Origin of the sequence: Pseudomonas frederiksbergensis, assembly GCF_001874645.1 — a bacterium.
Taxonomy (GTDB): domain Bacteria; phylum Pseudomonadota; class Gammaproteobacteria; order Pseudomonadales; family Pseudomonadaceae; genus Aquipseudomonas; species Aquipseudomonas frederiksbergensis_B.
This window is the reverse complement of sequence record NZ_CP017886.1, coordinates 618160-731316: the sequence shown is the minus strand read 5'-3', so window position 1 is coordinate 731316 and position 113157 is coordinate 618160. Positions and strand designations below refer to the sequence as shown.

107 protein-coding genes, 2 tRNA genes and 3 pseudogenes (2 of these 112 cut by a window edge) are annotated in these 113157 nt (G+C 58.2%); 51 read left to right on the top strand and 61 right to left on the bottom strand.

The features are described 5' to 3' along the window. The 7 genes from pheS to BLL42_RS03565 form a co-directional block, all read left to right on the top strand. Positions 1–856, top strand: partial view of a phenylalanine--tRNA ligase subunit alpha gene (gene pheS / locus BLL42_RS03595; protein WP_007905876.1) — the 3' portion only. Its footprint begins 161 nt before the window's first position; 856 of the gene's 1017 nt are visible here — the last part of the coding sequence; its start codon lies beyond the left edge, outside the window; it ends in the stop codon at positions 854–856. Between the two features lie 26 nt (positions 857–882). Further along, on the top strand, positions 883–3261 hold the full coding sequence (gene pheT, locus BLL42_RS03590) for a phenylalanine--tRNA ligase subunit beta (protein WP_071550819.1): 2379 nt from the start codon (positions 883–885) through the stop codon (positions 3259–3261). Positions 3262–3264: 3 nt separating this feature from the next. Continuing rightward, the gene (ihfA, locus tag BLL42_RS03585; RefSeq protein WP_002553164.1) at positions 3265–3567 is read left to right on the top strand and encodes an integration host factor subunit alpha; all 303 of its coding nucleotides are present in this window, start codon (positions 3265–3267) and stop codon (positions 3565–3567) included. Further along, complete coding sequence (locus BLL42_RS03580) at positions 3548–3904, top strand: MerR family transcriptional regulator (RefSeq protein ID WP_003179985.1); 357 nt, start codon at positions 3548–3550, stop codon at positions 3902–3904. Before ihfA ends, BLL42_RS03580 begins: the two co-directional genes overlap by 20 nt. Positions 3905–3993: 89 nt before the next feature. Continuing rightward, positions 3994–4070 (top strand) — tRNA-Pro (locus BLL42_RS03575). 58 nt (positions 4071–4128) lie between these two features. Beyond that, on the top strand, positions 4129–4263 hold the full coding sequence (locus BLL42_RS30750) for a hypothetical protein (RefSeq protein WP_269086205.1): 135 nt from the start codon (positions 4129–4131) through the stop codon (positions 4261–4263). Positions 4264–4659: 396 nt separating this feature from the next. Beyond that, positions 4660–4998 carry a hypothetical protein gene (locus tag BLL42_RS03565; protein ID WP_071550818.1) on the top strand — a complete coding sequence of 113 codons (339 nt, stop codon included), beginning with the start codon at positions 4660–4662 and terminating at the stop codon, positions 4996–4998. Here the strand turns inward: BLL42_RS03565 and BLL42_RS03560 are convergent. Together BLL42_RS03560 and BLL42_RS03550 are read right to left on the bottom strand one after the other, a co-directional pair. Then, positions 4991–6153 (bottom strand): IS3 family transposase gene (locus BLL42_RS03560; RefSeq protein ID WP_129586922.1). Its coding sequence is split into 2 segments (ribosomal slippage): positions 4991–5898 and positions 5898–6153, totalling 1164 coding nucleotides; the frame shifts between segments, so codons are not numbered across the junction. The two genes, BLL42_RS03565 and BLL42_RS03560, sit on opposite strands and share 8 nt — an antisense overlap. A 181-nt stretch (positions 6154–6334) precedes the next feature. Beyond that, entirely contained in the window at positions 6335–6508 is a 174-nt protein-coding gene (locus tag BLL42_RS03550) for a DNA methyltransferase (protein WP_236721965.1), read from the bottom strand. A gap of 78 nt (positions 6509–6586) precedes the next feature. On the opposite strand from BLL42_RS03550, the pseudogene BLL42_RS03545 reads away from it, so the two are divergent. From BLL42_RS03545 to BLL42_RS03525, 5 genes and pseudogenes are all read left to right on the top strand, one after another. Then, positions 6587–7003: pseudogene (locus BLL42_RS03545) on the top strand (NlpC/P60 family protein); the annotation flags it as partial. Between the two features lie 25 nt (positions 7004–7028). Further along, the gene (locus tag BLL42_RS03540; RefSeq protein WP_071550817.1) at positions 7029–7244 is read left to right on the top strand and encodes a hypothetical protein; all 216 of its coding nucleotides are present in this window, start codon (positions 7029–7031) and stop codon (positions 7242–7244) included. Between the two features lie 305 nt (positions 7245–7549). Then, positions 7550–8503, top strand: coding sequence for a cation diffusion facilitator family transporter (locus tag BLL42_RS03535; protein WP_071550816.1), 954 nt, complete (start codon positions 7550–7552; stop codon positions 8501–8503). Positions 8504–8616: 113 nt separating this feature from the next. Further along, the gene (locus BLL42_RS30400) at positions 8617–9186 is read left to right on the top strand and encodes a hypothetical protein (protein WP_236721964.1); all 570 of its coding nucleotides are present in this window, start codon (positions 8617–8619) and stop codon (positions 9184–9186) included. Positions 9187–9409: 223 nt separating this feature from the next. Beyond that, positions 9410–11221, top strand: coding sequence for an ABC transporter ATP-binding protein (locus tag BLL42_RS03525; protein ID WP_071550814.1), 1812 nt, complete (start codon positions 9410–9412; stop codon positions 11219–11221). A gap of 226 nt (positions 11222–11447) precedes the next feature. On the opposite strand, the gene rfaH is transcribed toward BLL42_RS03525, so the two are convergent. The 3 genes from rfaH to galU are packed head-to-tail and all read right to left on the bottom strand — an operon-like array spanning position 11448 to position 13255. After that, positions 11448–11954, bottom strand: coding sequence for a transcription/translation regulatory transformer protein RfaH (rfaH, locus tag BLL42_RS03520; protein WP_071550813.1), 507 nt, complete (start codon positions 11952–11954; stop codon positions 11448–11450). Then, positions 11951–12382, bottom strand: coding sequence for a phosphohexomutase domain-containing protein (locus tag BLL42_RS03515; RefSeq protein ID WP_071550812.1), 432 nt, complete (start codon positions 12380–12382; stop codon positions 11951–11953). The genes rfaH and BLL42_RS03515 overlap by 4 nt, the downstream gene beginning before the upstream one ends. Positions 12383–12421: 39 nt before the next feature. Beyond that, positions 12422–13255 (bottom strand): UTP--glucose-1-phosphate uridylyltransferase GalU, encoded by an 834-nt coding sequence (galU, locus tag BLL42_RS03510; RefSeq protein ID WP_071550811.1) that lies wholly within the window; start codon positions 13253–13255, stop codon positions 12422–12424. A gap of 538 nt (positions 13256–13793) precedes the next feature. Here galU and BLL42_RS03505 point away from each other — a divergent pair. The 18 genes from BLL42_RS03505 to BLL42_RS03420 all read left to right on the top strand — a co-directional run bounded on the left by BLL42_RS03505 (position 13794) and on the right by BLL42_RS03420 (position 32957). Next, positions 13794–14219 carry a low molecular weight protein-tyrosine-phosphatase gene (locus BLL42_RS03505; RefSeq protein WP_442960346.1) on the top strand — a complete coding sequence of 142 codons (426 nt, stop codon included), beginning with the start codon at positions 13794–13796 and terminating at the stop codon, positions 14217–14219. Positions 14220–14263: 44 nt separating this feature from the next. Beyond that, positions 14264–16492 (top strand): polysaccharide biosynthesis tyrosine autokinase, encoded by a 2229-nt coding sequence (locus BLL42_RS03500; RefSeq protein WP_071550809.1) that lies wholly within the window; start codon positions 14264–14266, stop codon positions 16490–16492. A 202-nt stretch (positions 16493–16694) separates the two neighbouring features. Further along, positions 16695–17984 carry an oligosaccharide flippase family protein gene (locus tag BLL42_RS03495; protein ID WP_071550808.1) on the top strand — a complete coding sequence of 430 codons (1290 nt, stop codon included), beginning with the start codon at positions 16695–16697 and terminating at the stop codon, positions 17982–17984. A 60-nt stretch (positions 17985–18044) separates the two neighbouring features. Further along, positions 18045–19028 carry a nitroreductase family protein gene (locus BLL42_RS03490; RefSeq protein ID WP_071550807.1) on the top strand — a complete coding sequence of 328 codons (984 nt, stop codon included), beginning with the start codon at positions 18045–18047 and terminating at the stop codon, positions 19026–19028. 33 nt (positions 19029–19061) lie between these two features. Next, complete coding sequence (locus tag BLL42_RS03485; RefSeq protein ID WP_071550806.1) at positions 19062–20195, top strand: polysaccharide pyruvyl transferase family protein; 1134 nt, start codon at positions 19062–19064, stop codon at positions 20193–20195. Further along, positions 20195–21478: an O-antigen ligase family protein gene (locus tag BLL42_RS03480; RefSeq protein WP_236721963.1), complete on the top strand. Its 1284-nt coding sequence runs from the start codon at positions 20195–20197 to the stop codon at positions 21476–21478. The genes BLL42_RS03485 and BLL42_RS03480 overlap by 1 nt, the downstream gene beginning before the upstream one ends. 2 nt (positions 21479–21480) lie before the next feature. Then, positions 21481–22575 carry a glycosyltransferase family 4 protein gene (locus BLL42_RS03475; protein ID WP_071550804.1) on the top strand — a complete coding sequence of 365 codons (1095 nt, stop codon included), beginning with the start codon at positions 21481–21483 and terminating at the stop codon, positions 22573–22575. Continuing rightward, on the top strand, positions 22565–23680 hold the full coding sequence (locus tag BLL42_RS03470) for a DUF1972 domain-containing protein (RefSeq protein ID WP_071550803.1): 1116 nt from the start codon (positions 22565–22567) through the stop codon (positions 23678–23680). Before BLL42_RS03475 ends, BLL42_RS03470 begins: the two co-directional genes overlap by 11 nt. Before the next feature lie 10 nt (positions 23681–23690). Continuing rightward, positions 23691–24761: a dTDP-glucose 4,6-dehydratase gene (rfbB, locus tag BLL42_RS03465; protein WP_071550802.1), complete on the top strand. Its 1071-nt coding sequence runs from the start codon at positions 23691–23693 to the stop codon at positions 24759–24761. Positions 24762–24812: 51 nt separating this feature from the next. After that, positions 24813–25691 (top strand): glucose-1-phosphate thymidylyltransferase RfbA, encoded by an 879-nt coding sequence (rfbA, locus tag BLL42_RS03460; RefSeq protein ID WP_071550801.1) that lies wholly within the window; start codon positions 24813–24815, stop codon positions 25689–25691. Beyond that, positions 25688–26227, top strand: coding sequence for a dTDP-4-dehydrorhamnose 3,5-epimerase (gene rfbC, locus BLL42_RS03455; RefSeq protein ID WP_071550800.1), 540 nt, complete (start codon positions 25688–25690; stop codon positions 26225–26227). The genes rfbA and rfbC overlap by 4 nt, the downstream gene beginning before the upstream one ends. Positions 26228–26229: 2 nt before the next feature. Continuing rightward, positions 26230–27123, top strand: a complete 894-nt coding sequence (rfbD, locus tag BLL42_RS03450; RefSeq protein WP_071555694.1) for a dTDP-4-dehydrorhamnose reductase — start codon at positions 26230–26232, stop codon at positions 27121–27123. Positions 27124–27567: 444 nt separating this feature from the next. After that, a complete protein-coding gene (locus BLL42_RS03445) occupies positions 27568–27876 on the top strand; it encodes a hypothetical protein (RefSeq protein ID WP_071550799.1) in 309 nt (102 codons plus the stop codon). Positions 27877–27963: 87 nt separating this feature from the next. Then, on the top strand, positions 27964–29076 hold the full coding sequence (locus BLL42_RS03440; protein ID WP_174553323.1) for a polysaccharide biosynthesis/export family protein: 1113 nt from the start codon (positions 27964–27966) through the stop codon (positions 29074–29076). 14 nt (positions 29077–29090) lie between these two features. Continuing rightward, positions 29091–29750, top strand: a complete 660-nt coding sequence (locus BLL42_RS03435) for a YjbF family lipoprotein (protein ID WP_330220781.1) — start codon at positions 29091–29093, stop codon at positions 29748–29750. After that, positions 29747–30514 carry a capsule biosynthesis GfcC family protein gene (locus tag BLL42_RS03430; protein ID WP_071550797.1) on the top strand — a complete coding sequence of 256 codons (768 nt, stop codon included), beginning with the start codon at positions 29747–29749 and terminating at the stop codon, positions 30512–30514. The genes BLL42_RS03435 and BLL42_RS03430 overlap by 4 nt, the downstream gene beginning before the upstream one ends. Next, on the top strand, positions 30511–32601 hold the full coding sequence (locus tag BLL42_RS03425) for a YjbH domain-containing protein (RefSeq protein WP_071550796.1): 2091 nt from the start codon (positions 30511–30513) through the stop codon (positions 32599–32601). Before BLL42_RS03430 ends, BLL42_RS03425 begins: the two co-directional genes overlap by 4 nt. Next, positions 32598–32957 (top strand): VanZ family protein, encoded by a 360-nt coding sequence (locus BLL42_RS03420; protein WP_071550795.1) that lies wholly within the window; start codon positions 32598–32600, stop codon positions 32955–32957. Before BLL42_RS03425 ends, BLL42_RS03420 begins: the two co-directional genes overlap by 4 nt. A 60-nt stretch (positions 32958–33017) precedes the next feature. On the opposite strand, the gene BLL42_RS03415 is transcribed toward BLL42_RS03420, so the two are convergent. The 5 genes from BLL42_RS03415 to BLL42_RS03395 all read right to left on the bottom strand — a co-directional run bounded on the left by BLL42_RS03415 (position 33018) and on the right by BLL42_RS03395 (position 38704). Further along, the gene (locus BLL42_RS03415; protein ID WP_071550794.1) at positions 33018–34472 is read right to left on the bottom strand and encodes a hypothetical protein; all 1455 of its coding nucleotides are present in this window, start codon (positions 34470–34472) and stop codon (positions 33018–33020) included. A 111-nt stretch (positions 34473–34583) separates the two neighbouring features. Beyond that, positions 34584–35978, bottom strand: a complete 1395-nt coding sequence (locus tag BLL42_RS03410) for an undecaprenyl-phosphate glucose phosphotransferase (protein ID WP_071550793.1) — start codon at positions 35976–35978, stop codon at positions 34584–34586. Positions 35979–36497: 519 nt separating this feature from the next. Further along, positions 36498–37166 (bottom strand): winged helix-turn-helix domain-containing protein, encoded by a 669-nt coding sequence (locus BLL42_RS03405; protein ID WP_071555692.1) that lies wholly within the window; start codon positions 37164–37166, stop codon positions 36498–36500. 39 nt (positions 37167–37205) lie between these two features. Next, the gene (locus BLL42_RS03400; protein WP_236721962.1) at positions 37206–37808 is read right to left on the bottom strand and encodes an EAL domain-containing protein; all 603 of its coding nucleotides are present in this window, start codon (positions 37806–37808) and stop codon (positions 37206–37208) included. A gap of 164 nt (positions 37809–37972) precedes the next feature. Further along, positions 37973–38704, bottom strand: a complete 732-nt coding sequence (locus BLL42_RS03395) for a winged helix-turn-helix domain-containing protein (protein ID WP_071550792.1) — start codon at positions 38702–38704, stop codon at positions 37973–37975. Positions 38705–39468: 764 nt separating this feature from the next. Between BLL42_RS03395 and BLL42_RS30180 the strand changes: the two genes are divergently transcribed. Continuing rightward, positions 39469–39627, top strand: a complete 159-nt coding sequence (locus BLL42_RS30180; RefSeq protein WP_167368527.1) for a hypothetical protein — start codon at positions 39469–39471, stop codon at positions 39625–39627. A gap of 61 nt (positions 39628–39688) precedes the next feature. Here BLL42_RS30180 and BLL42_RS03390 read toward each other — a convergent pair whose 3' ends face one another. From BLL42_RS03390 to BLL42_RS03320, 15 genes are all read right to left on the bottom strand, one after another. Then, positions 39689–40483, bottom strand: a complete 795-nt coding sequence (locus BLL42_RS03390) for a carbohydrate deacetylase (RefSeq protein WP_071550791.1) — start codon at positions 40481–40483, stop codon at positions 39689–39691. After that, positions 40455–41669, bottom strand: a complete 1215-nt coding sequence (locus BLL42_RS03385; RefSeq protein ID WP_071550790.1) for a GNAT family N-acetyltransferase — start codon at positions 41667–41669, stop codon at positions 40455–40457. The genes BLL42_RS03390 and BLL42_RS03385 overlap by 29 nt, the downstream gene beginning before the upstream one ends. Positions 41670–41674: 5 nt before the next feature. Further along, positions 41675–42364, bottom strand: a complete 690-nt coding sequence (locus BLL42_RS03380; protein ID WP_071550789.1) for a GNAT family N-acetyltransferase — start codon at positions 42362–42364, stop codon at positions 41675–41677. Positions 42365–42464: 100 nt separating this feature from the next. After that, positions 42465–44402: a hypothetical protein gene (locus BLL42_RS03375; RefSeq protein ID WP_071550788.1), complete on the bottom strand. Its 1938-nt coding sequence runs from the start codon at positions 44400–44402 to the stop codon at positions 42465–42467. Continuing rightward, the gene (locus BLL42_RS03370) at positions 44399–45703 is read right to left on the bottom strand and encodes a lipopolysaccharide biosynthesis protein (protein ID WP_071550787.1); all 1305 of its coding nucleotides are present in this window, start codon (positions 45701–45703) and stop codon (positions 44399–44401) included. The genes BLL42_RS03375 and BLL42_RS03370 overlap by 4 nt, the downstream gene beginning before the upstream one ends. Continuing rightward, positions 45700–46707 (bottom strand): polysaccharide deacetylase family protein, encoded by a 1008-nt coding sequence (locus tag BLL42_RS03365; protein ID WP_071550786.1) that lies wholly within the window; start codon positions 46705–46707, stop codon positions 45700–45702. The genes BLL42_RS03370 and BLL42_RS03365 overlap by 4 nt, the downstream gene beginning before the upstream one ends. Before the next feature lie 9 nt (positions 46708–46716). Continuing rightward, complete coding sequence (locus BLL42_RS03360) at positions 46717–47853, bottom strand: glycosyltransferase family 2 protein (RefSeq protein WP_071550785.1); 1137 nt, start codon at positions 47851–47853, stop codon at positions 46717–46719. Further along, positions 47846–48814 (bottom strand): glycosyltransferase family 2 protein, encoded by a 969-nt coding sequence (locus tag BLL42_RS03355; RefSeq protein ID WP_071550784.1) that lies wholly within the window; start codon positions 48812–48814, stop codon positions 47846–47848. The genes BLL42_RS03360 and BLL42_RS03355 overlap by 8 nt, the downstream gene beginning before the upstream one ends. Next, on the bottom strand, positions 48811–50181 hold the full coding sequence (locus BLL42_RS03350) for an O-antigen ligase family protein (RefSeq protein WP_071550783.1): 1371 nt from the start codon (positions 50179–50181) through the stop codon (positions 48811–48813). The genes BLL42_RS03355 and BLL42_RS03350 overlap by 4 nt, the downstream gene beginning before the upstream one ends. Next, positions 50178–51266, bottom strand: coding sequence for a glycosyltransferase family 4 protein (locus BLL42_RS03345; protein WP_071550782.1), 1089 nt, complete (start codon positions 51264–51266; stop codon positions 50178–50180). The genes BLL42_RS03350 and BLL42_RS03345 overlap by 4 nt, the downstream gene beginning before the upstream one ends. Next, positions 51263–52855 (bottom strand): GumC family protein, encoded by a 1593-nt coding sequence (locus BLL42_RS03340; protein ID WP_071550781.1) that lies wholly within the window; start codon positions 52853–52855, stop codon positions 51263–51265. The genes BLL42_RS03345 and BLL42_RS03340 overlap by 4 nt, the downstream gene beginning before the upstream one ends. A gap of 20 nt (positions 52856–52875) precedes the next feature. Further along, the gene (locus BLL42_RS03335) at positions 52876–53910 is read right to left on the bottom strand and encodes a polysaccharide biosynthesis/export family protein (protein WP_071550780.1); all 1035 of its coding nucleotides are present in this window, start codon (positions 53908–53910) and stop codon (positions 52876–52878) included. 22 nt (positions 53911–53932) lie between these two features. Further along, entirely contained in the window at positions 53933–54580 is a 648-nt protein-coding gene (locus BLL42_RS03330) for a CpsD/CapB family tyrosine-protein kinase (RefSeq protein ID WP_071550779.1), read from the bottom strand. Position 54581: 1 nt separating this feature from the next. Beyond that, positions 54582–55328: a sugar transferase gene (locus BLL42_RS03325; RefSeq protein WP_071550778.1), complete on the bottom strand. Its 747-nt coding sequence runs from the start codon at positions 55326–55328 to the stop codon at positions 54582–54584. Further along, on the bottom strand, positions 55325–56407 hold the full coding sequence (locus BLL42_RS03320; protein WP_071550777.1) for an NAD-dependent epimerase: 1083 nt from the start codon (positions 56405–56407) through the stop codon (positions 55325–55327). The genes BLL42_RS03325 and BLL42_RS03320 overlap by 4 nt, the downstream gene beginning before the upstream one ends. Positions 56408–56898: 491 nt before the next feature. On the opposite strand from BLL42_RS03320, the gene BLL42_RS03315 reads away from it, so the two are divergent. Further along, on the top strand, positions 56899–58599 hold the full coding sequence (locus tag BLL42_RS03315; RefSeq protein WP_071550776.1) for a sulfatase-like hydrolase/transferase: 1701 nt from the start codon (positions 56899–56901) through the stop codon (positions 58597–58599). Between the two features lie 34 nt (positions 58600–58633). On the opposite strand, the gene BLL42_RS03310 is transcribed toward BLL42_RS03315, so the two are convergent. Beyond that, the gene (locus tag BLL42_RS03310; RefSeq protein WP_071550775.1) at positions 58634–59287 is read right to left on the bottom strand and encodes a DUF2931 family protein; all 654 of its coding nucleotides are present in this window, start codon (positions 59285–59287) and stop codon (positions 58634–58636) included. A gap of 2 nt (positions 59288–59289) precedes the next feature. Continuing rightward, positions 59290–60939 (bottom strand): T6SS phospholipase effector Tle1-like catalytic domain-containing protein, encoded by a 1650-nt coding sequence (locus BLL42_RS03305; RefSeq protein ID WP_071550774.1) that lies wholly within the window; start codon positions 60937–60939, stop codon positions 59290–59292. A gap of 314 nt (positions 60940–61253) precedes the next feature. On the opposite strand from BLL42_RS03305, the gene BLL42_RS03300 reads away from it, so the two are divergent. The 4 genes and pseudogenes from BLL42_RS03300 (at position 61254) to BLL42_RS03285 (ending at position 66192) form a co-directional block, all read left to right on the top strand. Beyond that, positions 61254–61922, top strand: a complete 669-nt coding sequence (locus tag BLL42_RS03300; RefSeq protein ID WP_071550773.1) for an ABC transporter ATP-binding protein — start codon at positions 61254–61256, stop codon at positions 61920–61922. 1 nt (position 61923) lies between these two features. Next, a complete protein-coding gene (locus BLL42_RS03295) occupies positions 61924–64401 on the top strand; it encodes an ABC transporter permease (RefSeq protein WP_071550772.1) in 2478 nt (825 codons plus the stop codon). Next, positions 64391–65479 (top strand): lipocalin-like domain-containing protein, encoded by a 1089-nt coding sequence (locus BLL42_RS03290; protein ID WP_071550771.1) that lies wholly within the window; start codon positions 64391–64393, stop codon positions 65477–65479. The genes BLL42_RS03295 and BLL42_RS03290 overlap by 11 nt, the downstream gene beginning before the upstream one ends. Before the next feature lie 128 nt (positions 65480–65607). Next, positions 65608–66192, top strand: a pseudogene (locus BLL42_RS03285) (hypothetical protein). A 475-nt stretch (positions 66193–66667) separates the two neighbouring features. On the opposite strand, the gene BLL42_RS03280 reads toward BLL42_RS03285, so the two are convergent. Both BLL42_RS03280 and BLL42_RS03275 read right to left on the bottom strand, forming a co-directional pair. Beyond that, a complete protein-coding gene (locus BLL42_RS03280; RefSeq protein WP_071550770.1) occupies positions 66668–67426 on the bottom strand; it encodes an anti-sigma factor family protein in 759 nt (252 codons plus the stop codon). Next, entirely contained in the window at positions 67419–67931 is a 513-nt protein-coding gene (locus BLL42_RS03275) for a sigma-70 family RNA polymerase sigma factor (protein ID WP_071550769.1), read from the bottom strand. The genes BLL42_RS03280 and BLL42_RS03275 overlap by 8 nt, the downstream gene beginning before the upstream one ends. Before the next feature lie 149 nt (positions 67932–68080). On the opposite strand from BLL42_RS03275, the gene BLL42_RS03270 reads away from it, so the two are divergent. Further along, positions 68081–69052, top strand: coding sequence for a metallophosphoesterase family protein (locus BLL42_RS03270; RefSeq protein WP_071550768.1), 972 nt, complete (start codon positions 68081–68083; stop codon positions 69050–69052). Positions 69053–69065: 13 nt separating this feature from the next. Continuing rightward, on the top strand, positions 69066–69386 hold the full coding sequence (locus BLL42_RS03265) for a cupredoxin domain-containing protein (protein ID WP_071550767.1): 321 nt from the start codon (positions 69066–69068) through the stop codon (positions 69384–69386). 227 nt (positions 69387–69613) lie between these two features. Here the strand turns inward: BLL42_RS03265 and BLL42_RS03260 are convergent, their stop codons facing one another. The 12 genes from BLL42_RS03260 to glcD form a co-directional block, all read right to left on the bottom strand. Then, the gene (locus tag BLL42_RS03260; RefSeq protein ID WP_071550766.1) at positions 69614–69889 is read right to left on the bottom strand and encodes a hypothetical protein; all 276 of its coding nucleotides are present in this window, start codon (positions 69887–69889) and stop codon (positions 69614–69616) included. A gap of 35 nt (positions 69890–69924) precedes the next feature. Continuing rightward, positions 69925–70212 (bottom strand): DUF6124 family protein, encoded by a 288-nt coding sequence (locus BLL42_RS03255; protein ID WP_071550765.1) that lies wholly within the window; start codon positions 70210–70212, stop codon positions 69925–69927. A 385-nt stretch (positions 70213–70597) separates the two neighbouring features. After that, on the bottom strand, positions 70598–71746 hold the full coding sequence (locus BLL42_RS03250) for a DUF6708 domain-containing protein (RefSeq protein WP_330220780.1): 1149 nt from the start codon (positions 71744–71746) through the stop codon (positions 70598–70600). A gap of 184 nt (positions 71747–71930) precedes the next feature. After that, positions 71931–72845 carry a hypothetical protein gene (locus BLL42_RS30395; protein WP_236721961.1) on the bottom strand — a complete coding sequence of 305 codons (915 nt, stop codon included), beginning with the start codon at positions 72843–72845 and terminating at the stop codon, positions 71931–71933. Next, complete coding sequence (locus BLL42_RS03245) at positions 72815–75034, bottom strand: toxin VasX (protein WP_236721960.1); 2220 nt, start codon at positions 75032–75034, stop codon at positions 72815–72817. Before BLL42_RS03245 ends, BLL42_RS30395 begins: the two co-directional genes overlap by 31 nt. Further along, positions 75031–75930, bottom strand: a complete 900-nt coding sequence (locus BLL42_RS03240; protein ID WP_071550763.1) for a DUF4123 domain-containing protein — start codon at positions 75928–75930, stop codon at positions 75031–75033. Before BLL42_RS03240 ends, BLL42_RS03245 begins: the two co-directional genes overlap by 4 nt. Continuing rightward, the gene (locus tag BLL42_RS03235) at positions 75923–77965 is read right to left on the bottom strand and encodes a type VI secretion system Vgr family protein (protein WP_071550762.1); all 2043 of its coding nucleotides are present in this window, start codon (positions 77963–77965) and stop codon (positions 75923–75925) included. The genes BLL42_RS03240 and BLL42_RS03235 overlap by 8 nt, the downstream gene beginning before the upstream one ends. A gap of 133 nt (positions 77966–78098) precedes the next feature. Continuing rightward, positions 78099–78617, bottom strand: a complete 519-nt coding sequence (locus BLL42_RS03230) for an Hcp family type VI secretion system effector (protein WP_071550615.1) — start codon at positions 78615–78617, stop codon at positions 78099–78101. A 368-nt stretch (positions 78618–78985) separates the two neighbouring features. Further along, positions 78986–80383, bottom strand: coding sequence for a 2-oxoadipate dioxygenase/decarboxylase HglS (gene hglS, locus BLL42_RS03225; RefSeq protein ID WP_071550761.1), 1398 nt, complete (start codon positions 80381–80383; stop codon positions 78986–78988). Between the two features lie 110 nt (positions 80384–80493). Beyond that, positions 80494–81711 carry a glycolate oxidase subunit GlcF gene (gene glcF / locus BLL42_RS03220; RefSeq protein WP_071550760.1) on the bottom strand — a complete coding sequence of 406 codons (1218 nt, stop codon included), beginning with the start codon at positions 81709–81711 and terminating at the stop codon, positions 80494–80496. Positions 81712–81714: 3 nt separating this feature from the next. After that, complete coding sequence (gene glcE / locus BLL42_RS03215; protein WP_071550759.1) at positions 81715–82773, bottom strand: glycolate oxidase subunit GlcE; 1059 nt, start codon at positions 82771–82773, stop codon at positions 81715–81717. Continuing rightward, positions 82773–84272 (bottom strand): glycolate oxidase subunit GlcD, encoded by a 1500-nt coding sequence (glcD, locus tag BLL42_RS03210; protein ID WP_071550758.1) that lies wholly within the window; start codon positions 84270–84272, stop codon positions 82773–82775. Before glcD ends, glcE begins: the two co-directional genes overlap by 1 nt. Positions 84273–84604: 332 nt before the next feature. On the opposite strand from glcD, the gene BLL42_RS03205 reads away from it, so the two are divergent. Further along, the gene (locus tag BLL42_RS03205; RefSeq protein WP_071550757.1) at positions 84605–85678 is read left to right on the top strand and encodes a diguanylate cyclase; all 1074 of its coding nucleotides are present in this window, start codon (positions 84605–84607) and stop codon (positions 85676–85678) included. Between the two features lie 519 nt (positions 85679–86197). Then, complete coding sequence (locus tag BLL42_RS03200) at positions 86198–86500, top strand: hypothetical protein (RefSeq protein WP_071550756.1); 303 nt, start codon at positions 86198–86200, stop codon at positions 86498–86500. Positions 86501–86513: 13 nt separating this feature from the next. Here the strand turns inward: BLL42_RS03200 and BLL42_RS03195 are convergent, their stop codons facing one another. The 4 genes from BLL42_RS03195 to BLL42_RS03180 form a co-directional block, all read right to left on the bottom strand. Then, positions 86514–87191, bottom strand: a complete 678-nt coding sequence (locus BLL42_RS03195) for a glutathione S-transferase family protein (RefSeq protein ID WP_071550755.1) — start codon at positions 87189–87191, stop codon at positions 86514–86516. Positions 87192–87337: 146 nt separating this feature from the next. Beyond that, the gene (locus BLL42_RS03190; protein ID WP_071555691.1) at positions 87338–87547 is read right to left on the bottom strand and encodes a DUF1059 domain-containing protein; all 210 of its coding nucleotides are present in this window, start codon (positions 87545–87547) and stop codon (positions 87338–87340) included. A gap of 145 nt (positions 87548–87692) precedes the next feature. Beyond that, the gene (locus BLL42_RS03185) at positions 87693–88544 is read right to left on the bottom strand and encodes a CAP domain-containing protein (protein ID WP_071550754.1); all 852 of its coding nucleotides are present in this window, start codon (positions 88542–88544) and stop codon (positions 87693–87695) included. 94 nt (positions 88545–88638) lie between these two features. Continuing rightward, positions 88639–90096, bottom strand: coding sequence for an MFS transporter (locus BLL42_RS03180; protein ID WP_071550753.1), 1458 nt, complete (start codon positions 90094–90096; stop codon positions 88639–88641). 141 nt (positions 90097–90237) lie between these two features. Between BLL42_RS03180 and BLL42_RS03175 the strand changes: the two genes are divergently transcribed. Beyond that, positions 90238–91221, top strand: a complete 984-nt coding sequence (locus BLL42_RS03175; protein WP_071550752.1) for a LysR family transcriptional regulator — start codon at positions 90238–90240, stop codon at positions 91219–91221. A gap of 402 nt (positions 91222–91623) precedes the next feature. Here the strand turns inward: BLL42_RS03175 and BLL42_RS03170 are convergent, their stop codons facing one another. Next, complete coding sequence (locus BLL42_RS03170; protein ID WP_071555690.1) at positions 91624–92568, bottom strand: AraC family transcriptional regulator; 945 nt, start codon at positions 92566–92568, stop codon at positions 91624–91626. 184 nt (positions 92569–92752) lie between these two features. Between BLL42_RS03170 and BLL42_RS03165 the strand changes: the two genes are divergently transcribed. Further along, complete coding sequence (locus BLL42_RS03165; protein WP_071550751.1) at positions 92753–93775, top strand: alpha/beta hydrolase; 1023 nt, start codon at positions 92753–92755, stop codon at positions 93773–93775. 87 nt (positions 93776–93862) lie between these two features. After that, the gene (locus tag BLL42_RS03160; RefSeq protein WP_071550750.1) at positions 93863–95065 is read left to right on the top strand and encodes an MFS transporter; all 1203 of its coding nucleotides are present in this window, start codon (positions 93863–93865) and stop codon (positions 95063–95065) included. Between the two features lie 56 nt (positions 95066–95121). Here the strand turns inward: BLL42_RS03160 and BLL42_RS03155 are convergent, their stop codons facing one another. Then, positions 95122–95523: a hypothetical protein gene (locus BLL42_RS03155; protein WP_071550749.1), complete on the bottom strand. Its 402-nt coding sequence runs from the start codon at positions 95521–95523 to the stop codon at positions 95122–95124. A gap of 101 nt (positions 95524–95624) precedes the next feature. After that, a complete protein-coding gene (locus BLL42_RS03150) occupies positions 95625–95930 on the bottom strand; it encodes a panthothenate synthetase (protein ID WP_071555689.1) in 306 nt (101 codons plus the stop codon). 324 nt (positions 95931–96254) lie between these two features. Here BLL42_RS03150 and BLL42_RS03145 point away from each other — a divergent pair, with 324 nt between their 5' ends. From BLL42_RS03145 to BLL42_RS30960, 3 genes and pseudogenes are all read left to right on the top strand, one after another. Beyond that, on the top strand, positions 96255–96908 hold the full coding sequence (locus BLL42_RS03145; protein WP_071550748.1) for a peroxiredoxin: 654 nt from the start codon (positions 96255–96257) through the stop codon (positions 96906–96908). A 193-nt stretch (positions 96909–97101) separates the two neighbouring features. Continuing rightward, a tRNA-Gln gene (locus BLL42_RS03140) sits at positions 97102–97176 on the top strand. 47 nt (positions 97177–97223) lie between these two features. Next, positions 97224–97424 (top strand): annotated as a pseudogene (locus tag BLL42_RS30960) (hypothetical protein); the annotation flags it as partial. Between the two features lie 57 nt (positions 97425–97481). Here the strand turns inward: BLL42_RS30960 and BLL42_RS03130 are convergent. Together BLL42_RS03130 and BLL42_RS03125 are read right to left on the bottom strand one after the other, a co-directional pair. Then, positions 97482–97961, bottom strand: a complete 480-nt coding sequence (locus BLL42_RS03130; RefSeq protein WP_081427278.1) for a YbaK/prolyl-tRNA synthetase associated domain-containing protein — start codon at positions 97959–97961, stop codon at positions 97482–97484. A 16-nt stretch (positions 97962–97977) separates the two neighbouring features. Further along, positions 97978–98736, bottom strand: coding sequence for a sulfite exporter TauE/SafE family protein (locus BLL42_RS03125; protein WP_071550747.1), 759 nt, complete (start codon positions 98734–98736; stop codon positions 97978–97980). A 122-nt stretch (positions 98737–98858) separates the two neighbouring features. Between BLL42_RS03125 and BLL42_RS03120 the strand changes: the two genes are divergently transcribed. Further along, complete coding sequence (locus BLL42_RS03120; RefSeq protein WP_071550746.1) at positions 98859–99815, top strand: LysR family transcriptional regulator; 957 nt, start codon at positions 98859–98861, stop codon at positions 99813–99815. Between the two features lie 215 nt (positions 99816–100030). Here the strand turns inward: BLL42_RS03120 and BLL42_RS03115 are convergent, their stop codons facing one another. The 3 genes from BLL42_RS03115 to pcsA all read right to left on the bottom strand — a co-directional run bounded on the left by BLL42_RS03115 (position 100031) and on the right by pcsA (position 102143). Further along, positions 100031–100666 (bottom strand): LysE family translocator, encoded by a 636-nt coding sequence (locus BLL42_RS03115; RefSeq protein WP_071550745.1) that lies wholly within the window; start codon positions 100664–100666, stop codon positions 100031–100033. A gap of 345 nt (positions 100667–101011) precedes the next feature. After that, complete coding sequence (locus BLL42_RS03110; protein WP_071550744.1) at positions 101012–101413, bottom strand: DUF488 domain-containing protein; 402 nt, start codon at positions 101411–101413, stop codon at positions 101012–101014. 10 nt (positions 101414–101423) lie between these two features. After that, positions 101424–102143, bottom strand: coding sequence for a phosphatidylcholine synthase (pcsA, locus tag BLL42_RS03105; RefSeq protein WP_071550743.1), 720 nt, complete (start codon positions 102141–102143; stop codon positions 101424–101426). A 302-nt stretch (positions 102144–102445) separates the two neighbouring features. On the opposite strand from pcsA, the gene BLL42_RS03100 reads away from it, so the two are divergent. Both BLL42_RS03100 and BLL42_RS03095 read left to right on the top strand, forming a co-directional pair. Continuing rightward, entirely contained in the window at positions 102446–103144 is a 699-nt protein-coding gene (locus BLL42_RS03100) for an AzlC family ABC transporter permease (protein ID WP_071550742.1), read from the top strand. Further along, positions 103144–103455 (top strand): AzlD domain-containing protein, encoded by a 312-nt coding sequence (locus BLL42_RS03095; protein ID WP_167368553.1) that lies wholly within the window; start codon positions 103144–103146, stop codon positions 103453–103455. The genes BLL42_RS03100 and BLL42_RS03095 overlap by 1 nt, the downstream gene beginning before the upstream one ends. Before the next feature lie 9 nt (positions 103456–103464). Here BLL42_RS03095 and BLL42_RS03090 read toward each other — a convergent pair whose 3' ends face one another. The 6 genes from BLL42_RS03090 to aotJ all read right to left on the bottom strand — a co-directional run bounded on the left by BLL42_RS03090 (position 103465) and on the right by aotJ (position 108827). After that, positions 103465–104373 carry a MurR/RpiR family transcriptional regulator gene (locus BLL42_RS03090; protein ID WP_071550740.1) on the bottom strand — a complete coding sequence of 303 codons (909 nt, stop codon included), beginning with the start codon at positions 104371–104373 and terminating at the stop codon, positions 103465–103467. A 277-nt stretch (positions 104374–104650) separates the two neighbouring features. After that, positions 104651–105415 (bottom strand): ABC transporter ATP-binding protein, encoded by a 765-nt coding sequence (locus BLL42_RS03085; protein WP_071550739.1) that lies wholly within the window; start codon positions 105413–105415, stop codon positions 104651–104653. Positions 105416–105433: 18 nt separating this feature from the next. Then, positions 105434–106546 carry a succinylglutamate desuccinylase/aspartoacylase family protein gene (locus tag BLL42_RS03080; protein ID WP_071550738.1) on the bottom strand — a complete coding sequence of 371 codons (1113 nt, stop codon included), beginning with the start codon at positions 106544–106546 and terminating at the stop codon, positions 105434–105436. A 9-nt stretch (positions 106547–106555) separates the two neighbouring features. After that, entirely contained in the window at positions 106556–107251 is a 696-nt protein-coding gene (locus tag BLL42_RS03075; RefSeq protein ID WP_071550737.1) for an ABC transporter permease, read from the bottom strand. Between the two features lie 17 nt (positions 107252–107268). Further along, positions 107269–107958, bottom strand: a complete 690-nt coding sequence (locus tag BLL42_RS03070) for an ABC transporter permease (protein WP_071550736.1) — start codon at positions 107956–107958, stop codon at positions 107269–107271. 92 nt (positions 107959–108050) lie between these two features. Beyond that, positions 108051–108827, bottom strand: a complete 777-nt coding sequence (gene aotJ / locus BLL42_RS03065; protein WP_071550735.1) for an L-arginine-binding protein AotJ — start codon at positions 108825–108827, stop codon at positions 108051–108053. 288 nt (positions 108828–109115) lie between these two features. Between aotJ and BLL42_RS03060 the strand changes: the two genes are divergently transcribed. After that, positions 109116–109901 carry a sulfite exporter TauE/SafE family protein gene (locus BLL42_RS03060; protein WP_071550734.1) on the top strand — a complete coding sequence of 262 codons (786 nt, stop codon included), beginning with the start codon at positions 109116–109118 and terminating at the stop codon, positions 109899–109901. Positions 109902–109955: 54 nt separating this feature from the next. On the opposite strand, the gene BLL42_RS03055 is transcribed toward BLL42_RS03060, so the two are convergent. Beyond that, on the bottom strand, positions 109956–111002 hold the full coding sequence (locus tag BLL42_RS03055) for a class I SAM-dependent methyltransferase (protein ID WP_071550733.1): 1047 nt from the start codon (positions 111000–111002) through the stop codon (positions 109956–109958). Between the two features lie 597 nt (positions 111003–111599). Between BLL42_RS03055 and BLL42_RS03050 the strand changes: the two genes are divergently transcribed. Continuing rightward, complete coding sequence (locus BLL42_RS03050) at positions 111600–112145, top strand: DUF4174 domain-containing protein (RefSeq protein ID WP_071550732.1); 546 nt, start codon at positions 111600–111602, stop codon at positions 112143–112145. A 272-nt stretch (positions 112146–112417) separates the two neighbouring features. Here BLL42_RS03050 and BLL42_RS03045 read toward each other — a convergent pair whose 3' ends face one another. Beyond that, positions 112418–113157: the 3' portion of an acetyl-CoA C-acetyltransferase gene (locus tag BLL42_RS03045; protein ID WP_071550731.1), read on the bottom strand. It continues 442 nt past the right edge of the window; the window shows 740 of its 1182 coding nt (coding positions 443–1182); its start codon lies beyond the right edge, outside the window — the gene reads right to left on this strand; it ends in the stop codon at positions 112418–112420.

The window sequence follows — 113157 nt, the reverse complement described above, 5'->3', positions numbered from 1 at the left end:
GCAAGTCGGCGCCCTGATCAACGTTGCCAAGGAGCGTGTCACAGAGGTTCTCAATGCACGCAAGGCACTGTTTGAAGAGGCTGATCTGGCCGCCAAACTGTCCGCCGAGTCCATTGACGTGACCCTGCCTGGCCGTGGTCAGACCTCGGGTGGCCTGCATCCGGTTACCCGCACTCTGGAACGTATCGAACAGTTCTTCACCCATATTGGCTACGGCATCGCCGAAGGCCCTGAGGTCGAAGACGATTATCACAACTTCGAGGCGCTCAACATCCCAGGCCATCACCCGGCCCGTTCGATGCATGACACCTTCTATTTCAATGCCAACATGTTGCTGCGCACCCATACCTCTCCGGTACAGGTCCGCACCATGGAATCGAAACAGCCGCCGATCCGCATCGTCTGCCCAGGCCGTGTCTATCGTAGCGACTCGGATATCACCCACTCGCCGATGTTTCACCAGGTCGAAGGCCTGCTGGTCGATCGCGACATCAATTTCGCCGACCTGAAAGGGACCATCGAAGAGTTCCTGCGCGTGTTCTTCGAAAAAGAGCTGGCCGTGCGTTTCCGCCCTTCGTATTTCCCGTTCACCGAGCCATCCGCTGAAGTCGACATGGAATGCGTGATGTGCAGCGGCAAAGGCTGCCGCGTCTGCAAGCAGACTGGCTGGTTGGAAGTAATGGGCTGCGGCATGGTTCACCCGAACGTGCTGCGTATGTCCGGGATTGACCCGGAAGAGTTTTCGGGCTTTGCCTTCGGCATGGGCGTTGAACGTCTGGCCATGCTGCGTTACGGCGTGAACGACTTGCGTCTGTTCTTCGACAACGACTTGCGGTTCCTCGCGCAATTTCGCTAGTCGTAACGAATTCTTAGGAGAGCAGGATGAAATTCAGTGAACAATGGCTGCGCGGCTGGGTAAGCCCGCAGGTAAGTCGCGACGAGCTGGTTGCTCGTCTGTCGATGGCCGGTCTTGAGGTCGATAGCGTTACGCCGGCCGCCGGTGAATTCAGTGGTGTAGTTGTTGGCGAGGTGCTGAGCACCGAGCAGCACCCGGACGCTGACAAGCTGCGCGTTTGCCAGGTCAGTAGTGGCTCGGAGACCTTCCAGGTGGTATGCGGTGCACCAAACGTGCGCCCGGGCTTGAAGATCCCGTTCGCGATGATCGGTGCCGAACTGCCAGGCGACTTCAAAATCAAGAAGGCCAAGCTGCGTGGCGTTGAATCCAACGGCATGCTGTGCTCGCAAGCCGAACTGCAAGTCGGTGAAGGCAACGACGGTCTGATGGAATTGCCGGCTGATGCGCCGGTCGGTCAGGACATTCGTGAGTACCTGAGCCTGGACGACGCCAGCATCGAAGTCGACCTGACCCCGAACCGCGGCGACTGCCTGTCCCTGGCCGGTCTGGCCCGTGAAGTCGGTGCGCTCTATGCTGCCGAAGTCACACGCCCGGTCGTTGCGATCGTGCCAGCCGTGCACGATGAAGTGCGTTCGGTTGAGGTACTGGCACCCGCCGCTTGCCCGCGTTACCTGGGTCGCGTGATCCGTAACGTCGACCTGTCCAGGCCTACGCCGCTGTGGATGGTCGAGCGTCTGCGTCGCGCTGACGTGCGCAGCATCGACGCTGCTGTCGACATCACCAACTACGTGATGCTGGAGCTGGGTCAACCGCTGCACGCTTTCGATCTCGCCGAAATCAACGGCGGCATCCGTGTGCGCATGGCCGAAGAAGGCGAGAAGCTGGTGCTGCTCGACGGTCAGGAAGTCAGCCTGCGTAGCGATACGCTGGTGATTGCCGACCACTCCCGCGCCCTGGCGATTGCTGGCGTGATGGGTGGCGAGCACAGCGGTGTTTCCGCGACCACTCGCGATGTATTCCTGGAAAGCGCGTTCTTCGATCAGATCGCCGTCGCTGGCAAGGCCCGTTCCTATGGCCTGCACACCGACGCCTCGCACCGCTACGAGCGTGGCGTGGACTGGCAACTGGCCCGTGAAGCCATGGAGCGCGCCACTGGCCTGCTGCTGGAAATCACCGGTGGTGAAGCTGGCCCGATCATCGAAACCGTCAGCGAGCAGCACCTGCCGTCGATTGCGCCGGTGACTCTGCGTGCCCAGCGCATCACCCAGATGCTGGGTATGGAAATGGATTCGGCCGAAGTCGAGCGTCTGCTCAGCGCTTTGGGTCTGAAGATTTCCGCGGACGGGGCAGGGCAGTGGCGCGTAGAAGTGCCAAGCCATCGCTTCGATATCAGCCTGGAAGTCGACCTGATCGAAGAGCTGGCCCGTCTGTACGGTTACAACCGTCTGCCGGTTCGCTACCCGCAAGCCCGTCTGGCACCGCAAGCCAAGGCTGAGGCGCGTAGCGATCTGCCTGAGCTGCGCCGTCTGCTGGTGGCTCGTGGTTACCAGGAAGCGATCACTTACAGCTTCATCGATCCGAAACAGTTTGAGCTGTTCAGTCCGGGCGTTGAGCCTCTGTTGCTGGCCAACCCGATTTCCAACGACATGGCCGCCATGCGCTCGTCCCTGTGGCCGGGTCTGGTCAAGGCGCTTCAGCACAACCTGAACCGTCAACAGGACCGCGTCCGTCTGTTCGAAAGCGGCCTGCGCTTCGTCGGTCAGCTGGAAGGCCTGAAGCAAGAGCCGATGCTGGCCGGTGTGGTCTGCGGCAGCCGTCTGCCGGAAGGCTGGGCCCAAGGTCGCGATACCGTGGACTTCTTCGACGTCAAAGCCGACGTGGAAGCAGTGCTGGGCTTTGCCGGTGCACTGGACGCGTTCACGTTCGTGCCGGGCAGCCACCCTGCGTTGCACCCGGGTCAAACCGCACGTATCGAGCGTGAAGGTCGCGTAGTCGGTTACGTCGGCGCTATCCACCCTGAATTGTCGAAAACCCTCGGCCTCGACCGTCCGGTCTTCGTTTTCGAGCTGGTTCTGGCCGAAGTGGCATTGGGCAAAATGCCAAAATTCAGCGAGTTGTCGCGCTTTCCTGAAGTACGTCGTGACCTTGCGTTGCTGGCAGACAAAGACGTTGCAGCCAGTGCTGTACTGGACGTAATCCGTGAAAATGCAGGCGAATGGCTGACGGACCTCAGGCTATTTGACGTGTATCAGGGTAAAGGTATTGATCCGCATAGAAAAAGCCTTGCAGTTGGCTTGACCTGGCAGCATCCATCGCGCACTCTTAATGACGATGAGGTGAATACCACGACGCAAAACATCCTCACCTCGCTCGAACAAAGGTTGAACGCCACGTTAAGGAAGTGACGTATGGGGGCTTTGACGAAAGCTGAGATGGCGGAACGTCTGTATGAAGAGCTGGGCCTGAATAAACGGGAGGCCAAGGAATTGGTCGAACTGTTTTTTGAAGAAATCAGGCACGCTCTTGAAGACAACGAGCAGGTGAAGTTGTCCGGCTTCGGCAACTTCGACCTTCGGGACAAACGCCAGCGGCCTGGCCGCAATCCGAAAACGGGAGAAGAAATCCCGATCACGGCTCGCCGTGTGGTCACCTTTCGTCCAGGGCAGAAGTTGAAGGCCCGAGTTGAGGCTTATGCTGGAACCAAGTCATAACGACGAGCTTCCCGTCATTCCAGGCAAACGCTACTTCACCATCGGTGAAGTTAGCGAGCTTTGTGCGGTAAAACCGCACGTGCTGCGCTACTGGGAGCAGGAGTTTCCTCAACTCAACCCCGTCAAGCGCCGCGGAAATCGCCGGTACTATCAGCGCCAGGATGTGCTGATGATCCGGCAGATCCGCGCGTTGCTGTACGACCAGGGGTTCACCATCGGTGGAGCGCGCCTGCGCCTTTCCGGCGATGAGGCCAAAGACGACACCACCCAATACAAGCAAATGATCCGCCAGATGATCGCCGAACTTGAAGATGTTCTGGTGGTACTCAAGAAATAAATTCCTGCTTTTAAATACTTCCAGTTTTCAAAAGCTTGCGATATATTCTTGAGCGTTCCTCGAGATGAGGAACGGGTTTCACGCCTAGTCGGGGCGTAGCGCAGTCCGGTAGCGCACTAGCATGGGGTGCTAGGGGTCGAGTGTTCGAATCACTCCGTCCCGACCATATTTTTCAATGACTTAGCCCAATCTGAAAAGGTTGGGCTTTTTCATGTGCGTGAGATTTGCGTGACTCCTCGATTTTTCACGCCAAGCTCTTCGCGGACCTGCTGCTGCAATTGATTGCAGATCAACTGATCAAGTTGCTCTACCTGCTGCTCGATTGGTTCACAGCTTATCCCTGGCAATCGTTGTTCTGATTTACGTTTACAAGGGGTGCCCTGGGCACCCCTTACCGCTGAAATCGAAACCCTCGCGCTGCGCTCCGAACGGCGGCACCTCTTTGCCCCAGGCTAGACACTCACACAGATGCTCGCGAGTTTCGTCGGTGTTGCACTTGCGGCCATCGTCTCAGCGGAGCATGCCGGTCAGCTGCCGTTTTTTGAAGGCTCTCAGCACACCGCGCACGCTCATGTGGATATGGAAACTTGGCCATCTGGGTCGAACGCATCGCTGGCTTGGTTTTCTGTGTCCATCGAAATAAACGTCAGCAGGAATCGGTATTAGAGTGCCCAACAGGCGTGTCTAATCTGAAACTCACCACGTAATAGGGGGGGTGTCCAGACGTTCAGTGCGATTGGCTCAAGGAGGTAAAAATGGAAAGCTTGAAACTGAAAGAAGAGTGCACAAAATGGCGTGATTTTTATCTAAAAGGCCAGAAGTGGTGGAGTGTGGCGCATCACGTAGCGGCTTTCGGGGTCATCATTTGCAGCATCGCAGCAGGAGCCATTATCCAAGCAGAGCTGGAGCACTCTAAAATCATCGCGTCTACTCTGACAGCAGTTGCAGCAGCTTTATCCGGTTTATCAGTGTCCGGGGGATTTGAAAGGAAGTGGCGCAGCAACAGGCTAAGCCGGAGCCGTACAGATGGTTTGCTGCTGGATTTAGAGAACAATCCAGACCCCTCTCCAGATCCAATTGTAGTGGTCAACTAATCCCGGACACGGTTTTGAGTTTTTCTTCAGTTTTCGCCGGGGCCAACCCATCGTTAAATTGATGGGGTCGGATCCAGTTGTAGTGATGCATCAGGTACTGGCTGATGTCTCGCTGAGCTTGCTGGCCGGTCATGTAGCCAGTGGTCGGTATCCATTCTGTTTTCAAACTGCGAAACACCCGTTCCATCGGCGCATTATCCCAGCAATTTCCTCGGCGACTCATGCTCTGGCGCATACGGTAGCGCCACAGTCGTTGGCGAAATTGGCGGCTGGCGTACTGCGATCCTTGATCCGAGTGAAACAGCAACCCCTGAGGCTTTCCACGTTGTTCGTAAGCCACGTCCAGCGCCTTGACCACCAGATCTGCATCCGGCTTTTCTGATAACGCCCAGCCCACAACTCGACGCGCGTAGAGATCCAGGACAACCGCAAGGTAGTGCCATTTACCCTGCGCCCAAATGTAGGTGATATCGCCACACCAGACCTGGTTGGGCGCCTCGACATCAAACTCCCGGTTCAAGATGTTCGGGATATCAGGCCGCTCCACCGTCGCTTTTTTGTAGGCGTGTGATCCCGGCTGCTTGCTGACCAGCTCCAGTTCGCGCATCAGGCCGCGTACCTTGAACCGCCCGATTTGCTCACCCTCTTCTTGCATCATCACGGTGATGCTGCGGCTGCCCGGCGCACTTCGCCCCCGGGTGAACAACTCGTTCACTCGACTACGCAGCCTGAGCCGCTCAACGTCAGGGGTTAGCCGTCTGAGACGATGTGCGTAGTAACTCGAGCGGGCGACTTCGAACACCTCGCACAAGCAATCAACTGGCTCATGGACGCTTAACTGATTGATCAGCGCGTACGCTCGAGATCTTCCGACATCAAGAGCGCGGTAGCCTTTTTTAGTATCGATTTCTCGCGCTCAAGGCGAGCGATCCGAGCTTCCAGCTCCTGGATTTTTTGCTGCTCTGGAGTTAGCGCCTTGCTCTGTGGGGTGATGCCTGTGCGCTCCTGCTGAAGCTGGTCGACCCAACGGCGCAGAACCGATTCGCCAACGCCGAGCGAGCGGCTGGCCTCGATGAAGCTGTAGTTTTGCTTGAGCACGAGGTCGGCAGCCTCGCGTTTGAATTCAGCGGAAAAGGTACGGCGTTGCTTGGTCATCTGACACCTCGATCTGGCGGGTATTCTCGCCTAAATGGGTGTCCGGAATCATTAGACCACTACAAATCAAGCAACTGAAAGAAATAATCCTCCAGCATGATCAAGACGTCGTTGTGGATGAATCGAAAAAGCCTTGAGTTGTCTACCTGTCAATGCATTTAGCGCAATAGGTAAGGGTGGGTCAGGCGGTGCCGAACAGATCGAGCTGATCGGTTTCGACCTTCTGTTCTTGCTGGCGGGAGACTTCGTGTTCTATCCGCGCTCGGGCGATCGCCGCGTACTGCTCGTCGATTTCGCAGCCGATGAACTGGAAGCCCTCACGCATCGCCGCTTTACCGGTGCTGCCTGAGCCCATGACCGCCACCTTCGAACAAACCTTTTATCCATAAGGGGAGCCCGGCGGGGAAGTGCGCCTGTTTGAAATCGACGGTACCGAGTATTCGTGCATGGTGCCTGGGATTGTTGGCAGGTCTGTGCAGATTGGTACAAGCGCGAATGAGGACTTGAGTTTGAAGCCTTCAAGCGCGCTGACGGTTGGTGGGAGAGTGCCGAGAGCGTGAGCTTGTATGAGGCCAGCTACGAGGCTGCTGGCTTCGCTAGGGTCGATCAGCCGCAGCGCGGGGACATGATCGTCATGGCGGTGGGTAGGACGGCACGCCCGAACCACGCAGGGATCTACCTCGGCGCTGATCCTGCGTTGCCCGGTGAAGGCTCCGGCACCTTCGGTCCCGGGCCGCTTCTGCTGCACCATCTGTACGGACGGCCTTCAGAAGTGATCGTATTCGGCGGCCCGTGGCTCGACCGCACACGGCTGATCCTCAGGCACAAAGATGCACAACCAACTACATGATGCGGCAGGGCCGCGGGAGAAACGTATGCAGCAGACCAATCCGTACCAGCCAATAATCAACTGGCGTCGAGGGCTGACGCATCAACCGGAACGTGATCCGGTCGAGGTCGATGTCCAGGATGGGCGCGCCGAGTATGTACTCAGCGGCCCTTATCGTATGGCTGAGGGCGCCAAGATCGAAGTGATTGGCGGGAAGGTTCAATGGACCGGCGGGAGCAGCAAGGTGTTTTGGCCTCACTGACCCACACTTGAAAAGTTACGGTCTTAGCTTCGCTATCTATTTATATTGGAAGCTCAAAGTATGACAAGGTTAAACTTTAAGATTCGCATTTGCAAAGCTCGCAATCAATGAATCGAACTCAACGTTATCATCCAGGTGTCATGTGTATTTTGCTCGCTCTTTAGTATGCTTTGCCCTCTGAGCTTCAGCCTATCAAAACTGTGGTTAGTCAATGCAGATAAAGCTAGATAGAAGGCTTAATGCTTCGCTAATGATTTTGTGTGGCGTGGTGATTGTCATTTGCACACAATGGGGGAGGGTAAGTAATGAAGCATCAAGAGTTCGCGGATGACCCAGAGGACGAACTATACAGTCCTGCAGAGCGAGCGGCGGCAGCCTCTCGTTGCACATGGGTGAGCGTCGGGGTCAATCTCGCTCTGTCGCTCATCCAGATCGTAGTAGGGATCCTGTCAAAATCCCAAGGTCTGATTGCCGATGGTATTCATTCACTGTCGGACCTGGTTGCAGATTTCGTCGTGTTGTTCGCCAGCCATAAAAGCAAGCAGGACGCGGATGAGGGCCATCCTTACGGACATTTGCGCTTTGAAACCGCAGCTTCGATGGTCTTGGGGTTACTGCTGCTGGCTGTGGGTGTCGGCATGATCTGGTCTGCCGTGCTTAAGCTTGAATCGCCGGAATCCATCCAGACGGTGCATGTTGCCGCTTTATGGGTGGCGGGAGGAGCGCTGGTTACCAAGGAGCTATTGTTTCGCTTCATGCTGGCCGTCGCTAAAAAAGTGAAGTCGAGCATGTTGATTGCCAATGCGTGGCACGCACGCTCTGATGCGGCCTCATCACTGGTGGTGGGTATCGGCATTGCCGGAAACCTGGCGGGCTATCCCATTCTTGACCCGATTGCTGCGCTGGTTGTTGGGTGCATGATTTCAAAGATGGGGTGGTCGTTCAGTTGGAATGCGCTGAATGACCTTATGGACCGTGCAGCAGATGAAGAGGAAGTTGCAACTATTCGCATTACGCTAATAGAAACTCCCGGCATCAAAGGGGTTCATGATGTGCGCACACGCAAAATGGGCGATATGATCGTTGTCGATGCTCATATAGAAGTTGAAGCTTCGATTACTGTCGAGGAAGGACATGCTATTGCAGTCGCGGCTCGTCAAAATGTAATGCAACGTCATCGCGTGTTGAGCCTGATGACGCATGTTGATCCGTGGAGCCGACCGGACCTGGATCATGTAAGTTCCCCACAACCCACCTAGAGTCTGAAGACGTTGTGCTTGATCTGACGTGCCGGATTCTAGTGCCGGCGCGTTTCCCTCTTCTTCGTTGATGATAAAGTCTCGCCAACTCTCAATGAGGGAACGACATAAAATTGTTTGTAGGCGCTTTGGCGGTGGTGATGTTGGCGGGGTGTTCGACGCCAGGTGATCTAAAGAAAAATGATCCCACAATCAGCATAAGCAGCAACAAGACATCGAAACAATACGCACTTTGCGTGTTCCCCAAATGGCAGGAGGAGCGCTCAACCTCGACCATCTCTGAAACTGAGGATGGGTATCGCCTGATTGTCGCGACGGACATGATGACAGACGAAGTGCTTGAGATCGGCAGGTCTGGCAGAGGCAGTAAGGTTGCGCTGTATCAACGCATGCCATGGTCAAAAATGGCGGGGCGAGGTGTGATACACGTTTTCACAAACCACCTGAGTACAGAGATCTGGACGCGTGTTGCCGCCAGCCAAGGCGTGCCCTTGGATGAAGGTTTTACGCTTGAGTTGCTGTTGACGTCTGCGGGGATGTTGCTGGTATTGAGCGAGCTGAATTACCGCTTTATCGAAACTCCACTACGCCAACGCGGTGCCGAAATTGCCCAACGCAAGCTGAGGAATGAAACAACTCCGGCGCCTGCCGTTCTAGACACAGAGCAATTGCCTCTGAAGTAGTACGGCTGACGGTTCTCTTTATGCAATTCTTCTGCACCATGTGAAATTGTTGAAACCGCGATTTATCGCACATCCGAGCGCGGATTTTTCGCGCTCGGCATCAACGAAGGCTGAAGACGTGCGGCCCTCACCCCCCATTGTCGAGCTGAAGTACCATGGCGCATTGTCATGCTTACAGAACCCTGCACGCCTATTTCCCGTTCTTCACCGAGCTCATCCTCCTATGCCTGTTCTTGACCGTTTCGCCTCGTTGCTCGACCAGGCGAGACGTGCCTTGTTGCTGGTCTGGGGAACGTCTCGCGGGCTGTTTCTGGGGTTGGTGCTGGCAACGCTGATTGCCGGTGTGCTTCCGGCGTTGGCGGCCTGGTTGGGGCAGCGCATCGTCGACGCGGTGGTGACCGCCATGCAGTTGCATGCCGGGCAAGGCAGTGCGCCGTTGTGGCCCGTTGTACGTTATGTGCTGTTTGAAGCCGGTGTGCTCGCGTTACTGTCCGGGACGCAGCGCGCGCTCTCGGTCCAGCAGTCATTGTTGCGGGTGCAATTGGGGCAGAAGGTCAACACCCTGATTCTGGAGAAGGCTCAGACCTTGTCCTTGGTGCAGTTTGAGAACTCCGAGTTTTACGACAAGTTGGTCCGGGTGCGGCGCGAAGCCTCGACCCGGCCGTTGGCGCTGGTGATCAAGTCGTTGGGGCTGATCCAGAACCTGATTGTACTGATCAGCTTCGGCTTGTTGCTGGTGCATTTTTCCCCTTGGGCGCTGGTGCTGCTGGTGGTCGGTGCGCTGCCGGTGTTTTTCGCCGAAGCACATTTCTCCGGCGATGCTTTTCGTCTTTTCACTCGTCGCGCGCCGGAGAGTCGGCAGCAGAATTACATCGAGACGCTGCTCTCCCACGAGAGCTACATCAAAGAGGTCAAGTTGTTTGGTTTTGCACCGCTGCTGTTGAAGCGATACAGAGACACTTTCGCTCGTCTCTACGCCGAAGACCGACGCCTGACCCTGCGCCGCGATGGCTGGGGATTTGTGCTCGGTTTGTTAGGCACGGGGGCGTTTTATCTGGCCTATGCCTGGGTGGTGGTCGATACCGTCCACGGCAACATCAGCCTGGGGCAGATGACCATGTACCTGGTGCTGTTCAAGCAGGGGCAGACTGCCGTCAGCAGCAGTCTGAGCGCCATCAGCGGTCTCTATGAAGACGGGCTTTACCTGTCGAGCCTTTATGAGTACCTCGCCGAACCCGTGGTGGCGGATACCGGTAGCCTGAGCGTGGGCATCGTGCCCGGTGATGGGGTGCGTTTCGAGAATGTAGGTTTCCGCTATCCAGGGGCGAGTCGAGCCGCTCTGGAAGGCATCAACCTGCACCTTGTACCGGGTCGTAGCGTGGCGCTGGTGGGTGAGAACGGTTCGGGCAAGACTACGCTCATCAAGTTGTTGACCCGTTTGTATCGCCCCGATCAGGGGCGCATTCTGCTGGACGGCAGCGATTTGCAGGGGTGGGATGAGGAGGCGCTGCGTCGGCGCATCGGTGTCATCTTCCAGGATTACATTCGCTATCAATTCTCCGTGGGCGAGAACATCGGTGTGGGCGACACCTTGGCTTTTGACGATGAAAAGCGCTGGCATGAAGCCGCCGCCGAGGGCATGGCCGCACCCTTCATCGAACATCTGGATCGAGGGTATGCCACTCAATTGGGGCGATGGTTCGCCGGAGGGCAGGAGCTGTCCGGCGGGCAATGGCAGAAGATCGCCTTGTCCCGCGCCTACATGCGCCGCAACGCCGATATCCTGATTCTGGATGAGCCGACCTCGGCACTTGACCCCGCGGCGGAGGCGGCGGTGTTTGAGCATTTCAGCCAGCACACCCAGGGCCGCATGACCTTGCTGATTTCTCACCGGTTCTCCAGTGTATGCAATGCGGACCACATCATCGTGCTGGACCAGGGCGCAATCCTGGAGCGGGGCGATCACGCCAGCCTGGTAGTGGCTGGCGGGCGTTATGCGCAGTTGTTTGACTTGCAGGCACGGGGTTATCGATAGACCGGGAGTCTCATTCAGGCCGGCGAACCGCTCTCACATTGCCGCTGTTTTCTCCTGCGCAGAAGAACTGATTTTCGGGCCGCAGTCGTGATCAGCGAGTCCATCTGAATCGCGCCACACTTGTCACTCCCACCGTCCGATGTCCGGTGTTTAATCTATCTCACAACCACCAAACAGCCCGCCCGGCTCGCCAGCGATGAGTTTTCCTGCCTTTGCAGGAAGATATTCAGAGCGTGTTGACCCCTGACAGAGGCAGGCTGATTCGCTGTTCACGTTGCAGGAAACTCATCAGCAGCAGCACCCGTTCCTCGCCGTCCATGGCAAGGAACACCGCTTCAAGATCGGCGAATGGACCTTCTGTGATGCGTACGGTTTCGCCTTGTCTCAACAGCGTTGTCACGATGGCCTGGCTGTTGCGCTCTTGAAGCTCGTCAATCAACGCATTACGGATTGGCAGTGGCTGACCACCGAACCCGACGACTCGCGACACGCCGCGGGTTGAGCGCAGCGGGCCCCAACTGTCTTGAAGGCTCAGTTGAATAAACAGGTAGCCCGGAAACAGCGATTCACTGATCACCCGTCGCTGTCCCCGTGAAATGCGCTCACGACTGTACTTGGAGCGAAAACAGGCATAGCCCTGGCGCTGCAGATGTTCTTCGGCGCGTTCATCTTGTCTGGGTTTGCACTGGACCAGATACCAGGCTTTGGCGGCGTGTTCTGCACTCGCGTTCATTCCAATTCCTTCCCTGCGCCGATCTGCTCCAGCAGCTCGGAGGTTTTGCGCTGCATTAGCGCGCTGTCACCGCGACTTTCCACATTCAGGCACGTCACGCAGTCATTGCCCGAGAGGCGCAAGCTGAAGCGCCAGTCGGCAAAGATCAGGCTCAACCCGTCGTTCTCATTGATGTCCAGGGCATCGGCGGCGTAGCGGTTCTTGATACTCGCCAGCAGGGCGGTTCCATCCTTGACGTGACGGCGGATCTCCCCGGAAGACGGAAATGCGCCGATGCGTTCCACCAGCAGCACGGGCGCCTTCTGCTTGCGGGGGAATATCAGTTCCGACGCATAGGCGCGGACGATGAGGTACGCAAGGTTGTTTTTAAGTTCCGCGCCATACGGATGGCGACTGTCATCTGCCTTGAAACCGCTCAACGTAGTCATAGAGGCTTCGTCCATAAGGTAAAGAGGGCCATGAGGTCGTCACAGGTCGCTTTGATGCAGGTGCTCGAAGCAGAAGTTAGTGGCTTCGACATAACCCTTGGCGCTCCCGCAATCGAAGCGTCGGCCCTTGAATTTGTAAGCCAGTACGCAACCGTTCCGGGCCTGCTTCATCAGTGCGTCGGTGATCTGGATTTCACCGCCCTTGCCGGGTTCGGTGTCGGCGATCAGGTCGAAGATATCGGGGGTCAGAATGTACCGGCCGATGATTGCCAGATTGGAAGGGGCCTCTTCCGGGAGGGGTTTCTCGACCATGCTGTCGACCCGGTAAAGACCCTCGCGAATCTGCTCGCCGGCAATCACGCCGTACTTCTGGGTCTGTTCGCGGGGCACCTCCTGGATTGCCACGATCGAACAGCGGTATTGCGCATAGAGCTTGAGCATTTGCGCCAGCACCCCATCACCTTCGAGGTTCAGGCACAGGTCGTCGGCCAGCACCACGGCGAATGGTTCATCACCGATCAACGAGCGGCCGCTGAGGATGGCGTGTCCCAGGCCCTTCATCTCCACCTGACGGGTATAGGAAAAACTGCAGGTATCGATCAGTTCTCGAGTGCCGGCCAGGAACTTCTCCTTATCGGTGCCGCGAATCTGATGTTCCAACTCGAAGCTGATATCGAAATGGTCCTCCAGCGCTCGCTTGCCGCGGCCAGTGACGATGGCCATCTGTTGCAGGCCGGCATCGCGCGCTTCCTCGACGGCGTACTGGATCAGCGGTTTATTGACGATCGGCAGCATCTCTTTCGGCATCGCCTTGGTGGCGGGCAAAAAGCGGGTCCCATAACCTGCAGCGGGGAACAGACATTTACGAATCATGAAGCGTCCTTGAAGTTTGACTGATGCAGTGGGTAATGGCAGTAAGAAAATACAACCCAGGCAGTCGGGTGGCGGGCGAGTACGCGCGGTTATTCCGCTGCATGCTCTTCGCAATCTGCGGTCAACAAAGTTGTTGCCTAAGGCGCTCCGTATCTCAATTAATAACCCGACAGTGGAGTGGCGCCCTGGCAATGTATTAGCGGCACGGCGATACATGATTCACTCGCTACCGGCGGTGTAATCTAAATTGATCGGTCGCGGGAAAATCGCAACTGTTAGAAATTGTCTGAATAAACGCGCGGGCTGTTATGTTTCGTGTGCCGAAGAGCACGGTGTTATTTTTTGTCTGAAGAAAAAATTCGGTACCGTCCGCGTGCCGTGGTAATAAATACGTCCTTGATATTTCAAAGTTGATCCTGCCGTTGCCGGGCTTATAGCAGCCCGGGTTAATCCGTAGTGTAAAACTCTTCTGTTCGGCAAGTGCTATGTCACCGCCACTGTTGACAAGACGGGGAACGTTATCTTGCTTAAAAGGGTTTTGATTGTCTGTGTCGGCAATATTTGCCGCAGCCCCACCGCGGAAAGTCTGCTGCGCAGGGCACTCGTTCATTCCGATATCGAGGTCAGCTCAGCCGGCCTTGCCGCCTTGGTCGGCAAGCCGATCGAGCCGACGGCGCGCGCTGTACTTGAGGAGCATGGCCACGTGCCCGATGAGCACCAGGGCATTCAGCTCACGCCTCAAGCCGTCAGTGAGGCGGACCTGATTCTGGTGATGGAGCAGCGGCATGTCAGCGGCGTGCTGAACATTGCCCCCGAAGCGCGAGGCAAGGTGCTGATGCTGGGTAAATGGCAAGACGACCGCGAAATATGCGACCCCTACCGTCAAGGAAAACCTGCTTTTGTGCACGCTTATGCGTTGATCGAAGAAGCCGTACACGCATGGGCACAGCGTCTAGCACGCTGATGACCACTACTTATTGAATCGAAATAAAGGCAAAGAATCGACTTATGCAGCAAGCGCCAGTAGTCAACGTGCGGGAAGACGACAATGACGAGATTGATCTTCTCGGTATGTTTGGGACACTCATCGACCATAAATGGCTGATTGCCGCGATTACCGGCGCCTTCATGGTGATGGGGGCCGCGTATGCGGTGCTGGCGACGCCAGTGTTTCAGGCGAACGCGTTGCTGCAGGTTGAAGCGAAAAAGAACGACTTGTTGGGCTTCTCGGATATCGGCAGCATGCTGGGCAAGGAGTCTCCTTCGGCCACCGAGATCGAGTTGATCCAGTCCCGTTCGGTGATCGGTAAAACCGTCGACACGTTGAAACTTGATAGTGTCATACAGCCGATGTACTTCCCTGTCATTGGTGAGTTTCTTGCTCGCCGATTCAAGAATAACAACCCCGGTGAAATAGCCGATGCCTGGTTAGGGCTGAGCAGTTTCGCCTGGGGAGGGGAGTCGCTGAAGCTATTCAAACTGGACCTTCCCGATTCGCAACTGGGCAAGAAGTTGACCCTGACGGTGGGTGAACAGGGTCATTACACCCTGGTGGATGAAGATGACAAACTGTTGGCGGCCAGCCAGGCGGGACAACTGTTCGAGCAAAATGGCGTCACGTTTGAAATAGAGGAGCTGCGCGCCAATCCTGGAACTCGCTTCAGAATCATCCGTCACTCCCGCCTGACCAGTATCCTCGACTATCAAGAGGCACTGGATGTCTCCGAGCGTGGAAAAGAGTCGGGCATGATTGGTCTGGCGTTGGAAAGTACCGATCCGGATCAGGCGATCAAGATACTTAATGAAATTTCCGAGATTTATGTCCGGCAAAACGTAGAGCGTACTTCGGCAGAGGCAGCGCAGAGTCTGGCATTTCTTAAAGAGCAACTTCCGGTGGTCAAAAAGGACCTGGAAAAAGCCGGAAATGCCTTGAATGAATACCAGACTCGCCGCAAGTCCGTGGATATCACACTCGAAACCAAGGCCATTCTCGATCAGATTGTCGGCCTGGATACCAGCATCTCCGAGTTGAAGTTGCAGCAAGCCGAAATGGACCGGAAATTCACCCGCCAACATCCTGCTTATCGCGCATTGTTGACCCAGATCGGCGAGTTGAGCAGCAAGCAGAAAAGCCTGGCGACAAAGGTGGAAGGCCTTCCCTCCACCCAGCAGGAACTGCTGAGTCTTACCCGGGATGTAGAGGTCGGTACGGCCATTTATACCCAACTGCTGAACAAGTCTCAGGAACTGGATGTGCTGCGGGCGGGGACTGTCGGTAACGTGCGCGTGATCGATATCGCGGACGTCAATTTCCTCAAGCCGGTCAAACCCAAAAAAGCCTTGATTGTATTGGTCGCGACGATTCTCGGCGGATTCCTGGCGGTGGCCCTGGTGCTGGTACGCAAGGCACTGAACCGTGGACTCGAAAGCCCGGAAGCCATCGAACAACTGGGTTTGCCGGTGTACGCGTCGATTCCCTACAGCATCCTGCAGAAGGCCGAAGAGGAGAAAGTCTCCCGCGGACGAGGACGTCCTGGAGTCGGTTCATCATTGCTGGCCATCAGTCACCCCACCGATCTGGCGGTCGAGGCGCTGCGCAGTCTGCGTACCAGCCTGCACTTCGCCATGCACGAGGCGGACAATAACCGGTTGATGATTTCCGGCCCCAGCCCCCAGGTAGGCAAAACGTTCGTATCGGTCAACCTGGCGGTGGTGATTGCGCAAACCGGGTTGCGGGTACTGCTGATCGATGTCGACATGCGCAAGGGCTATCTGCACAAAGTGTTGGGCGTAGCTTCGGACAACGGGCTCTCCGATATCCTGGCCCGACGCTGCGATATGGCTACCGCGATCCATAAGACTGAAATCGAAAACTTTGATTTTGTCAGTCGTGGCCAGATCCCGCCCAATCCTTCCGAGTTGCTGATGCACGCCAATTTCAGCGCGCTATTGGAGCAGGCGAGTGAGCTTTACGATCTGGTGATTCTCGATACGCCACCGCTACTGGCCGTGACGGATGCTGCAATCGTCGGGCGCCTGTCCGGGACCAATCTGATTGTCGCGCGCTATGGCCTGAACCCGGCGAAGGAAATCGAGTTGACGGTCCGCAGATTCTCCCAGAACGGTATTGCCATTAAAGGTGCGATTTTTAATGGGGTGGAGAAAAAGACCTCCACTAAATATGGCTACAGTGATTATGGTTATTATCACTATGCCTATGCGTCCGACAAAAGTTGATGGGCAGTGACCTGTCGGTGGCGTAAATTCAGGTCTTGATAGCGCTACTGTTGTTCTTGAAGTTTAGATTTCCACCGTTGTTGCAGCGCCTGATCAATCGCCCACCGGCATGATCAAACCAACAGTTCATAGACGCACCACGTCCTGAGGAATATGACGAAAAATCCTGGGGCGGTAGCGTGATTGCGAATGACATAGGTCAATGAATAAAACCACAGCGTTCAAGGCTATATCGCTTCTCTGGATAGGATCCCTGGCGGGTGCCGGGTTTGCCTTTCTGACTCAGGTGTTGCTAGCCAGGAAGTTGGGCAGCAATCATTTCGGTGCTTTTTCATCGGCCCTCACGACCCTCACTCTACTGGCACCCCTGGCGGGTTTCGGGATATCCCAATATTGGCTCAAGGCTTTCGGACAGGAGGGCTGGGCGGCAAAGCGCTGGTTGAAACCTTCATTCCAGTTTATCGCCTTGAGTACCCTGTTTCTTATTTGCGCGATTGTGGCATGGGCGCTGTATTCCAGCCATGACCGGTTAACGCAACACCTGTTGTTGATTCTCTCTCTGACCCTACTGGGACAGCTGTCAGTAGAACTGGTGAGCAGCAAGCTTCAACTTGAAGAACAGTATGTGCACTTGGCACTTTGGCAGTTTTTGCCGCATTTTCTTCGTTGTTCGATGGTCTTCATCACGGTGTTCATGAGCGCCACGCCTATTGCCGCGGAGTACTACGCGGCCATGTATTCGGTCATTGCAGTGGTGTTTTTTTCACTGGCCATTCCCCAGTTGCTGCGCATGGCAAATGGGAAATTGACCCTGAAGGGGCACGAACTGACCGCCGAATTCACGGCCCCGTCCGTGAGGCCAAGCCTGTTAAGTGTTGCCGCTGCCAGTTGGCCATTTGGTGTGGCGGCGTTCTCGCACCTGATTTATTTCCAAAGCAACATCATCGTGCTGAAACACCTCTCAAGTAATAGCGCGGCCGGTATATACAGCGTTGCTTTTACCATCATGACGGCGGTGTATTTGTTGCCGAGTGTGATGTATCAGCGGTTCCTGCTGCCCAAGATGCACCGCTGGGCCAACCATGATCCAGACATGTTTTATCAGGTATACCGAAAGGGTAACTGGCTGATGTTGCTGCTCGGCACTCTGGCCATGCTGGTGATTCTGGTCTGTGCGGACTGGGCAGTCCCTCTGCTGTTTGGTGAGGCCTACCGAGAGGCGTCCTCGGTATTGAAGATTCTTTCCCTGTCGGCACCGATTATTTTTCTGGCCTTCAGTGCGGGCGCCACATTGGTGACTCAGGAACACATGAAGGTGAAAGTTAAATACATGGCGCTGGTGGCAATAATCAATGTGTTTCTTAACCTTGTATTAATTCCCCTGTATGACCTGCGTGGCGCCGCCGTAGCGACCGTTGTCAGTAATGTATTGCTGTTGTCGCTGTATTTTTATGGTGCCCAACGGCTGGTTTTCAAGAACACGTTTCGATAGCAGGTACAGCGCCCATGCTTAAATTATTTATCACTGCCGACAACCGGGAGATGAACGCTCATGATTGATACCGTGAAAATCTATGCGCGGACAGTGCTGGCTGGATTTGGCTTTTTGTATGACCTGAGTCGGTATGCCCGGTATTCGGGATGGCGATCTTCACTCAGTTCGGTCGACGAACGAAACTATTACATGGTCAAGGTGTACCACACCCTTGAAAAGAGCCTGAGCTTTACCAACAGGAAACCGGGGTCTGGATGGGCGGGCGCCAATGCGCTTATCAAGGCGTTGGAGCAGTCATTTATGCTCAATGGCACGGGCTACCATGACCGGGTGGCGATCACGGTATTAAAGAAGTTCGCTGAAGCCGAAAAAGCGCATCAGCCAGAAAAAACCGCCGAGCTTATAAAGCGCCTGGTTAACGTCGAGAGTCTGAGCAAGCAAGCCATCCCATTCTATGACAACAGCGGGGCGATCAATCACGCCAAAACGGAGTTTGATAAAGGTCGATTGATGACCCCGGAGAGCTTCTTCCTGTCCCGCTACTCGCTTCGAGAGTTCTCCGACGCGGACATCAGTGCGCAAGCATTAAGCAGAGCGCTAGAGATGGCCATGAAGTCACCTTCTGCCTGTAACAGGCAGTCGTGGCATGTGTATCATCTGGATGGCGAACTGGCGCAGCACGCCCTTGCTTTTCAAGATGGCAACCGCGGCTTCGGGCACAAAATAAATAACTTGCTGATTATAACTGCAGATTTGCGTGCCTTCGTTTCCCCTCGAGAACGTTACCAGCACTGGATTGATGGCGGGATGTTTTCCATGTCGTTGATCCTGGCCTTGCATTCAATAGGCATTGCGTCGTGCTGTTTGAACTGGAGCCAGTCGGGCAGGGCGGATATGAACTTCCGCAAGGTGATCAAGATAAGCCCTCAGCACACGGTGATGATGATGTTGGCGATAGGCTATCCGAACGAGCAGAACACCGTATGTGCCTCTCCGCGTCGCCCCCTCGATGAAGTGTATACCCGGCTCTCCAGTCAGTAAGTACTCGCCCCCGATCGCAAAGGACTCGGCACCTTGAAAATTGCATTGATCACGATACACCACGCCAATAGTTATGGTGGAACCCTACAAGCGCTCGCCAGTCAGAAAGTGCTGTCGAAGTATGGCGACGTCAAGATTATTGATTACAAAAGCAAAGCGCTGGAAAACACCTTGAAGCTGATTCGGGTGGACAGCAGTCCGCGCAGTATTTTCAGGGCGGGTAAGGACTTTTTTCGAATCATTCCCCGCAGGCGGTTGATCGCGAAGTTTAGGGCGTTCATGCGGGTCAACTATAACTTGACCCCGGCGTGCCCGGATTTACAGGCGCTTCAAACCCTGTCAAGTGACTTTGATTGCGTGGTCTGTGGCAGCGACCAGATATGGAATCCGGCTATTACGGGGTATCTGGATCTGAACTATATGCTGGCGTTTTCCCGAGCGAAAAAAAAGATCTCGTTTTCTTCGAGCGCAGGCTCATATTGCTATTCGGAAGAGGAGGTGGCCAAGGTCAGAAAGGCACTGTCGACATTTGACAGTATCTCCGTCCGGGAAGAGGACACTGCGCGAAAGCTGCGCAGCATGCTCGGCAACCAAAAAATTGACCACACCCTGGACCCGACGCTGATGCTGAACAAGCAAGAGTGGATGCAGAGCCTGCAGCTTGCCGGTAAAACACCAGGGAATAGCGATAAATACATTCTTGTTTATACCCTGAAAAAAGACGCGCTGGTGAGGGCGGCGATAAACAGGATAAGGACTGTATTGGGGATGCGGGTTGTGGCAATCGATCAGGATCCTTTTCTGGGCTACAAGAGTGACCGGCACATCATGGATGCCAGTCCTGCTGATTATATTTCGCTGTTTGCCAATGCGTCCTTTGTCATCACCAATTCGTTTCATGGCACCGCATTCGCGGTGAACTTCGGTATTCCCTTTGTGACGGCGCTGCCCGAGAGCGGGCTGAATAGAATCAAAGGTCTTTTAGATAAAGTTGATTTGGCCGATCGCTTGGTGAGCCGTGTGAGTGAAGTCGACTCGGTCGTCGGTAAATCAATCGACTTTACCAGCAGTCATGAAAAGCTGGAGGCACTCAGGTGGGTGACCTGGCGTTATCTCGATGGAGCGCTTTCAACCAACACAGCAAAAAAGCCAATTGAAATGTCATGATGAGCTACGGTACCGCTAGCGTGAAGTCCTCGAGTATCAATCCGCGTTATGTGCTGGCTGTCATCATCGGCTTCACCGTGGTGTTTAACAATATTGAGTGGTCGTTGGGCGGTAACAACCTGACCCTGGAAAGGTTGCTGGCTGCCCCTATTTTTTTCATCGTTGTATTGTTGTTGGTCAGTTCGAATATTCCCCTGCGCCTGCCCAAGACGGGCATGATCCTGACGGTATGGATGGTGCTGGCTTTTTACGCATCCGCTACCGGCCCGGTTGAAGCCTGGTCCCTGAAAATGTACGCAGGCTTGCTCCTGGCTGCGTCGTTTTATTATGCAGTGATCTGGTTAAAGGCCAATCCCTTTACGATTTTCAAATCCAGAACCTATCTGTTTTTGGCATGGTTTTCGGGCCCGTTTCTATCGTTGATTTATGTGCTTTCGCTGTTGAAGTTTCCTCTTCCTGACGTGGCCATTCACTGGCTGCAAGAGGGGAGCGGAGGGACGCGCATCCGTGGTGGAATTTATGAGGCCAATCTGTTTGGGGTGTTTGTATCGCTTATGATCCTGACAGTACTGGCGTTGGGTTATCGCCGAAAATTATGGTGGTGGATCCTGGTGATCGGTTTGCACACCTCCCTGCTTTTTTCGTTCTCAAGGGCGCCGTGGGTTTCCTACATTATTTCGGTCTGGCTTTATCACGGGTTGAGCTACCCGAGGAAGTACAAGAACAGGGACCTGGTGAAGTACGTGCTGGGGGCAACCGTGTTGGTAGCGCTGATAGCGTTCCTGTCTTATTTCATCGCCTCTTCGTTTGGCGATTATGAACTGATCGGCAGAACCCACTCGGTCAAGACGCGTTTTATCATGTGGGCATTGGCGGCGAATTCCATCCTGGAAAACCCGATGTTCGGAAATGGCATCTACAGTTTTAGTGAAATATATTCGTTTGCACCGGAGTTGGTGGGTTCGGAGAATCATCGCAGTGCATGGATCTCCAATTTACCCTTGGCGATACTTAACGACACTGGAATTGTCGGTTTCATCGTCTTCTTCTCATTCATCATTCTGGTGATCAAACGCAGTTTGACCGCCGTCAGGAAAATGGCGATTGATCAACGTGTCGACCGCTATCAAGTAAGAGTCGGGGCCGCCCTGGTTGCATTCTTTCTGGCCATGGGCTTCTCAAGTCAAACCATTCCCGCGCATTCGATCGCCATTTTTTGGGTGTGCATGGCCCTGACCGAGCGCTTTACAACGCTCAGTCGCTCCCTCATCAAAAGAACATAAGCATGCCCTCGAAGAAGATGGTTTTCATCCACTTGTTCAACGACAGAAGTGGAAGTCCCAAGGTGTTATCTCAAGTGATCAAGGCGGCGGCGAATAACCATTTAGCCACCGAGGTGATTACCAGTTCCCATGGCGATGGTTTCTTGTCAGGCGTGGCCGATGTGCAGAGCAGGCTTTTTTATAAAAGGTCAGAGAATAAGTTGCTGACCTTGGGCTACTACCTGATCTCTCAGGGGCTGTTGTTTGTTCAGTGCTTGAAATACAAGAGGCAGAACGTGGTGTTTTATGTCAACACCATGATGCCCTTTGGTGCCGCGCTGGCGGGAAAGCTGCTGAAGATACCGGTTTATTATCATGTGCATGAAACCTCGATAAAACCTGATGTTCTGAAGAGGTTTCTCCGGTTCATCATTGAAAAGACCAGCACAAAGGTCGTATTCGTCTCGAACTATCTGATGCACGTGGAGCGTTTTTCCAAACTTCCCCAGGTGGTGATTCATAATGCCCTGGATGCCACGGCTGAACACACGTATCGCGTCAAGGAAGAGGCGGGTTTCAGCTCTTTGATGATCTGTTCCTTGAAGGCCTATAAGGGCGTCCTGGAGTTCCTGGCACTCGCCCGGCGTAGCCTGGATGACAAGCACCTGAATTTCACCCTGGTACTCAATGCCAGCCGAAGTGAAGTTGATAGTTTTTTTTCCAGTATCGACGTGCCAGGCAATGTGGCGATTTATCCGCGCCAAACGGATATGTCGGGCTTTTATTCACGCTCCGATGTGCTGCTAAATCTTTCCCGACCTGATGGCTGGATAGAAACATTCGGTTTGACCATCCTCGAGGGCATGTCCCATGGCTTACCCGTGATAGTTCCTCCTGTGGGAGGACCCGCCGAGTTAGTCCGCAGTGATGTCGAAGGCTATTTAATCTCTTCATACGATATCGAGGCGCTTTACCGCGCGATATGCAGGATTTCGTTGGACCCCAAAAAATACAAGATGCTGTCTGATAATGCGTTGTCCCGTACTCGGGACTTTAGTCTGGACGTGTTCGAAAGCAAGTTTTCAACCTTATTCAACGAGATGCAGCATGACACCTAAAAAACTTTATATTCTAGGCATACGAGGTGTTCCGGCTCAGCATGGTGGTTTCGAAACGTTCGCGGAGAAACTATCTCTTTATTTAACGGCGTACGGCTGGCAGGTGCACGTCTATTGCCAGGAGGAGGGCAGTGGAGGCATTACTGAGAGTACCTGGAACGGAGTCAACAGGATTCATATCCCTGTGACTCAGGAGGGTTCGCTGGGCACGGTTATTTTTGACTGGAAAGCCACGCGTCATGCGACGTCGCAAAAGGGTTTGTTTCTGACCTTGGGTTACAACACCGCCGTCTTCAGTGTGCTGCAAAGGCTTAAAGGGCAGACCAACGTCATCAATATGGATGGCATTGAGTGGCGGCGTGACAAGTGGGGAACCATTGCCAAGGCCTGGTTCTGGCTCAATGAGCGCGCCGGCTGCTGGATGGGTAATCATCTGGTCGCCGATCACCCCAAGATTAAACAGCATCTTGCAACGCGGGTTTCCGAAGCCAGGATCACCATGATTCCCTATGGGGGCGACAGGGTCCTGAGTGCTGACGCGAGTTTATTGGCAACGTATGGGATCGAACCCGGCAAGTTTTCGGTAATCATTGCCCGACCAGAACCCGAAAACTCGTTCCTCGAGATGGTTCGCGCCTTCAGCGCCACGCCACGCAATCACCGACTGGTCGTTCTAGGCAACTTTCAACCGACTAATAATCCCTACCATAAACAGGTCATGGACGCGGCCAGCACAGAGGTCATCTTTCCCGGAGCGATCTATGAGACTGCGGTCGTGCAGTCACTGCGTTTTTATTGTCGGTTTTACCTGCACGGGCATCGTGTCGGTGGGACTAACCCATCGTTGGTCGAGGCGCTTGGCGCGGGGTGTGCGGTCATTGCCCATGACAACCCATTCAATCGTTGGGTGACGGAACGCGGCGCCGCGTACTTCAAGGATGAAGCTTCTTGCGCTGCCTTGTTTGAGCAACTGCTTACGGACGATTCAACGCTTGCGCAGATGGAAGCGGCCAGTCTTACGCGCTTTCATGAGCGGTTCACGTGGAATCAAATCTTGCTTCAGTATGAAAAATTATTGACTGACTGGTATCCCGTCAGTCGGTAGAGAGACGCTTATGACTATCCGTATTCTTCTGACGGGTGGAGCCGGTTTTATTGGCTCTGCCGTCGTCCGGCACCTGATCGAAAATACTCGATGCGAAGTGGCCAACCTCGATAAGTTAACGTATGCCGGCAATCTGGAGTCCTTGGCCAGTGTCGCCGAGTCGCCGCGATATCACTTCTTTAACGTCGATGTATGTGACGCTCAGGCGCTGGATCACGTATTCAGCGCATTTCAACCGGACGCAGTGATGCACCTCGCCGCAGAGTCGCACGTCGATCGTTCTATCGACGGTCCTGCCGACTTCATCCAGACCAACATTGTCGGGACCTATACCTTGCTCGAAGCGACCCGTCGTTACTGGAACGGGCTGTCGGGGGAAGTAAAACAGGCGTTTCGCTTCCACCATATTTCCACGGATGAGGTCTACGGCGACCTGGAAGGCACCGATAGCCTGTTCAGTGAAACCACGCCTTATGCGCCCAGTTCACCCTATTCGGCGTCCAAGGCCAGTTCGGATCATCTGGTTCGGGCCTGGCAGCGAACTTATGGTTTGCCGGTGCTGATCACCAACTGCTCGAATAATTACGGCCCTTATCACTTCCCCGAGAAGTTGATTCCCCATGTGATTCTGAATGCCATCCACGGCAGGCCTCTGCCGGTCTATGGCGACGGTTTGCAAATCCGCGACTGGTTGTTTGTAGAAGATCATGCGCGCGCGCTGTGCGAGGTGCTGTGCAGGGGCAAGGTCGGCGAAACGTACAACATCGGTGGCCACAATGAGAAAACCAATATCGAGGTTGTGGAAGCCCTGTGCGATCTGCTTGAAGAGTTGGCACCCGACAAGCCAGCCGGCGTCGAGCGATATCGCGAGCTGATTACCTTCGTCAAGGACCGGCCAGGTCACGATCTTCGTTATGCCATCGATGCCGGCAAGATCGAGCGGGAACTGGGTTGGCGGCCACAGGAAACCTTTGAAAGCGGCATTCGCAAAACGGTTCAGTGGTATTTGCACAATCAAGAATGGTGGCAACGAGTACTCAACGGTCAGTACCGGCTGGGACGTCTTGGCCAAACCTCCTGAAACAGACAAACACGGCCTTTATTCTCGATCAACGTAGAAGGGAATCCCCCTATGAAAGGAATTATCCTCGCGGGAGGCTCCGGCACCCGCTTGCATCCCATTACCCGTGGTGTGTCCAAACAACTGCTTCCGATCTACGACAAACCGATGATTTATTATCCGTTGTCGGTATTAATGCTCGCGGGCATTCGCGAGATATTGATTATCTCCACGCCGCACGACTTGCCCAACTTCCAGAGCTTGTTGGGTGACGGATCCTCTTTCGGGATTGAACTCAGCTATGCCGAGCAGGCTTCCCCCGATGGCTTGGCACAAGCCTTTCTAATCGGCGAGCGCTTTATCGGCAACAGCAATGTGGCACTGATTCTCGGCGATAACATTTTCTACGGTGATGGTTTCAGCGCCGCATTGCGCGAAGCGTCACAACGACAAACCGGCGCTACTGTGTTCGGTTATCGAGTCAGCGATCCGCAGCGTTTTGGTGTTGTCGAGTTCGACGGCGAGGGTAAGGCGGTTTCGATCGAGGAGAAGCCTACACGTCCGAAGTCCAACTATGCGGTCACGGGTTTGTATTTCTACGATAACGACGTGGTGAGCATCGCCAAACAGGTCAAACCTTCGATTCGTGGCGAGCTTGAAATCACCGACGTGAACAACGCTTATCTGCAACGCGGGGATCTGCACGTCAGCGTGTTGGGGCGTGGTTTTGCCTGGCTGGACACCGGGACTCATGACTCGTTGATGGAGGCCGGGCATTTCGTCCAGACCATTGAAGCGCGCCAGGGATTGAAAGTGGCCTGTCTTGAGGAAGTGGCCTATCACCAGGGTTGGTTGTCAGCCGAGCAACTGGATAGACAAGCTACCGCGTTATGCAAAACCGGTTACGGCCACTATCTGGCTCAGGTGCTGGCCACGGAGCCTGCGAAATGAATGTCATCAAAACCCGGTTGCCTGGCGTACTGATTATCGAGCCCAAGGTGTTCGGCGATGCCCGTGGGTTCTTTCTCGAGAGTTATCACCAGCAGCGTTATCGCGATATCGGCATCGAATTGCCTTTCGTGCAGGACAATCACTCGCGCTCCCAGTATGGCGTACTGCGTGGTTTGCATTTCCAACGGACTCGCCCCCAAGGCAAGTTGGTGCGGGTAACCCGTGGTGCCGTTTACGACGTGGTGGTGGACGTCAATCCGGGGTCTGCCACGTGCGGTGAACACGTGGGAATCGAACTGACCGCCGATGATAATCTCCAGTTGTGGGTCCCGCCGGGTTACGCCCACGGTTTCTGTGTGCTCACTGATACGGCTGATTTTCAATACAAATGCACCGATCTGTATTACCCGGAGGATGAAGGAGGCCTGCTCTGGAATGATCCGGATCTGGACATTGCCTGGCCCCTGAAATCGCCTCAACTTTCGGAAAAAGACCAGCGCCATCCTCGATTGCGTGCACTGTTGAGTGGGGAATGACCATGCTGGTTCTAGTGACCGGAGCGCAAGGGCAAGTCGGGCGGGAGTTGCTGCAGAGAGCGCCGCCCGGGTTCAGCGTCATTGGCTATGGCTCGGGCGATCTGGATATCAGTGACCGGGCCCAGGTCCGGGAGATCCTGGCCCGGATCAAGCCGCAGCTATTGATCAACGCAGCGGCCTATACCGCAGTGGACAAGGCTGAGAGTGAGGTCGAGAGGGCTTACGGGGTGAACCGGGACGGCGTTGCGCACCTGGCGCTGGCGGCCGAGGAGCTGGGTATTCCACTGCTGCATATTTCCACCGACTATGTGTTCAGTGGCGACAGCGACAGCGCCTACCAACCTGGCGATGTCACCGCGCCTTCTGGCGTGTATGGGTTGAGCAAGCTGGCCGGCGAGCAGCAACTGCAGCAACACTGTTCGCGCCATGTAATTTTGCGAACCAGTTGGGTGTTCGGCGCACATGGCAACAACTTCGTCAAAACCATGCTGCGCCTCGGGCGCGATCGGGATGAACTGGCTGTGGTGGCGGATCAGCGCGGCTGCCCGACTTCTGCCGGCAGTATTGCCGATACCCTGTGGGCTCTCGCGTCGATTTTTCAGCGTGACGGGGCGCTCAAGTGGGGCCTGTATCACTACAGTGGCGCTCCTGCCTGCACCTGGTACGACTTCGCGGATGAGATTTTCAGCCAGGCCCTGACGCAGGGTTTACTGGAAAAGCGCCCGAGCCTGAAGGCGATCACCACCACCGAATATCCGACTCCGGCCAAGCGTCCCGCCTGGTCCGTACTGGATTGCCAGGCCCTTGAGCACGCTCATGGATTGGCACCACAAAGCTGGACGCGGGAGTTGCAACAGGTGCTGCAGCAACTGCGAGAAACAGCCCCTCACGGCTGAATCTTCGTGTGACTGTTATTCGGGCGGACATTCAGTGTGTGGTTATTAACGGTCTGCATTTAACAGTGAATGTTATAAGTAGACGTTATTTTGCGTGGAACTTTCCGTGGCGGTAAAACCCACAAGGTTAATGAGCTGGGAAAATGCTGACGAATAATAACAACGGGCATGAGGGTAAATAACGCCTGCTCGAAGGTCTGCGTTGAACGTGCTTCGTAAAACGCTGAATGTCGCCAATAATACCTGCTCTGTGCAGGCGCTTGGCGCAGGGGCAGGGAATTGTCGGTCTGTGGCGTGCAACACGTATAAATGACATGCTCCACAGGAGGCAACGTGCAGGAGTCGGGTGTTTAACCGACAGGTGTCAGTTCATACATCTGCTGTTCCATTCCTGGCCCTTAGTATCAAGTCTTATAAAGAGTTGATGTCGAGAAGGAGTTTGATATGAAGAAACTATTTACTGCCGGTTTGCTGGCTGTCATGAGCACTGCGGCGCTGGCGGAAGGCCCCGAGGCCTTGATTGCCCCGGTGGTGGTTGTCTCGGCGGTGGTTGCCCCTGCGGCAGCGGTGGAAGAGCCTCTGACCTTGAGTACCCCATTGATCGGTGGCGTCACCGTCGGGGGAGGAGTGCTGGTCGGTACTGCCGTTGCCGCCGCCGCAGTGGCCGCTGCAAACTCCGGTGGTAGTGCCAATGGTGGAGCAACTGGAACGACGGGCACAACCGGTACTACCGGAACGACTGGCACCCATTGATCCCCTCCGAAGTGTGTTGCTCAAGATCACTCAGAACGTTCTGAGTGATCGTGTTTTAGACGTGCCCTCGACTAGCGTAGTGCCAATATGATCCGTAGGTTTTCTGTTGTAATGCTGGCAAGTATTAGCTTGCACGGTTGTATGTTTTCCCCTGGCCAACATATGGATACGAGTCAACGGGTTCGTGACGGCTCCGGGGAGAGTAGCCGGGTGGAACTTATTCCCATCACACCTAAATTGATTGCCATGGAGGCCGCCACACACGTTGGCGAGTCAGTCCCTTCGGCGTTGTTGTCCTATACGCCGGGTGGTTATCGCGTGGGCGCCAATGACTTATTGTTTATCACGGTCTGGGATCACCCGGAGTTGACGGCACCGTCGGGGCCGCAACAGCAAATTGATGCCAACGGCCGCCTGGTTCGTCCGGACGGCACGCTGTTTTATCCCTACATCGGTAATGTCCCGGCCGCCGGTAAAACCATCGAAGCGTTGCGCGCCTTTATCGCCGAACGCCTGTCGCAGTTTGTCGAAAGCCCCCAGGTTGATGTCAGCGTATTGCGCTTCGCCAGCCAGACGGTGGTGATTTCCGGTGCCGTGGCAAGAGCCGGCCAACAGTCGATCACCACCAATCCACTCAGCCTGGTGGAAGCTATCGGTGTGGCCGGGGTGGACCCGCTGAATGCTGACCTGTCGGGTTTGACGCTGACCCGCGACGGGCGTGAGTACCGGCTTGATCTGGACACCCTCAATCGCCAGGACTCGCAGCTGCACAAGGTCTATCTCAAGGGGGGTGACCAGTTGTACCTGCCCTACAACGACCTCAAGCGGATCTATGTCATGGGCGAGGTCAACCAGCCCCGGGCACTGAGTTTCAAGAGCAAATCGATGAGCCTCACCGATGCCCTGGGCACTGTGGGGGGCTTGAACCAGACCACCTCCAATGGCAATGCGGTGTATGTCATTCGTGGCGCGGACAATCTCGAAACCGAGCCAGCCAAGGTCTTCCAGCTCAATGCTGAATCACCTTCTGCCCTGGTGCTGGCCACCCGTTTCGACTTGCAGCCGCAAGATATCGTCTATGTCGGTCCTGCCGGCGTGACGCGCTGGAACCGTCTGATCAGCCAGCTTCTGCCTACGGCCAGTGTCCTCGGGACCGGCGCCAGCTCTGTCAACAACCTCAGCGAAGCTAACAGCAGATAAGGCTCAATCCAGCAGTGAACATTTTGCCTATCGGCGCCTATCTGACGATGGCGCTACTGTTGTGCGGGTGCAATTCCTTGATGCAGGCTTCCTGGGACACCCTTGAAGCGTCTGCCACGGGGCCCGCCTCCATCGAGTTGACCCGCACCCAGGTCGATACCGTGCCTTATCCGCAGATCCTGGTCACCACCTCCACCAGCGAGGGGGTGATGGCCATGGCTCGTCAGCGTGGCGATCTGGAGTTCTGGGTCGCTTCCGGCAAACAAGTACTGATGCTGCGTGATGGTCTGGTGGTACGCACTGTCGGGCTGGGCGTTTCTCTGGATGGCACTCGCTTCAGTGGCGAATCACCCTTCAAGCGCGGCCTTCAGCATGTGCCCGACGGCTACGCCAGCACTCGCTGGATCGATATCTACGACGGTTACCGTGTCGGCATCGCGGTCAATAGCCGCTTCAGCACCCACGACATCGAGAACATCAGAATTCTGGAAAAGGATTTTGCCTTGCTGCGGGTCGATGAGCAGGTAGATGCACCCACGCTGGACTTCCACACCACCAACCGCTACTGGGTCGACCCCCAGGACGGTTTCATCATGCGCAGCGAGCAGCATCTGACGCCGCAGTTGTCCCTGAAAATTGTGCAGTTGCGCCGTGATCGGGGTGCTGCCCGGTGAAATGTCCGAACCTTTTATTGTGTGGCCTGTTGTTGATCGGCTCGACCGTGAGTCAGGCGGCCGTCACCGTCAGCGGTGATGTCCTTAGTCCCGGTCAGTTTGAAGTCAAACCCGGTGCCCGCTTGCTGGACGTCATCAAGGCATCTCGACCCAACGCCGAAAGCTACTGGCTGGGCGCGGCGTGGCTGCACGGCTCGTTAGTGGACAAGCAGGTCCGGTTGAAAGCCGGGGTGTTGTTCGACCTGAAACTGCTGCAGCGGGTTGCCTTGCTTGATGACAGGAACACGCGAGCGACCTTGAGTGCGCGCCTGTACGAGCAGATCGAGCGGTTGCCGGTCACCGGGCGTGAGGTCGCGGTACTTGATCCGATCGCCCTGGAGGTGGGGTTCGCCCGTAACGCGCTGCTGGAGGATGGCGACCGTCTGATTTATCCCGCGCGGCCGAGCACCGTGGAAGTCTGGGGGGCAGTCGCACAGCCCTGTCATGTGCCTTACAGCGCCATGCAGGAGGCCCGCGACTATGCCCGACAGTGCGCCATCCTCAGCGATGCCGAGAGCGATTATCTGTGGCTGATCCAGCCCGACGGCCAGGTGCGGCGCGTGGGCGTGGCGGCATGGAATCATCAGGAGGGCGCCGTGCTGGCCCCTGGCAGCAGGATCCTGGTGCCAATCAAGAACGACGATCTCGATTCGCCGACCCCTGAGCTCAATCAACAATTGGCCGAGTTTCTCGCCACTCAACCCCTGGCTGAGGTGGCCCCTTGAAGTTACGTTTTGCTGCTGTATTGCTCCTGCCTTGCGGATTGGTTCATGGCGAACCGCGTTACACCCAGAATGATTTTGGTGGTGTCGGTCTGTTGCAGACACCGACCGCGCGCATGGCCCCTGCGGGGGAGTTGAGCGTCACTGCCAGTCGTACCGACCCTTACTCGCGCTACAGTTTTTCCCTGCAACCGTTCGATTGGCTGGAAAGCTCGTTTCGCTACACCGCGATCACCAACCGCAAGTACGGCACCGAGGCGTTAAGTGGCGATCAGAGCTTCAAAGACAAGGCCATTGACGTCAAGGCACGGCTTTGGGAAGAAAGCCACTGGGCACCGCAGATCGCAATCGGGGCCCGGGATATCGGTGGTACCGGGCTGTTTTCCAGTGAGTATTTCGTCGCCAACAAGCGTTATGACAACCTGGATTTCAGCCTCGGTGTTGCCTGGGGCTATCTGGGTAATCGGGGGGATTTCAGCAACCCGCTGGCGGTGCTCGGCAGCCAGTTCGATGAGCGGCCGCAGAGCGATGCAGCGGTCTCCAGAGCAGGGGGGGTGAACTCCAACGCTTATTTCAAGGGACACCCTTCGCTGTTTGGCGGGGTTGCCTATCAAACACCGTGGGAACCGTTAAGCCTGAAAGTCGAGTACGAGGGCAACGATTATCGGAACGAGCCACTGAACAACCCGATCAAGCAAGACCTGCCGATCAATATTGGCGTGGTCTACAAACTGGCCGACAGCGTCGATCTGAGTGCCGGTTGGGAGCGCGGCAATACCGCGATGTTCGGCATCACCCTGCACACCAACTTTGTCAGCCGCAAGGCGCCGGCCAAGACCTACGACCCGCCTGCCGAGCGGCTGCCGGCACCGGCACCGTCGACTCCGGTCGACCAAGTCAACTGGGCCGATGTTTCCAGCCGGCTCCAGCAAAATGCCGGCTACAAGGTCAAGCGCATCACCCAGCGCGGTTCGGAGTTGATGGTGTATGGCGAGCAGTCCCGCTACTTTTACCCGGCCAAGGCGGTGGGACGGGCCAGTCGGATTCTCGACAACAGCGCCCATCAGGATATCGACTGGTTCACCTTGGTGAACCAGCGTTATGACATGCCGATAGAGGAAACCAGCCTGCCTCGGGAAACGTTCCGCGCGGTGGTGAACAACGAGCAGCCGCTAAAGGATCTGCAGCGTTCGACCGAGATCAATCCGGCGGTTGCGCACCGGGAAACCACGCTCTACACCCAGGCCCTGGATCCGTTCAATTATGGCTTCGGTCTGGGGTACAAGCAGAACATCGGCGGCCCCGACGGCCTGCTTTATCAGTTCACTGCCGATGCCGACGCGGAGTACCGTTTCACCCGTAATACCTGGTGGAGCGGCCTGCTCAGTGCCAACCTGTTGAACAACTATGACAAGTTTACCTACGACGCGCCGAGCGGATTGCCTCGGGTGCGGACCGATCTGCGCAAATACCTGACCACCTCCGATGTGACGATGCCGACGTTCCAGCTCAACCATGCAGTGCAACTGGATCGGGATCTGTATGGCATGGTCTACGGCGGCTACCTGGAGTCCATGTTTGCCGGGGTCGGCAGCGAAGTGCTGTATCGACCCATGGGGCAGCGCTGGTCGGTGGGCGCCGATCTGAATGTCGTGCGTCAGCGTGATTTTGATCAGGGTTTCGGCCTGCGTGATTACCGGACTGTGACGGGCCATGTCACCGGCTATACCGAACTGCCCAATGACCTGAAAGCGGCGGTCAGTGTCGGGCGTTATCTGGCACGGGACTGGGGTACCACCGTCGACGTGTCGCGGGCGTTCAGTAACGGAGTGAAGTTTGGCGCCTGGGTCACCCTGACCACGGCTTCGAAAGAAGAATATGGTGAGGGCAGCTTCGACAAGGGGATCTATATTTCCATTCCGTTTGACGAATTGATGAGTACCTCGACCCAGCGCCGGGCCAATATCGTCTGGGCGCCGTTGACCCGCGATGGTGGTGCGCGCCTGGGCCGAGCTTACTCGTTGCAGACCATGACCGACGGGCGTGACAGCGACCTGTTCTACAACAACTTCGAGAAAATCACTGAATGAGGGTGCGACTCAAGCGTTTGACCGAGCTGCCATTCTGGCTACGGGGCCTGGCCTTTGCGGTGGTCACCGCGATTCTGTTGATCGCGGGCTTGCGCCCTCAGCCCATTCCGGAGCTGTTCGCCGAAGAGGATAAGCTCCATCACTGGTTCGGGTTTCTGGTCTTTGCCTGCAGTTGTCGCCTGGCCTTTCCCTTGGTGAAGTGGTTCTGGATAGCCCTGGGGTGTTTGCTCACCGGTCTGCTTATCGAGGGTGCGCAAGGTTTGATGCCACTGCGCACGGCTTCACCCTACGACATGCTGGCAAACAGTTTTGGCGTGCTGACGGGCTTGCTGATTGCGTGGCGCTGGCTGCGCTGAGCAGGTCTTGGGGCGCTTGGCGGTCTGTCGGTTTGAACTGGGCGGGTCGAGGCTGTTACCTCATACCAGCCCGATGCATTGCCAGTTAGCGACGCCGGGTGCGTCGGTGCGAATGAAGGTAATCGTGCTTCCTGGGGCAAGCACTTTATAGGGTCCCTGACTGCCCAGCGCGAGGTTGCCCCCGGATGCGAATCTCACCGGGTTGGAGCTCACCAACAGGGTCAAGGTTTCTCCCGGCATGTGGTAGCCGTTGAGCGTCTCTATCGTCAGCCCCGGGCCAAATTCGACGTTGAGGAAGGCATGGGCCTTGACCTCAAGCCTGCGTCCGGAATTGAACGACACCGTGGAGTGGACACCGCGGGTGCCGACGCCGGCCTTGGACGGCGAGTCGAGCCTGACCCCGCCATGGTTGCTGCCAACCACCAGGTTCGAGATGCTCCCTGCGACGATGGGGGAACGGATCGATGCCATGCAGTTCTTGCCGCAATCCAGGCCAGTGACGACATTGGCGAAGCGCGGCGCAATCAACTCCAGTCCGGCGGAGGAGTTTTTTTGCTGGACTGCGGTTTTGACGGTTTCAAACCAAGGCGCAATCATCACGATGTTTTCGCAGCGGTCGATCTCGATGCCGACGCTGGCACGCTGAAAGCTCGGGTTGGTGAAGGTTATGTTGTTGGGCCTGATGTCGTAGTCGGGATCGAACCTGCCGATATAGGAGCCCACGCCCACAGGTCCCAGGCCATACACACCATCGAATCGACACTCGTCGAATTCGATATGTTCGCATTGTCCCATCAACACCAGGCTCCGTGCCGTCGCCACGGGTCGTTCAACGAGCACATGAGCGACCTGGCCGAACTGCACAGGGGCCTGAGTATCCTTATAGCCCCCCACCAACCGCAAACCGTCGCCGGCAAAACCTTTGATGAACAGGCGGCGCAGCTCGAAATCCCACAAGCCACCGTCGCGCCCGGCAACCATACCCTCCAGGCAGATGCCATCCTGCAAGGGGTTATGCACGTGGTCGCCGGCCAGGGTAAACCCTTCCAGCAGCACCCCCCTGATCTTGCCCGCGGGCATGCGGATGAATTTCCGCTCTGTGGAGGGCAGGGATCTGATCACCGTGCCGCTCCAGTTTTTGGTATCCAGACGCCCGGCGATATGCCCCTTGCCGATGGCGCGAGTGCCGTCGACCAGCTCGATGTACTCGGCATTGAGCACCCCGTCCGGCAACTCGATTTCATACCCTGAGGCAAGGGCTCGATTGATCGCTGCGGTGTGGTTGAGCCGCGAGGCGCCGGAGGTCACATCGTCCCGCTCGGCTTTTGTCATGAAGTCGAACAGACTGTGACGCTCCATGAGCTTATCGCCCACGGTGCGCGATTCGGTGCCCGCCCCCGATTGCAGAAAACCCACCATGTTCGGGCCTGTATTCGGGTCGTCAGCAAGCGTCAGGCCAGCAGCCCCGCAGGCTGTGGCGGCAAGTAGTTGGCGTCGAGTGATAATAGGGCGCATGGTTCAACCTGAAAAGGAATGGGCCGAGGTGCGCGGGGCGCTCCGGACAGTCAGTGGTCTGACTGCCCGGATTGCAACCCTGTTCGCAACAGGCTGAAGAATAGATAGACCCTAGTAGATATCCTTGGAAAAGAGCGTGAAGGGGGTCTTGATCAGGATCTTGATATCGAGCCACAACGACCAGTTGTTGATGTAGTTCAGATCGATCTCTACGCGCTTCTGCATCTTGTCGAGGGTTTCGGTTTCACCGCGGCAGCCACTGATCTGAGCCAGCCCGGTAATGCCCGGTTTGATCCGATGGCGGGCCATGTAGGCGCGGATCTTGCCCGTGTAGTAGTCGTTATGGGCGATGGCATGTGGTCTGGGCCCGACCAGCGCCATATGGCCTTGCAGCACATTGAAGAACTGCGGCAGTTCATCGATGGAGGTACGTCGTATAAAACGGCCGATCGGGGTAATACGTGGGTCTTGACGACCGGCCTGCTGGACCTGGTGGTCGTCGTGCAGGCGCATGGAGCGGAATTTCCAGACCTTGATGACCTTGCCATTCCAGCCGTGCCGCTCCTGTTTGAAGATGATCGGGCCCGGGGAAGAGACTTTCACCGCGACGGCAATCACCAGAAGCAGCGGGCTGAAGCCGATCAGCGCCAGGGCGGCCAGGCTTCTGTCGAGCAGGGTCTTGCTCAGCGCCGCCGTAGGGTAACTGGTCAGCGGGCTTTCATTGAGGTGGATGGCGGGCAGGCCGTCCAGCTCGCTGACGGAGTGATTGAGCAGGGTCATGCTGCCCAGGTCGGGAACCCAGACCACATCCACATTCGAGTCGAGAAGATCAATGTAAAGCGCTTCGACCTGTTTCGCTTCGCTCAAGGACAGCGCGATGTACAACCGCCGGATATCGTGAGCCCGGATCAGCTCGCGCAGCTCCTGTAACGGGCCGACGATCCTGTGAGCACTGACGTTGGTAGACAGCTCGTCGGGTTTGGAGCTGATCAGACCGACCAGCGGCGGGTATTCGGTCTTGGACAGTTTGTCCGCCAGTTTCACCGCCAGTGGGTCGGTGCCGATGATCAGGGTGTTGTATTGGCTGTGCAATTGCCGATGGTAGTGCCTGGAAAAACCATGCAGGGGCAGGTACAACAAAGCCTGCAGGCAATAACCCACCACGGCCCAGACCAGGATGACCTCCCGGGAGAACAATTCGCTGGTCTTGCTCAGAAAACCGATACTGGTCAGTCCTGTCAGCGTCAGCAGCCAGCCCAGCAGCAGACGTCCCAGGCCTGTGAGGTAACCGTGCCGCTTGTGATAGACCTGCAGCAGGGAGTAGGAAGGGACCGAACCCAGAAAAGTAAGCACCGCCAGCACACGATAATGGGCGTCGATTTCTCCGGTCTGGTGCAGCGCCAGAGCAAATAACAATGCACTGACCGACGTGATAGCAATTGCCCATTGCCCCCAGAATGTAAGTCCTTTGGTTATGCTGTTCCGATTAATACGGTTATGTACCATCGCGGTATCCCTCGGGCGTGCGCCACGTTGTGTATCAGTCGACGGTTAATAAATGGCAGCCACGCGCAACGGTTGGGCGCACGCGATTCCATCAGAAGTTATTTTTATTAGAGGGGGCGGCGGATGGATGGCTGGCCATAGGGTTTTATTTATAAACAGTGTCAGCTGATACGGTTGTCTCAGTGTTCGTATTTATACTAGTGCCTTAATCTTTGTGGGTGTCAGACGAATTATAACGGCCGCACTTCCTGGGGCCGTTGTTATAAAAGGTCGTGCTCTTCTATTGGGCATACCTCGCCAAAGCGTCTATAAAATTACCGTCATCCGACAGGCGCTTTCCGGGTGTAAGGAAACGTAAGCTGAAGCGAGACTATCGTGGGGAGACGCTGGGATGGGGACACTGTACGAGAGGCGGAAAGCAGGAGCAGTGACGTGAGCAGGGTGAGTGGACAAACGATACGGGTGTCTCTGAGGCGGGGCTGAGGTTCGCATGTATTGTTATTGTTTTTGCGAACTCACTCAGTAAGCGACTCTTATCCTTTGGGCCAGGCAATAACCGCGGTTTCTCACGGAGCGAACAAGACGTTCTCCGTTGGCGACATCCTTGAATTTTTTCTGCAGCCTGCTCAAACACATCTCAAGACCACTGTAACGTTCCGGGTCTTTATCAATACGCAGAATAAGATCGGTCTTGCTAAGTACCCGGCGGTCGCTGATGACCAATTGGGTGAGCATCAATGATTCGGTACCGGTCAGAGGAATGGTTATATCGGCTTTGACCAAGGTTCGCTCGTCCGCGTTAAACCACCAGATCTCAGGATTGCCCGGCGACTCTTTAACGCGGCTTACTGCCGAGATGAACTCGTCATCGGCCACGGGCTTCTTGAGAAACCCATCAACGCCGACATGCGAGAAGTGATGGAGTTCCGAGCGCTCCGAGTTGGGCGTTATGAGTATGATTTCGGCATCCTTTTGATTTCTGCGAATAAAACTGACATCGCTCAGTGATATGTCCGCCTGGTCGAGCAGGATATGCGTGAAGCGATTTCTTCTGATTCGCTCGCTGCTGAGTTTTCCGCTCTCGATTTCAAAAGATAAAGACAGGCGTTGTGCGAGAAGCGACTCTATTGCTTGTCGTGCCAGTTGGTCTCGGGTGAAGATTAAAAAGTTATTATTCGGCGTATTCATCATTAGGTTCCTTCCTGGAAGAGTGAAGCTGTTAAGCGCTTAAATAACCTCGGTCGGTGAGTAGTATCGCCCCTGGAAAAAGTCGAAAGGCATGCTGCGGGCCAGCGTGTGTAGCGCTTTGTGCTCGACTCGGTCAGCCACGAACTTTATTTTCCTGTCATGAATCATGCGGCTCAGGTAGTCGTAGGACCTGGTGAAAAAGTCCTGATTTTTTTCGACCATGATGTCGAAGTTGGAGTGGGTCAGGTCCACTTTTATATAATCAAACAATGCCAGGCTGATCAGCTTTTCGGCGCTGTCGTCACTTAAGTCATAACCGTCAAAAGCAATCTCGATCCCGTTGTCTTTTAGCAGGTGCGCGTGACTGATAATGGTTCTTTTTTCTTTTAAGTTCGACGACATGAGTGAGCGACTGTTGAGGCTGGGGATCAACTGTTGCGCATGCGTGTTGAGGGTCGCTTGAACATTGATCATTTCCTTGATGAGTGCTTTGTCCAACAAAGAGGATTGATTCATGGTCAAAAACAGCGTGTATGGAGTCAATGAGCGAGGAAAAGGCATGGCCGCGGTCTGTGAAACGGAATTCAACTGAATCCGTTGAAGTACTTCGCGATAGATCGTCAGTGGATAATCAGGATGCAATGGCGGATACCCCGAGGTCAGGGGGATATCCTGGGGGTTGTCTTGGCATAGATTTCACAGCCGAACAGTTCGTCGTTTCGTTTGAGGATCGATTGCCTGAAGAAAGTCAATGCAACATTTTCGTTCACGGTGTGCTGCTTGTTAGGCGCCATTATTAAGTCCCTTTAAGAGTGAAAATTTGTTTGCTTTGCAGACACGACCCCTCGAAGCAACCGATAGCCATAACCGCGAACACTGTGAATGATGTTAATGCCGAAATTTTTTTTTACTTTGTTTCGAAGCCGGCTGATGGATTTTTCCAGTACGCGTGAATCGTAGAGCTTTATATTTAAACCCATGGACTCGGCCATGCCGTCATGGTGCAAGATATTGCCTTCTGCGTGGATAAGCGCATCCAGGGCTTTCATTTCCTGGTAGGCGAGGTCTATTTTTTGTTCAGGGTCATATAAGTGCAGGCATGTTTGATCCAGGGTTAACTTGACCGTGGACTGCCATTCAGGACTGTTGAACAATGTTGAAATTAATTGGGTCTTTTCATCGTGATCGTTAGGGACGGTGATGCAGTGATCGGCGCCAGCCAGATAGCATTCAACTTTAGTGTGTGGGGAGCGATAATTGATGGTGACGACAATGGCCGGTTTTGCAGGTTCTGCACGCAGCTGTTTAATGAGTTCCAGGCAACCATTAAGTGTCGATGGGCTTTCAATCTCTATCAATATTGCATCGAGAGTCTGAGTGTCGATATCAAGTCCTGGAGGTAACGGATAGTCTAGAGTATGGAAGTGTGTGAAGTTGGGTGCGCATATCTGTTTTAGTTTCTCTGTTGAGCGCCAGGTGCGCCCAATGGCGAGAATACCCCTCTGATAATTTTCGATCGTGCTCTCGGTGTTCATCATGGAATTGCTCATGTGTGCTGGCGTTGCAATGTTAATACACAAAATACTGACATTATCTGACGTTTTATAACATTTCCCTGTCGTGTACAGGTGTGTTAGCTGATCATTCCATAGCGAGTGGTTTCAGTTAATTCAATGACATGGCCAACTGCTGGGGCTTTACTCCATTGGCTTTTGTCATATCAAATTTAGTTGGCGTGACGGATTGCTCGGATCAGGCTACAGAACGAGGCACAACTGAAAAGTTTTGCGTATGAATTGCGAAGAAGTCCGCATTTTCGAGTGGTGGAGTTGACTTATAAGGATATTCCACGATGCCCTATGGGCAATTCGGGTGCGCGCTCGGGAGGCGGTCAGTGCAACTGTCGCCTCTTTTTAGGGTGAGCGGATGACGCGGCTATATTAATTGACTTCGGTTGCAGTGTGTTTGTAACAATTTATGTCGATATGCTTAATCTGTGAACTTGTAGTTGTTTTCCCGGGGTGTCGAATAAAAATGCCAAGAATTGATATTAAAGTGCCATTAACCTCATGATTCTTATTATCGGGGGCGACCACCACAAGCACCGCCTGGGCAAAAGCGCTGTCAGCTTTACCGTCAGGGCTGACACCTTAAGCCAGCACCCTCACGGCATCAGAACAACCATTTGTCGAAATGACAAACGCCAGACGGTATTCCGGGCGTTTGCTGCCGGTCATACATAGCGAAGCAGTGGCTTTGTTCTATCCTGAAAAGTGAAGACAAACCTCAGGAGGAGGGCTTTATGGCAGCCGAAAAGAAACATGAGCAGTACGAAGATTCAGAAGAGGAAAGGCCAGAAGAAGCAACCCCGGAAGAAAATCCGCCAGATCCGACCTGGAAGCATCCGGACGACGGCAAAAGCCTTTCAGATCTGGACCAGGAGTGGCCTCTGAAACCCTGAGCCATCTGCCTTACGCACAATGCCCGTGGCCAGTCCCGGGCATTGTGCTGTCAACGTTGTGCTACTCCAATGCCGTCGTGGTCGCTGTGGGGTGCGTGCGTGCCAGCACGTTATAGGAAACCCGTGGAATGCCCGGAAGGCGGCTGTCGAGCAACTTGCTCAAAGACTCACCCTGAATCAGGTAGGCGTCGCCAAAGTCGTGGCCGAGCATCGTTGGATGGGCGACGATCTCCAGCAGTCCGTCTGCCGGTGGCGCGGCGTTGCGCAAATCCACCGGGGTACAGACGTAGTCCGCCGTGGCACCGGCGAGGCGGTGTAAGCGCCGGTTGAGCAGGCTCTTGAACACGCGTTTGGGCAGGCTGAGGTTTTGCCCCAGATTGCGCGCCAAGCGAACGGGGACACCTTGGCGGGCAGCAAAACGCGCGACGATCTCACCGATTGGCCAGATATTGTGAACATGCTGGTGGGAATCGAGATGGCTGGGCCGCAGGCCGTTGTCCAGGCAGTGCTGCCATTGCGCTTCGAGCTCTTTCAGTACCGCATCGCGTTGCTGACGGCCGAGCCACAGGCGGTGGCGGGGCAGGTTCAGGTCGAACTCGCCGGCCGTGTCGCAAAAGGTTGGCTGCTCGAGAATCGCCCGGCTCAGGGGCCGACCGTAAGTGAGGTTGAAGTGTAGCCCCACGCGGCCCTTGAGTAGCGGCTCTTGCGCCAGCGCACAGGCGGCTTCGAAGGCCGGCATGTTGGCCATGGCGGTTGCCGAACTGATCACCCCGGATTGAAAGGCCCGCAGGATGACCGTGTTTTCGTTCAGGCTGAGACCGAAATCGTCAGCGTTGATGATGACTTGGCGAGGCATTTTCGCCCTCCATGGGGTGCGCAGTGGGCGAGATTTTTTTATCGGCGCTGGTCACGACGAGCGTGCGGGTTGCGGCCGTTGCCGCATGTTTGGCTCGCCACTGATGCAGGCGCGGTTTGACGTGGTGCCAGAGCCGCAAGCCAAGGCCCAGCAAAAGTCCGCTGGGGCGCCAGGAGTAGAAGCTCCAGCGCCAGTGTTCGAGCTGCCCGGTCATGCGTTCATGCAGTTGATGGCTCGAGTTGTCCAGGCTTACCCGCGACGCATCGATCCACTTCCAGCCCTCATCCAGGCCCCAGCGAATCCACTCCTCAAGCAGCACCCGGCCACTGCCCATATCGGCGTATTGCGGCAAGAACGCCAGGTTGTAGTCGTAGAGCCGGCCCTGTTCCAAAAGACCGAGGCGATAGCTGATGCAACGCCCGTCCAGTTCCAGCACGACCACGCGTACCCGCCCTTGGGCGGCGAGGGCGGTAAAGGCTTCGTTTATCCATTGTCGGTGCCGGGCGTCGGAGAAGATCCCGACGCCTTCGTCACCTTTCCAACTGTGCGCCTCGACCTCGCTGATGGCCTGCAGTAAGGGCCTCATGGTCACCGCATCCGGGGTCAGGCGTCTGACCACGGCGCCACAGGCTGCAATGCGTTTGCGTGCCCGGCGCAGTTTATAGCGCGGATCACCGCAGATTTCCTGACGGTCGCTGTCGCTGATCAGGTGCACCGGCACCCGACAACTGACGCGATGTTCGCCCGTGGAACTGAGCTGCATCCATTGCGTCAGCGTACTTTCCTGGTCCGGGTGTTTTGGCAGTTCGTTGAGTTGCAGCAACGCGTGCGGCAAGTGCCGGCGGGTCTCCTTCAATGCCTGGCGGATGCTCTGTGCGTCCAGGCAGGCAAGCAGGGTAATACGGTCAGCGAGGGGATAACCGAGGTGGTGCAAGACGCGAAACGGCAGCCCGCCGAAACGCTCACGCATGGCGATCAGCGGCAGGCACACGCACAACTGCTCGCCTTGCCAGCCCAATAGCACGTGTAGCGTCGCGTCGCGAGGCAGCGCGCGTTCGGCAGCAGACAGCCAGGCCAGCGCATTGAACGGCGTGTGCTCCGTTACCCGCTGGCGCAAGGCCTCAAAGGCTGTCGCTGGAAAGTCTGTGGCGCACAACGACGTGCGCCATTCGAATCGCACCGCCATGACGGTCAGGCTGCCGGTGCTGCGACGGTGGGCTGCGACGGTTTGCGCAAGGCGTCCAGGCGCGAGCCGCTGTAGCGGGTTTCGCGGAAGAACCGCCAGCGCCCGAACAGACCATACACATGCATGACCCGGCCTTGCTCTTTATAGCCCATGCGAATGTGCAGTTTCAGGGCCGGGATGTTATGGGTTTCGCAAACATCCACCACCTTGTTACAGCCTTTCGCTTGCATGGCCTTCCACAGATCGAGCTGGAAATCCACCGAGAGGGTGCTGCCCCAATAGGCGCGGATCTGTTCGCCGCCGAACTCGAAAAACTCGCCCTCATTCACCGGGAACCGACAGCCGTAATAGTGGCGATCATAGTAGTCGCCATTGCTGCCCCAGATGAAGGCGACGGTGTTGCCCTCGTCATCCAGATACATGTGCCCGGTATGACCTTCGTCAGCCAGTTCGGCCATGGTCCCTACACGGTCGCCGAAGTGCTTGGCGAAGGCTCCGGCATTCTGCGCGGTGATGGTTTCCAGGCGTAACGGTGTGTAGGGCCTGAGTGTGTGCGGCGGAATCGGGCTGACCAGATCGCGCTCCATCCACAACAGTTCCCAATGGAAATACACAAAACGCTTCCACAGGGTACTGAAGGTGTGGCGCAGGCCTTTTTCCTTGATGCGTTCCTTTAACTTCTGCAATGCACTCATGTTGCCTCCTGAAGGGGTTGGCCGTATGAAAGAGCAATGACAACGGGACTACGTAGCGCGCGGCGGAATACCTGCGCGGTAAAGCGTTCAGTTGAGCGGTTCATGAGGCGCTCCAGCTCAAGGCGAACAGTGTTTCGCCGGGCAGTTCGAAGCTGACCCGACCTTCCTGACAGCGAAATGTTGCTGGCCGGCTCTTGCTGTCGGCACCGAAATAAACCAGCGCGTCCGATGACAACGGGCAGGAAGCTTCGACGCCCTGCAGGGTGACATGCTGCACGCGTGTCACCTTGTTGACGCCTAGCAGGCTGCGTTGTTGACCGGTGGCCATGGCCAGCACGTCAACCTCGAACGCGTCGTTGTCCAGGCGCAGGACTTTTTCCAGCCAGTGACTGGCGATGAATTGCTGGGCGAGGCCCACCGGTTTCAGCTCGAAGCGATCGGGACCGAGGACCCGTAGCATGCCCTTGGTGTAGCTGTCCTCGTCGTCGACCTGGAACCAGTTGAGCATGTCGAGCAGACCGTCCTGGGCCGAGTTGATCGCCACCGAGGCCCACCATAGCGAGGCGAAATACGTCTCCTGGTCGTAGGGGCTGAGGCTCGAACCGCTGGAGATGTTGGTCTGGTCCAGCAGCAAGGCCTTGCGTGGCCGACCCTGTTGATCGAGGCCGACCAGCTCGGCAGCGCGCCGCACACTGTCGCGGTACACGCGGGTGGCCAGCAGGTCGCGGATCATCCATTCGTGCCAGGCCAGGGCGTCGATCTTGTCGCCTGACTCACTGAGCAGGCGCCGTGCCCAGTCGATGCCACGTTTATCGGCGGCGTTGTCGGCAAACGGCCCGTTGATCAACCGCGCACTGGCCGGCATGGCGATGCGCACGCCGGCCTTGAAGTTGGCGGGATTGCTGCGCACCTGGCGGGCCATGCTGTTGAAGAGGCTTTGATAGTCGGCAAAGTCCGGGTAGGTGAGGTTCGGTTCATCGGCGAAAGCGATGTAGTGCAGGCCTTTGCCACCCAAGGCGCGGGTCCCCGCGAGCCACGCGTCGAGGCCGGCATTGCTGACCACATCCGCATGCAGGTCGGATTTGCGGTGGGTGCCGGCGAGCAGCGTGATGTCCTGGGTAATGCCCAAACGGTCCTGATAGAACTGGCGGAAGCGGTCCTCGTACTGCGGCCTTTTCGCGGTCACGTCGACAAAGCTGTAGTAGCTGGCGGCGCGTGGCTTGAGGGCATCAAGCAGCGGGTAACTGCTCGGCGGCGGTAGCGTATAGGGCAGTGCGACACCCAGGTTCGGCGTTCTGCCAATGACATCGGCATGTAGCGTGAGCCGGGCCTGTCCTTCGTCCTGACGCACGGGCTTGAGCTGCTGCGAGTTTTGCGCGAACAGGTTGGCGGTGCCGTCGAGCCAGAACGCTACCTTGCCGCTGCCCCGCAAACGCAGACGCCAGACCTGTTCGACGCTGGCGGTGGGCAGTGCGACCTGATCGAACTGCCAATACCCGCGATAGGGTTTCAGCGCCAGATTGAGTTGTTTGCCATCCGCCACACGTTGCGCTTGCAGCGCCGTGACGCCGTCATGGAATTTGCCGGCGAGCACCGCGTGTTCGCCGGGTTCTACCTTGAAGTACAACTCATCGCCATCGCTGGTTTCGGCGCTGAAGTGGACCTTGGCCGGGGCGAACAAGGCGACCGTGCGTTCATCGTGCTCTACCCGGTAACGGCGAAAGCTGTAGCCGGGAATCTCCAGCCGATAACTGGCGGCACCCGGTGCCAGCGGCCAGCTCTGACTGCCGCTGGGTTCGTTGGCGGCGATCTGCCGTTGGCCTTTCAGCCGGCCTTGGCCGTCAAGCAGGTACAGCTGCTCTTCGTTGGCGTCCGCCTGCCAGGCCGGGACCCAACTTACAGTCAGGGTGTCGGGGCGATCGGCTTGCAGGTACAGGCTGCCGTCACGAATGTCGGCCCAGCGCATCGGCGCTGCATGAGCGCTTAGCCCAAGGCCGAGACCGAGCCCCAGGCCGACGAGCTGCACAAGGCGTTTCATGCCGATTTTCTCATCAGCATCTGACACATCGGCACCAGGTCGCTGGGCAGGACGATCAGGGTTTGCCACACCGGCACGCCGCTGAGCCGGCAATACAGAACCAGCAGGGCGATGGTGACGGCGAGGTACGCAATCGAGGATGCCGCGGCAGCGCCGACAATGCCGTAAGTGGGAATCAGCAACAGGTTTAGCGCCAGGTTGAGCAATGCGCTGGCGCCCATCATCAGCGAGATACTGCCGGGGCGATTCTTGCCCAGCAGGTCCAGGCGCAGGATGCTCGCGTAACACAGCCCGAACAGACCCGGGAGCAAGGCCAATAGCGCCGGATACGCCGGTTGATAGGCTACGCCGAACAGCGTGACGATCAACCATTTACCGATCAGCGCCATGCTCAGACAGGCGCTGAGCATCACCGTAGCGGTCAGGCGCAGCGCCAACGGAGTCAGCCGATCGATGCCCTGTTCCTGTTGCAGCAGGCGTTTCATCAACGGTGTGGTCACCGCCTCTGGAACGATCAACAGCAGTTCGGCGGCGGCACTGGCCATCGCGTAATGCCCCAGCGCGGCGCTGCCCAGCAGGGCACCGATGAACAGATAATCGGAACGCAGAATCACTTGTTGAAACAGCAGGTCCGGATGGCTTCTGGCGCTGTAGCGCAGCAGCTCATTTTGCCCGGCGCGATCCCATTGCAGTTGCAGTGGATTATCGCGTTTGAGCCAGACCCAGCCGGCCAGCACCACCAGGCTGATGCCCGCCAGCCAACTGATCAGCGCCGCTTCCAGAGCAGCGCTTTTCCACATCCAGAACAACGCGAGAAACAACAGCAGCGGCGCCAACGACTCGGTCAGCCGCAATGCGTTGAAAGCGACCACACCGCCGGAGGCGTTGTGCAGAGTCAGCAAGCCGCTCTTGAGCACCGTCAGCGGCACCGCCAACAGCAGTAACCAGGCGAGCAAGCCAAGTTGGGTGGTGATGTCCAGTTCGTTGCCAAACTCACGTACCAGCGCCACCACCAGCAGGGTCAGCAGACCGGCCAGCAGGCATCCAAACACCAGCACCTGACTGAGCAACAAACCCATGGGCCGTTGTTTTGCCGCCTGATAGCCGACCGCCGAGTTCAGGCCGCCGCTGGTGGCGGCGCTGATCAGGTCGGGCAGGGTGCTGAGCAGGGCGAACAACCCGCGCTCGCTGGGCCCGAGGATCCGCGCCAGCAGCACGTTACGCAGCAAGCGCAGGCCGATCATCGCCAGCTTGGTGCCCATGCTCAATGCCAGGTGCTTGAGGTAATGGTTGCGGCTCATCCGCGCCCCCCTTGGCTGATGCGCCAGGCCAGCAGCGAAGGGCGGCTGGCGTTGTGCTGGCTGACGCCAAAGCGCGGCAATGCCAGTGGATCGCCAGTGCCACGGTAAATACCGGTGCCGGTGCCCAAGGCGTACGGGTAACGGTGCGCCGCCAGATGTTGGCGAACCCGCTGATCGTGGTCACCGTTGGGGTAGCAGTAAACCGGCAGCGGTTGCTGGCAACCGTGGTGCAAGGCATCGCGGCTACGGCTCAGTTCCTGATCCAGCTGCTGATCGTCGAGGCCGGTGAGAATCGCATGGCTGGCGCCGTGGGGACCGAAGCTGATCAACCCGGAACTCTCCAGGGCGCGCACTTGTTGCCAGTCCAGTGCTTGTGGCAAGGACTCTTCGGGGCAGGTGTCGGTGAGTTGGCTGAGGGTATCCGCCAAGAGGTTTTTCAAACTTTGCAGGTAATGCGCCAGGGCCACGCTGCGGCGCTGTTCATCAGGCTCATTGAGGAACGCGTAGGGCAATGGCCGACCGAGCTGGTGCAGGTAGTCAATCAAGCGTTGTCGCGGCGCGGCGCCGTGGCTGCCCCAGAGGGTTTCCCCAAGACTTTCCCACCAGAAGCGCTGGCGGCTGCCAATAAAATCCGTGGACAGAAAAATACTCGCCGGCACCTGATGCCGTTGCAGCAACGGGAAGGCATTCAGTGCGTTGTCACGCCAGCCGTCATCGAAGGTCAGTGCCACCCGTGGTCGTGTCGCTGCACTCGGGGTGTCGGATTGCAGCAACTCCATCAGCGGCACGCAGTCGAAATGCCGTTTCAGCCAACCGAGTAAATGATCGAACGCCTGCGGGCCGACGCACAGCTCGTTGCGGTGTGGCAGTGCGGCGGCATGATCGTCGGCCAACACCCGGTGCAGCATCAGGATCACCCCGGCGCCGCGCAATTGACGGCGGCCCAGGGGGGAGTTCAGGTACAACCAGCCGCTGGCACGCTTGATACTGGTCTTGATCGGCATGTCAGGCACTCATCGCGTCTGGTCGGGGTTCCATTGGTTGTAGCTGTGCCCGCGCAAGAACTGCCACAGGCCGACGCTCATGCCGGCCAGGGTCACCAGCACGAACGCGGCGAGGCGAAACGGCTTGGGCAAGCGGTGACGCACGTCCAGCAGGCCGGCCACGGCAAAGGCGTAGCCGAGCAACTGGGCGGCCAGGGTCAGGCGGTAGAGGTCATGCTCATCGAGCAGCCAGAAGTTGGCCACCAGCAAGGGCAGCAACAGTACCGGCGCCAGCCGGCGGATCAGCTTGTGGCTGATCAACGCGATGGCGTACAGGCCATGGTGCAGCGGGTTGAGCAGCTCACGCCGGGCCGCCAGGCTGATCAGTCCGCCGACGGTGACGCGCTGGCGGCGGCTGAACTGTCGCTCGGCCTCGTCCACGCCTTGATCGAGCACCTTGGCGTCGTCGACATAGACAACGCGCTTACCCGCGACCGGTGCGCAGGTGTTGATAAAGAAATCGTCGTTGACCAGGGCTGGAATCGGTTGGTACAGCTCGTGGCGCAAGGCCTGCAGGGCACCGTCGGCCGAGACCGTGCAGCCGGTGCGGCTTTCCACCCGGCGCAGCCAGGCTTCGTAGTGGCGGTACAGGCTTTCGCCCAGGCTCAGGCCTGAGCCAGGGACGGGGATGTTCATGTTGCCGACGGTACCCCCGACTTCAGGGTCGGCAAACGGCGCCAGCAGTTGCTGCAAGGTGCCGTCGATCCAGTGAACATCGGCATCGGTAAACACCAGGATATCGCCTGTGCAGTAGCTGACAGCGGCGTTGAGCGCACTGTTCTTGCCTTGGCGTGGCAGGTCGAGCACCTCGATGCGCGGGTCGTCGAAGCTGCGTGCCAGGGCCACGGTCTGATCGGTGGAGCCGTCGCTGGCGACGATGATCTGCAAGCTGGCAGCGTGATAGTCCTGGGCCAGCAGATTGCGCAGTTTGTTCTCGATCGTGCGTTGCTCGTTATACGCGGCAACTACCACGCTGACCCGTTGTGCAGGCAAGGGCAATGGCCTGTGTCGAGGAAAAAACAGCCCAGCGACCGTCAGCAGCAGCGGGTAACCCAGGTAGGCGTACACCGGCAGCAACAGGCACAACCAGAAAATGAGTTTAGCCACGGGCAGGCCTCCTGGCGTTCCAATGACACAGGCTGAGGACGAAGGCCGCTCCAGCCAGGTGCAGGCGCAACCAGTGCAGGCCCCAGAGTTGCAGCGTCAAATGCAGGTCGTGGTGTTTCAGACTCTGGCGCAGGCTCAATACCAACGCGGGCAGGCTGCTGATCAGCAAACACACCAGGGTCAGGTGCGGCACTCCATAGAGCAGTGCCGACAGCGCCATGCCGTCCAGCACCCAGGCACCGAGAGAGAGCAGGGGAAAGCGCAGCAAGCGCAGGCTCACACCGTGGCTGCGCAGCAGTTGCAAATGACTGCCCTGGCGCCACAGTTCCTTGCCCAGCCACTCGCGCCAGCTGCACTCGTACCCCCAGTGCAACGCCACGCTTTCACTGACCGCCATTAGCCGTGCGCCGGCCTTGCCCAAACGCAGGGTCAAGTCCTTGTCTTCGCCGGTGCGCAATGCTTCGTTGAAGCCGCCGACACGCGCGAACCATTCGCGGGGCATCAACAGGTTGGCGGACGGTAGCCATTGCACCGCAAGGGTGGACTGACCATTGGCTTGCTCGGTGCGGCGTTGCCAGGCATGGGCAAACCACGGCGCCTGGACGGGCGTTTGCAGGTCCAGCGCGAGCACATCGGCCTGGCCGCTGGAATGCAGATCAACCAGCAGTGTCAGCCAGTTTTGCGGCATCTCGATGTCGGCATCGAGGAACGCCAGCCAGTCACCGGTGGCCAGTGCCGCGCCTCGATTGCGCAGGGCGCCGATGTGCAGGCCGGGCTGGCTCAGCACCTGAGCGCCGAGGTTGCGGGCAATCTGTGGCCCCTGATCCTGGGAGCCGTTGTCGACCACGATCAGCTCGCATTCGAGCCCGGCGACTTTCGCGGCCAGACGTGCAGCCTGTAAGGTTCGGGCGATGTGCTGCGCCTCGTTGTACATCGGGATGACAACACTGATGCGGTTCATGCCTGACGCTCCGGTAGCGGGCTTTGTTCTGCCTTCAGGCGGAGCACCCAGGACAGCGCGAGCATGATCCACAAGTACTTCTGGTTCGGCGCGCTGAGGAACAGCAAGAACACCGTCAACGACAGCAGGCTCATGCCCAGATGCGTGACCAGGTCAGCCTGTTCCCATTCATGGCGTTTCAGCCAGGCACTGCGGGCACGCTGCATATTGAACAGGCCCATGCCGAGCAGGCCGACAAACAGCAACCCCGCCGGGATGCCGAGCTCGCTGAAAATCTCCAGGTAGGTGTTGTGAGCGCGGCGATACAAGTCGCCGAGCTTGCGGTTGGCCGAGAACGCCTTGGAGTAGCCGGTGCTCGCATAGTGCAGCGGGAAGGTTCCGGGACCGGAGCCGAGCAGCGGGTTCTCGCGGATCATCTGGCCGCCGACCACGATGTACGAAGCGCGGCGTCCCAGGGATTCATCGTTGTGAGCGCTGGCGCCGGCACTCAGGATGCTCAACGACTGGATGCGTGCGATGTAGCCGGCCGGCAGTGCGTAGATCGTCAGGGGAATCAGGATCGCCCCGCCGAGCATGGCGAACCCCAAATGGCGCGGGCGAATGCGCGGCAACTGGGCGCGGTAGTGGTAGAGACCGATCACCAGGCTGACGAGCAACACCACCAACCCGGAACGCGATTCGGTCTTGGTCATGCCACCGAACAGCAGCAAGGTGCAACCGCACCAAAACAGCCGATGCAACAGGTTCGGGCTTTTCAGCACCAGCAGCAGCGCCTGCGGAATGGCAAAGGCGATCAGCAAGGCAAAGGCGTTCGGGTCTGACAGCAGGCCGGCGGCGCGGCCCTGATCCTGGTACTTGCTGGAGTACATCGCGAGGATGCAGGTCAGTGTCACGCTGAGGGTTGCCAGCCGGCAGAACACCATCAGGTTCATTTCGCGGCCGATCAGCAAGGTGATCACGAACAGCACCAGGCCGACGCTCAGTTCGCGCAGGTGACCCAGGGACATGCCCAGGTCATCGGTCAGCAGCATGCTCAGAAAGTACAGCACCATGAACCACGCCAGAAACCGCCAGAGGTTGCTGCGCAAGCGATCGGACGGCAGTTGATGCAGGGCCAGTTGCAGCATCAGGATCAGGGCCAGCGAGGCACCGACAAGTTTCGACGCGGACGGCGTAGTGTCCTTGAACAGACCTTCGAGCGGCACCAGCGCGACGATACCCAGCAAGCCCCAGGCCGGGCGCCGATACAACGCCGCCACACCGGCCAGCCCCAACACCACGCCGGGGGCCAGGTACGGCCAGGGGCTGGCCAGCAGAATCAAGCACGCCAGCCCTAAAAGACTGACCACCGACAGAGGAATTATCACGCGCGAGCCTCCTGTGCAGTGCGGATGTACAACTGCGACCAGCGTTCGGCCAGCGCCGGCAGGTCGTAGCGGTCCAGTTGGGTACGGCGGGCGTGCTCCGTCAGCAGACGGATCAACGCCGGATCGTTCAGCAGGGTTTCGACTCGTTGTGCCAATGCATGGCTGTCGAGGGCGGCGGCGAGCAGTCCGTTATGCCGGTCTTCGATCACATCGGGAATGCCACCCACGCCGAACGCCACCACCGGCACCCCGGCCTGCATGGCTTCAAGCAGAATCATCGGCGTGCCTTCGGTGCGCGAGCTGATCACCAGCGCGTCGAGTCGCGTCCACCAGACGCGCATATCGGTCTGGTAGCCGGGCAGGGTGATGCGCTCCTGCAACCCGGCTGCGTTGATCCGTGCCAGCAGGGTTTCCCGTTCGGGGCCGTCACCGAGCATCACCGCGTGCAACTGCGACTGTTGTTGGCACAGCGGGATCAGCGCATCGAGAAACAGGTCCGGACCTTTCTCGCTGCTCAAGCGTCCGACGTAACCGGCCAGCCAGCGCTGTTGATCGACCGTGTGTCGGGGCTGGGCGCTGGCGGCCGGCAGGCCATTGGGGATCACCTGGAGTTTGTCCGCCCGGACACTGGCGCGTCGACACAGCACGGCAATGCTTTCGGCGACACACACGACCCGGTTAACCGACGCGGTGCGACACAATTGCAGGCTCAGCCAGTTGTAGAAGCGTTGCTTACGACTGCGTGGGGTAAAGCCGTGCTGGGTAATCACCAAGGGCAGGCGCAGCAGCGTCGCCGCGATCCAGCCAAACAGCAGGCCCTTGAAATTATGGGTGTTGACCAGCGGACGTTCGTCACGCCGCTGGCGCAGGTGGTGAATCAACTCGCCCAGGCCCGCGCAGCCGCGGCAATCGACCGAGGCCTCGCGAAACCGCACGATGAGTTCTGGCGGTGCGTCGAGAAACAGCACCTGGTGCCGCCCCGGCGTCGCCAGGCAATGGTCCAGCAACATCCGCTCGGCACCGTAAAAACCGCCGCTGCTGAGCAGATGAATGATCGGCAGCGCAGGGGCGGTCTGCCCGTTCAATGGCGCACCCAATGCACGAAGCTTGGGACTGTCCAGTTTGGGTGCGGGTTGGTCGGCGAAACGTTCTGATCGTTGATCACCAGCAACACCGGCAAGCCGAGCTCATGGCTGATTTGCGCCGGATGTTTGAAGTGGTGATCGAAGAACTCACGCACGTAGACCAGGGCAATCGCCAGCAGCAACCCGGTGAGCATGCCGAACGGGATGATCAGCAATGGTTTCGGAAACGCCGGGTCGGTCGGCTCATACGGTGGGCTGAGGACCCGGGCGTTCGACAGGTCGTTGTCGAGCAAACGTGCGGTGCTGCTTTCGGCAAAGCGTTGGGCGTAGGTCGAGAAGGCCGCATGCAGCGCGTTGATCTCGGTGTCCATCTGCCGCAGTTTGCTCTGGGTTTCCTGCAACTGGTGAATACGGTTTTTGTAGTCGGCGATGCGCGCGGTTTTCTGGTCGATCACTGAGCTGATGATCGCCAGATCGCTGGTGCGCTCCTGAATCCGGTTGCTGACGATTTTCAGGAATTGCTGACGGGTGCGGGTAATCTGTTCGCGGTCCAGCATCATCGGCTCACTGCCCGGCTGGAACACCGCCAGGTCGTTGTTGTAGCGAGTGACCTGGGTGGTCAGCTGTTCGCCCAACTGCTTGATTTCCCGGTCCTCATAGGCGACGTCGCCCACGGTGTTGGTGAAGGTGTAGGGGAAGGCGTAGTCGTTGAGTTTCGAGCTGTTGGCAGCGGTCAGACTGGTTTTCAGGTAGTCGAGCCAGCGCTGGCCTTGCAGCAGGCGGTCACGGTACAGGTTGAGTGCCTGTTCTTCGGTGTTGATGGCATTCAGGCGGAAGGTGGTCTCTTCCTTGGGATCGGATGAGCCGATGCTTTCGAGCAACGCCAGGCGTGTACCTTCCAGGCCATCGAGGCGAACCTGATACTGCATTTTTTTCTGTTCGTAGAAGGTCTGCGGCAGGTCGATCGATTGCAGCTCCTGGCGATTTTGCAGGTAGTTCTGCAGCAATTGCGCGACGAACTTCGTACCCTGCGCAGGATCGCCAAAGGCGTAGACGATCGAGATCACGTTGGAACCGGGCAGCGTCTCGACTTTGAGGCTGTCGATGGCCTGCTGCGTCAGCCCGTCGAGGGCCGTGTCACGCACCGGATCGACCTCAAGCCCGACCACTTTGCGCACCGGATTGATCACATACTCGCGCAATGGATTGACGATGACGTTGCGCACCGGCTCAGTCACCAGCTTGACGAATATTCCGGGAGACGGGGTGTATTCGCCTTTGTCACGCAGTTCGCTGATGGTCTGGCGAATCAGCGCCGGTGAACGCAGGATATTCGCTTCGGTTTCCATGTCCGCCAGTGACGGCGGGATGAACGTCGCATTGTCCTGGGTCAGTGACGTGGTGGCGTCGCCCTGCGAGAGTTTTTTCGACTGCACGATTACCTGCGCGGTGATATCGAAGCTCTGTTTGAGCACCAATGGCAGCAACAGCGCGATCACTGCAACGATCAGGAAGACCCGCTTCACCAACTGTTTATTGGCGAAGAAGATCCTGAAGAACTCATGCAGGTAGTTTTCCTTGGGATTCATGGTCGGTCACCTGCATAGGGTTAGTTGTTAACGCTGCTGTTGTTGTTTTTGTTGTCGACTTGATAGGTGAAGCTGAAACCGAAGCCCTGGAACAGCACCACATCTGCCAGTTGTCGGGCGAGTTCCCCGGCGCTGGCGAGCTTGGTCTTGGGCACGAAGAGCATGTCTTCCGGTTGCAGGTAGGCGATCTGGCTGGCATCGCCGGCCAACGCTGCAGCGACGTCATAGTGACGGGCTTCAACCTGATTGCCGTTGCGGCGCATGATCACCACCGAGTCGAGTCGCGCTTTATTGTTCGCGCCACGGGCCAGCGTCAGGGCTTCGAGCACCGAGATCGGTCGACGGACCGGGTAGGCCCCCGGCTGGCCGACTTCGCCCAGTACGTAGACTTCGTTGCCCTGGGTGGATTTGAGCAGCACGTCGACGGTCATTCGCCCCGGCAGTTGCTCATAGCGTTTGTTGAGGAAGGTTTCCAGCTGGCTGACGGTCATGCCTTGCAGCGGTACCGCGCCAACTTCGGGGAAGCTCGCATAGCCATCGTTGCCCACGGTGATCTCGCGGCTCATGCCGGTGGTCGGGTGATTCAATGCGTTTTTCAGATTGGATTCATTGCTCAGCGGGCTGATGATCTGCACCGTCAACTGGTTGCGGTTGGGCTGGAACAGACTTTTGCGCTGATAGGCCCGCTGGATTTCCTCGCGCGCCTGATCGCTGGTCAACCCGGCAATTTTCACTGAGGTGTTGGCGCCGGGCAGCTGGATGGTGCCGTCAGGGAGTACCAGTTGGTTGCCATTAAGCTGGCTGGCCGCCGTGAAGTTCAGGCCGATCTCGTCACCGGACTGAATGCGGTAGGCCGCCGAGCCGCTGGTGCTGATATGGAAAATCACATCCAGTTTGTCGCCCGGGCGCAACGTCTGCTCGACCTTGGGCATGTCGGTGGCTTGGGCGTTGGCCGGTGCGGCGGTGAGAATCTGCACCGGCATGGACTGGGTTTCGGTATGGCTGGAGCAACCTGCAAGAGGCAGCAACAGCAGGGCAAGCCATTTCACGTTCATGTCGTCATCCTCTGGCTGCTGTTTACAGGTTGTTGTAGAGCCATTTGGGCATGTAGTACTTGCGACCGTTGAAAACGCTGCCGACCACTTTTGCCCCGGCCTGGCTCAAGCGTTGGGTGGCGGCCTGGGCGACTTCCCAGCGCGTATCTTCGGCACGCACCACCAGCACCACGCCGTCCACCAGGGTGGCGATGACCAGGGTGTCGGCGGCGGAATACACCGGGTCACCATCGATCACCACAAACCGGTACTGCTCGGCGAGTTGCTTGAGCAGCGGTCGTAACTGCTCCGGCGTCAGGTGTTCTGCACCGCGGATATGCCGGCCGTTGGGCAAGACATGAAAGGGCAGGGTAGAGACCTCCAGGATGCAGTCCTCTAGCCGAGGTGCATTGTCCTGGTTGAACAACAGATCGCGAAATCCCCGTTCCTTTTGCACCCCCAGTTGATGGCTGAGGTTGTTGGCTGACTGGCTGGCATCGACCAGCAGCACTCTGCCGCTGCTCATCTCCGACAGTTGTCTGGCCAGTGCCAGGGCGCTGGTACTGATACCGTCGCCGCTGTTGGCGGCCGTCAGGAACAGGACTCGCAAGTCCAGGTCGAGCACGGTCGAGGTCAGGTTGGACTCGCTTGGGTTTGCGATGGTCAAGCTTTTGGTGGTTGAACCGTCCATCTCAACTTGCTCCGTGGCCGCTGAAAACCTTGAAGGGTGTCTTGAGCAGGATCTTCAGATCCAGCAGAAGGCTCTGGTTGGCGATGTAGCTCAGGTCGAGCTCGACCCGTTTATCGAAATCGAGGTTGCTGCGCCCGGAGATTTGCCACAGACCGGTGATGCCGGGGTAAATGCTCAGGCGGGCGAGGTGAGTGTCCTTGTAGCGATAGGCACTGAACGAGGTGGGCCGCGGGCCGACCAGACGCATGTCACCGGTCACCGCATTGATCAGGTTCGGCAGTTCGTCGAGGCTGCTGCGCCGCAGAAAGCCGCCGATTCGGGTGATCCGCGGGTCCCTGTCGATCTTGAAGTCGATGGCGTCGGCACCGTGTTTGTTCAGGTGGCGCAGCGACTCCTTGAGGTCTTCGGCATTGACCACCATGGTGCGGAACTTGAACATGCCGAACACCCGTCCGTGATAACCGGTGCGTCTTTGCACAAACAACACCGGCCCGGGGCTGCTCAATTTGATCGCCAGGGCCAGGCCCAACAGCACCGGCGACAACAGCACCAGCAAGATCAACGCACCGAGGGTGGCGACGAACCGATTGGTTCGCGACAGGGTCCAGGGACGACCACCCTCGCGCCCGGTGATCCAGCCGCGACCTTGCATATGGATCGCTGCATCGAGGCGCATGCGGTGATCGGGATCAAGGCGTTTATCGCGACGCAGGGTGTTCAGTGACACGCCTCGTTCATGACCAGTCATAGAGTCCTCCGTTTTTGCACGGGCTCACCCAGGCAGGGAGATTCGCCTGCGAGCGACGGGGGGATGACGGGCAGCAGGTAATACTCACGAAACCAGGCAACGAAACGTCTGAGCCCTTCATCGAGTTCTACCCGCGGGTGAAAACCGGTGTCGTGTTCCAGTTCATGAACATCGGCATAGGTGTTCAGGACATCACCCGGTTGTAGCGGTAGCAGTTCGACGTCGGCCTTGCGCCCCAGATGCTTTTCCATCAGCGCCAGGTAATCCTTGAGTTCAACCGGATGCTCACCGCCAATGTTGTAGATCCTCCACGGTGCCATGCTGGTGGAAGGATCAGGGTGCTCGCGGTCCCAGCCCGACGCCACCTGCGGTGCGCGCTCGAGCAGGCGCGCAATGCTTTCGATGATGTCGTCGATGTAAGTGAAATCGCGCTGATGCTGGCCATAATTGAACAGCTTCAGCGGGCTGCCTTCGACAATCGCCCGGGCAAAGCGGATGGGCGACATGTCCGGGCGACCCCAAGGGCCGTATACGGTAAAGAAACGCAAACCGGTGCAGGGAATACCGAACAGATGGCTATAACTGTGGGCCATCAGTTCATTGGCTTTTTTGGTGGCCGCATACAGTGACAACGGATGATTGACGCCGTCGTGGGCCGAGTAGGGCGTGTGCTGGTTGGCACCGTAGACCGAGCTCGACGAGGCGTAGATCAAATGCTTCACCGGATGGTGACGGCAGCTTTCAAGAATATTCAGGAAGCCGCCAAGGTTGCAGTCCAGATAGGCCTTGGGGTTATCCAGCGAATAGCGCACCCCGGCCTGAGCGGCGAGGTGGATCACCACCTCAGGTTGTGTGCGGGTGAACAGCGCGGCGATCGCTTCGCTATCGGCCACGTCGATCCGCACCATGGGAAACTCGCCGACCTGTTCCTCGACCCAGTTCACCCGAGCATGCTTCAGGGCGGGGTCGTAGTAGTCATTGAAGTTGTCCAGCCCAATCACCTGGTGCCCGTCGCGAAGCAGCCGCAACACACAATGGGCACCAATGAAACCGGCGGCACCGGTGACCAGGATCTTCATGCGACCGATCCTTGCACCACACACAACACCCCATGGCCCACATCTGCCAGTGCGGCGGCTTTTATCAGGCCAAAGTAACCCGTAACCAATACGTTCACGTCCATACTGGCGTGCCTCGTAAAACGGTTGATGTAACTTGAGTGAGACTGTCAAAAGGGGTATAGCCCAGCGTGGGCAAACCGTGTCAGCAAACTGACATGTTCTTCATCTTGAAAAATGGCCAGAGATTAGGCGATCTGCCATCAAGTGCTGTCGGGCAGCGGCTTTTGCCTGTGGTTGAGGCGTTGCGGACACTTTAAAGAAAGCGATAAACGGTCGTTAGGCTTGAATTACAAGGGTTGACAAGATGTTGGTGTGTCATTTTTGAGTCAACTGTTTTTTGACGCTTTTGCCCGTTAGATGGCATTTCTTGCGCTTCAAGGGCGTGCTGCTAGTGTCAAAAAATGGCCAGTCATGAACTCGCCACACCGATCAGGAGCGAAAAAGGACTCATGACGAGATACCTGAAGGAATTGCTGCTGGTTTTGTACTTGCTCAAGAGCGCTGATGACTCCCTGGAACGCCTGAACGCCCTGGGCATCGGGTTTGCGGTCGTGCTGTTTGGCGCAATGTTCGTCCTTCTGGTGGGGGCCTTGTGGCTCAGTGCCTACATCCGCCAGGCGCTGGTCCGGCATCTGTTCGCGCTGGTGATGTTTGTCTCGGCGGTCTTTTTTGACGTTTATACACGCGTGACCGCCGATTACCTGACATACAGCAGTTTTGTGTCGCTGGTCTATTCCGGGGGCTTCATTCAAGAGGCCGCGTACCAGTATCGGACGGTGATTGTCAGCGCCGTGGCCAGTGGGCTGCTGCTGTTGTTCGGTATTGCTCTCAAGCCGCGTCGGCGTCTGGCAGTGCCGGGTTATGCGTTGGTCGCGGCGCCGTTACTGGGCGTGATGCTGTTGAGCGCGGTGCTGTTCGTGCGGGCCGGCGAGGGCGCCCGGGGCTTGCCAATCATGTACACGCCGTTGGCCTACCTCAACCTGTTTGCCTACGAATCCCTGCACAATACCGTCGGCCCGCGTGAGCCGGTCAGCCTGGCGCGGGTGAGTGCGCCGGCCAGTCACGACATCGTATTGATCATCGATGAAAGCGTGTCCGGCAACTACCTGGACATCAACACCGGGTTTGGCGTGCACAGCAACCTCAAGGAGCCGCACCCAGGCCTCGACATTTTCAATTATGGCTATGCCGCTTCCGTCGCCAATTGCAGCGCCGACACCAACGTGACCTTGCGCTATGGCGGCACGCGCACGGACTACATGCGCATCAACTCGACCCTGCCGTCGATCTGGCAATACGCAAAAAAGGCCGGGTTGCGCACGGTCTACATCGACGCTCAACGCACCGGCGGCAACCTGCAGAACCTGATGACCGACCTTGAGCGCAAGGACATCGACGAATTCGTCCAGTTCGACCAGACCCACGTGCGCGACCGCGACATGGCGGCGGCGCAGAAGCTGATCGATCTGCTCAACGACGGTCAGCCTACGCTTGTGGTGATCAACAAGGTCGGCGCGCATTTTCCGGTGCACGACAAGTACCCGGACGCGTTCATGGCCTATCGGCCGACACTGCCGCGTGGGCAGTTCGCGGAGGTCGCCGACACGGGTAAACGGGACGGCTTCAATGGTCAGCCGGATGACTGGCTGCTGTACCGCAACGCCTATAAAAACACCCTGCTGTGGAACGTCGGCGAGTTCTTTGCGCGGGTGTTTGCCAAGGCTGATCTGAGTAACGCGACGTTGATCTACACCTCGGACCATGGCCAGGATCTGCACGAGCGCGGCAATCCGGGGTTGAACACCCATTGTGGCGGTGACCCGGTTGAGGAGGAGGGCCTGGTGCCGCTGGTGGTGATTCAGGGCAGCGGGTTGCACACGCTTGACTGGCAGAGCGCGCTGGCCGGCAACAAGGACCGCTCCAGCCACTACAACCTCTTCCCGACACTGCTCCAGCTGATGGGCTATGACCTGGCGGCGATCGAACCGATCTACGGCAAACCGCTGAGTCAGCCAACCGATGACGACTTCACCTTCAACTATCGCTTCAACGCACGGCTGGGGGCCAAACCGGCATGGCGGCATATCGACCTCAAGACCATCGTCACGCCGGATCAGGCACCGTCTGCTATCGCAGCAGGCATTCCGTAGGAGCCTGCGATCTTTTCCGGAGCGTCGACCGAGGTTACCAACTCCCGTAGGGAATGCCGAAACGTTCGATGTAACGTTTGGAGGATTCTTTGATATCGACGTAGTACCCGTTGTACTGCCCTTGATCGGGTCCCAGCGGCTCGATGCCGACTTGAGTCCGATCGACTTTATGGGCGCTAAAGCAATCGTCCCAAACCCAGACCTGAATGATGCCGCCTGGAGCCAATCCCAGATTCATGCTTGCACTGGGATTAGCCGTGTATTGGGGTGTTTCATGGCAACGCTGGGCCGTCGAATTACGCATGATGGCGCGGGTCTCTTCAGAAATCTCGACCCAGCCGGCATAGGTCTTGCGCTCGACAATCGATTGCCAGCGCACATAGATCCGTTTCGGCAGGTCGGAACCCACCACCGGCATACCTGAGCCGCCGATGCCTGACCAGCCCCGCGCATTTTCCGTTCCGTTCTCGTAGTTGCTACTGGCAGCTGCACCGGCGGCGACATCGTGAAGCAACCGTCCTTTGATATCCTCGACTGCGGAGGTTTCAACCCATACTGTCATGTGAGCTGGCTCGGTAAAACCGACACCCCACCAAGGCAATTTCGGGTCGTTTTTGGCCGAGAGTGGGTCGACGGTTTTGCAGGCGCTTATCGACAACAACGCCAACAGTGCAATCAGGATTTTCATGGCTACAGCGTCCATTCCGGTACATGAGGGTGTTGCACCCGCACAGCATCCGCCGTCGGGACATTGACATAAACCAGCTCAGCTTTGCTGGTGCGTGGACCCGAGAGAAAGGTCGGGGTCCAGTGCGCCGACAGGTGGATGTAGCGCAGTTTCAGCAACTGCTCTTCGGCAGGCGTAAGGCTGTAGTCGCCGGCAACAAATCGGTCGCACAAAGACTGAAGCTCGGGAGGGGGTACCAGTTTGGGGCGTTGATGAATATCTTCAAACTCAACGCCATGCTTCTTCGCTGCCTCATACATCACCCGCAGGTACACCCGCGCCAGCCCGGCACTGACCTTACGCTGGAGTTGTAGCCCGACAAAGACCCGTTTCTGTTTCGGCGCCATACGGTCCTGCGGGTCGGGTGGCAGCATCTTCGGTTCCGGGGTGAGCAGCGCCAGCATGTCCAGCGGCCAGCCCTTGGCGTGCCATTTCGCCCGTTCCTGCTCGGCGCTGCGGTAGATCGAGGTGTTTTTGACGTCGGTGGCCAGGGGCACGTCCAAGGCCTGCATGGGGCTGAGCATCAAGCGTTCCTCGGCTTCATCGAGGTAGCCGCCGCCGATATCCGCATGGGCTCCCGGCAGGCTGATTTCCGGGTGATCCGGGCCGATGCGATTCAGCGCGAAGTTGGCGCGGTACTCATCCCGCGCCACCAGTTGCAACACATTCGGGAAGAACTTTGGCAGCAGGTGCAATTTGACCCCGGGGGCCGCAGGGCTGCGCACATAGCCCAGATTGCTCAGGCCGCCGACGGAGGCGACGGTGTCGAACAGGCCGATAAACCCGGTGTTCACCCCTTCGCCAAATATCTTGCTGAAGCCCCGGGCGAATAACCGTTCGGGCAGGGACAGGGTTTCGCGCAGCGGACTGCCGGTTCTGGCCATGCACAGATGGGCGAAGTACCTGGCTGCCGCAGCGCCACGACTGAAGCCGAACACATCGAAAACCAGCGCATTGATGTGGATCTCAGGATTTTTTCTATGAAATTGCGATATCTGCTGTTTTATGAAAGTAAATGCTTGAAACACTCGGGCTTCGATGCCTGTTTCACCCCGGCCAAATGCCGACCCCAGCAAGCTGTCTTTCTCGCCCGCTGCCGTGCCGATGCCCTCGACGTAGACCTTATCGAATGCCCGATTGAGGGAGATGATTTCTTCGATGTTTTGAGTGCTCTGATAAAGGTCATACAACCTCTTGATATTTGTCACTTCACTCCCATAACTGCTGTTCGGGTCCTTCATATACGGCTTGCAGTTGCTGTCCATATCCTCCGGCGACACCGGGTAATGGGCGCCGCAGCGTTGCCCCATCTCGACATTGAACGGGTTGTTGCCGGTGCCATCGAAAAACACCCCGATACGCAGGGTGATCTTCACGCGGGCGGCCTCTTCGCGCGCTTCCTTGGCTTGCCGGGCATCGTTGTACTGTTCTTCCAGTGCCCGTTGCCGCGCCTGCATCTCGTCGTATCGGCGTTGGCTCCGTTCCGAGTCTCGTGCTTCTTCTCGGTTGCGTTCAGCCGTTTTCCGGTTGCGTTCGGCCGTTTGTCTGGCGAGCTTTTTCAGGGCTCTGTCGCGGCAGGCCGCGCAATTGCAGCCATCGAACTTTTGTCCCATCCCTGCGTTCCTTTTCCATGTGAGCCTTCAGGCTGGAAAAGTGCGCGTTGCGGGAAGGGTGACGCTGCCAGTCGTGGCTTAAGAAAGTGTGGGAACAAGACTGATTTTTTGGAGCCTGCACCTGACAGACAAAACCTCAGGCTGAATATGCTGGCGATGAGGCCTGGAGCACGGGCTGACAATCGGCTTGTGGGCTTTTTCTGACGCTACGGAGCAGACGTTTCCAGGTGATCGAACAGCGCTGGCAGATGTCGGCGTTGGAGGAGATGTAGTCCGCTATCCTTGGTCTTATTGTTGGCTGATCGAGCGTTCCCATGCTTGAAGTGCACGGCGTGTTCAAAAGCTACGCCACCCCGCAAGGCCCGCTGGCGGTGTTGCAAGGTGTCGATTTGCACCTGGCGCAAGGCAGCAGCCTGGCGCTGATGGGCGAGTCGGGCAGTGGCAAGAGCACCTTGCTGCACTTGATTGCCGGGCTCGACAAGGTCGATCGCGGCAGCATCCGCATGGGCGATCAGCGCCTAGAGCAGATGAACGAAGGGCAACTGGCGAACTGGCGGCGCACTGAAATCGGCCTGGTGTTCCAGCAGTTCAACCTGATTGGCAGCCTGCGGGTCGAGGACAATCTGGCATTTCAGGCACGCTTGGCCGGGCGTCATGACCTGCGTTGGCAAGCGCAATTGGTGGAGCGGCTGGGGCTGGGGGATTTGCTCAGGCGTTATCCGGAGCAACTGTCCGGTGGTCAGCAGCAACGGGTTGCCTTGGGGCGGGCGCTGGCGTCGCGTCCGCGCTTGTTGTTGGCGGACGAGCCAACCGGCAGTCTCGATGAACACACCAGCGACGAGGTGCTCGACTTGCTGCTGGAGCTGCTCGATGGCAGCCCCACCAGTTTGTTGATGGTCACTCACAGCCAACGGGTTGCCGCACGACTGGCAGCAAAAGTGCTGTTGCACGGCGGACGTTTGGTCGACGCAGGCGAGCGCTGAGATGAGCGTTTTGCGCGAAACCTTGCGCGCGTTGCTCAGTCATTGGCGCCAGCATCCGGTGCAGTTTTTCAGTGTGCTGACCGGGCTCTGGCTGGCCACCAGCCTGTTGACCGGGGTGCAGGCGCTGAACAGTCAGGCACGAGAAAGTTACGCTCGCGCCAGTCAGCTGATTGGCGGCGAACCCCAGGCCAGCCTGAGTGCGCCGAATGGCGCGACCTTCTCTCAGGGGTTGTTCGTCAACCTGCGCCGGGCGGGTTGGCCGGTATCACCGGTGTTGCAGGCACGAATCCAGCTCAAGGGGCATGAAGACCTGCGTTTACAGCTGTTGGGCATCGAGCCGTTGTCGCTGCCCACCGGCTCGGCGCTGGCCGGACAACACCTGGACATGGCGAAGATAGTCGATTTTGTCGGCCCGCCGGGCCGTACCTGGATTGCCCCGTCAACCTTGCAGGCACTGGGTTTGCTTGAGGGCGCTCAACCGCAAAGCCTGAACGGGCAGACCTTGCCGCCGTTGCACAGCCAGGTCGACATGGCCCCCGGCGTGCTGCTGGTGGACATCGGTGCTGCACAGCACGTGCTGGATTTGCCGGAACAATTGTCGCGCCTGTTGTTGCCCAAGGATTTCGCCGCCACCGAGCCCCGGCTACCCACCGAGTTGGCCGGTCAGTTGCAACTCAAGCGCAGCGGTGAGGAAAACAACCTGTCGCGGCTTACCGAGAGTTTCCACCTTAACCTCGACGCGCTGGGCTTTCTGTCGTTTGTGGTCGGTTTGTTTATCGTCCACGCGGCCATCGGTCTGGCGCTGGAGCAACGTCGCGGGCTGTTCAGAACCCTGCGCGCCTGCGGGGTCAGTGTGCGGTGGCTGATTTTCTGTCTGAGCCTTGAATTGGGTGGGCTGGCACTGCTCGGCGGGATGGTCGGGGTGGCCAGCGGTTACCTGTTGGCCAGTCTGCTGTTGCCAGACGTTGCCGCCAGCTTACGCGGCTTGTACGGCGCGGAAGTGGCGGGGCAGCTGAGTCTCAGCCCGCTGTGGTGGTTCAGCGGGCTCGGTTTGAGCTTGCTCGGTGCGCTGCTGGCCGGCGCGAACAGTTTGCTGCGGGCGGCGCAACTGCCGCTGCTGGCGTTGGCCAACCCGCAAGCCTGGCATCAGGCTCACGCGCGCTGGTTGCGGCGTCAGGGTTGGGTGGCGGCACTCGCTGCTGTGATCGGCCTGAGCGCGTTGCTGTGGGGGGACAGCCTGGCCAGCGGTTTTGTGCTGATGGCGGCGTTGTTGATCGGTGCCGCATTGAGTTTGCCGGTGCTGCTCAACACTGCGTTGAATCTGCTAGTGCGCCGTAGCCGGTCGGTGCTGGGGCAATGGTTTCTCGCCGATTGCCGTCAGCAGTTGCCTGCTTTGAGTCTGGCCTTGATGGCGCTGCTGTTGGCGTTGGCGGCCAACATCGGGGCCGGCAGCATGACGACGGGTTTTCGTCAGACGTTCAGTGATTGGCTGGAGCAACGGCTGACTGCCGAGCTGTACGTCAATCCACAGAACCCGGCGCAAGCCGTCGAACTGCAACAGTGGCTGCTGGAACAAAAGCTCAGCGCGGTGTTGCCCAGCTGGCAGGTCTCGGTGTCGTTGCAGGGCTGGCCGGCGGACCTTTACGGGGTGATCGATCATCCGACCTATCGCGAGCATTGGCCGTTGCTCGAAGCGCTGGGTGAGCGCCCCTGGGATCAGTTGGCGACGCACGACACGGTGATGCTCAGCGAACAACTGGCCCGCCGACTCAAGCTGCGGCTGGGTGACCGTCTGATCATCCCCACGCCACAAGGTGTGTGGTCACCGCAGCTGGTCGGGATCTATGCCGACTACGGCAACCCCAAGGGTCACTTGCTGGTCAACGCCGACCACCTGCTGCGTTACTGGCCGCAACTGACACCGAGTCGCTTCAACCTGCGCGTCGATCCGGCGCAAATCCCGGCGCTGCTGACCGCGCTGCAATCGCGTTTTGCCCTGGACGACAGCCGCATCTATGATCAGGCCCGGCTCAAGGGTTGGTCGACGCAGGTGTTCGAACGGACCTTCGCTGCGACGGCGGCGCTCAACAGTCTGACCCTCGGCGTGGCCGGTGTGGCGCTGTTCATCAGTTTGCTGACCCAGAGTCAGAGTCGTCTCGGACAACTGGCACCGTTGTGGGCGCTGGGCGTGACCCGCCGACAATTGATGGTGCTCAACCTCGGGCAGACCTGGTTGTTGACACTGCTGACATCGGTGGTGGCGGTGCCCCTGGGTCTGGCGCTGGCCTGGTGCCTGGACACGGTGATCAACGTTCAGGCGTTTGGCTGGCGACTGCCGTTACGCGTGTTCCCGCTGCAACTCGCGCAACTGATGGGGGTGGCGATGCTCGCCACCTTGCTGGCCTCGGCCTGGCCATTGTTCAAGCTCTATCGCACGCAACCGGCGGACCTGCTGAGGAGTTTTGCCCATGAGGATTAACCGGGCGGTCGGTGTGCTGGTGCTGGCCGTGCTGTTGCTGACATTGACCGGTTGTGATGACTCATCGAAGCACAACGCGGGGTTCGCCGGTCTCGGCAGCGAAGCCGCGGCGTTCAAGCAGGTAACGCCCGGCCGGGTATTCAGTTTCCCGGCCGATCACGGCGTCCATGACGGTTATCGCGTCGAGTGGTGGTACATCACCGCCAACCTCAAGGACCCGCAGGGGCGGGAATTTGGCGTGCAGTGGACGTTGTTCCGCAATGCCCTGAAGGCTGGGCCCGAGCAGCCCGGCTGGGCCAGCCAGATTATTTGGCTTGGTCACGCGGCGGTGACCTCGGCGACCGTTCACCATGCGGCTGAGCGCTACGCCCGCGGTGGCGTCGGTCAAGCCGGGGTTCAAAACGTACCGTTTGCGGCGTGGATCGATGACTGGCGCCTGAGCACTCAAACCGATACCGCGAACCCGTTGGCCGAGATGCAGGTGCAGGCCAGCGGCAAAGGCTTCAATTATCGACTGCGACTCAACGCCAATCGGCCATTGGTGCTGCAAGGCGAGCAGGGTTTCAGTCAAAAATCCGAGCAGGGTCAGGCGTCGTACTACTACAGCCAGCCGTTCTTCCAGGCCAGTGGCAGCCTGGAAATCGATGGCACGACCTATCAGGTCAGTGGCCCGGCCTGGCTCGACCGTGAGTGGAGCAGCCAGCCGCTGACGAGCAACCAGACCGGTTGGGACTGGTTTTCCCTGCACCTGGACAGTGGCGCGCAGTTGATGCTGTTTCGGGTGCGGCAAAAGGACGGGGCGGCGTACCTGACCGGCACCTGGATCAACCCGGACGGCAGCACGGTGCGACTGTCACGAGATGAGATCAGCCTCACGCCGTTGCTGTCTTCCGAGGTGGCCGGACGGAGTTTACCGACACGCTGGTCGATCAAAGTCCCGGGCCAAGGCCTGGATATCACCAGCAGCGCGTTGAACCCCGGGGCCTGGATGGATTTGCGCATTCCCTATTGGGAGGGGCCGGTGCAGTTGAGCGGCAGCCATGCTGGCAACGGGTATCTGGAAATGACCGGGTACTGAGCGTTTAACCGCAATGTTTCGGGTGAAATCGCGATCTGCGTCTATGCTCCTTCGGCACAGATGACCTTAGGCAAAAGCTGACGGTCGCTGTCTGCACTCTTTAAATCAGGCACAGGGAATGTACTGCTATGAAACTCAACTCACTGGCCAAAGCCATCACCCTTGCGACACTGCTTTCTGCCGGCAGCCTCAGTGCCTATGCGGCCGATATCCCGTTGTCGAATACAGTGGAAGCTGATTAGTTGGTCACCAAAGTGGTTTCTGTCGATGCCGCCACGCACCAAGTGGTGCTCGAAGGTGCCGATGGCAAGCCGGTTCATGTCCAGCTCAGCGAGAACGCCAAAGATCTGGGCCATCTGAAGGCCGGTGACAAGGTTCAGATCGATGTCACCCACTCGGTGGCCGTTGTACTCGACACCGATGTCGAGAAGGGTCTGCCGAGCGCCAGCGAAAGCAGCGGGGAAGCGCGTGCTACCAAGGACAATCCAAACCCGGGCGGCGAAGCGTTTCGTCACGTTCAGGTTCAGCTGAAGATCACCGCGATCGACTTGAAGAAACACGAGCTGACCTTTGAGAATCCGGCCGGCGTGAAGAAAGTCGTCACCGTGGAAAAACCGGAAGTCCGGGCCCACCTGAAAGAGCTCAAGATTGGCCAGAGTGTGGTGGTGACTTACACCGACGTACTGAAAATCACCACCCAGCACGAAGGCTAGAGCGACGCCTGGTGTTCCAACTCCCGTAGCAGCTGTCGAGCCTGCGAGGCTGCGTTCGGCTGCGAAGCGGTCGTAAAATCAGGCAACGCGTTCTTTCAGGCAAACCGCGTACGCCGGATTTGCGAGGACTTCGTCCTCGAACGCAGCCTCGCAGGCTCGGCAGCTGCTACGGGGGTAGAGCGAAAAGATGTGTAGGTACTTATGTTACTCGTGGAAGCAATTTGATCGTACTGGTTCGTTTTCTTTCGTTTCAAATCATTTCGCCGAAACAGGATGTCCAGATTAATTCAGAATTTTTCAACGGACAGATCGTTTGCGTTGCATTAAAATTCCCCCGTTCGCCCAGTGTCGGGGCTCTTTACCGGTGCATGGATTGCCAGGCCATAACACTGGGCGAACACCTTCCTCCAGGCGCGATAAACAACATTTCATGACGTGCCTCATCACACCGATAGCCTTCAAGTGACACCTCTCGTTAAAAAACGCCTTGTTCAAGCAACTGGCTGAAGACTTCCAGTTCGGTTTTTTCCAGATCGGATATCACAATAAAACGCATGTGCTCGTGTTGCCACGCGACCACGTTGTAGCCGCGGATGGACTGACTTTTCCGGGGCTGATCGGTTTCTGTCGTCGGCAGAATGAACACGTTGATGATGTGCTTCGCCCGCCCGTAAGACAGCGCGGCTGTCGTCTGGTGTTGCAGGTAATCCAGGCGCCCGCCGAGTAAAGGGAAACCCTGTGCCGAGAAGTCGAACACCGGCGGCGAAAAGTCCAGCTTGCCGGTGAACCAAGGCTTGACCGTGTGCCGGTCGGAGGACACGACATCGTTCAGGTGCTCAGCCATCAGCGAACGCACGTGGCTGGACACCGCTTCGTCCAGCCAGGGTTGCTCAGGCGAAGGCGTGGCCACATACAGCACCAGCGCCATGGCCAGCGCGGCCGCTGAAAACGCCGGCGCCAGCCACTTTCGTGAGGCGTCTCTCAAGGCTTGCCAGGGAGAGGTCGGTAGCGGTGGAGTGGCGAAGACCTGTTGAATCAGCGCATCGGGCGCCGCGTAATATGGCGCATGCGCCTTGACGCTGGTGATCAGCCGTTGCATTTCGTCATGCGCGCGTTGGCAGTCGGCGCATTGCGCCAGGTGCTCGGCAACGTTCTCGGTGGTCGCAGCGTCCAGTTCATGGTCCAGGTAGCCATGAATCAGTTCGTGACAGAGCGTGCAGTTGATCTCATTCATGGCCTTGCAACTTCAGTAGTTCCAGCTTGAGCATGACGCGAGCCCGGGCCAGTCTCGACATGACGGTTCCGATAGGTATGTCGACCACCTTCGCGATGTCCTTGTAGGGCATCTCTTCCAACTCCTTGAGGACGATCATTTCGCGGAAGGCCGGGGGCAGGGCGCTCAGTGCCTGCTGAACCCGTGCGGCGTCTTCGGCCCGCATGGCGAGCAGTTCCGGTGTCTGGCAGTGGCTCAGGGCAAGGTCGTCTTGCGAGATTTCATCGCCGATGGCGACCCAACGATGGCCGGTCGAGCCCTTTAGCCAGTTGTAACTCTCGTTGCGCACGATCGTCAGGAACCAGGCCTTGGCATTGCCGTCTGCGAAGCGATGCAGAAATTTGAACGCCTTGAACGCACTTTCCTGCACCACATCGTGTGCCGCGCTGTCACTGCCAGTGAGCCAGCGCGCGAGGTTATAGGCGGCATCCATATGCGGCGCAAACAGCTCCTCAAATCGCTTCATAGTGGCTCCAGCCTTTGCCCCCTATAACCCGGATGCGTTGCGTTTTATTCCCGAAACAAAAAATATTTTCTTGCCTGGAATAAATCCCCGTCCGGCGTGGTTGTACATCCTGTCAGTTCATCAATGTAGACCGCTACGAGGGCGTTCCCATGAACATTCGTTCGGCAACACATGAAAAACGTACAGACGGCCCCTTGGACCCCGACCGCAGAAACCTGCTCAAATGCTCGGCATGGGCTGGCGCCGGCGTCATCTGGGCGTTGAGCGGCGGTATTCCACGAGCCTTTGCCCTGAGTGACGACGGCACGTTATCGGACCCGAAGGCGCTGGCCAGCACCTTTCACTTCGTGCAAATCAGCGATTCGCACATCGGCTTCAACAAGGAAGCCAACCCCGATCCACTCAAGACCTTGCAGGTGGCCATCGACAAGGTCATCGCGCTGCCGAAACGGCCTTCGTTGATCCTCCACACAGGCGACATCACCCACCTCTCCAAACCGGAGGAATTCGACGCCGCGGCGCATTTGCTCAAAGGCCTGCCTTCAACCGTGCACTACATTCCGGGCGAGCACGACACCCTCGATGAAGGCGGTGGCAAGCTCTACCTCGAGCGTTATGGCAAAGGCACCAAAGGCAATGGCTGGTACAGCTTCGACGACCACGGCGTGCACTTCATCGCGCTGATCAACGTCTTCAACTTCCAGGCCGGTCACGAGGCTACCCTCGGAGCCGAGCAACTGGCCTGGCTGCAGGATGATTTAAAGGCGGTGAGCACCAGCACACCGGTTGTGGTGTTCACCCACATTCCGTTGTGGACGATCTATCAGCCATGGGGCTGGGGTACCGAAGACGGCGATCAGGCCATCGCCATGCTGCGCAAATACGGTTCGGTGACGGTCCTCAATGGCCATATCCATCAGGTCATTCAGAAAATCGAGGGCAACATCACCTTTCACACCGCGCGCGGCACGGCTTACCCGCAACCCGCACCCGGTACTGCACCCGCACCGGGCCCCATGACCGTGCCGGCCGATCAACTGCGCAACTACCTGGGGATTACCGAGGTCAAGGCGACGCAGGGCGATCACCCACTGGCGCTGATCGATTCGACACTCATTTAGGGAGGGCGCGGACATGAAGCATTTACTGCGGGTGCTGACCCTGGGTTGCCTGATCGTTTCGATACCGGCGTGGGCAGAGGCGACAAAAATCGACATCAAGGAGTTCATGTATGGCCCCAAGGACTTGACGATAGCGGTGGGCACCACTGTGACCTGGGTCAACGACGATCAAACAGTCCATACGGTGGTGGAAACCCACAAGCTGTTCCATTCACCGGCGCTCGACACCAATGACCAGTTTTCCTATCAGTTCAATACGCCGGGGACCTTTGAATACTTCTGCGCGCTACACCCGCAGATGATCGGGAAGATCACCGTCAGTGGGGCGCAGTGAGGGGAGGGTCGTTGAGAAAATTCGGGCACAACGTATGACCCGTAGCAGCTGGCGAAGCCTGCGTCCGGCCGCGGAGCGGTCGTAAAATCACGCAATGCGGTCTTCCAGATCGACCGTGAATGCAGGATTTACGACTGTTACACAGTCGAACGCAGCCTTCGGCAGCTGCTACAGGATAGCGTACGGGCTTAACTACCAGCATTAACCTCAAAGGTCGCCCATTTTCATTAAGGCGCCGACACCTGCGCCTGCAGTCGTCGACCGATCACATCCAGCAAATCACAACCGTCGCGTAGCGGAATCGCCAACACCCGTGCGAAGTCCTGCAAAACGACGGTGTCGCTGCGGGTCTCCTCGCGCAGGGCAAGGTTCTCCAGCAACTGCGTTACCGCGCTGATGCGGTAGGCCGCGGTGTCGTGCAGCACGTCGAGCGGCGCTTCGGTATCGATGAGCAGCGAGTGAAGGTTGTTGTCGATCCCGGTGATGGGCATGTAGCGAGCCATGGTTGTACCTCCCTTGGGTAAACGAGCCTGAACACTCAGTGGCGAACACCGGATGCCGAATCAGGCGTGTCGAGGTGCTCCAGCACCCGGTTCACCATCAACTCGGCCAGCACCGCTAACTGCTGAATCGCCAACGCCACATTGCGGCGCGAGCCTTCGAGTTCAAAGGCCAGGTCAGTGGTCATGGCGTTGAGCGAAGCGAGGGTTTCGGAGGTGTGGATCAGCAGGGTTTCGGTGTCGACGTTTGGGGCGATGGTGAAGATGTGGCTGATGGGATCGGAAACGGCTGGGGATTCGGGGGGATTGGGGGGGATCTTTTTCATTGGCTTGTTCCTAGATTTAAATTAAGGAACTGCCAGCATCACTTCCACATGATGGGTGGCAGCTGTACGCGGGTGTGGAAGACCAGGGAAATCTAGGAACCCGGCGCACCCGAAAGTGCCCCGCGCACAGCCACCATAATTTAACAGCAGGCAAGAGAAAAGCGCCTGCTTAAATTTAGGGGCGCTTGTGCGCTTAGATTTCGTGAAGGGCTTCCACACCCTTGTCGCTGATTTTGCAGCGACAAACGAAGGCTATCCGTGAGACCCATTCGGCACAAGTTCACCAAAACCACTACAGCGTGCAGGAAATGTCCGAAGCCCGGGCCATTAAGGGGCAAATCCGTGAAGCTGTTACGAATTGAAGGGGATTTTCAAACGCTTGTGCTCAGGAAGGTTCCTTTTGTGCTTCGCTAAAATTGGCTTTGAAGTAGGTCATGAAGTCCTGCCCCTGAGCGAAGGCTTTTTCGATTTTTGCGCTTTGTTCTTTCAGTGCTGCACTCGGCTTGGCCCATAGCTCAGGTGGCAACGGTTTCGACCAATCTGCAATCGAGTCAGGTAAGGCTTTCATGCTGTAGCCATGATCCCATTCGGCGACCCAGTACGGAAACCGCCACCAGGTGATGACATGGGACAGATACCACCAGCCGACGCCTAGAGTGGAGCGCTCGTTGTGCTGGTATTCCTCGAGCATGTCTGCCCGCTCTTTATCGAAGGTATGGCAGCCTTCGTAAGGTGCTTTGCCGGGGCAGAACTGCGGGCCTTTTTCCATATAAGCGCGGATCGCCTCCCATTTGCCTAGGCCATGAATCGGCGTCATCACTTCCTGGGTCAAGAAGTGCACGGTATCGGCTTTTGGGTTATCGATAGCCATACCGAAGGTGTAGTTGCTCATGATGCCGACCCCGGTGACGCCGGTACTGACCGAAAGCCAGGCGACCATCTCTTCCCAGGGTTGAATGACCGGTTCGTCGGATCCATCGGGGAAATAACAGACTTCGCGGCGTTGGCGGTTGAAGCGAATGGGCCGGGTGCGAGCTTTGGTCAGAGTGGTGCTGATGACGGCGTAAAGACCAATGAGTGCTGCTGCTCCTCCGCACCAGACTGAGAGCCATAAACCAAACTCAAAAAAATCACTGAAGTACCACCAAAAGTCGCGCCCAAATGGATTGATGAATGTTGCGAAGCCCATAAGGGTCGGGAGAACGAGAAGGCATACGATAATCACAACCATGGGAAGCGAAACCGCCACTCTTGCTTGAAAGGGCTTAGTGAGGTTACTGCTACCTACGTCTAGATAAGTGTCATTTACCTCCAGAAAGCTGCCACCCAGATCCATGGGGGTTTGCCCGGTAGGTATTGGCAACGGTGAAAGGAATACTGCTTCACCAGTTGCAAAATTTCGGGCCTCACCGGCTATCGGACGCTGCTTGAGATCGAGTTCGTCGTGTTGTTTGGATTTGGAAGGCATGTCATTCAACCGGAAAATTTTGACGAGTCGGGCAGGCTGAGGATGTCGCTCGTTACCAGTAGCCATGGCGCATCGGTCGAGCGTGTCCGCAGTACAGAAGCTGTCGAAATCTGTTTGCCATTCTGTACGTTGAGAGTGAGTGTTTCGAAGCGTTTTTCCCGAAAGGTGTCGTTGCCAGCAACAGGGTGGTAGCGCAAGGAGATGGCCAGTCCATGCTGGGCATTGGCTTCATGTTGAAAGATGTCCAGCCCTAGTTTGAGGGGGCATCTGGAGCACTCAATAGGGTGAGTTGATAAAGCAGCGGCTCGCTCCAGGCTTCCCAGTCATTGCGCTGGTGGTTAGTCAGCCAGTAGGCGCTGAGGCCAAAGCCGACCTCGTCTAGCTCGCTAGCCGTCACCCCCGGTAAGTACAGGACAGCCATGGACTGACTTTTCACCTGTTGCAGGGCCATCTGCGGTGTTGCGGTGATGTCGGCCAGCAGCAGGCGTTCTTCGGCCATATTTCGGTTCGCATTCCGTTTGCCCCATGCGCCCTGTTGCAGCCATTTATCCAGTTCGGTTTTATTATTGCGGTTGTATAGCCACTCGCCGCCTAGTTGCAGACCGGTCAAGACCAGGCCAATCAGGTTTGCTCGGGCAGCAACGCTGAGCAGCTTTCCACCGGTTGTTACCCATGCAAGCGCACGGGCCTGATTGACGTTGGCCAGTGCTTCATAGGTGTATTGGACGCTACGGGCGGTGGCCCAGCCATTGACGGCTAGCTGTCCAGAGTCTCCGACCAGGGTCATACTGGCGCCGGCTAGCTTGGCTCCATTGCCTGAGCGCAGTGCTTCGGTCCATTTGGCTGCCGAACCTTTTTCACCGTATAGGCTTGTTCCGGCAGCTAATGTGCTGAAAAGGTATACAAATGGGCTTAACACCCCTGTAATTCTGCCGAGTTTAGCGGCCAGCTTGATCTTGCCGGAGGCGCTGGCGTAATTATCAATGGCAACAGAAAGGCTCGTAATGGCAATGCCTTGAACAGCGGCAAGAGTTCCCCCAACCATAGAGAAAAGAGAGTTTGCTACAGCCAATTTGTCTGTGGCATCTGAGTCCTTTTTACGTGCAAACTCACTATAAACGGTCACGAAGCTGATCACTTGCACCACCGCAGCAGCCGAAGCCAACAAATCCCCCCAGCTGATGTAAAGACCGCTCTGCTCACGCCTTTGAAAGGTCGCTTGAGCCGGTAGTCATCCGCCATCCGCTGAAACTCAAGTACCTGGGTATTATTAAGCCCCTTTATTTTGAAGGCTGCCTTGCCTGGTCCTTCACCCACCGGGCTCATAGCTTGGGCTACCCGGCCCTCTAGTGGCGTAACAGTCTGTTGTAGCGTCTTGCGGTGTGTCACCAAAGTCTTGTGGCTGCCTTTGGCGGCTTTGCCTTTGCGCTCTTTGGCCAGGGTTTGCCTAATCTGGTTTTTCAGCGAAGTCATCTGTTGGCGCAGATCGGTCAGTTTGGCCATATCGGCCTTAAAGGTGTCGATTTGGCCGGCAGACGCGAACTCCAGGGTGATGCCACCTTTACCGAAGGCGCGCAAGACATCCAGCCATGCTGAGCCGGGAATACGGCGCAATAGCTTGGCCGGGTCTATCGCTTGGCCGCTGCGCAACGCCTGCATCGCCTCATCCATCGCCCCTGCCAGACGTAACTGTTTGGCCGGCTCGTAAGCGGTGTTGCGCAGTTGATCGAAGGTAATGCCGCTTTCACTCAGGTGCATGGCGGCTGCCAGATTTTGCCCGAGCTGATTACCGAATTTACCGCTTAGTGTCTGCGCGCCTTGATAGTCGTTCTTGACCATATACGTATCGCGCAGGGATTTGATCGTTGAAGTTATCTTGGCATGCAGGTCTTTCTGATCGGTTAGGCTCAAGGTAAAGAAGGTCGGTACGGTGAAGCCTGGTTGTTTTTCGATCAGCTCTGCGATGGCCTCAGTGGCTTTGTCCGTTCGGCAAATGTCTTTCAAACACGCATATTCAGTAGCCAGCGAGCCTTCCAACTGATTGCTAAAATCAGGATCGAAATACCAGGCTGAGCGATGGAAGCGTTCCTCACCGACCAGCTTGACCCGGTCATCGGTGATCAAGTCCAACCGTTTATTCCAACGACTGAGTTGGGCGCGCTGCTGTTTGAGGAACGCTTCCATCGCCGGGCGATCAATCAGATCATTGATGCCGTCTTGCCCCATTTTCGCGCCATTGAGGGCGTCATCGGCATTGTCTTCAATAGTTTCGATCAGGTCATCGTAACGCGAGTACAGCGGTCCCAGGCTGGTGCGCATTCTCATTTTTGAAGCCGCGATGGCACCACTGTGTGTACCCGCCCCGGAATACTGACTTTGATTTTTGACATTGACGTAGTCGACGATGGTTTGCCGCTGCTCATCGCTGGTTTCGTCCTTGAGTTTGGCAAAACGCGGATCGCCTTTGGCTGCATTGAGAATCGTATCGCCGGTAACGGTGTACAGCGATTCGATATAGCAGCCAAACACATACTTTTTCTGGTTGGCTTCGGCATCGCTCCAGTCACTGATCCAGCCGGTAACCAGATCTTGATGTTCGGCGAGGTCACGAAGTACACCCAGATCGTCCTGCACTACCAGATAAAGATGGTCATGCTCACATTCCGCCTTGACTTGCTTTTTCAGTTCGCCCAACTGAGTTTTTTTGAAGTGTGGCGTTTGCTCCCAGAGGTAGTCCTTGCTTTCCTCAGGCTTGGCGCCTGTTACAGCAGGCCCCTTACTCGGTTGCTCGGCAACTTCCGCAATCCATTTTTCCGCCTGGCTGGGAGTCAGCAGGTTGGCAGCGCCTTTCTCCGGGTCGGCCTTGGTGAGGTCTACCGCTTGCATGAAGTACTCACGCTCGGACTTGTGCTTGATGACCTGTGCGCATTTGGCGGCGGTCCATTGCACTTCGGAGTAGTTGACGTAGAGCTTGCTCAAGCGTGGGAAGATCAACGCGGCATCGCCAACATTGCTTTCGCGTTTGTTAGCGGTGATTTCGCCTTTTTCCCACAGCAGCTGAGTCACGATGCCGTTCTGGACGCGATACTCATGCATGACTGCTTGAGGTTTTTTGTCGACGATGACGTAGAGCCAGCCATCGCGGATCAAGCGAACACCCAGTGGGCGTGAAGTCAGTTGGTATGGCATGGCGAGCGCACTGGAGGGGTCCAATCGTTCGACAAGACCGTAGCGCAGGGGGATGAGCTGAATCTTGGCTTTCATCAGCGGGCAGCCGCCCATGGCGCATTTGCCATCGTCTCGGCTTTTTGCAACGTTGTTTGGGTTTTTGCCGGCTGATGTTGGCGTGGTCATCCTTGGGTCCTTTGCAGGCTTTCAGCCCTTTCCTTGGCGATACTGGCGACCTCTTCGAGTCGCTGAGCAGGTGTTTGTTCCGACGGTGTTTTCAGTTGTGCATCCAGATCCGGATGTTCCTCCAGCGCACGATCCCCGAGAAACCCGTGGATGTTGGCGTAGAGGGTGATATCAAGCTCTGTGTTGAACCCGCGATCATAGGAGGTCGAGGCCAAGCTGTGCAGGTGTTCCCAGCGTTGCAGCGGGGCTGCGCCGGCGAGGTAGGACGGGAAAAACTCGTGCATGTGTTCGTCGAGGCGCATGACGATACCGCGAAAGTTGACTTCATCCAGTTGGCTGAGTTGTTCATCGCTCAAGCGGTAAGGCTTGGTGTATTGGGGATCAGACGGTTTGCCGGGGCGCTGATGAATATGCCAGTAGCCCACTGCCGCGTCGGCCGTGACGATTTGCTGGCAAGGTCCAAACAGGGTTGAGTCCTTGATGCGCTCTGCATGGCCGAGCAGTGCATGGGCGACGGCCGGATCCGCCAGGCGTAGCAGCACCTCTTCACCTTGCGGATGTAACACGCTGGTCAGCCAGCGCAGGTGTTTGACCATATCAGGCCAAGGGCCGTCGCTGAACAGCAGGTAGCCCCATTCTTTTTGGGGCTGCGCCAGGAACTGCTGAAGAATCGGATTGCCTTGCCCTTCAATGCGAATCAAGCAGGGCGATACGTCCCCCAATTCAGCCCAGCGGGTGCCGAGGTAAAGGGGCTCGAACTCCGGGTTCTCTGACCACTGATACAAATGCTGAGGCAGTTTCTCGACGCTGACGCCATCCAGCAGCAGGCCTACGCTGCCATTCCACGGCAGGTTTTGCGGCAGCCCTTTGTCCAGAGTCCACTCGGACCTAAGCATTTTGTGCCTCCAGCTTGGCTTTTTCGCAGATCGCGCAGATCGGTTTTTTCTGCATCAGCGCTTGTCGCTGTGCGGGCACCAACACCTGCCCAGCCTTGTCCGAATCCGCCTGCTTCAGCGGCCCCGGCAATATCGGCGCAGCCCCCGTCCCACTGCCCGGACTGCCGCCGCTGTTCATATTGATCACCGGCCCGCTCAGCGTCACACCCCCGGCATCGATCTTGACGAAGCTAACCCCACCGATCAGGGTCAGTTCGCTGCCGGCTTCGAGCACGACTTTCAGGCCGCTGCTGAGGTGGATTTCCTGGCCGGCTTCGATGAACTGGCCGGTGCCGACTTTGATGTGCTGGTTCACGCCTACCGTCAGGTGGTCGTTGGCGCGGGTTTCGACTTTGCGGTCGGCGTAGACGGTGTGGTGCTCTTCGGCCTTGAACTCGCTGTAGCTGTTGGCCTCGACGGTGTCGTGGCGTTCGTTGCCGACGCGGATCTTCTGGTCGTGTTCAATGTTTTCATCCCAGTCGCGCTGGGCGTGCAGGAAGATCTGTTCCTGGCCTTTTTTGTCTTCGATGCGCAGCTCGTTGTAGCCACCGCCGCCCGGCGAACTGATGGTCTTGAAGGTGCTGCGGGTTTTGTTCGCCGGCAGGTCGTACGGGACGACGTTTTCCTTGTGGTACAGGCAGCCGCTGATCAGCGGCTGGTCGGGGTCGCCTTCGAGGAAGGTGACGAGCACTTCCATGCCGATCCGCGGGATGGCGATGCCGCCGTAGTGGGCGCCGGCCCAGGCGGACGAAACGCGCAACCAGCAGCTGGTCTTGTCGTCGGCCTGTCCATCGCGGTCCCAGTGAAACTGCACCTTCACCCGGCCGTATTGATCGCAGTGAATCTCTTCACCTTTGGGGCCGGTGACCACCGCGCTCTGGCTGCCGAGAATGCGCGGTTTCGAGTGCGCCAGCGGCGGCCGGTTCGGCACGTCCCACGGGGTGGCCTGAAAGCGGTTGCGGTAGCCCTGGTGGAAATCGTCCTTGAGCGCGGTGGTGTCGCTGGTCACCGACTCTTCCAGCACCTGCGGCTGTTTGCCTTCGTGGAGGATTTCGGTGAGCAGCCAGAGGTCGTTCCACTTAGGCTTAGGGTGTTGGCTCAGGGCCAGAAAATGACCGCTGACCAGCAGCGGCTGATCGCTTTTGCCTTCGGCCAGTTGGTAGTCGCTGCGGTGCCGTTCAAGGCTTCGCTTGGCCAGGTGCTTACCGCGCTCGCGGTCGATGAAGCGGCCTGGGTAGTCGTAATCTTCGAGGTCCGGCAGGGCGTTGCCACGGGACTCGCTTTCGAGGGTGATGCGCGGTTTTTCGAAGTCGTAGTCGCGGCGCGTGGTGCGGCTGGTGCGGGTCTCCAGGCGCAGGTCGAAGCGCCTGATCACCGGGTCGTTGGCGACCATGCCGGAGTCTTGCTGGTAGGCCACGGGCTCGAGTTTGGGGAACACCGTTTGGTCATCGCCGAACACCAGCTTGTGAGCGGTGGCGCTGTGCTGAAAGTGGTAATGGATACCTTCTTCCTCGCACAGGCGCTGGATGAAATGCAGGTCCGATTCATCGTACTGAACGCAATACACGCGCTCGGGATAAATCGCCCCTAGCTGAAACTGGTAGGCATTGCTTTGGATGCCGTGCTCTTCGAGGACCTGGCCGATGATTTTCGGCACGCTGAGGTTCTGGAAGATGCGTTGGTTGATGCGGTGCGCCAGGTAAGACAGCTGCGGGCGCAGGGTCACGGAGTAGCGGGTCAGGCGTTTACCGGCGTCGCCTTGGGCGACGCGATAGATCTGCCCGTGAATACCGGTGCCGTTTTGCGCGAGCTGCAAAAAAGCCGGTTTGTGCAGCAGGCTTTCGAGGTCCAGGGACGGGTTTTCGCTGACCAGTTCGACGTCGAACTGAAACGGCTGACTGATGGCTTCTCGACCGGTGAGGGCAAGTACCTGAAGATCGTTCGCAAGACCTTCTACGGTCAGGGCGAAGTGAGTCTGATTGGCCGGCGCGAACATCCGTTGCTCCTCGTGCAGTGCAGCAGCATCCCTCGATGCCCGAGCGGGCGATCAACGAACGCAAGAATTCTTGGGTGGCGCAAACAACATCGACCAGCAGAGCTGGCCGATGTTTTGTAACGGTCGGCCAGACTTAGCCAGCGACCGGGGAACGCCAGTCATCGGAACCCGAAGTACCGGATACTTCGTGGGTCCAGGTGATTTTGCGGTAGGTGAACTCTACGTCTTCCAGGTGAGTGAAGTGCGAGTTCGCCGGGTCTTGGCAGTTGTGCATGTAGTCTTTGATGTCGACGATGATCGCGTCTTCAAGCTTGGTGGTGAAGTAGTGTTCCTGGGTGCCGGCAGCCGAAGTGCGGTACCACTTGATTTCGATCGAAGTCAGGCGCTCGCCCGAAGTCAGGGCCGCCAGCAGCAGTGGCGAGGACTTGTCGAACACCTTGGTGATTTTCACTGGCTTGTGAACGCGCTGGCCGGTGGGTTGGCCGGACTGCGGGTCACGCGGGATGATCACTTCGTGTTGGAAACCCTGAACCATGACCTGGTCTTCGTGACCTTCCTGGTAGGTGTTGCCAACCGAATCAGCGGTGAATGCACCGGCAGTGATCAGACCTTGTTTGGTGCCAGTGATGGACATATACGCGGGTGTAGCCATGGATGCTCTCCTTGCTAAATAAATGAAGGTGCCCGGGAGGCGAAATCGCCCGGTGGGTACTTCCTACAAATCAAACATCGTGCCATGTAGGACATTTAGCATATAAATCAATGAGATGTGTATTGTCAGCGTCGAGCTTGTCCTATTTGTCTGTAGGAAAAGTCGCTAAAGTGCGCAAGAAGTTGCGCAGTACTGCGCAACTTTTTGCGCACTTGGCTACAGGCCTTGCGTGGCGTGGCCTGGAGCAGGATGGGTGGGTGTTTTTCAGAAAGTGAGTGCGCAACTTCTTGCGCACAGAGGCATTGCGCCATTACTGCGGGACGGCCCGGAAGCCATGCCCGCTTTTTCTGATGGCTGCTGTGGATAGGTCAGCCGAGAATGGACAGGCCGAGTGCCGTCGAGCACTCCTCAATCGAGCGCCGCTGCGTATCGGCGTACAGCGCCAGTTCATCAATGGTCGGCCGCCCCAGGGCTTGTTCAAACGCTTGCCGGTTCGAATGCTCGCCGTAGTGGGTGTGTGCGGTATCGCCGAGGTTCGACTGGAAGATCCCTGCTGCGCTGACCGGTAGAAAGTCCTCATAGACCAACGGCACGGCGCGGATGTACTCGGCGTTGATCAAACCTTGCAACGATGTTGCCCCCGGCTCGTCACTGTCGGCCGCCAGGCCTTTTTCGGTGACGAAGTAGCGAAAGTAAGCCAGGCCTTGTTCGCGCATTTCGCTGTAGCTGTCCGGGAAGGCTGTGAAATGCTGTTCCATCAGGCGGTTGTAACGCGCCGCGTTGGCTTCATTGGGGAAGTCCTTGAGCTCATCGCGGGCGGCGTTGAGCAGGCGGTCGTAGAGTGCACGACCTTCAGGGGTCAGCGCGGCGCCGCGTTGTTCGATTTCACCGAAGCGGGCGCTGTGGCTGCCGTGAGCCTGCTGCTGATCGGTGAAGGCGATGGGTTCATCCAGCGCCTTGAAACTGGTCTGGCGCAGCAGAATCGGGCACTGGCGGCGCGGTGGACCTTCGATTACCGCTTTGGGAGTGATGCCGTGTTCGGGCATTTTTGCCTGCACGATGTCGATGTCCAGCGTGCGTGGTGTCAGGTGGTTGATGTGCGGGCCTTTGAACGCGACCACGTCGGCGATCAACCGATGCTGGGCGCTGAGTTGCTGGTAGTGCGCGGCGGTGACGGTGGCGCGGTGGTGCCAGCGGAAGGTTTCCAGCGCCTGTTCAACGAAATCCTCGGCTTGCTGCTCGTTGAGTCCGCCGTGTTGTTCGGACTGTTCGATCAGCGCCAGCGCCTGCGCGGTGAAAATCGAACGCTTGGCCAGCACCGATTCGGCAAAGGCACGCAGTTCAGGGTTTTCGATCAGCTCCAGGCGCAGCAGCGAGGTGAATACCCGGAACGGGCTGACTTGCAATGAGCTTTCATGCACGGCGCGGAACGCCGTGGAATGCACCGGCACCCCGGCCGGTGTCAGGTCGTAATAGCCGACCGGTTGCATGCCCATCACCGCGAACAAGCGGCAGAGGGTCGCCAGTTCTTGCGCGGTGCCGACGCGAATCGCACCGTGGCGTTCCAGGTCCAGGCGCTCGATTTCGCCTGTGCTGCGCAACTGTCGGGCAACCGCCGGATCGCTGTCGAGCACCTGGGCGTTGGTCTGCGCCACCAGTTCCATCAGGGCGCCGTACAGCGGCACTTCTTCGCGGTACATGTCTGACATTGCCCGCGAGAAGCGTTGGCGGATCAGGTCTGGGCTGACGACGTTGTGGTTGCTCATAAACACGAATCCCGGCGCAGTGACAGTGGAGTAGGCCGATTCTGTTCGGCACAGGCGACGCTGACAAACGAAGTTTCTTCTGAACTTCATTCTGCAAATGACTGCTGCGTTCAGCGCAAAATCTGATCCACCAGCTCGATCCAGTGCCTGACCCGCGTCCGTCCGGCGCTGGCGAGGTGGCTCTGACAACCAATGTTGGCGGTGACGATCAGTTCCGGTCGGCCGCTTTCCAGAGCGTTGAGCTTATTGTCACGCAGTTGCCGGGCGAGCACCGGTTGGGTCAATGAGTAAGTCCCGGCCGAGCCGCAGCACAGATGATTGTCGGGCACGCTCGTGAGGTTGAAACCCAACCGGGTCAGTAGTTCTTCGACTGCACCGCCGAGTTTTAGCGCGTGCTGCAACGTGCACGGGCAGTGGAAGGCGATTCGTCGTTCGGTAGCAGCGCACAGCCGTTCCAAGGGTTCGTTGCGCAGGATTTCTACCAGATCTTTGCTCATCTCGCTGACCCGTTCGGCCTTGGCCGCGTAGGCGGGGTCGGTCTTGAGCAAGTGCCCGTAATCCTTGATGAACGCACCGCAGCCACTGGCGGTTTGCACGATGGCCTCGGCGCCGTTTTCCAGCGCGGGCCACCAGGCGTCGATGTTCTGGCGTGCGCGATTGAGCCCCTGTTCCTGGGCGTCGAGGTGATAGTCCAGCGCCCCGCAGCATCCGACCTGGCTAACGGCGCTGACGCTGATCCCGAGTCGATCCAGCACTCGCGCCGCTGCGGTATTGGTGTTTGGCGACAAACCCGGCTGCACACAGCCTTCGAGCATCAGCACTTTTCGCGAATGTACCGAGGTTGGCCATTCTCCCGCTGGCGGCACATCGTGCGGCAGTTTGGCTTCGAGGTCGCGCGGCATCAGCGGCCGGAAGGTTGCACCGATGTGCAACAAGGCCTTGAACAGTCCGGGATTCGGCGCCATCGCCCGCAAGCCTTGGCGCAACACGCGCTGGCCGGCTGAGCGCGGCACGGCCTGATCGACTACGGCGCGGCCGATGTCCAGCAGGTTGTGATAATCGACCCCGGACGGGCAGGTGGTTTCGCAGGCGCGGCACGACAGGCAGCGGTCCAGGTGCAATTGGGTCTGGGCGGTGGCGGGGTGGCCCTCGAGCACTTGCTTGATCAGGTAGATGCGCCCACGCGGGCCGTCCAGTTCATCGCCGAGCAACTGATAGGTCGGGCAGGTGGCGTTGCAGAATCCGCAATGCACGCAGGTACGCAGAATACTTTCCGCTTCTGCCGCGCGGGGCAGGCGTTTGGCCTGTTCGCTGAGGGTGGTCTGCATGCTTCAGAACTCCGCGTACATCCGGCCAGGGTTGAACAACCCCTGTGGGTCGAGTTGGACCTTGAGCTGTTGGTGGTAGCGCAGCAGCGCTGGCGCCAACGGCTGGAACGGGGTGTCGCTGACACCGTGGCTGTAGCACGTCGCATGGCCGCCCAGATCAAAGGCCAGCGACTGGATGTTCGGCGCCTCGGACTTCAACCAGCGTTGCGCGCCGGCCCAGTCGATCAGCTGTTCGCCGGGCAGCATCAATGGGCCGAGGTTGTTGGGCAGTGACAGACGCCACAACGGCAGACCGGGGTCGAAAAACGCCAGCTGTTGTTCATTCAACGCCTCCCAATAGGTCGAGTCCAGCAGCTCGCCACCGAGTCGTTGATGGGCAGCGCTGACTGAACCTTCGCCGCCCTCCAGACGCAGGTGCAACTGCCGGCCGTCATGGCACGCTGCGCTGATGGGCAACGGTTGCTGGCCCCATTCGGCCAGTTGGCTCAAGGCCCGGGCGCTGTCGAGTTCCAGGCTGATACTCAAGCATTGGCGCGGTTTGGGCAGGACCTTGAGCGAGACTTCGGTGATCACACCGAGGCAACCGAAGCTGCCGGTCAACAACCGTGAAAGGTCATAGCCGGCGACGTTTTTCATCACCTCACCGCCAAAACGCAGCTGTTTGCCGCTGCCAGTCATCAGTCGCGTACCGAGGACGAAATCGCGCACTGAGCCGGCCCACGGTCGACGCGGACCTGATAATCCAGAAGCGATCATGCCACCGACCGTGGCGTCTTCACTGAAGGAGGGCGGTTCATAGGGGAGCATTTGCCCGGCGGCATCCAGCGCCGCCAACAATTCCCTCAGCGGTGTACCGCAGCGTGCGGTGATCACCAGTTCAGTCGGGTCATAGCTGACGATGCCGCGATGGGCGCGGGTGTCGAGCACTTCGCCAGCGACTTCGCGGCCGAGGAAGGCTTTGCTGCTGGCGCCTTGAATGCGCAGCGGCGTGGCGTTCTCCCGGGCCCGGTTGATCTGCTCCAGGAACTCTGTGCTGGCGTCCCGGTCCTGTTCGGTGCGCATCAGAAACGCTCCAGTTCAGGGAAGGGCAGTTGCCCGCCGTGGACATGCATGGCACCGAACTCGGCGCAACGGTGCAGGGTGGGAATGTTCTTGCCGGGATTGAGCAGGCCTTTGGCGTCGAACGCAGCTTTTACTGCGTGAAACACCGTCAGTTCGTCGCTGTTGAACTGGGCGCACATCTGATTGATTTTCTCGCGGCCAACACCGTGCTCGCCAGTGATGCTGCCGCCCACCTTGACGCAGAGTTCGAGGATTTTGCCGCCGAGGGCTTCGGTGCGCTCCAGCTCGCCGGGTTGGTTGGCGTCGAACAGGATCAGCGGGTGCATGTTGCCGTCGCCGGCGTGAAACACGTTGGCCACTCGCAAGTGGTGTTCACTGGCCAATTCGGCAATACCCTTGAGCACGCGAGGCAACTCGCGTCGCGGGATGGTGCCGTCCATGCAGTAGTAATCCGGCGACAACCGCCCGATTGCCGGGAACGCTGCTTTGCGTCCGGCCCAGAACTTCACCCGTTCGGCCTCGTCACGCGCCTGGCGAACGTCACTGGCGCCGGCCTGTTCCAGCACGGCGCGAACTCGCAGGCAGTCGTCGCGTACATCGGCTTCGACGCCATCGAGTTCGCACAGCAGAATCGCCTCGGCGTCCACCGGGTAACCGGCGTGAACGAAGTCTTCAGCGGCGCGCAGGGCCAGGTTGTCCATCATCTCCAGACCCGCGGGGATGATCCCGGCGGCGATGATCTGCGCCACGGCGTGTCCGGCTTTTTCCACAGAATCGAAACTCGCCAGCAGCACCTTGGCCACGTGCGGTTTGGGCAGCAGTTTGACCGTGACTTCGGTAATGATGCCCAGCAATCCTTCGGAGCCGGTGAACAGCGCCAGCAGGTCGAGACCCGCTGAGTCCAGCGCGTCCGAGCCCAAGGTCAGGCGTTCGCCTTCGATCGTCAGTACTTCCAGTTTCAGCACATTGTGTACGGTCAGACCGTATTTCAGGCAGTGCACGCCACCCGCGTTCTCCGCGACATTGCCGCCAATCGAGCAGGCGATCTGCGAGGACGGGTCCGGCGCGTAATACAGGCCAAACGGCGCGGCGGCCTGGGAAATCGCCAGGTTGCGCACCCCCGGTTGAACGCGCGCAGTGCGGGCGGCGGGGTCGATGTGCAGGATCTGATTGAAGCGCGCCATCACCAGCAGTACGCCTTTTTCCAAGGGCAACGCGCCCCCGGACAGTCCGGTGCCCGCGCCACGCGCCACGACGGGCACCTGATGAGCATGGCAAAGTTTTAGCACGGCTTGAACCTGCTCAAGATCACGCGGCAGCAGCACCAGCATCGGCGTGGTTCGATACGCCGAGAGCCCGTCGCACTCGTAGGGTTTGAGCTCTTCTTCGCGGTAGAGAATGTCCAGCTCCGGCACCTGCTCGCGCAAGGCTTTGAGCAAGGCATCCTTGTCGACTGGGGGCAGGGCACCATCGATGCGTTCGTCGTAGAGGATGTTCATTAGATGACAAGTCTCGTAGCAGCTGCCGAAGGCTGCGTTCGGCTGCGAAGCAGTCGTAAACCTGTGTCCACAGTTCACCTGATACACCGCAGTGCCTGATTTCACGACTGCTTCGCAGCCGAACGCAGCCTTCGGCAGCTGCTACGGGGGGGTGTTCAAGCTCAGGTCCCTTGTCATTTATAGTCAAAGCTTCGACAGAGAGCCTGTCAACAGCGCTATTTCGGGCTGCTGGGCGGTGATGGCTATTTGATTTCGCCCTGATAGACTCCACTCACCCCTGTCTGAGTGACTCGCTGTTACAGGTCAGACGTAAAGAGGAGCTTTGGCCCCCTATGCACCATAACGGAGGAAAGGGACTTTCACTGGCCAGGAGGCTCTACACGTCGCGAATCCTTGGGTTGGCCTTGGGCCTGATCTGTGTGGGCGCGGCGATCATTCCACTCAATCCGCCCCGTTGGCTGTTGGCGCTGATGGTGTTCAACGGCCTTATCTGGCCGCACCTGGCCTATCAATGGGCGCGCCGTTCGCACACGCCTTATCATGCCGAACACCGCAACCTGCTGATCGACTCGTTCATGGGCGGGTTCTGGGTCGCTGCCATGCAGTTCAACCCCTTACCCAGCACCGCCACGTTGTCGATGATGGCAATGAACAACGTCGCCATCGGAGGCTCGCGTTTTCTGCTCGCAGGTTTCGTGGCTCAGTTGTTGGGTATGGGGATCGGGCTGCTGATCTTCTTTCCGGTGTTCATCCCGCAAACCAGCCCTGTTCAGATGTATGCCTGCTTGCCATTGCTGACGCTGCACCCCTTGGCGCTGGGCTGGATCTGCTTTCGTCAGGCCCACACACTGGGCAAACACAAACGCGAACTGCTGGCCCTGAGCCGTACCGACAGCCTCACCGGGCTGTTGAATCACGGCGGCTGGAAGGATGCGCTGGACATCGAATTTCACCGCTGTCAGCGCCAGCAGGGGGGCGGGGCGATTGCCTTGATCGACATCGACCACTTCAAAACCATCAACGACACCTACGGCCATGTGGCCGGCGATAGTGTGTTGCGTCAGTTGAGCAAAATGCTCAAGCAAAGCCTGCGTGCCAGTGACGTGGCCGGGCGTTACGGCGGTGACGAATTCTGCGTGATCCTGCCCGACGTGCCACTGGCCCACGCCGCCCAGGCGATGGACGCCTTGCGCGATCGATTTTCGGGGCTGGGTTACGAGCAGAATCCGGCGTTGAAAGTCAGCCTGAGCATCGGCCTGGCCGCGTTCAATCCGATGCACAGCGAAGCCATACACTGGCTCAACGATGCCGATGAGGCGCTGTATGCGGCCAAGACCACCGGGCGCAATCGAGTGATCTGCCATGCCGATGGGCTGGTGCAGCGGGTGGCGATGGGGGCGGTTTGAGGTTAAAGGGGCTCACGACTCATGCCCGTCAGTTCAGAGAAATCTGGAGACTTTCGGTGCATACGGGATTGCCAAAAGATCGCAGGCTGCGCCAGCTCCTACGCCGAGCAGTCGGACCCGTATGCAAATCCGTAGGAGCTGCCGCAGGCTGCGATCTTTTCGGGCCGTCAATACTTAACTGACGGCCATTAGGCTCACGACCTTCAATATCCCCCCACAACTTTCCAAGACCTTTCCGACAACGTACCCTGTTGCCGCGTCTCAACGTCGCTCCTATAGTTCGAGTTCGCGGCAAAATCCGCGAATGACCTTGGCCGGTCGAACTCAGGAGCGCATCAGCGTCCCAAACACCGTTGCAGACGCTTTTTTTATGTCTGAAATATCGTGTTATGGCGGCTGTGCGCGGGACACCTTCGGGTGTGCCGGTACTCCTGTGGCCGGTCGGCCAACCCTCGCACAGCTGCCACCTCTTTCGTTTGGCCGCGAAAGGTGGAAGCTCTATTTACAGGAGCCACACCCATGAATGAACAAGTCATGCCGCGCTATCTCCCCGTCGACACCTACGACTCTGCAAACCCCGTGCTCTTCATCAACACCCACAAAGAACTCAGCGACCTGGCCGCCTGCGCCGCACACCGTTTCACAGTGGTTCGCGACCTGATGGACACCTTGACCAGCCTGTCCCTCAAAGGCATTTCCGATTGCGACCTGACCCGCGTCACCCGTGGCGTGCATTTGCTCACCCGTGAGGGTTGCGCGGTGCTGGAGGTGATTCAGCTGCGGGTGGGGCAGATGGAGGAAGGGTACAAAGCGAATCCCTAGCGGCTAATGCCTGTCAGTTAAGCGTTGGCTGCAGAAACCGCTTCGCGATGGCGTCCGCAAACGGGTAGAGCGAAAAGTAAGGCCGGGCTTCGTCGATGACTCGCTGGACGGAGGGTCTGCGCGTCAACCGGTCGAAATAGGCATTCAAGTGGCTGAAGTCGTCCGGGAACGGCAAGAGCGTGCAGGCATAGAAAAGCGCCGGGGCTGCGGCGCAATCGGCCAGGCTGAAGTCTTGACCGGCCATCCAGATTCGTGACGCCATCCGATGGTCGAGCATGGCGTAAGCCGTCTCCAGCATAGCGCGTTGTTTGCTCAAATCACCGCCTGCGCTGTGCAGGCGATCACTGACAATCTGTTGTAGCGGCGCCTGCACATAGTTGTCGAAAAAACGGTCCCACAGACGCACCTCCAGCGCGACCTCCCAATCGTTCGGAATCAACAGTTGCTTACCCGGATAGTAGCGATCCAGGTACTCGATGATGATCGTGGTCTCTGGCACAGCGCGCTGGCGCAGATGGTCACTGATGACCGGGAACTTGACGAGTGGCCAGAGGGCTTGAAGTTCGGCCCGGTCTGCGTCGTCTGCAAGATTGATGATCCGCTTTTCGAATTCGGTAGCGTTTTCGTAAAGCGCGATCAGCACTTTGTGGCAGAACGACGAGAGCGGATGGTAGTAAAGAGTCAGCGACATCGTTCAACTCCTCGGTTGAGTTGATTGAGCGGGGCGGTGAGGGCGACAGACTGCCTCGGTGATGATTTTCAGTGCTCATTAAACCTGCGGGGCTCATCAAGATGAGCCCCGCAGACGATTCTGAATCCCCCGCCAAGCCTTCTGTATCAAACGCGTCGGGCTTCTAGCGGCGGCGTGCCATCGTGAAACATGGTCTTCAGTTGTGCGCGCAGTTCTGGCGAATCGGTGTGCTTGTGAACACTGACCGCATGCTGCGCGGCGGCATCCAGCAATTCCTTTTCGGAATCGGCGGACAGTGCGACAGAACACTGGGTTTCGCTTGGAAATTCGCGGCAATCGATATATTTGCGCGACATGATGTTCTCCTTCATACGAAGGCAGGCCTGCACCTGCGTGAACGGACCGCTCGACACGTCACGCCGTCCATCGAACACGGTTGCGCGTCGCATCGAGTTGGGTAATCCATGAAGTATAGGTCGATCGCAGGGTTGCCAAAGGCACTTACGGCGTACCGAACATCGCCGTCCAGTAAATGCCCGCATCGCTCTTTGGATCAACCGCATAAGCCGCGCCCAGCTCGCGGTACTGTGGGTTCATCAGGTTGGCGCAGTGACCGGGGCTGGCCAGCCAGCCATCGACCACCTTGCGCACGGTGTCTTGCCCGGCGGCGATGTTCTCGCCGATCTGCTGGCCGGCGTAGCCTGCCAGTTCAGCCCGATCACCTGGCGTGCGGCCATCGCGGTCCTTGTGGTCGAAGAAGTTGTTATTGGCCATGGCACGGGTATGCGTCTGGGCCGCCGTCGCCAGCGTGGCGTTCCAGGCCAGCGGCTGTGTGGCGGCATAGGACTGAGCGCCGCACTGGCGCGTTTGTTTGCGGGCGGTGTTGATCATGTCGAGCAGCTTCTGTCCCTCTGCTTGCCAGTCGCCCAGGCGGCCAGTCAACAGTGGGCGCGCGAGCACGATGCGCCACGCTGTTCCTTCGTGGCTGACGCCGATATCGACGAACTGCGGGTCCAGCACCACCTGACAGAAACTCTCCTGCACGGCCTTCATGGCCGATTGCACATCTCGCGGGCCGGACAACGTGATCGCCTGTACGGTAACCATCGGATAAGCCGTACGCGCCAGCGCCTGCTGCAAGTCGCCGACATTATTGCCGGGCAGGATCAGGCGCGGATCGGCCGCTAGCGGTGGCAGCTCCTGAGACACCTGGCTGGCGCAGCGCTGCACCTGGCTGCGGTAGCTGTTGATCGATTCGACCAGCTGCGACTCTTCGGTCGCCACGGCAGTGGCGGCGAACACCAGCCCCAGCGACAACGTGGCAAGACGCATGACGGATGACAGGACGCGCATGAAACTCTCCTTGAGCTGACTGCGCTCATGATGCGCGAACTAGCCCCACCCAGCGCAATGCCTTTTTAGGCTGCAGCCGGTTTTGCTTTCTGCATCATGAGACGTTTCCAGGAAGTGTAGAGCGCGTTGCCAGAACGCGGCTTCCCAGTGCGATCACGAGCGCAGCGGCGATCAGGGCCAGGGCGACGGCGAACGTGATTCGCATACCGCTGGCAACGGCCTCGGGACTCGCCGTGGTGATGTCGATCGTCGCCGATGCGAGCACGAACACCGCACCCAAAGCAGATGCACCGGTGATCAGCCCCAGATTTCGCGACAGGTTGAGCATGCCGGAGATAACACCGCGTTGGTCCGCGTGGACATCCATCATGACAGCCGTGTTGTTAGCTGCCTGGAACAGTTGATAACCAGGGGTCAAGACGACGATGGCAGCCATGTAGCCTGCAATGCCCAACATCGTCGGAAGTACGAATAGAGCGCATGTACCTGCTGCCATTACGATGAGCCCGACGATGACCACGAAGGGCGCGCTCAAACGGTCGACCATACGACCCGCCGGGACACCGCTCAGTGCGGAGATGATCGGGCCAATCGACATGACGACTCCAACAAGAGCCAGGTTTAGCCCGAGTGCATGCGAGAGATAAAAAGGCCCGACCACCAGCGTCGCCATCATCACCGTCGAGACGAGCGCGCTCATGGCGAGGCTGCCGCTCAGCACGGGGTCGCGGAACATCGCCACTCGAATCAACGGTGATGCAGCGCGCGCTTCGGCGAGCACGAAGAGGCCGACACCGAAGGCCGCCGCCACCAGCAGCGCCATATTGAGTGGACCGAAACTGCCTCGCCCGATCGTCATGGCCAGCGCATAAGCCGCGAGCGTCAGCGCCAGCAGCAGCGTACCCAAAGGGTCGAAGCCGGCGCGCTCGGGTTTCGGCGCTTGGCGATCGGCGGGCAGGTAGCGATGCGCGAGCAGAAGCGTCAGGATTCCCAACGGAACGGTAATCAGAAAGATCGCCTGCCAGCCGAGGCCGGCGATCAGCACGCCGCCGAGCGATGGCCCCAGCGCCGTGCCAATCGCAGACATTGTCCCGAGCAAGCCCATGGCGCTACCAGTCTTTGCCTTCGACACCGTTTCGCCGACAAAGGCCATGGTCAGGGCCATCATGATGGCTGCGCCGAGGCCTTGCAGCGTCCGGGCGGCAATCAGCAGCCAGAGCGTGGGGGCGAAGCTGCACAGGGCCGAGGCCAGCGTGAACAAGAAAATTCCGGCCAGTAGCAGTCGCCGACGGCCGGTGATGTCACCGAGGCGTCCGACGCTGACGATCAGGGTGGTGATGGCGAGGAGGTAAGCGAGGACGATCCACTGGACCTCCTGGAAGGAGGCGTTGAACGCCTGTGCCAACGTCGGCAAGCCCACATTGGCGATGCTGGTGCCGAGCGAGGACAGCAACATGGATAACGAAAGGCTGGCGAGCGCCCCCCGAACCGAGGGTACTCGTGGTGCATTGCCTGCGACTGCCTGATCTCGTTCTGCACTGATTGGCTTCATCATGTTCCCTTTGTTTGGCGGCTTGCGAAACGCAGCTGTCAGAAATCTACGCTGGCGCCTAACATGGCGGAAGACGCACCGTTTGCACTTTATTCGTGCGTTTAACGCCTTATTACCCTCACGCCATTTCAGGGGCGATGCATGTCGACACCCGATCTCAACTTGCTGGTCACCCTTGATGTGTTGCTCGCAGAAGGCAGTGTGACGCGTGCCGCGAAGCACTTGCGGCTTAGTCCGTCGGCGATGAGCCGGGCCCTGGCGCGACTGCGTGAAACGACCGGCGATCCGCTACTGGTCAGGGCCGGCCGCGGTCTCGTGCCCACCCCGAGAGCGCTCGAATTGCGCGAGCAGGTCAGTCAGCTTGTGCAGGACGCAGAGGCGATTCTGCGCCCGGCTGAAACGCTCAACCTCAAACAACTGGTCCGCACGTTCACGCTGCGCACCAGTGAAGGTTTTGTGGAGCGTTTCGGCGCGGACCTCATTGCACGCGTCGGTGAGCAAGCACCCGGAGTGCGGCTGCGCTTCGTGCAGAAGCCCGATAAAGACAGCACGCCACTGCGCGACGGGAGCGTCGATCTGGAAACCGGTGTGGTGGGGCAGACTGAAGGCCCTGAGGTGCGTACGCAGGCATTGTTCAGGGACCGTTTCATTGGCGTTGTGCGAAGGGGGCATCCGCTGAGCCAGGGCGAGATCACGCCCGTCCGTTACGCGGCGGGCAGGCACATTTACGTTTCCCGGCGGGGGCTCGACAAGGGACCTATCGATGAAGCCCTGAAGTCGCTTGAGCTTGTGCGGGAAGTGGTGACCATCGTCGCCGGCTTTTCGACCGCGCTGGCGCTCGCCCGGGCCAGCGACCTGATCGCCAGTGTTCCGGAGCAGCACACCGAAAACCTGCGTGTCGGCATGCACAGCTTTGCGCTTCCACTCGTCCTGCCGACGTTCACCGTCTCAATGCTCTGGCATCCACGGCTGGATGCCGACCTGGCGCATCGCTGGTTGCGTGGGTGCCTTCGGGAGGTGTGCGCGCAGACGCGCAATGATGGGGCTTTGGACGCGAGCACGGTTGAGCAGGGGAGCTGTCTTGCGCAAGCGGACACGAAAAAGCCCGCACAAGGCGGGCTTTGAAATCGAGTAGGTGGCCGGCGCTGGTCCCCGGCTTACAAGGTTTATCAGGCCTCTCACAGAATCGCATTGAAACACTCTGATTTGCTCATCTGCTTCACACGGCATAAGGGCTGGATCTCAGCGCGGAGATCTTTCTAACCGTGTACCCTTCGGAACGCGCCCCACGTTTCCTTGCTATCCTCTTGCGCATCAGTCTGCGTCTTCACCTACCACTTCAGAATAGCAAAAACTCCAAGGCGCTGGCCGGGCTTTTTAGACCGATTGTGCTCAAGGAGGAGAGCGGCAGGATGGAAAAATGCTATCGCCAGCCAGACATTTTTGGCGCCGTTCGAGTGAGGCGCCAGAATTATCATTGCGCAGTGCTGGAGCCTGCCCAGGCGCCAAGCGCTATCCCATGATTTCTCACGACTGCTTTCGCCTCGCGGTGACATCGGTTTGGCCACGCAACATCGCAATGTCTTGCTTGGGAGCTACGCCAAACAAGCGACTGTATTCGCGGCTAAATTGGGAGGGGCTTTCGTAGCCGACTTTGAAAGCCGCACTGGATACGTCCAAATGGTCATTCAACATCAAGCGTTTCGCCTCGTTTAACCGCAACCATTTCTGGTATTGCAACGGACTCATTGCCGTCAGTTGGCGGAAGTGATGGTGAAAGGTGGGTGTGCTCATCTGCACGCGGGCTGCAAGTTCTTCGACGCGAAGTGCCGAGGCGTAATTCAACTTCAGCCAATCGATGGCTTTGGCGATCCGATAACCTTGGCCATCGACAGACGTTATTTGTCGCAGCCGGCTCACTTGGTCACTCTGCAAGAGACGGTAGTGAATCTCGCGTTGGATCAAGGGGGCGAGAACAGGGATGGACTGCGGCTCATCGAGCAGTGCCAATAAGCGCTCGAATGACGCGAGCATTGCAGGCGTCACTGAACCCATTCCTACCCCCTTCGTAACGGATCGATCACGGGTTGGCGGCAGGTCACTTTGCGCTATCAGCTCAGCCAGCATGCGCAGGTCGAGCTTGAAAGTCAGCCCCAGGCATGGCTGTTCCGGGCTGGCCGCGAGCACCTCTGAATTGGCAGGCAAGTCCAACGACGTGACCAGGAATCGCGACGTGTCATAGGGATACCCTTCGCCACCTACCCACAGCTGCTTTTCGCCTTGGGCGACAAGAATGATGCTTGGCTCGACCATGCAAACGACGGGCGCAGAGGGATGTTCGCGCCGAAAGAAGCCCAGACCCGCAATCGAGGTTGCGTAGTCACCCGGCGTTGAGACCCGGGCGCCAATGGTATTCGCCAGCGCTTCTTGGGGCGATGTGTCTGGAGTGGCGGTTTCGTGATGGATCGTCATGTTCGTCTTGTACCTCTGGCTGAACTCTAACTCGCCAGGTCGCGGCCGTCCTGCAAAAAAACCGAGACTCATAGAATCAGGCAAGTAATTCAGCGATATGCACTACAGGGCACTTGGGCAGAGCGCGAAAATGATCGAGTCAAGAAACTCCAGCGAACAACCATTCAATCGAAAGGAATATCCAGTGAAAGGAATTTTGCTTGCCTTGGGGCTGCTCGTTACCTCTTTTTCTTCAATAGGAGCCGATATGTCGAACGGCGCGGACAACTTCTACAACAGCGAGAAAGTGACCGTAGAAAAGGTCACCTTCAAGAATCAATACGGTATGAAGGTGGCGGGCAACCTGTTCACCCTGAAGGGCCTGGACCCCAAAGCGAAAAATGCCGCCATTATCGTCGGCCACCCGATGGGGGCGGTGAAGGAGCAAAGTGGGAACCTGTACGCCACCAAAATGGCCGAGCAGGGCTTTGTCACGCTGTCGCTGGATTTGTCTTTTTGGGGCGCGAGCGAGGGCACGCCTCGCCAGGCCGTCTCGCCAGATATCTACGCAGAAGACTTCAGTGCCGCCGTGGATTTTCTCGGCACTCGACCCCTTGTCGATCGTGAGCGCATCGGCGTCATCGGCATCTGCGGCAGTGGCAGCTTCGTCATTAGTGCGGCCAAGATCGATCCACGTCTGAAAGCAATCGCCACAGTCAGCATGTACGACATGGGTGCGGCCAACCGTAACGGGCTCAAACACGCTGTAACGCTCGAACAACGCCAGCAGATCATTCGCGAAGCGACCGAGCAGCGCTATGCGGAGTTTCAGGGTGGCGAAATCCGCTACACCGGCGGCACGCCGCTCAAACTGACCGGCAATGCCGTGGGCGACGAGTTCTACGACTTCTATCGCACTCCGCGAGGCGAGGTCACTCCGGCCGGCGCATCGCCGCAGACAACCACCATGCCGACGCTGACCAGCAACGTGAAGTTCATGAACTTCTATCCGTTCAATGACATCGAGACTATCTCTCCGCGCCCGCTGCTGTTCATTGCTGGCGCCCAGGCTCACTCACGCGAGTTCAGTGAAGATGCCTACAAGCGCGCCGCCGAGCCTAAAGAGCTGGTCATCATTCCAGAGGCCGGACACGTGGATCTTTACGACCGTGTCAACCTCATTCCATTCGCCAAGTTGACCACGTTCTTCAAAGACAACCTGAAGTAACCTGATCGGTGCCCGGGCCGTGGCACCGGTTCTCTCGTGGCCTCGTTCCCGGGGCCACGACGCTTCGCGCAATACAGGATTCAAACAATGACCGATCACCCCCTCCCAGTGCCCCATAAATCATGGGGCGCCGTATTCGCCATGGCGCTCGCCGCGTTTGCACTCGTGGCATCTGAGTTCATGCCCGTCAGCCTGCTGACACCGATTGCGGCAGATCTGCATATCACCGAAGGACAAGCTGGCCAGGGCATTTCCGTCTCAGGGCTGTTTGCCTTGTTCACCAGTCTTCTCATTGCGTCAGTGGCGGCACGGGTTGACCGTAAGACGCTGCTCCTCTCCTTGACACTGCTGATGATCGTCTCCGGAACCGTGGTGGCGTTCGCGCCCAACTACACAATGTTCATGGTTGGGCGCGCGCTGATCGGTGTCGCGATTGGCGGCTTTTGGTCGCTGTCGGCAGCCACCGCCATGCGGCTGGTGCCGGATGACCAGGTCCCGCGTGCGCTGGCAATCGTCAACGGCGGTAACGCCTTGGCGACAGTCATTGCGGCGCCCCTGGGAAGCTTCCTTGGTGCGCTGATCGGTTGGCGGGGCGCTTTCTTCTGCATTGTGCCGGTCGCAGCGATGGCCTCTGTATGGCTTCTATTAAGCCTCCCTTCCATGAAGACAGAGCGCAGCGCTGGAAGCGGTAATGTCTTCAGCTTGATGAAGAGCGCGCCGGTGGCGTGGGGCATGATTGCAGTCAGTGTTTTTTTCATGGGTCAGTTCATGTTGTTCACCTATCTGCGGCCGTTCCTTGAAACCGTCACGCACGTCAGTGTTTCCATGCTTTCGCTGCTGTTGCTCGTTTTAGGCGTAGCCGGTTTTGCGGGCACTTTTCTGATTGAAGCCTTCCTGAAAAACGGTCTGTATCGGACGTTGATCGTCATGCCGATGCTGATGGCGGTGGTCGCACTGGCGCTCGTTTCGTTGGGTGGCTCGGCAGCGGCCACTGCTGTCTTGCTGGGCTTTTGGGGGCTGGTTGCGACTGCCGCGCCGGTGGGTTGGTGGACATGGCTGGCGAGAACCCTGCCAGATGATGCTGAAGCAGGAGGCGGCCTGATGGTGGCGATCATCCAACTGGCCATTGCCTCTGGCGCCACCGTTGGCGGCCTGGCCTTTGATCTGAGCGGCTATCGAGCGACCTTTGAATTGAGCGCCGCTCTGCTTGCTGTGGCAGCCGTTCTTGCCTGGCTGGCTGCACGCGCAGACTCGCGTGAGCCTTTTACGTCTCTGGACGTCGCTACATGAGGTGCCATTGCGCAAATTGCTGCGCCATTGAAAGCGGCGCACGCTGGGCGGGCACCTCAGGCATCGCGCAAAAGGTCGTGAGCGTTGAGCAGTTCGTAGGCAATCTCCGGGTGCTTTTCCAAACCGCGGCGAATGGCGGCCGGGATCGACTGGCGGGTTTTGCGGCACAGTCCGGGCAGGTCCAGGAGCTGAATACCGATACCGCGCATGCTGCGCACTTCGTGCACGCTCGGGGTGATTTGCAGACGAATGCCTAACTGCTCGTACATCCGACGCTGCATATGCTCGAGGTCGGCCAGGCTCTGAAGATTTTCCAGCCGGTCGAGCAAGCGCTTTTCCTCCTGGCGGGTCAGGTGCAGGATGCGCAAATCCGCGCTGGGTATGTCCGGCAACTGTTCACGCCTGCAGTCGCAGGCACCGGGCGGGCAGGGTTGTCGAATCTGGAGAGAGGCTGTCATGGTCTCCAATCATAGCTACCCGCAACCGCTATTGCCCATCGGGTTTGTCGCGACTTGATGATGGTTTGGGGCGGACATGACCGCCCCGAACCGATCGCTCCTCACCCCCATGTTTTTCCGAGCGCTTCGAGACCGGCCTTTTGCAGGTCCTGTGGGGTCATGACAAGACGGAACTTGCAGGTGGCCTGGAAGTTGAGAAAGAAGGGTTCTGCAAAACCGGGGATCTGGGATGAGTCTTGTACGTCGATCAGGAAAATCCCGCCGCGCATTCCATCCTGCTCGGTAAAGTAGGCAGCCTCCGGTTTGATGCTTTCCAGGATACGGCCGATGACTTCGCCAATCTTCCCGGCTCTGACGAGCGCGTTGAAGGGTTCATTCGGGCACTCGACCATCAGTAGCATTTTCATCATTCGATTCTCTGTTCAAATGGCTGCCTTGTCTCCCTACCTTTGCTCCCGACTCTCATGCCTGGAGCCCGCATTCAACCGATCCAGCGGTGTTTCGTTAAGCATAGCGAAGCATGAGTTGACGCCCATCCAGGGTTACGGGCGGTCATCAAGCGACTGTTCGCTCGGTACGGCTGATAGACGGCTATCAGGCCGTAGCGGCCACGTCTTGTGCGTCTCCTATACTGGTTCGCGTTGACAGGCTTTACGCAGATACCGAATGCCGTCGGACCCGCAGTCAGGGCTCTGACAACTTCCCTACCCATCACTGTAAGGAGATCGAACATGGCAATCCGCATTGGTGATGTAGCACCGGATTTCACCGCCGAAAGCACTGAAGGCCCGCTCCACTTCCACGAGTGGATTGGCGACAAGTGGGCCATCCTGTTCTCGCATCCGAAGGACTTCACGCCTGTCTGTACCACTGAACTCGGTTATATGGCCGGACTGAAGCCAGAGTTCGACAAGCGCAACACCAGGATAGTCGGGCTCAGCGTCGACCCGGTCAGTGACCACCGGGCCTGGCTCGGTGATATCGAAGAAACCCAGGGTCATGCGGTCAACTATCCGATGATCGGCGACGAGAACCTGGTGGTGGCGAAGCTCTACGACATGATTCACCCGAATGCCAGTGGCGGCTCACGCACCGCCGTGGACAACGCCACGGTGCGTTCTGTGTTCATCGTCGGCCCGGACAAGAAAGTCAAGGCGATGCTGATCTACCCAATGAGTGCCGGGCGCAATTTCGATGAAGTGTTGCGCCTGCTCGACTCTCTGCAATTAAACGCCAAGCATACAGTCGCCACCCCAGTGAACTGGCGTCCGGGTGAGGACGTCATCATTCCCACGTCGGTGTCCGACGAGGAGGCCAGGAAGAAGTACCCGCAGGGCTTCAAGACGTTGAAACCTTATTTGCGCACCGTGGCACAACCGAAGTAGCTCACCCACCGTCCCTCCCATGCAACGGTTGCCCCAGGCTAGGGCAAGGGAGGGCTCTTTACTTCGTTCAATAGTAATAAGTAGCTGTTTTAAAACAAATTTGTGTTGTTTTTGGCTTCCCAGGCGAGGCGAAAGTTGATAGATTACGGCGCGTTCTTGCAGAGGTCCTCACAGGGCTTGCAACAACAGATAAAGGGGCGTCGCCAAGCGGTAAGGCAGCAGGTTTTGATCCTGCCATGCGTTGGTTCGAATCCAGCCGCCCCTGCCATTTTCCTATTCGAACCTGATCGCCCGTAAGTTCGCCGGAATCGATTGCTGCCCGCAGACGCGTTTCGAGATCGGCATCCATTTTACGATGCGCTTCGCGATGCAAAGCTTCCTCTTGTCCTCTGCTCTGGTGAAATGCCGGCCGTAGGGGTTGGCGCGCTGTTTCGGGATCTCACCGTCAGAACACAGACGGTCAAGGACGCGTTGAAAACAGGATTTCGCCATTTCGATTGCGCAGAACGCTATCGAATGAGGGCATGGTCGGCCTTGCTTGAGCGGCATTCCCCCCACGCAGTAGCAGTGTTCTCAGGCCTGGGTGATATCCAGCAACCGAGGCTTGGCAATCGCCAGATAATCCTGCGTATCGAGCACCATTGACGCATCCAGCCGACCGGCGTTGAAGGCGATTTCGCCGTAGCCCGTGGTCAGGGTCGGGTCGACGATCAATTGAATCCGCTCATCAAAGACGAAAGGAGGGATGGCGCCGATCTGGCATCCGGTCAGTCTCATGGCGGTTTCGGCCTTCACCAGTTCGGCTTTTTTCCCGCCCAGGGCTGCTCCGACCTTCTTCATGTCGAGCTTCTGGTCCCCCGGCAGTATCACCAGGGCATACGGTTCGGCCTGACCCTTGAGCGAGCAGAGCATGGCTTTCGCGCCTTGGCCGGGCTCGGTGCCACGGATTTCGGCAACCCGCGCCGACTGGCCCTCGGCATCGTGCATCAACACCCGGTAGGAGGCTGCGCGGGCATCGAGTAGTGCTACCAGGCGATCGAACATGGGATACATGCGGTATTCCTCAGATTTACAGGAACAGGTCGTAGGACAGTTTGCTGATGAGGATCACCAGCAATACCAGGAACAGGGCCCGGACAAAGGGCACGCCTTTATGAACCGCCAGCCAGGTGCCGGTCAGCGCGCCCAGGATGTTGAATGCCGCCATGGGGATGGCGATCAGGTAGAGCACATTACCCGTCGGAATGAAGAATATCAGCGCCGCTATGTTGGTCGCGATGTTCACCAGTTTGGCTGACGCCGAGGCATGCAGGAAGTCGAAGGCGAAGCAGCGGATAAACAGGAAGATCAGGAAGCTGCCAGTGCCGGGGCCGAACAGACCGTCGTAGAAACCGATGGCACCGCCGATGACGATCGCCAGCAGTTTCTCCTTGGTACCGATGTGCATGGGTTTGTGCAGGGCGCCGAAGTCCTTTTTCCAGAAGGTGTAGATCGCCATCAGCACGATCAACACCAGCACCGCCGGCCGTATCACCGACTGAGGCACGGACGACACGGTGGCCGCTCCGAAGAAGGCCATGACAAAGGCCGCACCGGCGGCGGGGATCACCAGACCCCAGTTGATCACCACTTTGCGCACGAACGACCGGGCCGCGAATGCAGTGCCGCAGGCTGCCGCGACCTTGTTGGTACCCAGCAGCGCCGCCGGTTGTGCTGTGGGCAGCAGGTTGAACAGCGCGGGTATCTGGATCAGTCCGCCGCCGCCCACCGCCGCATCGATGAGGCCGGCGGCGAAGGCGAACACGCAAAGGATGACAATATCGATCATGAAATCAGACTCTGACGATGAAGGGTTGGTGCCTGCATCCTTGTGGGTTGAACGAGAAGGTTAACGGAAGGACCTTTTTTGTGTTGCAATGCCACGTTGTGGAAAATGCAATGAGGTGGTGTGTGGCACTGGATATGTTGGGGGAGCTTGAAGCCTTTTCGGCGGTGGCTCGCAAGCGCAGTTTCGTCGCGGCGGCACGTACTCTGGGGCGCTCCCCAAGCTCGCTGACCCGTGCCGTTCAAGCCCTGGAGGAAAGTGTCGGGGTCAAGTTGTTCAATCGCTCGTCCAATGCCGTGAGCTTGACCGAGGCAGGTGAGCGCTTGTTGCTCCACGCTTACAAAATGCTGGATCTGCAACGTGAGGCGGATGAAGACCTGGCCGGTCTCAGTGGCCTGGCCTACGGCTGGATCCGCTTTTCCGCCCCGGAGATTCTCGGACACGGGGTATTGCCCCGATTGATCGCGCAGTACTGCGAGCGTTATCCAGACGTGCACGTCGATGTGATTTTTACCGATGAGAGCATCGACCCGGCCAAGAGCAAGCTGGACTTCTCGATTCGCGGCGCGTTTCCGCAATCCAGTGACCTGATCGGATTTCCGCTCTGGAGTTATTCACGTTACCTGTATGCCAGCCCCGGGTATCTGGAGCGGCGCGGGATGCCCGACTCCATCGAGGCGCTGGAGGCGCACTCGCTGATCCTGCATACGGCGCCGCGGATTCTCAAGGAGTGGAATTTTCGCAGTGAGGAGCAGGCCTTCAGCTTTCGGGTTCATCCGAAGTTTCGTTTCAGCTCAGGTGTGGCGGTGTTCCAGGCGGCCCTGGCAGGCATGGGGATTGCCCGTCTGGCGGACTGGCTGGCGGAGCCCGAAGTGGAAGCGGGGCGCCTGCTCCGGGTCTGTCCCGAGTACACGCTCACCTCCAGCGGCGGTGAGAGCCCGCAGATGCACGCGGTGTACCCGGCCGGGAATCTGCCGCTGCGGGTGAAGTCGTTGTTGGAGGTGATTCGTGGCTTTGGCGAAAGCCTTGATCGAAAGCATGCGTTACCGCTTATCAAAGCTGGGTTACAGGAGATGGGCTGACCATACACATCGTATAGCGATGATTGTGTGACGGCCTTGAGCCAATCAAAGGCTGCCAGCAGGTTTATCCAGGCGTGGGGCGGTTCACCCTATGCGGGGGGGGCGGTAACCCGCTCGGATCTTTTTCTAGCGCGCCTGGCACGATGCATCGGGGCCGCTCTCAAATCCGGGCGACGCAGGTCTACCGCGCCCGCACCAACCGCAAACAGCCCGATTTAGCGCCGCCCTTCGACGACCATGCGCACGGCCAAGCCTGCGAGGACCGTCCCCATCAGCCAGCGTTGCACGATCTGCCACACGGGCCTGCTTGCGAGAAATGTCGCGATGGAGCCAGCCATGATGGCAATCAGCGCGTTGACGCTCACGCTAATGACGATCTGCGTAAGGCCAAGCACGATGGATTGCGCCAGCACGCTGCCGTGGTCGGCGGGGTCGATGAACTGGGGCAGCAGCGACAAATACATGACTGCGATTTTGGGATTCAGCAGGTTGGTGACAAAGCCCATCATGAACAGCTTGCGCGGGCTGTCCTTGGGCAGGTCGCGCACCTGGAACGGAGAACGGCCGCCGGGCTTGACCGCCTGCCAGGCCAGGTAGAGCAGATAGAGCGCGCCGCCGAGTCGCAGGGCGTCATACGCATAAGGAACCGCCAGGACCAGGGCTGTGATGCCCAATGCGGCGCAAAACATATAAACGACGAAACCCAACGCCACACCGCCCAGGGAAACCAGTCCGGCCATTCGTCCCTGGCAGATCGATCGCGAGATGAGATAGATCATGTTCGGGCCGGGAGTCAGCACCATGCCGAGTGATATCAGGCCGTAGGCAAGCAGGTTGGACAGTTCGGGCATGGCGTAACTCCTAAAGGAAGAGATAACGAATTGGAAGCTCCGCTAAATCGGTATAAAACAGCTTTCGCCATCTCTGAGGTATGCACCTGGATGGAGCGGACGATAGTAGGGCGGTCAAAGGGAGAACGTTAGATACAGATTGACTGACAAAACGTCATACAGCGGTCGCAGTACTGGGTATCCGCTCCCTGGGGATACGTTGCGACTTCAACGTGAGCAATGGCTTGCTCCGATAGCGCATCTAAACACTCTGACGCAGTCAGTCACGGGCATTATGGATGACCGCTGCTGGCTGAACTCTGCCACTCACATCCCGTCGCAAACGTCCCCGATGCAAACACCCAGTTACACCTCTTGAGGCGCTACAACCTGTGCCCCACGCGCAATCAGCAGTTCTCGCAACACCGAACGATGGCAGTGGCGTTCTTCCTTGCAGTAGCAACCGATGGCCAGCGACGTTTGATGGGACAGGGCGGCCAACAGATCCAGCAGTTGGCAGGGGGCAGGGTGGTTCATTTCAGCCTTGAATTTACGTCGAAAGGTTTCCCAGTCTTTTTCGTCTTCCGCGGCTTTTGCTTCTGCTACCAGCTCTGCGCTGGGAGACAGGACGGGGACCCAGGTGTCGTAGAAGTCGCGGCTGGCGAATTCGGCTTTCGGAACGCCGCGAGGTGGGCGGCGGACCGTGCCCAGGCGCAGGCCTTCATGGGGTGTTCGGGGCGAGCCCAATTGCACGATATGGATAGGCATTCATGCTCCATTAATGATGGGTGCGCTCAAGCCAGTCCGCGGCCGTGCGGCAGATGCAGATCCCCAGAAAGTAAGCCGACATCGCCAGCCACAGTCCCATGACCAAAGGGTTGACGGTCGGGTGGTTGAGGACCAGTGACAGGCTGCACAGCAACCAGATGGACGTCACGGCAATGTTGATCGGCATGAATCGCCGCACTCGAAACGGGTGAAGGAACTTCATCCGGGTCACCGTCAACAGCGCCAGGCCAATGATGGTGAGCAACGTCAGCCAGGGTGTCGGCGCAATGATATAGAGGCACAGGGTGACGACGTTCCACGCGGCAGGGAAACCCTGGAAGTAGTTGTCCTTGCTTTTCATGTTGACGTTGCAGAAGCAATAGAGCGATGAGACCAGGATCACCGAGGTGGTCAGCAGCGGGGTGTAGGCCGGCAAGTCGATGTAACGGTAGATGAACAAGGCCGGGATGAACACATAGGTCAGGTAGTCGATGACCAGATCCAGCACGGACCCGTCGAGATGTGGCAGTACCGTCTGGACATTGACCTTGCGCGCCAGCGAGCCGTCCACACCATCGACGATCAGCGCCACGCCCAGCCACAGCAAGCAGGCTCTGGGCTGGTTATCGAACAAGGCGAGGGTCGCCAGGAAGGCGGTCACCACGCCGGTTGCGGTAAAACCGTGGGCGCCCCAGGCTTTGAGCGTGGCCATGCGTCGGGTCGATATCAAGGGGTGTTCTCCAGCAAATGAAACGGGCCAGTGGTTAACCACCGACGGGGTCACCGGCAAACCTGGCCAGGCTGCACCTATCGACCGGGTATCCGGCGATAAGGTTCACCTGCGCTCAAACGACCCGACGTCGGCACTCATTAAAAATAGACCATCTCTTGTCACTGCCTTGTCTATCGAACCGTACTTTTTATCTGTTTGCGCTCAACCACCAGGCTCGACGTGCAATTGCGCAAGATTGTTCAAGACAGGAGGCTGATCGGCTGACACAGTTAGCGACCTTTCCTTCGTTGTAGAGAGCTATGTCTGACAATCTATTGCCGCGCAGTGCTTTCCTGCGCGGTGCCGCTGCCGTAATGCCCTTGTCGCTGGCGACTGCGCCGTGGGGGCTGTTGGCGGGTTCGATGGCCATTGAGGCCAACCTCACTCCACTGCAAGGCCAGGGCCTGTCGGGCATTGTCTTTGCTGGCGCTGCGCAGTTGGTCGCGATCGGTATGCTCAAGGGCGGCGCCGGGATCTTCTCGATCCTGCTGACTACCTTGCTCCTGACATCGCAACACCTGCTGTACGGCATGAGCCTGCGTCCGGTGGTTTCGCCGTTGCCAGGTCGCTGGCGGGTAGGACTGGGCTTTTTGCTCACCGATGAACTGTTCGCGTTGACCAGTCAATTTGAGCAACGGCAATTCAATCGCTGGTACGCCCTCGGGGTGGGCCTGACCTTTTATGTGGCATGGAATCTCTTCACCCTGGCCGGGATTGTGCTGGGTAGCAGCATTCCGGGCCTTGAGCATCTGGGTCTGGATTTTTCCATCGTGGCCACATTTATCGCGTTGATCACCCCGGTGGTGCGCAACGTTCCGACGGTTGTCTGCGTGGCGGTTTCGCTGTTCTGCTCGGTGCTGTTCAACTACTGGCACTGGGGCTCGGCGCTGGTGCTGGCCGGTTTGCTGGGGATGAGTGCCGGGTTTATCTGCAACAAGTTTTATGGAGAGCGCACATGATGGTCTGGGCGGTTATTTTCGGAATGGGCTTGCTGGTGTTCCTCAACCGCTATGTGTTCCTTGAGCCACGGTTGCCAGTGCGCTTGAGCAGCAACGCACGGCAATTTCTCGGATTTGCGGTGCCGGGCATGCTCACCGCGATCTGCGGGCCGATCGTATTCATGCCCGACCATCAACTGAACCTGCAGTACGACAATCCGTACCTGATCAGTTCTCTGGTCGCCATCGGCCTGGTGCTCTACACCCGCAGCACCTTGATCAGCATGCTGCTGAGCATGGGGTTCTTTTTCCTGCTGCGCGGGTGGCTGTGAAGCGCAGCCTCATTTTTTCGAGGTTTTGCTGCTGCCGGGAATGTGCAGGTAATTCATCACGCTTTCGGTGAGCTCGGTCGCCAGCTTGACGGCCTCTTTGTTGCGCGCCATCACGCCGGCGACCAAGCCTTCGATCAACGCCAGAACGGCGATGTTGGAACTGGTCAGCACCGGGTGATCGGCCGGCGCAAACAGCACATGCTGGGCAATGTGAGTCAAGGGCGAGGCGGGTGAGTCGGTGATCGCCAGCACGGTCGCGCCACGCTCAAAGGCAAAGCGCGACAGTTGCAGGGTATCGAGGGAATAACGCGGCAGCGAGATCGCCAGCAGCACGTCCTGATCGGTAATCGCAGCCAGTCGATAGGCGGCGTTTTCGTTGCCGCCTTCCATGCTGATCGCCGTGGCATCGGCGCAGAAAGGCATCAGTGTCGAGGCCGCGAGACCTGCCATGTAGACGCTGTTGCCAAACCCGAGGATGTAGATTTTGCGCGCCTCGATCAGGCAGGTGACCACGGCTTCGAAGGTGTCGGGGTGATTGTTGGTGCCGGCGGTGCCGAGGTTGCTGGTGGCGCTCTGGATTTGCTCATGCAGACCGAACGCACCACCGGGGCGGTGCGCCAATTCGTTGCGCAGCTTGTCCACCGGGGACACCATCTGCTGCAAGGTCGCCACCAGCTCGGCTTTCATGCCGCTGTAGCCCCCCAGGTCCAACGCCTTGGCCAGACGGTTGACCGCCGCCGGCGAGGTGGCGGTCTCAAAGGCCATTTCTTCGATGGTCAGGGTGGCAGCCTTCAGCGGGTGACGCAGGATAAAGTCCGCGACCTTGCGCAGCGACGGCTGCAAGTCGGCAAGAATTTCTGCGAGTTTGCGCATGACCGGCGCGGCGTAGACCGTGGTGTTTTTCGAAGGAGTAGGCATAACCGGCTCAACATCCGCTGGAGGTTGGAAGGGACCAGGTCTGGTCCCCGACATGAGTGCAAGGGTATCTACACATTGGGTCCGATCACCTGTAGGAGCTGCCGCAGGCTGCGATCTTTTGATCTTCGGAGTCCTTGCAGACGCCAAAAGATCGTCCGAACGCGGCCCGAACCTGCGGCAGCTCCTACGGGTGATTTTGAGGTGTCGATACCGATGGGTGCCAGTGTATCCGAAGCCGACCGTTGGCGTGCAGCACCCAGAACGGTCGGCGAGCGGCTTACTTCAGGCTGCCGGCCAGAAACTGCTGGAGGCGTTCGGACTGTGGGTTGGCGAGCACTTCACGCGGGTTGCCACGCTCTTCGACCTGACCTTTGTGCAGGAACACCAGTTGGTTCGACACCTCCCGTGCAAAGCCCATTTCGTGAGTGACCACCACCATGGTCCGGCCTTCCAGGGCCAGGTCCTGCATGACTTTAAGCACTTCGCCGACCAGCTCCGGGTCGAGGGCCGAGGTCGGTTCATCGAACAACATCACTTCCGGCTCCATCGCCAGCGCGCGAGCAATCGCCACGCGCTGCTGCTCGCCACCCGACATGTGCGCCGGATAGGCGCCCATGCGATGGGCCACGCCGACCTTGTTCAGATAGTGCTCGGCTTTTTCCCGAGCGAGTTTCTTGTCCATACCCAGCACATGCACTGGCGCTTCCATGACGTTTTCAAGGGCGCTCATGTGCGACCAGAGGTTGAAGTGCTGAAACACCATCGCCAGCCGTGAGCGCATACGTTGCAGCTGTTTGGGTTCTGCCGCCTTGAGCCCGCCGGTTTTGTTGGTGACCAGTTTCAGTTGCTCGCCATTGAGCAGGATGTTGCCTGAGTTAGGTTGCTCCAGCAGGTTGATGCAGCGCAGGAAGGTGCTTTTGCCCGAGCCACTGGAGCCGATGATGCTGATCACGTCGCCGGCTTTGGCTTCCAGGGACACGCCCTTGAGCACTTCGTGGGTGCCGTAGCGTTTGTGCAGATCCTGAATTTCAAGTGTGTTCATGGTCTCGATTCTCTTGAGTCAGTCGCTGAGCAAGCGACCCTGGCGAATAGGGGTACTGCCGGCGACCTTGGCCAGCCACAACCCGGGTTGGGCAAAGCGCAGACGTTCGCGGGCATAAAGGATGCCGTCGGTGCTGGCCGTTACCACGCTGTGGCGATCGGTCAACGGATCGAGCACTTCGAACAGCGGGTCGCCGACGGTGACCCGGGCACCCAGCGGTTGTAGAAAACTCACCACGCCGGGGTGTGGCGCATAGGCGTATTGCGCACCGGCGAAGGGCGTCGCATCGCAACAGGTGGCCGGCGCGTCTGGCCAGTCGCCACGGATCAGGCCCTGTTCGGCCAGGTAGCCGAGGATCTGCTCGGCACTGGCCATGCACGGTTCGCGTTCGGTGTCGGCCATGCCGCGCAGTTCGAGGGTGGTCGCCACACAGGCCAGCGGAATGTTCGCCAACGGGAACAGTTCGGCCAGGCGCAGCCAGGGAATCGCGCAGGCTTCATCGAAGGCATTGCCGCCGGCGTCCTCGGCCAACAGAACGGCTTCGGCGCCCAGGCGTGCAGCCAGTGAACGCAGGCGCGGCCAGTTTTGCGGGAGGGCATACAGCAACATGATCGACTCGAAGTCGCAGTGCAGGTCCAGCACCACATCGGCATCGCAGGCGTGCTGCAACAGCAGGCGGCGCAGGCCGTCGAGTTCCGAGTTGGCCTGCGGCATGTCGGCAATGACCTCGATCATGGCGCGACGGATCAGCGCCACGTTGGCGTCGGCATCCTCGCCCAACTGGCCCTTCAGGTGCACGGCCACGGCTTCGGCCAGCTCCGGGAAGTCACGGTTGAAGTTCTTGCCGCTGTTGAATTCGAAGCGCCCCTGATGGGTGGCCTGGAACATTTGCCCGATACCGATCGGGTTGGCCATCGGCACCAGTTCGATCACGCCGGTCAAGCGGCCTTGTGATTCCAGCTCCCGCAGACGGCGCTTGAGTTCGACGGCGACGCGCATGCCAGGCAGTTCGTCGGCGTGCAAGGACGCCTGGATGTACGCCTTGCGCGAACCGCTGCCAAATCGAAACAGCGACAGCGTGCGTTCAGTGCCGCAGGCGCTCCAGGGCAAAACGTAGTGAATGTGCTCCATGGGATTTCCTTAATGCTTGCGTGGGGCCAGGTACGCCAGCCAGTGGCGTTCGGCGAGTTTGAACAGGCGCACGAGAATGAAGGTCAGGGCCAGGTAGATCAGGCCGGCGGTGATGAACGCTTCGAACGGCAGGTAAAACCGTGCGCTGACCGTGCGCGCCGCACCGGTGATGTCGACCAGGGTGACGATCGACGCCAGGCTGGTGGTCTGCAGCATCATCAGCACTTCGTTGCTGTATTGCGGCAATGCACGGCGCAGGGCCGAGGGCAGCAGAATGCGGCGGTACAGGGTCAGGCGTGACATGCCCATCGCCTTGGCGGCTTCGATCTCGCCGCTGGGTGTGGACTTCAGGCTGCCGGCCAGCAGCTCTGCGCTGTAGGCACTGGTGTTGATCGCAAAGGCCAGGCAGGCGCAAAAGGTTGCACTGGACAGATACGGCCAGAGCACGCTTTGGCGTACCGCTTCGAACTGCGCCAGGCCGTAATAGATCAAAAACAACTGCACCAGCATCGGCGTGCCGCGGATGGCGTAGGTGTAGAGCCAGGCCGGAAAGTTGATCAGCGGCGAGCGGGAGACGCGCATCAACGCCAGCGGAATGGCCAGCATCAGGCCAAAGGCCAGGGAAATCAGCAGTACTTTTAGGGTCAGTAACGCGCCACTGAAATACAGCGGCAGGTTTTCCCAGATCAGGGTGTAGTCGAGCATGGTCGGTTCGCTCCCACTCACAGATCGGCGGCTTTGATGCCGACCGAGTAGTGTTTTTCCAGTGCGCGCAGCACCAGTAACGAGACGCTGGTCAGCACCAGATACAGCGCCGCCACCGCGAGGAAAAACGTAAAGGGTTCATGGGTCGCGTCGGCGGCGTTCTTGGCTTTGAACATCATGTCCTGCAGACCAATCACCGATATCAACGCAGTGGATTTGGTCAACACCAGCCAGTTGTTGGTGAAGCCGGGAATCGCGAAGCGAATCATCTGCGGCACCAGAATCCGCCAGAACACCTGGGCGCTGCTCATGCCGTAGGCCGCCCCGGCTTCACCCTGACCTTGCGGAATGGCCATGAAGGCGCCGCGAAAGGTTTCCGAGAGGTAGGCGCCGAAGATGAAGCCCATGGTGCAGACACCCGCCACAAACGGGTTGATGTCGATGTAGTGGGTGTAACCGAGCCCGAGGGCGATGCGGTTCACCAGGTCCTGGCCGCCGTAGAAAATCAGCAGAATCAGTACCAGGTCGGGGATGCCGCGAATGACCGTTGTGTAGCCTTCGCCCAGTGTCGACAACCATTTGAGCGGTGACAGGCGAAACGCCGCGCCGATCAGACCCAGGGTAATGGCCAGTGCCATGGAGCTCAGAGCCAGATTGATCGACAGCCAGGCGCCATCGAGAATGCTCGATCCGTAGCCGTGAAGCATGATGAAGTTCCTCACCCAAAACGCCGGCAGGCGCGCGGGAGCAGCAAGTAAATGACGTGTGCGCCAGACCGGCGCCCACGTCCTGCAAAGGCTTATTCGCCGTAGATATCGAACGCGAAGTACTTGGCCATTACCTGCTGGTACTTGCCATTGGCACGGATCGCATCAATCGCCGTGTTCAGGCGTGCCGCGTTCGCGGTATCGCCTTTGCGCAGTGCAATCCCCGCGCCTCGGCCGAAGTATTTCGGGTCATTGATGTCCGGCCCCACCAGGGCGAAGCCGTTACCGGCCGGGGTTTTGATGAAGCTCTCATTGGTGTTGACGATGTCGGCGAGGGTGGCGTCCAGTCGCCCCGACGCCAGGTCCAGGAAGGCTTCACTTTGCGATGAGTAACGCACGACCTCGACGCCGGCGGACACCAGTTGCTCGGTGGCGTAACGGTCATAGGTGGAGGAGCGTTGCACGCCGAGTTTCTTGCCTTTGAGATCGACCTTCGGGTCATTGATCACCAGGCCGGCCTTCGCCGCGAACTTGCCGGGGGTGTGGTAGTACTTTTCGCTGAAGTCGACCGATTTCAGGCGGTCGTCGGTAATCGACATCGACGACAGCACCGCATCGATCTTGCGCACTTTCAACGAAGGGATCATCCCGTCAAATTCCTGGATGACCCACTGGCATTTGATCTTCATTTCTTCGCACAAGGCGTTGCCGATGTCGTAGTCGAACCCGCTGATGTTGCCTTCCGGGGTCTTGAAGGAGAACGGCGGGTAGGCGGCTTCGATACCGATACGCAGACTGTCTTCGTCGGCGTGGGCCAGGGTGCTGACGGCGCAAAACGCCAGAGCAGCCAGAAGTCCTGTCTTGTTCATATTGTTGACTCCGTGGATAGGGTGTTTCGGGAGTGAATGCCTTCCGGTCTGGCGGGGATGTGCAACGGGTTGCGTGTCCATGGAGCGTATAAATGACATGTTTTATTTCATAAATCAAATTAGTGAAAATAAAAATATCAAAACAGGCTGATGCATCAGCCAGGCGGTCATGGCGCGATTGCCAGAGGTTATAAAGTCAGATCATATTGGTATAAGTAGTTATAAGAAAAATCGCTATGCTGCTTGCCAGATTTTTAAGTCGTCGCGCTGGTTTTGTAAGGTATGGCAATGGACTTCGGTAATTTGGGTTTTGTAGTCGCAGGCTTGGTTGTCGGGTTCGTTGTCGGAATGACCGGGGTGGGTGGTGGCTCATTGATGACTCCGATTCTTCTATGGTTCGGTATCAATCCAGCCACCGCCGTCGGGACGGATTTGCTGTACGCCGCGATCACCAAGTCCGGCGGTGTGCTGGTTCATCAAAAGAACCGGAACATTGACTGGAAAATTACCGGCTGGCTGACGCTGGGCAGCGTGCCTGCGGTCGCTCTGACCCTGGTGTTTCTGAAGTACCTCAATACCGATCCCCAAGCGACCAATGCGATTATCAAACAGGCCCTGGGGGTTGTGCTGTTGCTGACGGCGCTGGCGATTTTCTTCAAACGCCAGTTGCTGGCGTTTGCCCAGAAACATGCGGGCGACGATTACCATTTGAGTAACCGGAACCTGAACCTGCTGACCATCGTCACGGGCGCGATACTCGGTGCGATGGTCGCTTTGACCTCCATCGGTGCCGGCGCACTGGGGACTGTGGCGCTGTTTATCCTGTACCCGTTTCTGGCGACCAAACGCCTGGTCGGCACAGAAATCGCCCACGCTGTACCGCTGACCCTGGTGGCGGGATTGGGTCACGCGAGCATGGGCAATATGGATTGGCACCTGTTGGGTTTTCTGCTGATGGGGTCATTGCCGGGGATCTACGTGGGCAGTCATTTATCCGGGCGTATATCTGATGGTGTCTTGCGTCCTTGCCTGGCCGTCATGCTGGTGTTTATCGGCTACAAATTAGCGTTTTGATCCCCGGCATGGCGCTGTCCCTCTCAGCGCCGTGCCAGAAGGATGCCCCTGCGATTATTTACGCGCCTCCAGAATCAGGTTGAACGGCGTCTCTGCTGCCCGGCGGAAATGCTTGAACCCGGCCTGGGTGAAGACATCCCGCAGCCGTGCTTCTCCCGCTTGGGCCCCGAGCCCCAGACCGACTTCCTGAGACAACGAGTTAGGCGTGCAGATGAACGTCGACGCAGCGTAGAACAGCCGTCCTACCGGGGTCGCGTTCTCGTCGAGTTGGTCATTGGCATAGGGCTCCACCAACAGCACCGTTCCATCGGGTTTGAGCGACTCATAGGCGTGTTTGGCTGCACCCACCGGGTCGCCCATGTCGTGGAGGCAATCGAAGTAGCAGATCAAATCGTAGTCATTGCCGGGGTAGTTCTTCGCAGTGCCTTGAACGAAGCGTACGCGATCGGCCACGCCACCTTCTTCAGCGCGTAGGGTGGCAGTGGTGATGGACGGAGCGTGATAGTCGAAGCCGACAAAATTCGAGGCCGGAAAGGCTTTGGCCATGACCACCGTTGACGCGCCGTGGCCGCAGCCGACATCCGCGACCTTGGCCCCGGCTTGCAGTTTTTCCACCACGCCTTCAAGTGCGGGTAACCACTCGCCGACCAGGTGTGCGCGGTAGCCGGGCCTGAAGAAGCGCTCGGTGCCGCTGAACATGCAGCTATGGTGATCACCCCAGGCAAGGGCACCATTGCCACGCATGGCCGCGATCAGTTTGTCTTTGTCATGGTAAAACGAGGCAATCACCGAGGCGCCGCCTGCGACATAAACCGGTGAGTCCTCGACCGCCAGCGCCAGGGCTTGCTCTTCTGGCAGGCGGAATTTCCCGTCGACGTGTTCCATGTAGCCAGAGGCTGCGTGGGCGCTGAGCCATTCGCGCAACAGTCGCGCATTGCAACCGGTCTTGCCGGCCAGCGCTTCGGGGGTGACGGGTTGGTTGTCGGCCATGGCCCGGTACAAACCGAGTTCATCGCCCAGGATCACGTTCGCGAGCATCGCTGCGCCGCCCATGTCGGAAATCAGTTTGCCCATGAAGTCATTCAGTTTGGCTTCGTCCATAACGGTCCTCCTGAAAAAAGGCCACCGGCGAAGGGGCGCGTGTGCAGAGACAGCGACCTTTCAGGCGGTAGTCGGATGGATGATCAGGGCGACCTTGCAGGCGCGTTGTGACGCCAAACCGTCTGCCACGCGAATGCCCGGACACAAGGTATGTCCGGGCGAGTGGGACGCGAAAACGTCGTCCTGCATGATGTCACTGTGGGGCAGTGCCCCACAGGACGATTACGAGTAGCCAATGGCTCCAGCGTCGAGAGCGAGGTTTATCGACAACTCGCTGCTTACGGACCCGGATTTGGCAACGCCCCCCCTACGGGGGACAAATTAAGTGTAGTACGCGATTGAGCATTGTGCCGTGTGTCGAGGGGTGAGCGGTGCGAGCCTGGACAAACGGAGTGGCCTAAGCCGTGTCGCTGGATACGGTTGCGGATTAAGCCCGCTGACCTAAGCTTCGCAACATGGCGATAGAAATTTCAGGCGGCTGAGTCGGGTCTGTTGACGTTTGGCATCGCAACGCGGTTCGGCAACAAACGTCAACAGACCCTGAATCTTTCGCTTTGATGCGCAATCATAAAGCGTGGAAATCAAAAGGAGATGCGCATGCTCATTCGGTCATTGACCCTCGCTACTCTACTCGCTGTCGCCGGCCCTTTATTCGCCGCGGACAACGACACGCCCCTGGCCCAGGAACTCGGCAGGAATCGGCCGCTGATTGTCATCGCTCCCAGCAGCATCGACCCGACACTGGTCAGCCTGAAAAAGTCCCTGGCGGAACCGGCCAACAGCCAGGCCTTCAAAGAACACAGTATGGTGCTGTACACCGTGGTCAACCTCATGGGCCAACGTGACGGCAAGGACCTCGATGCACAAACCACCATGGCGCTGATTCGCGAGTTGAAACTGGGCGTCAGTGGCGAGACCAAGGTCATTCTGGTGGGCAAGGACGGCGAGAAGAAACTCGACCACCTCGGGCCGATAGAGGCCAAGGATATATTCGCCACCATTGACCAGCTTCCAGCCGCCGAGAAAGAGGCTGTGCCACCCGCGCCGCCGCCCGTAGAGGCTACACCGACCAAGGGCAAAAAAGGAGGGAAAGCAGGCAAAGCTGAAAAACCGGCAGCACCACCGCAACCCTTGGACGATTGATCATCGCGACCGGCATGCGGTGCTGAACCAACAACAAGAAAAGATCGTCCGAACGCGGCCCGAACCTGCGGCAGCTCCTACGCCGGGCGGTCGAATCTGTACGCAAATCCGTAGGAGCTGCCGCAGGCTGCGATCTTGGCGATGCCGCACGCGCCGAAAGTCTTGGGTATACGTCGAAAAAGACCCGGCGCAACCGAAGTCGCGCCGGGTGTGTTGCCAGTCAGCGAGCGGATATCGTGGGTCCGCTCGCTGGCTGTTGAACGCGTGCGGGCTTAGGCTCGCTCGATTGCCAGGGCCACGCCCTGACCGCCACCGATGCACAGGGTGGCGAGGCCTTTCTTGGCGTCACGCTTGATCATTTCATGCAGCAAAGACACCAGCACCCGGCAACCTGACGCGCCAATCGGGTGACCCAAGGCAATGGCGCCACCGTTGACGTTGACCTTGCTTGCATCCCATTCCAACTCTTTGCCGACCGCCAGCGATTGCGCGGCGAACGCTTCGTTGGCTTCGATCAAGTCCAGTTGATCGAGGCTCCAGCCGGCCTTGTCGAGGCAGCGGCGGGTCGCGGAAACCGGAGCAATGCCCATGATCGCCGGGTCGACGCCAGCATTGGCGTAGGCGGCAATTTTTGCCAGTACCGGCAAGCCCAATTGCTTGGCCTTGTCGGCGCTCATCAGCAACACCGCAGCGGCGCCGTCGTTGAGCGAAGAGGCGTTGCCAGCGGTGACGCTGCCGTCTTTTTTGAAGGCCGGCTTGAGCTTGGCCAACGACGCTGCAGTGGTCTCGGCGCGGGGTTGTTCGTCGACCGCAAAGGACAACGGATCGCCTTTGCGCTGCGGGATCAGGATCGGCGTGATTTCGTCGACAAAACGCCCGGCTTCGATAGCCGCCGTGGCTTTTTGCTGCGAAGCGGCGGCGAAGGCGTCCTGTTCCTCACGGGTCAGGTGGTACTTGTCCACCAGGTTCTCGGCGGTGATGCCCATGTGGTAGTCGTTGAATGCATCCCACA

What these genes read in the sequence shown, in the direction of transcription:
- pheT (WP_071550819.1), top strand. Translation starts at nt 883, where the DNA reads ATGAAATTCAGTGAACAATGGCTGCGCGGCTGGGTAAGCCCGCAGGTA.
- ihfA (WP_002553164.1), top strand. Translation starts at nt 3,265, where the DNA reads ATGGGGGCTTTGACGAAAGCTGAGATGGCGGAACGTCTGTATGAAGAG.
- BLL42_RS03580 (WP_003179985.1), top strand. Translation starts at nt 3,548, where the DNA reads ATGCTGGAACCAAGTCATAACGACGAGCTTCCCGTCATTCCAGGCAAA.
- BLL42_RS03565 (WP_071550818.1), top strand. Translation starts at nt 4,660, where the DNA reads ATGGAAAGCTTGAAACTGAAAGAAGAGTGCACAAAATGGCGTGATTTT.
- BLL42_RS03550 (WP_236721965.1), bottom strand. Translation starts at nt 6,508, where the DNA reads ATGGGCTCAGGCAGCACCGGTAAAGCGGCGATGCGTGAGGGCTTCCAG.
- BLL42_RS03540 (WP_071550817.1), top strand. Translation starts at nt 7,029, where the DNA reads ATGCAGCAGACCAATCCGTACCAGCCAATAATCAACTGGCGTCGAGGG.
- BLL42_RS03535 (WP_071550816.1), top strand. Translation starts at nt 7,550, where the DNA reads ATGAAGCATCAAGAGTTCGCGGATGACCCAGAGGACGAACTATACAGT.
- BLL42_RS03525 (WP_071550814.1), top strand. Translation starts at nt 9,410, where the DNA reads ATGCCTGTTCTTGACCGTTTCGCCTCGTTGCTCGACCAGGCGAGACGT.
- rfaH (WP_071550813.1), bottom strand. Translation starts at nt 11,954, where the DNA reads ATGAACGCGAGTGCAGAACACGCCGCCAAAGCCTGGTATCTGGTCCAG.
- BLL42_RS03515 (WP_071550812.1), bottom strand. Translation starts at nt 12,382, where the DNA reads ATGACTACGTTGAGCGGTTTCAAGGCAGATGACAGTCGCCATCCGTAT.
- galU (WP_071550811.1), bottom strand. Translation starts at nt 13,255, where the DNA reads ATGATTCGTAAATGTCTGTTCCCCGCTGCAGGTTATGGGACCCGCTTT.
- BLL42_RS03500 (WP_071550809.1), top strand. Translation starts at nt 14,264, where the DNA reads ATGCAGCAAGCGCCAGTAGTCAACGTGCGGGAAGACGACAATGACGAG.
- BLL42_RS03495 (WP_071550808.1), top strand. Translation starts at nt 16,695, where the DNA reads ATGAATAAAACCACAGCGTTCAAGGCTATATCGCTTCTCTGGATAGGA.
- BLL42_RS03490 (WP_071550807.1), top strand. Translation starts at nt 18,045, where the DNA reads ATGATTGATACCGTGAAAATCTATGCGCGGACAGTGCTGGCTGGATTT.
- BLL42_RS03480 (WP_236721963.1), top strand. Translation starts at nt 20,195, where the DNA reads ATGAGCTACGGTACCGCTAGCGTGAAGTCCTCGAGTATCAATCCGCGT.
- BLL42_RS03475 (WP_071550804.1), top strand. Translation starts at nt 21,481, where the DNA reads ATGCCCTCGAAGAAGATGGTTTTCATCCACTTGTTCAACGACAGAAGT.
- BLL42_RS03470 (WP_071550803.1), top strand. Translation starts at nt 22,565, where the DNA reads ATGACACCTAAAAAACTTTATATTCTAGGCATACGAGGTGTTCCGGCT.
- rfbB (WP_071550802.1), top strand. Translation starts at nt 23,691, where the DNA reads ATGACTATCCGTATTCTTCTGACGGGTGGAGCCGGTTTTATTGGCTCT.
- rfbA (WP_071550801.1), top strand. Translation starts at nt 24,813, where the DNA reads ATGAAAGGAATTATCCTCGCGGGAGGCTCCGGCACCCGCTTGCATCCC.
- rfbC (WP_071550800.1), top strand. Translation starts at nt 25,688, where the DNA reads ATGAATGTCATCAAAACCCGGTTGCCTGGCGTACTGATTATCGAGCCC.
- rfbD (WP_071555694.1), top strand. Translation starts at nt 26,230, where the DNA reads ATGCTGGTTCTAGTGACCGGAGCGCAAGGGCAAGTCGGGCGGGAGTTG.
- BLL42_RS03445 (WP_071550799.1), top strand. Translation starts at nt 27,568, where the DNA reads ATGAAGAAACTATTTACTGCCGGTTTGCTGGCTGTCATGAGCACTGCG.
- BLL42_RS03440 (WP_174553323.1), top strand. Translation starts at nt 27,964, where the DNA reads ATGATCCGTAGGTTTTCTGTTGTAATGCTGGCAAGTATTAGCTTGCAC.
- BLL42_RS03420 (WP_071550795.1), top strand. Translation starts at nt 32,598, where the DNA reads ATGAGGGTGCGACTCAAGCGTTTGACCGAGCTGCCATTCTGGCTACGG.
- BLL42_RS03415 (WP_071550794.1), bottom strand. Translation starts at nt 34,472, where the DNA reads ATGCGCCCTATTATCACTCGACGCCAACTACTTGCCGCCACAGCCTGC.
- BLL42_RS03410 (WP_071550793.1), bottom strand. Translation starts at nt 35,978, where the DNA reads ATGGTACATAACCGTATTAATCGGAACAGCATAACCAAAGGACTTACA.
- BLL42_RS03405 (WP_071555692.1), bottom strand. Translation starts at nt 37,166, where the DNA reads ATGAATACGCCGAATAATAACTTTTTAATCTTCACCCGAGACCAACTG.
- BLL42_RS03395 (WP_071550792.1), bottom strand. Translation starts at nt 38,704, where the DNA reads ATGATGAACACCGAGAGCACGATCGAAAATTATCAGAGGGGTATTCTC.
- BLL42_RS30180 (WP_167368527.1), top strand. Translation starts at nt 39,469, where the DNA reads ATGGCAGCCGAAAAGAAACATGAGCAGTACGAAGATTCAGAAGAGGAA.
- BLL42_RS03390 (WP_071550791.1), bottom strand. Translation starts at nt 40,483, where the DNA reads ATGCCTCGCCAAGTCATCATCAACGCTGACGATTTCGGTCTCAGCCTG.
- BLL42_RS03385 (WP_071550790.1), bottom strand. Translation starts at nt 41,669, where the DNA reads ATGGCGGTGCGATTCGAATGGCGCACGTCGTTGTGCGCCACAGACTTT.
- BLL42_RS03380 (WP_071550789.1), bottom strand. Translation starts at nt 42,364, where the DNA reads ATGAGTGCATTGCAGAAGTTAAAGGAACGCATCAAGGAAAAAGGCCTG.
- BLL42_RS03375 (WP_071550788.1), bottom strand. Translation starts at nt 44,402, where the DNA reads ATGAAACGCCTTGTGCAGCTCGTCGGCCTGGGGCTCGGTCTCGGCCTT.
- BLL42_RS03370 (WP_071550787.1), bottom strand. Translation starts at nt 45,703, where the DNA reads ATGAGCCGCAACCATTACCTCAAGCACCTGGCATTGAGCATGGGCACC.
- BLL42_RS03365 (WP_071550786.1), bottom strand. Translation starts at nt 46,707, where the DNA reads ATGCCGATCAAGACCAGTATCAAGCGTGCCAGCGGCTGGTTGTACCTG.
- BLL42_RS03355 (WP_071550784.1), bottom strand. Translation starts at nt 48,814, where the DNA reads ATGAACCGCATCAGTGTTGTCATCCCGATGTACAACGAGGCGCAGCAC.
- BLL42_RS03340 (WP_071550781.1), bottom strand. Translation starts at nt 52,855, where the DNA reads ATGAATCCCAAGGAAAACTACCTGCATGAGTTCTTCAGGATCTTCTTC.
- BLL42_RS03335 (WP_071550780.1), bottom strand. Translation starts at nt 53,910, where the DNA reads ATGAACGTGAAATGGCTTGCCCTGCTGTTGCTGCCTCTTGCAGGTTGC.
- BLL42_RS03330 (WP_071550779.1), bottom strand. Translation starts at nt 54,580, where the DNA reads ATGGACGGTTCAACCACCAAAAGCTTGACCATCGCAAACCCAAGCGAG.
- BLL42_RS03325 (WP_071550778.1), bottom strand. Translation starts at nt 55,328, where the DNA reads ATGACTGGTCATGAACGAGGCGTGTCACTGAACACCCTGCGTCGCGAT.
- BLL42_RS03320 (WP_071550777.1), bottom strand. Translation starts at nt 56,407, where the DNA reads ATGAAGATCCTGGTCACCGGTGCCGCCGGTTTCATTGGTGCCCATTGT.
- BLL42_RS03315 (WP_071550776.1), top strand. Translation starts at nt 56,899, where the DNA reads ATGACGAGATACCTGAAGGAATTGCTGCTGGTTTTGTACTTGCTCAAG.
- BLL42_RS03310 (WP_071550775.1), bottom strand. Translation starts at nt 59,287, where the DNA reads ATGAAAATCCTGATTGCACTGTTGGCGTTGTTGTCGATAAGCGCCTGC.
- BLL42_RS03305 (WP_071550774.1), bottom strand. Translation starts at nt 60,939, where the DNA reads ATGGGACAAAAGTTCGATGGCTGCAATTGCGCGGCCTGCCGCGACAGA.
- BLL42_RS03300 (WP_071550773.1), top strand. Translation starts at nt 61,254, where the DNA reads ATGCTTGAAGTGCACGGCGTGTTCAAAAGCTACGCCACCCCGCAAGGC.
- BLL42_RS03295 (WP_071550772.1), top strand. Translation starts at nt 61,924, where the DNA reads ATGAGCGTTTTGCGCGAAACCTTGCGCGCGTTGCTCAGTCATTGGCGC.
- BLL42_RS03290 (WP_071550771.1), top strand. Translation starts at nt 64,391, where the DNA reads ATGAGGATTAACCGGGCGGTCGGTGTGCTGGTGCTGGCCGTGCTGTTG.
- BLL42_RS03280 (WP_071550770.1), bottom strand. Translation starts at nt 67,426, where the DNA reads ATGAATGAGATCAACTGCACGCTCTGTCACGAACTGATTCATGGCTAC.
- BLL42_RS03275 (WP_071550769.1), bottom strand. Translation starts at nt 67,931, where the DNA reads ATGAAGCGATTTGAGGAGCTGTTTGCGCCGCATATGGATGCCGCCTAT.
- BLL42_RS03270 (WP_071550768.1), top strand. Translation starts at nt 68,081, where the DNA reads ATGAACATTCGTTCGGCAACACATGAAAAACGTACAGACGGCCCCTTG.
- BLL42_RS03265 (WP_071550767.1), top strand. Translation starts at nt 69,066, where the DNA reads ATGAAGCATTTACTGCGGGTGCTGACCCTGGGTTGCCTGATCGTTTCG.
- BLL42_RS03260 (WP_071550766.1), bottom strand. Translation starts at nt 69,889, where the DNA reads ATGGCTCGCTACATGCCCATCACCGGGATCGACAACAACCTTCACTCG.
- BLL42_RS03255 (WP_071550765.1), bottom strand. Translation starts at nt 70,212, where the DNA reads ATGAAAAAGATCCCCCCCAATCCCCCCGAATCCCCAGCCGTTTCCGAT.
- BLL42_RS03250 (WP_330220780.1), bottom strand. Translation starts at nt 71,746, where the DNA reads ATGGCTACTGGTAACGAGCGACATCCTCAGCCTGCCCGACTCGTCAAA.
- BLL42_RS03245 (WP_236721960.1), bottom strand. Translation starts at nt 75,034, where the DNA reads ATGACCACGCCAACATCAGCCGGCAAAAACCCAAACAACGTTGCAAAA.
- BLL42_RS03240 (WP_071550763.1), bottom strand. Translation starts at nt 75,930, where the DNA reads ATGCTTAGGTCCGAGTGGACTCTGGACAAAGGGCTGCCGCAAAACCTG.
- BLL42_RS03235 (WP_071550762.1), bottom strand. Translation starts at nt 77,965, where the DNA reads ATGTTCGCGCCGGCCAATCAGACTCACTTCGCCCTGACCGTAGAAGGT.
- BLL42_RS03230 (WP_071550615.1), bottom strand. Translation starts at nt 78,617, where the DNA reads ATGGCTACACCCGCGTATATGTCCATCACTGGCACCAAACAAGGTCTG.
- hglS (WP_071550761.1), bottom strand. Translation starts at nt 80,383, where the DNA reads ATGAGCAACCACAACGTCGTCAGCCCAGACCTGATCCGCCAACGCTTC.
- glcF (WP_071550760.1), bottom strand. Translation starts at nt 81,711, where the DNA reads ATGCAGACCACCCTCAGCGAACAGGCCAAACGCCTGCCCCGCGCGGCA.
- glcE (WP_071550759.1), bottom strand. Translation starts at nt 82,773, where the DNA reads ATGCGCACCGAACAGGACCGGGACGCCAGCACAGAGTTCCTGGAGCAG.
- glcD (WP_071550758.1), bottom strand. Translation starts at nt 84,272, where the DNA reads ATGAACATCCTCTACGACGAACGCATCGATGGTGCCCTGCCCCCAGTC.
- BLL42_RS03205 (WP_071550757.1), top strand. Translation starts at nt 84,605, where the DNA reads ATGCACCATAACGGAGGAAAGGGACTTTCACTGGCCAGGAGGCTCTAC.
- BLL42_RS03200 (WP_071550756.1), top strand. Translation starts at nt 86,198, where the DNA reads ATGAATGAACAAGTCATGCCGCGCTATCTCCCCGTCGACACCTACGAC.
- BLL42_RS03195 (WP_071550755.1), bottom strand. Translation starts at nt 87,191, where the DNA reads ATGTCGCTGACTCTTTACTACCATCCGCTCTCGTCGTTCTGCCACAAA.
- BLL42_RS03190 (WP_071555691.1), bottom strand. Translation starts at nt 87,547, where the DNA reads ATGTCGCGCAAATATATCGATTGCCGCGAATTTCCAAGCGAAACCCAG.
- BLL42_RS03185 (WP_071550754.1), bottom strand. Translation starts at nt 88,544, where the DNA reads ATGCGCGTCCTGTCATCCGTCATGCGTCTTGCCACGTTGTCGCTGGGG.
- BLL42_RS03180 (WP_071550753.1), bottom strand. Translation starts at nt 90,096, where the DNA reads ATGAAGCCAATCAGTGCAGAACGAGATCAGGCAGTCGCAGGCAATGCA.
- BLL42_RS03175 (WP_071550752.1), top strand. Translation starts at nt 90,238, where the DNA reads ATGTCGACACCCGATCTCAACTTGCTGGTCACCCTTGATGTGTTGCTC.
- BLL42_RS03170 (WP_071555690.1), bottom strand. Translation starts at nt 92,568, where the DNA reads ATGACGATCCATCACGAAACCGCCACTCCAGACACATCGCCCCAAGAA.
- BLL42_RS03160 (WP_071550750.1), top strand. Translation starts at nt 93,863, where the DNA reads ATGACCGATCACCCCCTCCCAGTGCCCCATAAATCATGGGGCGCCGTA.
- BLL42_RS03155 (WP_071550749.1), bottom strand. Translation starts at nt 95,523, where the DNA reads ATGACAGCCTCTCTCCAGATTCGACAACCCTGCCCGCCCGGTGCCTGC.
- BLL42_RS03150 (WP_071555689.1), bottom strand. Translation starts at nt 95,930, where the DNA reads ATGAAAATGCTACTGATGGTCGAGTGCCCGAATGAACCCTTCAACGCG.
- BLL42_RS03145 (WP_071550748.1), top strand. Translation starts at nt 96,255, where the DNA reads ATGGCAATCCGCATTGGTGATGTAGCACCGGATTTCACCGCCGAAAGC.
- BLL42_RS03130 (WP_081427278.1), bottom strand. Translation starts at nt 97,961, where the DNA reads ATGTATCCCATGTTCGATCGCCTGGTAGCACTACTCGATGCCCGCGCA.
- BLL42_RS03125 (WP_071550747.1), bottom strand. Translation starts at nt 98,736, where the DNA reads ATGATCGATATTGTCATCCTTTGCGTGTTCGCCTTCGCCGCCGGCCTC.
- BLL42_RS03115 (WP_071550745.1), bottom strand. Translation starts at nt 100,666, where the DNA reads ATGCCCGAACTGTCCAACCTGCTTGCCTACGGCCTGATATCACTCGGC.
- BLL42_RS03110 (WP_071550744.1), bottom strand. Translation starts at nt 101,413, where the DNA reads ATGCCTATCCATATCGTGCAATTGGGCTCGCCCCGAACACCCCATGAA.
- BLL42_RS03100 (WP_071550742.1), top strand. Translation starts at nt 102,446, where the DNA reads ATGTCTGACAATCTATTGCCGCGCAGTGCTTTCCTGCGCGGTGCCGCT.
- BLL42_RS03095 (WP_167368553.1), top strand. Translation starts at nt 103,144, where the DNA reads ATGGTCTGGGCGGTTATTTTCGGAATGGGCTTGCTGGTGTTCCTCAAC.
- BLL42_RS03090 (WP_071550740.1), bottom strand. Translation starts at nt 104,373, where the DNA reads ATGCCTACTCCTTCGAAAAACACCACGGTCTACGCCGCGCCGGTCATG.
- BLL42_RS03085 (WP_071550739.1), bottom strand. Translation starts at nt 105,415, where the DNA reads ATGAACACACTTGAAATTCAGGATCTGCACAAACGCTACGGCACCCAC.
- BLL42_RS03080 (WP_071550738.1), bottom strand. Translation starts at nt 106,546, where the DNA reads ATGGAGCACATTCACTACGTTTTGCCCTGGAGCGCCTGCGGCACTGAA.
- BLL42_RS03075 (WP_071550737.1), bottom strand. Translation starts at nt 107,251, where the DNA reads ATGCTCGACTACACCCTGATCTGGGAAAACCTGCCGCTGTATTTCAGT.
- BLL42_RS03070 (WP_071550736.1), bottom strand. Translation starts at nt 107,958, where the DNA reads ATGCTTCACGGCTACGGATCGAGCATTCTCGATGGCGCCTGGCTGTCG.
- aotJ (WP_071550735.1), bottom strand. Translation starts at nt 108,827, where the DNA reads ATGAACAAGACAGGACTTCTGGCTGCTCTGGCGTTTTGCGCCGTCAGC.
- BLL42_RS03060 (WP_071550734.1), top strand. Translation starts at nt 109,116, where the DNA reads ATGGACTTCGGTAATTTGGGTTTTGTAGTCGCAGGCTTGGTTGTCGGG.
- BLL42_RS03055 (WP_071550733.1), bottom strand. Translation starts at nt 111,002, where the DNA reads ATGGACGAAGCCAAACTGAATGACTTCATGGGCAAACTGATTTCCGAC.
- BLL42_RS03050 (WP_071550732.1), top strand. Translation starts at nt 111,600, where the DNA reads ATGCTCATTCGGTCATTGACCCTCGCTACTCTACTCGCTGTCGCCGGC.